The sequence below is a fragment of the Promicromonospora sp. CA-289599 genome (genome assembly GCF_050936155.1).
GTDB lineage: Bacteria > Actinomycetota > Actinomycetes > Actinomycetales > Cellulomonadaceae > Promicromonospora.
The window spans coordinates 1652940-1768282 of the sequence record NZ_JBNJNI010000001.1; the positions used below are offsets into that span (position 1 = coordinate 1652940).

The following is a 115343-nucleotide window of genomic DNA, read 5'->3' on the forward strand; positions in this document are numbered from 1 at the left end:
GCGCGATCAGCGCCTCGGCCTGCTCGGTGCTGCCGTCCGTGTGGCCGAGCGAGGGCAGCACACCCGCCTCGACCAGCGCCTCCGCGACACCGCCGGGGCCGGTCACGCCCGGCACCTCGGGTGCGACGGTCATCGTGCGCAGGTAACCACGGGCGGCCTCGGCCAGGTCCTTGACCAGGTCGACGCTGCCTTCTTGCAGGTCAGCCGGGTTGTGTGCGCCCCTGCGGTGGTACGAGAGGAACGGTCCTTCCGCGTGCAGGCCCTCGATCTCACCCGCGACGGCGAGCTCGGCCAGCACCGACGCGCGCTCCAGCAGCACCTCGGGCCGGGCCGTCACGAGCGACGCGAGCAGGGTGGTGGTGCCGTGGCGACGGTGTTCGAGCACGCCCGTCAGCGCCTCGGAGGCAGTGGTCACGTCCGGGAACGAGACACCGCCCCCGCCGTGGTTGTGCAGGTCCACGAGACCGGGCAGCAGGTAGGTGCCGGGGGCCGGCAGCACGGTCTCGACGGCGGGGCCGTACCCGGTCGCCAGTGCGTCGGACACCGAGCCCGCGAAGGTGACACGACCGCCCGAGGCGACGACGACGCCGTCGTCCACCACGGCGGAGGGCTGGACCAGGCGACCGCGCACCACCAGTGCACCGGAATCAGTCATGCGGACATCCTGCCAGGGTTGACAGGCCGCTTTTCGCCTGGCGATGATGCCACCTGATCATCGAAGCGCTTCGCCAACCGCGCGAGCGCTCACCGCACGTCAAGGAAGATGTGAATGATGCGTAAGCCCGTCCTGGTTGTCGCCACCTTCTCGCACGTCCGGGCCGGCTGACGGATGACCGCCACACTTCCCCACCAGGTGCTCGGCAGGACCGGGCTGCTCGTGCCCTCCGTAGTGCTCGGGACGTCCGGTATCGGGCGCCGGCTCGACACCGCCGGGGCGACCGCCCTGCTGAGCGCCGCGGCGACCGCCGGATGGCGCACGTGGGACACGAGCAACGAGTACGGCGACGCCGAGGCGTACATCGGGTCGGCTCTCGACGGGATCGCCGGTCCGGTCCAGGTGTTCACCAAGGTGGACCCGCTGCCCGGATCCGGCGACTTCTCGGGCGACCGCGTGCGCGCGTCCGTCGCCGAGTCCTGCGAACGCCTGGGCCTCGACCGGCTGCCGCTGGTGCACTTCCACGACCCGGAGCGCATGCCGTTCGCCGACGCCGTCGCGCCCGACGGTCCGGTCCGCGCCCTGCTGGAGCTGCGCGAGGCGGGCGTGATCGCGCACCTCGGGGTGGCCGGCGGGCCGATCGGGCTGCTGCGGCAGTACGTGCGTACCGGTGAGTTCGAAGCGGTCGTGACGCACAACCGCCTCACGCTCCTGGACCGGTCGGCGGAGACGCTGCTGGACGACTGCGCCGAACGCGGCGTGGGTGTCCTCAACGCCGCCCCGTTCGGTGGCGGTGCTCTCGCCGACGACGACGGGCCGGTGCGGCACTACCACTACCGCGACGTCGACGACGCCCAGCGGGACGCCATCCTGCGGATCCGCGACATCGCGCGTGCGGCAGGCGTCCCCGTGGGCGCCCTCGCGCTCCGGACCGGCGACCGGGACCCGCGCGTCACGGGGACGATAGTCGGCGTGACGAGCACTGCCCAGCTCGCCCAGATCACCGCGTGGGCGGACGTCGAGGTGCCGGACGGCGTCTGGCCCGAGCTCGCCGCCGCACTGCCCGACCCGGCCCACTGGGCCGGCGAGCTCGGCCGTTGACCTGCCCTGCTGTCCTGCTACCTGCAGACCCGACGCTCCACCGACCCGAGGACGACCAATGACGGTTCCCTTCGTACCCGACCGCCTGCTCTTCGGCGGCGACTACAACCCCGAGCAGTGGCCGCGCGAGGTCTGGGCCGAGGACATGACGCTCATGCGTCGAGCAGGCGTGAACACGGTGACGATCGGGGTGTTCTCGTGGGCCGCGCTCGAACCCCGTGAGGGGCAGTTCGAGCCGGGCTGGCTGGACGACGTCGTCACGCTCCTCGACGAGAACGAGATCGGGTTCTTCCTCGCGACCCCCACCGCGTCCCCGCCGCCGTGGTTCACCAGGGCGCACCCGGACGCGCTGCCCGTCCGGGCCGACGGGACCTACGTGTCCCACGGCTCGCGGGACACGTACGCGATCAGCGCCCCCGCCTACCGCCAGGCCGCACGGCGCGTCGCGCGGTTCCTCGCCGAGCGCTACGGCGCGCACCCGCGCCTGCGCGGCTGGCACGTGCACAACGAGTACGGGACGGTCGACCACGGCCCCCACTCGGCGGCAGCCTTCCGCCGCTGGCTCCGGAAGCGTTACGTATCGCTCGATGCGCTGAACGACGCCTGGTACACGGCGTTCTGGTCCCAGCGGTACGACGACTGGGACGAGATCCTGCCGCCGCGCACGACGCAGTACCTGGCCAACCCGGCCCACGCGGTGGACTTCAAGCGGTTCTGCTCCGACGAGATGCTCGCGGCCTGCGTCGAGCAGCGGGACGAGATCCGCACGGCCGGCTCGACGGCTCCCGTCACGACGAACTTCATGCAGCCCACCTGGGACCACCTCAACCAATGGGACTGGAGCGAACAGCTGGACCTCGCCTCCGTCGACCACTACCTCGACACGACCGGCCCGGACGGAGAGGCCCACGTCGCGTACGGCGCCGACCTCACCCGTTCGTGGGGCGGCGGCCCCTGGCTGCTCATGGAGCAGAGCGCCTCCGGCATCCGGGACGGCGCCCGGCAGGCCTTCAAGGACCCCGACCGGATGCTGCGCAACTCCCTCGGCTACGTCGCGCGGGGTTCCCAGGGTGCGCTGTTCTTCCAGTGGCGCGCTTCGGCCGGCGGCTCCGAGACGTGGCACAGCGCGATGGTGCCGCACGTCGGCCCGGAGAGCCGGACGTTCGAGGGCGTCGTCGAGCTCGGGTCGCTCCTCGGCCGCCTCCAGGAGATCGCGGAACCGCCGCAGGACGGACCGGTGGTCGAGGCCGACGTCGCGATCCTGTGGGACGCGAACGGCCGGTGGTCGCTCCAGACACCGCACCTGCCGAACGACGACCTCGACTACACCGCGGAGGTCCGTGCGACGCACCGCGCCCTGTGGCGGGCAGGGGCCGCCGTCGACTTCGTGCGTCCGGGCGCCGACGCCGCTCGCTACCGGGTGCTGTTCGTCCCGACCCTCATGGCGATGGACTCCGGCACCGTCGAGTGGCTCACCCGGTACGTCGAGGCGGGCGGGCACCTCGTCGTCGGCCGGTTCACCGGGATCGCGGACGAGCACCAGCGAGTCGCCCCCGGTGGCTACCCGGGCCGGCTGCGGGACCTCCTGGGTGTCCGGGTCACCGAGCACCGTCCGCTCGACCCGGCGGAGACCCAGGAGCTCAGCGACGGGTCGACCGTCGACCAGTGGACCGAGCGGATGGACCCGCCCCGGGCGGAGGTCCTCGCCACCTACACGCAGGGCTCGCTCGCGGGCCTGCCCGCCGTGACCCGCCACGCCGTCGGCGACGGCAGCGCCACGTATGTCTCGGCGCGGATGGTCCAGGAGTCGTGGGACGGTTTCGTCGCGGCCCGGCTCGCGGAGCACGGCGTCGGCCCGGTGGTTCCCGAGGCGGTGGGTACGGGGCTCGAGGCGATCCGACGGCGCGGCGCGGCGGGCACGTACCTCTTCCTGCTGCACCACGGCGACCGGCCGGTCCGGATCACCGGGCAGGGGCACGACCTCGTCACCGACGCGCCCACCGATACCGGGATCGTGGTGCCCGCCGGCGGGTACGCGGTGATCCGGGAGACGCCCGACGCCAAGTGGTCGGTGACGGTCCGGTAGCCCGCCGACCGGTCAGAAGAGGCGGGTGGTCGGGTCGTCCGCGCCGCGCATGGTGTCGTAGTCCAGGAGGAGGGTGGTGATGCCTCTGTCGTGGGCCAGGACGCGGGCCTGCGGCTTGATCTCCTGGGCGGCGTAGACGCCGCGCACCGGGGCCAGCATCGGGTCGCGGTTCAGCAGGTCCAGGTACCGCGTGAGCTGCTCGACGCCGTCGATGTCGCCGCGGCGCTTGATCTCCACCGCGACCGACGCGCCGGCGGCGTCGCGCGCGAGGATGTCGACCGGGCCGATGGCCGTCGGGTACTCGCGGCGGACCAGGGTGTGCCCGGCGCCCAGCAGGACGATCTGCTCCGCGAGCAGCTCCTGCAGGTGCGCCTCGACGCCGTCCTTCACCAGACCGGGGTCGATGCCCAGGTCGTGCGCGGAGTCGTGGTGCACGGTGAACAGCTCGACCTCGAGCCGGTCGTCCGACTTGGCGTGCTGGACGGTCCACACCTCGGTGACACCGCGTGCGGCGGCCTCCTCGGAGGGCTCGCGCACCGCGAGGGTGCACGGGGGGCTCATCCAGTTCAGCGGCTTGTACGAGCCACCGTCGGAATGGATGAGCACGCTTCCGTCGGCCTTGACCACGAGCAGCCGGGTAGCCGGCGGGAGCATCGCGGTCAGGCGGCCCGTGTAGAGGGCGGAGCAGTCGGCGACGACCAGCCGCATCAGAGAACCAGATCCTGTCGTCCGGGAGGGGCGGCCTCGAGCCAGGAGGCGAGGCCGAAGTAGTCGCCGGCAGCGAGGTCGAGCTCGAAGTCGAGCCCGTCGTACCGGCACTGGACGAGGTAGTGGTCACCCTGACCACGCTCGTCCGGGTCGAGCGGGGTGCGACCGGTCACGGTGAGCCGCTCCCGGTACCACGTGCGGGCCGGACGGGGCGCCAGCGACCAGCACCGCCACCACTCGATCCGGCCCACCGCGTACTGCGCGATGCCCGGCGTCCAGGAACCCTCAGGGTTCCCGGTCGGCCGGGCATTGCAGTTGAACGAACCTACCCTGCGAGAGAGCGTCCGCAGCCGGGAGATCCCCAGTGCGAGCACCAGCGCGAGCGCGCCGAGCACCGCTATCGCGATCCATATGACGCCGGGCACTCGCGCTCTCCCTCAGACCAGGGAGATCTCGTCGACCACGAGGGTGACGAGGTTGTTGTCCACGGACACGAAACCACCGGTGACCTGCGCCTCAACGGCCGTCCCCGAAGCTGTGTCCACCTTGATCACGCCCGGGCGAAGCACAGCCAGCAGCGGCGTGTGGTTCGCCAGGATGCCGATCTGCCCGTCCGCGGACGGCGCGCTCACCTGCGTCGCCGCACCGCTCCAGACCTTGCGGTCCCTGGACACGAGGTCCACGCTCAGCTCTGCCACGAGAGCTCCTTCCGATGTAGCGGGCGCGATGCCGTCCCTGCCGGACTGCCTGATTCTGGCATGCCCGGCGGGACGGCATCACGCACGGAGGATGGACGAAGCCTCAGGCCCCGTACTCCTTCTGGATCCGTGCCCAGTTCTCCTCGAGCATCTCGAGGCCACCGATGTTGTAGAAGGCCTGCTCGGCGATGTGGTCGAACTCACCGTCAGCGATCTTCTTGAATGCCTCGATGGTCTCCGACAGAGGCACCGTCGAGCCCACCACACCGGTGAACTTCTCGGCCATGTACGTGTTCTGGGAGAGGAACTGCTCGATACGGCGGGCACGCCCGACGACCGTCTTGTCCTCTTCCGAGAGCTCGTCCACACCGAGGATGGCGATGATGTCCTGCAGCTCCTTGTTGCGCTGCAGGATCGACTTCACGCGCGTCGCGACGTCGTAGTGCTCCTGGCCCACGTAACGCGGGTCGAGGATGCGGGACGTCGAGGCCAGCGGGTCGATCGCCGGGTACAGACCCTTCGACGCGATCTCCCGGGAGAGCTCGGTCGTCGCGTCCAGGTGGGCGAACGTCGTGGCCGGGGCCGGGTCGGTGTAGTCGTCAGCAGGCACGTAGATGGCCTGCAGCGACGTGATGGAGTGACCACGCGTCGAGGTGATGCGCTCCTGGAGGAGGCCCATCTCGTCGGCCAGGTTCGGCTGGTAGCCCACGGCGGACGGCATACGGCCGAGCAGCGTGGAGACCTCGGAACCAGCCTGCGTGAAGCGGAAGATGTTGTCGATGAAGAGCAGCACGTCCTGCTGCTGCACGTCACGGAAGTACTCCGCCATCGTCAGGGCCGACAGGGCGACGCGCAGACGCGTGCCCGGCGGCTCGTCCATCTGGCCGAAGACGAGGGCGGTCTTGTCGAAGACGCCCGCCTCGTCCATCTCGGCGATCAGGTCGTTGCCCTCACGGGTGCGCTCACCGACACCGGCGAACACCGACACACCACCGTGGTCCTGGGCGACACGCTGGATCATCTCCTGGATGAGGACCGTCTTGCCGACGCCCGCACCACCGAAGAGACCGATCTTTCCACCCTGGACGTACGGGGTGAGCAGGTCGATGGACTTGATGCCCGTCTCGAACATCGTCGTCTTCGACTCGAGCTGGTCGAAGGCGGGGGCCTTGCGGTGGATCGGCCAGCGCTCGGTGACCTCGAACTTCTCGCCCTCGGCGAGGTTCAGGACCTCACCGGTCACGTTGAAGACCCGGCCCTTGGTGATGTCACCGACGGGCACGCTGATGGGCTCGCCCGTGTCGGTCACCACGGCGCCGCGGACCAGGCCGTCGGTCGGCTTCAGGGCGATGGCGCGCACGAGGGAGTCACCCAGGTGCTGCTCGACCTCGAGCGTCAGCACGGACTTGTTCTCGCCCTTGCCGGACAGGTCGATCTCGACGGTCAGCGCGTTGTAGATCTCAGGGATCGCGTCATCGGGGAACTCGATGTCCACGACGGGTCCGATCACCCGAGCGACCCGGCCGGTGCCGGGGCCGCTCGTGTGCTCGACCGTGGATTCCACGGTGGTGGCGGTCATACTTGCCTCGCTTCGGTGGGCCGGAGGGTCCTCCGGCGGGGAGTCTTTTCGGGTCTGTTCAGGACGCCAGGGCGTCGGCCCCGGAGACGATCTCGCTGATCTCCTGGGTGATGTCTGCCTGACGTGCCTGGTTGGCCAGTCGGGTGTACGTGCGGATCAGGTCCTCGGCGTTGTCCGTCGCCGTGTGCATGGCCCGCTGACGGGCAGCGAGCTCGGACGCGGCGGCGTCGAGCAGCATCGCGTAGATGCGCTGCTCGATGTAGCGCGGGAGCAGCTCGTCCAGCACGGCCTCGGGCGACGGCTCGAAGTCGTAGAGCGGCAGGGCCTCGTGCTCGTCGGCCTCGGTCACACCCTCGACCACCTCGAGCGGCAGCATGCGCACCACGCGGGCCCGCTGCGACACCATGTTGACGAACAGCGTGGAGACCACGTGCATCTCGCTGACACCGCCGTCGGGCTCCTCCGCGAGGAACACCTCGAGCAGCGTCTCGGCGATGTCCTGCGCCGCCTCGGGCGTCGGCTTCTCCGAACCGTACGACCAGCTCTTGGCGATCTCCCGCCCACGGAACGTGTAGTACGCGATCGCACGGCGGCCGGCCACGTACAGCACGACTTCCTTGCCCTCGGCCGTCAGCTGCCCGACGAGCTTCTCAGCCTCGCGGACGATCGCCATCGGGTAGGAACCGGCCATGCCCGCGTCGGAGGAGACGACGAGCACCGCTGCGCGGTTGCCGCCCTCCTCCTGCGTGAGCGGGTGGTCCACGTCCGTGTGCGACGCGACAGCCGACACCGCACGGGTGATCGCCTGCGCGTACGGCGCCGCCGCCGCTGCCGCCGCGCGAGCCTTGCCGATGCGGGACGCGGCGATCAGCTCACGCGCGCGGAAGATCTTCTTCAGCGACTGCGTCGACTTGATCCGCGCCTTGTAGACGCGCTGAGCTCCACCGGCCACGGGTCAGGCCTTCTTCTTGACGACGATCTGCGCCTGCTCGACGTCGACGGGGCCGTCCTCGGTGCTGCCACCGACGAGCGGCGTGCCGTCGCTCTTCTGGAAGCCCGCGCGGAAGTCGTCCACGGCGGCGCTCAGCGCCTCCTCCGTGTCGGACTCCAGCTTGCCGGACTTGAGGATCGTCTCCAGGACGTCGGTCTTGCGGCGCAGGTGGTCCAGCAGCTCGGACTCGAACCGCTTGACGTCCTCGACCGCGACGTCGTCGAGCTTGCCCTTCGTACCGGCCCACACCGAAGCGACCTGGTCCTCGACCGCGTACGGCGAGTACTGGGGCTGCTTGAGCAGCTCCGTCAGGACGGCGCCGCGCTGCAGCTGTGCGCGGGACGCCGCGTCGAGGTCGGACGCGAACATCGCGAACGCCTCGAGCGAGCGGAACTGCGCCAGCTCCAGCTTGAGCGTGCCGGAGACCTTCTTCATGGCCTTGATCTGCGCGTCACCACCGACTCGGGAGACCGAGATACCGACGTCCACGGCGGGACGCTGGTCGGCGTTGAACAGGTCGGACTGCAGGAAGATCTGCCCGTCCGTGATGGAGATGACGTTCGTCGGGATGTACGCCGAGACGTCGTTCGCCTTGGTCTCGATGATCGGCAGACCGGTCATGGAGCCCGCGCCCAGCTCGTCCGAGAGCTTCGCACAACGCTCGAGCAGACGGGAGTGCAGGTAGAAGACGTCACCCGGGTAGGCCTCGCGGCCCGGCGGGCGACGCAGCAGCAGCGACACGGCACGGTAGGCCTCGGCCTGCTTCGACAGGTCGTCGAAGATGATCAGGACGTGCTTGCCCTGGTACATCCAGTGCTGGCCGATGGCCGAGCCGGTGTACGGCGCGAGGTACTTGAAGCCTGCCGGGTCGGACGCCGGAGCCGCGACGATCGTCGTGTACTCCAGGGCGCCGGCCTCCTCGAGGGCGCCACGCACGGCGGCGATGGTCGAACCCTTCTGGCCGATGGCGACGTAGATGCAGCGGACCTGCTGCTTCGGGTCGCCGCTTTCCCAGTTCGCCTTCTGGTTGATGATCGTGTCGACCGCGATCGCCGTCTTGCCCGTCTGGCGGTCACCGATGATCAGCTGACGCTGACCACGGCCGATCGGGATCATCGAGTCGATCGCCTTGATGCCGGTCTGCAGCGGCTCGTGCACCGACTTACGCTGCATGACGCCGGGCGCCTGCAGCTCGAGGGCACGGACGGCGTCGGTCTCGATGGCACCGAGGCCGTCGATGGGGGTACCCAGCGGGTCGACCACGCGGCCGAGGTAGCCCTCGCCCACGGGGACCGAGAGCACCTCACCGGTACGACGGACCTCCTGGCCCTCCTCGATGCCGGTGAACTCGCCGAGGACGACCACACCGATCTCGCGGACATCCAGGTTCTGCGCGAGTCCGAGCGTGCCGTCCTCGAAGCGCAGCAGCTCGTTCGCCATCACGCCAGGGAGGCCCTCGACGCGGGCGATGCCGTCCGCTGCGTACGAGACGCGGCCCACCTCTTCGGCGACCGCTTCCTGGGGCTCGTAGGACTTCACGAAGCTGTCCAGCGCGGCCCGGACCTCGTCCGGCCGGATCGTCAGCTCAGCCATTGCTTATCTCCTGTCGTGGCCGCGAAAGCCGCGGCGGAAGGTTCTTGTTCACGTATTCAGCCGGCCAGACGACGCGAGGCGTCAGCAAGGCGCGACAGGACAGTGGAGTCGACGACGTCCGCGCCGACCTGGATGCGCATGCCCCCGACGACTGCCGGGTCCACGGTGACGTTCAGCTGCACGGGCCGCCCGTACGAGCGCTCGAGCAGCGCACCGAGGCGCTGCTCCTGCTCGCGGGTGAGCACCGTCGCGCTCGTCACGGAGGCGACGAGGCGCTTGCGACGCTCCGCCGCGACCTCGCCGAACCAACCGAGCGTCTGCACGAAGCGACGGCCACGCAGCGACGACGTCGCCCGCCTGGCCAGGCTCTGCGTCACGGTGTCGACCTTGCCGCCGACCAGCGCGTCCACGAGCGCCACCCGGCGCTCGGGAGCGGTGGTGGCGTCCGAGAGGACCTGCTTGGCCGCACGCTGGCCGCCGAGCGACCGGGTGAGCCGGAACAGCTCGTCCTCCACCGTCTCGAGCGCCCCGCGCGCCTCGGCGGAAGCCAGCACGGCGTCCACACCGAGACGCTCGATGGCGTCGGCCAGGTCCGCGTCGCTCGCCCAGCGTGACCGGACGAGTCCGGACACGAGGTCGACCACGCGCTCGTCGAAACCGCTCAGCAGGTCGGCCACCAGGCCGGCCTTGGCCTCGCCCTCGCGGGAGGGGTCGGCGAGCGAGCGGCGCAGCGCGGCGGAGTCGTCCAGCGCCGACACCATGGTGAGCAGCTGCTCACCGAGCGTCAGTGCGTCCGCACCCGCGGCACGCAGCACCGGCTCGAAGCGCTCCTGCGCCGCCGTCAGCGATGCCCCGCTCGATCCCCGCATCACGCCTCCTTGTTGCTTGCCACGGCCTGGCTTGCCTCGAGCTCGTCGAGGAAGCGGTCCACCACGCGCGACTGACGGGCCGAGTCCTCGAGGGACTCGCCCACGATCTTCGACGCCAGGTCGGTCGCGAGCGCGCCGACCTCGTTGCGCAGGGACACGGACGCGGCCTGTCGGTCGGCCTCGATCTGGCGACGGGCGGTATCGGCGATGCGCTCCGCCTCCTCGCTCGCCTTGGCCTTGAGCTCCTTGATGATGGCGGTGCCCTCGGCACGCGCCTCCTCACGGACCTGCGCGGCGTCGGCGCGGGCCTCGGCGAGCAGCTGCTGCTGCTGCGCCAGGGCCTCGTCGGCCTGCTTCTGGGCTGCCTCAGCCTTTTCGATGCCGCCCTCGATGAGGGCGGAGCGCTCGTCGAGCACCGCGTTCATCCGGGGCAGGATGAACTTGTAGAACACCACCGCGATGATGAGAAGCGTGACCGACGACCACAGCAGGTCGTATCCGGCAGGCAGGAACAGCTCGATGCCCTGCGGCCCTTCCGTCTGCGCCGCTACCACTGGGGCGGCGCTCGTGTGCGCCGCCATCACTCGAAGAGGAAGCCGGCGACGAGACCGAGGAGCGCGAGCACCTCGACGAACGCGACACCCAGGAACATGGTGGCGCGGAGCTGGCCGGCGACCTCGGGCTGGCGGGCCATGCCCTCGATCGTCTTGCCGATGAGGATACCGAGGCCGATACCGGGGCCCGTCGCAGCGAGGCCGTAGCCGATCGCGTTCAGGTTGCCGTTGACCTCAGCGAGAATGTTGGCGTCCACTTGCGTCTTCCTTCCGTTGGGCGCCGGACCGGTCGGTGCGGCGTCGCGTGGTGTGCGAAGGCGTTGCTGCGCCCGTCGCAGTTGTTACAGGGGTAGCTATGAAGCGTCGCCCGGAGGAGCGAGTCAGTGCTCGTCCTCCAGCGACATGCTGATGTAGACCGCGGCCAGCAGGGCGAAGATGTACGCCTGCAGGAAAGCGACCAGGACCTCGAACAGGGTCACGAAGATGCCCGCCGGGATCGTGAGCGCACCGAAGGCCATCAGGCCGGTGCCTGCCGAGTCCACGACGAAGAACTGCGTGGCGGCGAAGCAGAGCACGATCATGATGTGCCCGGCGACCATGTTGGCCACCAGTCGCACCATCAGCGAACCCGGCCGGATGATCAGGATCTGCAGCAGCTCGATCGGCGTCAGGATGAAGTAGATCGGCCACGGCACACCCGGGGGGAACAGGTTGGCCTTGAGGTAACCGCCCAGCCCGTGCTTGCGGATGCCCACGGCCCAGTAGGTGACGAACACCCAGAGAGCCAGGAGCAGCGGCACACCGATGCGCGAGGTGGCGGCGAGGTTCAGCCCCGGGATCACACCCGTGAGGTTGAACGCCAGGATGGTGAAGAAGATGGTCGTGAGCATGGGCACGAAACGCTTGGCGTTGTCCTTGCCCAGGATCTCTTCGCCGATCTGCACCCGGACGAAGCTCAGCAGATATTCGACGCCTGTCTGGAACCGACCCGGCACCACCTTCGCCCGGCGGGCCACGATCACGAAGATCGACAGCAGCACGATGGTGGCGATGATTCGGATGATCCAGAGTCGGTCGATCTGGAAGATGGTGCCTTCGAAGAGGATTGCCGACGGGAAGAAGTCGGTGATCGACGGCGTGTGGAAGCCGCCCTCACCCTCGTGGCCTTCAGTGGCGGCGAGGATTACGGACGTCGCATACGTGGACAGGAGGACTCCCAGGTGGTCATTAGGCCCAGCGCGCGTCACCGCAAAGGGGCGGAACGGGCGCGCCATCGGGCCTGGCCGTCATGGATTCAGTCGTAAGCCTAACCTATGTCCCACCCGGAATTGGCCGGATAACCGCATGGCACGGCGCCTTGTGACTTATTGCGCAACCGCGTGCGGCCCGCTGTCCGCGCCGGATGGCGCGTCAGGCCCCGGCTTCGGGCTCGACGTACGGGAGCCGACCGTTCTTGACCGCGCGATAGTCGAGCAGTGCCGACCCCACTGCCCCGAGCAGAAGCACCACGAACAGGACCACGCGGTCGTAGAAGTCGAACCGGGTCAGCACGGCGAGGACAACGACGAGGACCACCATCTTGGCGATCCAGCTGCCCATCACCACGGCGCCCATCGCGGTCGCGCCCTTGCCCACCGTGTAGAGCATCGACCACACGGTCGTCGCGCAGAAGAACGCGGCGAGCGCGGCGCCGATCAGCGCGCCCCACAGCCCTGGCTGTCCTGCGACCAGGAGGCCGACCAGCGAGCCCAGGACCGCGAGCCCTGCCACGAGGATCAGGCAGTCGCGCAGGGCCGTGCGCAGCACCGCCCGCTCGGCAGCGCCCCGGGGGGCGCTGGGTGCGTCAGGTACCTGCTCGGTCATTCGATGGTCTCCTTGGTCTTGGACACGGCACTCTGGTGAACGGCACCGTGCTGAGCGGTGCCCTGGGAAGCGGCGCCCGGGCGGGACCCGCTCTGCGAAGCGACGGCCTGTGAAGCGACGGCCTGTGAAGCGACGGCCTGTGAAGCGACGACCTGCGGTACGACGACCTGGACCGGCACCTTGGCCTCGAGCCCGACACCCGCGGTGGCGGCGGCCCCGACGGCTGCGGGAACCTTCGGCGTCTGGCCGGAGAGCGCGGCGACGTCGTCGTCCAGGAAGCGGCCGCGGTGACGCAGCGGGCCGAGGGTGGCCAGCAGCGCGAGCACCACGAACACACCGGTCCAGATCAGCACGATCTCCCAGTCCCACCGCACGAGCGCCGCGGCGCTGAACGCGAACACGGCAGTCCACACGTACAGGATCACCACGGCGCGGCGGTGGGAGTGGCCGAGGGCCAGCATCCGGTGGTGCAGGTGCATCCGGTCGGGCGCCATCGGCGACTTGCCCGCGGCGAGCCGCCGGATGACCGCCAGCCCCATGTCGAGCAGCGGCAGCATGAGCACCGCCACCGGCAGCAGCAGCGGGATGAAGGCGGGCAGCGCCTGGGCGCCGGTCATGACGCCCGGCGGGATGTTGCCCGTCACGCTGATCGCCGCGCCCGCCATCACCAGGCCGATCAGCATCGACCCGGCGTCGCCCATGAAGATGTGCGCCGGGTGGAAGTTGTGCGGCAGGAAGCCGATGCACACCCCCACCATCACGGCGAGGATGACCGAGGGCAGCGTCGCGTAGTCGTCCGCCGAGACCTGCTGGGTGAGCCCGTAGGTGTACAGGAAGAACGCGGTGCCGCCGATGGCGACTATGCCCGCGGCCAGCCCGTCGAGGCCGTCCACGAAGTTCACCGCGTTCATCGCGATGACGATGATCAGCACGGTCACCAGGAGCGACACGCGCGACGACGTGATGGTCACGCCCGCGATCGGCATCGTGATGAGCTGGACGCCCTGCAGCGCCATGAAGCCGGCGGCCAGGACCTGGCCCGCGAGCTTGGTGACCCAGTCGAGGTCCCACTTGTCGTCGGCCCAGCCGAGCGCGCACACGATGGCGGCGCCGCCGACGATGCCCCACACCTGGGGATCGTCGAACACCCCCGACAGGAACGGCATCTGCGAGGCCAGCAGCATCGGCACGACGATGCCGATCAGCATGGCGAGCCCGCCGAGGCGCGGCGTCGGCACGGAGTGCACGTCACGCGCCCGCACGGCGGAGATCGCCGAGGTACGCATGGCCACCCAGCGGGCAAAGGGCGTGGTCAGGAACGTGACCGCAGCGGCCACGAGCATCAGGAGCAGGTACACCCTCACTCGTCGTCCTCCGCGGCACCGGCCGGGAGATCGATCGGGTCGTCCTCGGGCGACACCTGTGCTCCTTCGACGTCGGTGACCGCACGCAGCGCTTCGAGCGACACGGCGCCCTCGCGCACGACGCGCAGCACCGGGCCGGTCGCGTCCACGATGGTGGAGGCGACGCCACCCGGCGCCTCGCCCCCGTCGAGGTAGACCGCCACCGAGCCGCCGAGCTGACGCTCGGCGTCCGCGACGTCCTGCGCGGCCGGGCTGCCCGACTTGTTCGCGCTGGAGACGGCGAGCGGGCCGGTGCGCTTGAGCAGGGCGAGGGCCGCGGGGTGGTCCGGCATCCGCAGGGCGACCGTGCCGCCCGTGTCGCCGAGGTCCCACTGCAGCGACGGCTGCGCGCGCAGGATGATCGTGAAACCGCCGGGCCAGAACGCCTCGACGAGCTTGCGGGCGTCGTCGGGCACGTCGATGGCCAGGCCGTCGAGGGTCGCCACCTCACCCACCAGGACCGGCGGCGGCATCTGCCGGCCGCGGCCCTTGGCCGCGAGGAGCGCGGCGACGGCTGCCTCGTCGAACGCGTCGGCAGCAATGCCGTACACGGTGTCGGTGGGGAGGACCACGAGGCCCCCACGGGAGATCGCATTCACCGCCTCGTCGATCGCCGGGCCCCAGGTCTGCGGGTCGGTGGCGTCGAGCACGGGCTGCACAGGCACACTCACGCGGAACAGTCTTTCACGATCCGGGGGCTCCCTGATGCTCCAGGCGATACCTTCATCGCCCGGGACCTGCGCTGCGCTCTGGTCCCAGGCGGCGCGCGACCACCATGCGGTGGCGGCCCGTCAGGTCCTTGCGGGTCTCGGGCTCGCCGAACACCGGTCGGCCGTCGGCGTCACGGGCCGCGGCGACCATGTCGCGCGCCGCCTCCGCCTGAACCTCCGCATGCTCCATGACGTACAGCCCGCCGGGTCGCAGCAGCCGTGCCGCGGCGTCCGTGATGCCCCGCGGCACCTCCAGCCCGTCCGGTCCCAGCCCGTACAGCGCGACGGCCGGATCGTGCTCGGCGACCTCGGGATCCACGGGCACGGCGTCCGACGGCACGTACGGCGGGTTCGAGACGACGACGTCGGCCAGCCCGTCGATGCCGTAGAGCGCCGTGCGGGCGTCGCCCTTGACGAGGCGGACTATCCGCTCCGGCGGCGTGCCGGGCGCTGAGCCGACCTCGGTGCCGGCCTTCCCGCCGGCCCTCGCGCCGGCGACCGCGGCGCTCAGGGCGTCGACGTTGCGCTCCGCCCAGGCGTGCGCGTCCTTGTCCAGCTCGACCGCGTGCACGCGCGTGCCGGGCACCTCGGTGGCCACCGCGAGCGCGATCGCCCCGGTGCCGGTGCACAGGTCGACGACGACGGCGCTCCCCCGCTCACCGACGACCTTGGCCGCCTCGTCGATGGCGACCTGCGCCACCTCCTCGGTCTCGGGACGCGGCACGAAGACCCCGGGGCCCACCGCGAGCTCGAGGTGCCGGAACGCGGCGACCCCGGTCAGGTGCTGCAGGGGCTCGCGCGTGGCCCGCCGGGAGACGAGCCCGGTGAAGACGCCTGCCGCGTCGTCGGGCACCTCACGGCCCAGCACCACCAGGCGCCGCAGCTCGCCTCGGTCCACGCCGAGCGCATGCGCCAGCAGCACCTCGGCGTCGGCCTGGGGCGACGCGACACCGGCGTCCGCCAGCTCCTCGTAGGCCCACTTCAACAGCTGTGTACTCACCGCACTCCTCCCCCTGCGCCCCAAGCCTGCCGCCCCGCCGTCCCAGCAGGCAATCCACCTGGCAATACTGCCCTGGCCGGAACCTCACGCACCGGACGCCACCGCGAGCCGCGCCGCTTCGTCGGCCTCGATCGCCGACCGCACCACCGCACCGAGGTCGCCGTCGAGCACCTGGTCGAGGTTGTACGCCTTGTACCCGGTGCGGTGGTCCACTATCCGGTTCTCCGGGTAGTTGTACGTGCGGATCCGCTCGGAACGGTCGACCGTGCGGACCTGCGATCGGCGCAGCTCCGCGGACTCCGCCGCCGCGGCCTCCGCCTGTGCCGCGAGCAGCCGGGCGCGGAGCACGCGCATGGCCTGCTCGCGGTTCTGCAGCTGCGACTTCTCGTTCTGCATCGAGACGACGATGCCCGTGGGAATGTGCGTGATGCGGACCGCGGAGTCCGTGGTGTTGACGGACTGCCCGCCGGGACCGGACGAGCGGTAGACGTCGATCCGCAGGTCGTTCTGGTCGATCTCGAGCTCCCCCGGGTCGTCGACCTCGGGGAACACGAGCACGCCGGCCGCCGACGTGTGGATGCGGCCCTGCGACTCGGTGACCGGCACGCGCTGCACACGGTGCACGCCGCCCTCGTACTTCAGGCTGTGCCAGACGCCGTCCTCGGGGCCCTGCACGTTCTTCGCCTTGATGGCGACCTGCACGTCCTTGTAGCCGCCCAGGTCGGACGCCGTGGCCTCCAGGAGCTGCGTCGACCAGCCCTGCTGCTCGGCGTAGCGCAGGTACATGCGCAGCAGGTCGCTCGCGAACAGCGCGGACTCCTCGCCGCCCTCGCCCGCCTTGATCTCGAGGATGACGTCGCGGCCGTCGTCGGGGTCGCGGGGCACCAGCACGCGGCGCAGCTTCTCCTCCGCGGCCGCCTCGGCGTCCCGGAGGCTCGGGAGCTCCTCGGCGAACGACGCGTCGTCGACGGCCAGCTCGGCGGCGGCCTCGGCGTCGTCGTGCGCCTGCTCCCACACGCGGTACGCGCCGACCACCTGGTTGAGCTCGGCGTACCGCCGGCCCAGGGTCCGCGCGCGACCCGCGTCCGCGTGCACGGCGGGGTCGGCGAGCGCGGACTCGATCTCGGCATGCTCGCTGATCAAGGGCCCGACCCCTGCGAACGCTGACTCGCTCACGATCTCTCCTAGGTAAACCGCTCGTTGAGTGCGGGATATTTGCGCTCTCGCACGCGTCGAGAGCGCAAATATCACGCACTCAACGGTTTGTGGGGAAACGACAGCGCCGGTGGTCCGGTACCCGACTGCCCCTGGAGAGGTTGTCGGGCCGGACCACCGGCGCTGAGAAGTCGCTAGCTGTCGGCGTCCTTCTTGCCGTAGCGCGCCTGGAACCGGGCCACGCGGCCACCGGTGTCCATGATCTTCTGCTTGCCCGTGTAGAACGGGTGGCAGGCGCTGCAGACGTCGGCGCTGATCTTGCCGGACGTCTCGGTGCTGCGCGTCGTGAAGGTGTTACCGCAGGTGCAGGTGACCTCGGTGACGACGTACTCGGGGTGGATTCCAGCCCTCATGTTGCTCCTTGGTGAGATGCCGCTGGGTCGCCCTGCGGAACAGCAGTGACGTGAACCAGCGAGCCAGCAAGTCATTCTGCCACTTCCTCGCCCGTGCGGGCGAGGAAGACTGGTGTGACGTCCGTCAGACGGTTTCGCCCACGTTGTCGTCCTCCGTGAGGCCGCCCGGCGTCGTCTTCTGCACGTGCAGGAGGAACTCGACGTTGGTCTTGGTCTTCCGGAGCTGTCCGAGCAGGAGCTCGGCGGCCTGCGTCTGGTCGAGCGCGCCCATGACCCGGCGCAGCTTGTAGACGATCGCGAGCTCGTCCTTCGACATGAGGATCTCCTCGCGCCGGGTGCTCGAGCCGTTGACGTCGATCGCCGGGAAGATGCGCTTCTCGGCAAGGGACCGCGAGAGCCGCAGCTCCATGTTGCCGGTGCCCTTGAACTCCTCGAAGATCACCTCGTCCATCTTCGACCCGGTCTCGACCAGGGCGGTCGCCAGGATGGTCAGCGAGCCGCCGTCCTCGATGTTGCGGGCGGCGCCGAAGAACTTCTTGGGCGGGTAGAGCGCCGCGGCGTCCACACCACCGGACAGGATGCGGCCCGACGCCGGGGCGGCCAGGTTGTAGGCGCGCGACAGGCGGGTGATGCCGTCGAGCAGCACCACGACGTCCTGGCCCAGCTCCACGAGGCGCTTGGCCCGCTCGATGGCGAGCTCGGCGACCAGCGTGTGGTCGGAGGCGTGCCGGTCGAACGTCGAGGAGATGACCTCGCCCTTGACCGAGCGCTCGAAGTCGGTGACCTCTTCCGGACGCTCGTCGACCAGCACGACCATGAGGTGGACCTCAGGGTTGTTGAGCGAGATCGCGTTGGCGATCTGCTGCATCATCAGCGTCTTGCCGGCCTTGGGCGGCGCGACGATGAGGCCACGCTGGCCCTTGCCGATCGGGGCGACGATGTCGATCACGCGGGGCGTGAGCTTGGTCGCCTCGGGGTTCTCCAGGCGCAGGCGCTCCTGCGGGTACAGCGGCGTCAGCTTGGTGAACTCGGGACGCTCGCGCGCCTCCTCCGGCGTCATGCCGTTCACGGAGTCGAGGCGCACCAGGGCGTTGACCTTGTTCACCTTGGCGTTGCGCCCGGTCGGCTGCTGCGTCGGCAGCTCGTCGCCCTCGCGCGGCTGGCGCACGGCGCCCACGACGGCGTCGCCGCGACGCAGGCCGGCCTTCTTGACCTGGTTCAGCGAGACGTAGACGTCGTTGTTGCCCGGCAGGTACCCGGAGGTCCGCACGAACGCGTAGTTGTCGAGGATGTCCAGGATGCCGGCGACGGGCAGCAGCACGTCGTCCTCGCGCACCTCGGGGACGTTCTCGAGCCCCGCGACGTCCGGGCCCGTACGGCCGCGGCCACGCTTGCGGTCCCGGCCCCGGTCCCGGCCCCGACGGCGACGCGAGTTGCGGTCCTCGTCGAGCTCGTTGGCACGGTCGTTGTTCCGCTCGGCGGCGCCGGCCGCGGCGGGGGCGGCGCCCGCGTTGCGCGCGTCGCTCCGCTCGTTGGCACGGTCGGTCGCGTTGGCACGGTCGCCGCCGCGGGCGTTCTGCCGACCGGCCCGGGCGTTGCGGCCCTCGCCGGACTTCTCGGCGGCCCCGTCCGGGGCGCTCTGCCCTCGGCTGGCCCGGCGCCCGCTGCTCTCACGCGGGGCGGCGACGGCGTCGGCCAGCTCGGCCAGGCGTGCGGCCTTGTCAGCCTCCGCGTTCGCGTCGGCGCGCACACCCGAGGTGGCGACCCCGGCGGCGGCGACCGGCGCCTCGGTGCGAGCAGGCTTGTCGTTGGTGGTGGGCTTCTCGGTAGCGGAGGCGGCACGGACCGGACGCTTCGTCGCGCCGCCCGTCTTCTCGCGGATGGTGTCCACGAGGTCGCTCTTGCGCATCCTGGAAGTGCCCTTCACGCCCAGGTCTCCGGCGAGTGCCTGGAGCTCGGCGAGACGCATGCTGCTCAGTGCTCCGGTCCCGGCCGCGCGGCCGGCGGCTGACTGAGCGTTTTCGGTGGTGTCTGTCACGAAGGACCCTTCCCCCTCGAACTGCGGCTTGTCGCGTGATCGCGGGCCGCGGGATGTGTGGGCGCCCGGCGCTGAATGGCCGGAACGCGGAAAACCTCGCATCCGTGGTACGACGACGACGGCTGACGGGGGCGTTGTCTGCCTTCTCGCGAGATGCGGTGGCCGCTGATCACGGCCTGCAACGGGCACGACCGACCGGTTGAGACTCTGTGAAGCAGCTCTGCCGGCTTAGGAGGTGAAGAACCGATGTTGAATCCGAATTCTCGCCACCATGGCTCAGGACGTGCAATCCCGAAGGTTCACTGCATACTACCACCCCGTATAGCTGGTGATCCCGGTAAGTCTTGACTCCCCGTTGCACCTGACGAGCCGGACGATAGCGCACTCGTGTTACCTGAAATCCTCCGGGCGCGCGCGCCGGTCATGTCGATTCCCGGGGTGAGCCGCCGCCACCCGGCCGTCTCGTCGACGAGGTCCGCGAGGACCGCGTCACGCCGCTCCCGATGGTCCGGCCCGGCCAGCACGAGGACCGTCGGCCCGGCACCCGAGACGGTGGCCGGCACACCCTCGTCCCGCAGCGCGCGCAACAGCTCGCTGGACGCTCCGAGCACCGCCGCACGGTAGGACTGGTGGAGACGGTCCTCGGTGGCGTCGAACAACAGCTCCGGACGCCTGGCCAGGGCCTCCACCAGGAGGGCGGCCCGGCCCGCGGTGAACGCCGCGTCGCCGTGCGACACGTGCTCCGGCAAGGCGGCCCGGGCCCGGGCCGTCGCGAGCCGCGCGTCCGGCACCAGCACGGTGGCCTCGATCGTCGGGTCTATGTCGAGGCCGACGGCGCGTGGGCCGTCGGCGGTGGTCCACGCGACGGTGGCACCGCCCTGGATGGCGGGCGCCGCGTTGTCCGGGTGCCCCTCGAACTCGGTGGCGAGTGCCAGCACCATGGCGGCGTCGATGGCCCGCGGCTCGGCGAGCAGGGCCCGCGCGGCGACTATCCCGGCCACGACCGCCGCGGACGACGACCCGAGCCCCCTGCCGTGCGGGATCACGTTGTGGCAGGTCATGTGGATCCCGGTGGGTACGGCACCGGCGAGGTCCATGGTGCGCCGCAGCGCGCGCACGACCAGGTGGTCCTCCCCGAGGGGCACCTGCCCCTCGCCCTCGCCGTGGACCTCCACCACTACCTCGTCACTCGCGACGAGGCGTACCTCCACCTCGTCGTACAGGGCGAGCGCCAGACCGAGGGCGTCGAACCCCGGTCCGAGGTTGGCACTCGTGGCGGGCACCCGGACCCGCACGTGGTCGGCGCCGAGCTGCATCAGAGGGAGAGGGCGTCGGCGATCGAGACGCCGTCGGCGGAGACCCGCACGGGTTCCACCTCGCCGCCGTCGGGTGTGCGCAGCGCCCAGTCCGGGTCCTTGAGCCCGTGGCCGGTCACGGTGATCGTGATACGCGCGCCGGCGGGCACCAGGCCGCGCTCGTGCCGCGCCAGGAGACCCGCGACGCCCGCCGCGGAGGCAGGCTCCACGAACACGCCCACCTCGGCGGAGAGGATGCGGTGCGCCGCGAGGATCTGCTCGTCGGTCACTGCCTCGATGACGCCGCCGGACGTGTCCCTGGCCTCCTCGGCGAGCTGCCAGGAGGCGGGGTTGCCGATGCGGATGGCGGTGGCGATGGTGTCCGGCTGGTCGATCGGGTGGCCCTTGACGATCGGGGCGGCGCCCGCGGCCTGGAAGCCCCACATCGCCGGAGTCCGGCTCGCCGCCCCGGACTCCGCGTACTCCCGGAAGCCCTTCCAGTACGCGGTGATGTTGCCCGCGTTGCCCACGGGCAGGAGGTGGATGTCGGGAGCGTCGCCCAGCGCGTCGACTATCTCGAACGCGGCGGTCTTCTGCCCCTCGATGCGGTCCGGGTTGACGGAGTTCACGAGCTCCACCGGGTGGGTGTCCGCGAGCTTGCGGGCCGCCACGAGGCAGTCGTCGAAGTTGCCGTCGACCTGCAGCAGGCGCGCGCCGTGCGCGACCGCCTGGCTCAGCTTGCCCATGGCGATCTTGCCGTCCGGGACGAGCACCGCGCAGATCATGCCCGCGCGCGTCGCGTACGCGGCGGCCGACGCCGACGTGTTGCCGGTCGACGCGCACACCACCACCCGGGCGCCGCGACCGGCCGCCGCGGAGATCGCGGCGGTCATGCCACGGTCCTTGAACGAGCCGGTCGGGTTCATGCCCTCGACCTTGACGTACACGTCCGCGCCCGTGCGCTCGGACAGCGCGGGCGCGGGCACCAGCGGCGTGCCGCCCTCGCCCAGCGTCACGATCTTCTGCTGCACGTGGGCGGGCATGCGGTCGGCGTACTCGGCGATCACCCCGCGCCAGAGGCGCGACGTGGGGGCCGCGCCGGAGGCGGACGGGAGGTTCGGTTCAGCAGGCAGCACAGGCACGGGTTCAGCCTTCGACTCTCAGGACGGACGTGATCTCGCGGACCGGTTCGAGCGTGCGCACCGCCGCGATGGTGGCAGCCAGCGACGCCTCACGGGCGGCGTGGGTGGTCAGGAGCAGCTCGGCGGTGCCCTCGGAGGGTCCAGTCTGGCGCATCGTGTCGATCGACACGCCGTGGTCGCCCACGACCCCCGCGACCTGGGCGAGCACGCCCGGCAGGTCGGCGACGAGGAGGCGGACCTGGTAGCGCGTGACCGCGGCGTCCGCCGGGAGCAGCGGGCGGGCCGCATAGGTGGACTCCTGCGGGCCCTTGCCGCCGAGCACGCGGTGGCGCGCCGCCGCGACGACGTCGCCCACGACCGCCGAGGCGGTGGGCCGACCGCCGGCACCCTGGCCGTAGAACATGAGCGGGCCGGCCGCGTCGGCCTCGACGAAGATCGCGTTGAACGCGCCCTTGACACCCGCCAGCGGGTGCTCCAGCGGCACGAGCGCCGGGTACACCCGCACGGAGACACCCTCACCGGTCTGCTCGGCGATGGCCAGCAGCTTCACGGCGTGCCCCGTCCGGGCGGCCCAGGCGACGTCGTCGGCGGTGACGTCCGTGATCCCCTCGCGGGCGACGTCGTCCGCCGAGACGCGGGTATGGAAGGCGAGGCTGGCCAGGATCGCGGCCTTCGCCGCGGCGTCGTACCCCTCGACGTCGGCCGTCGGGTCCGCCTCGGCGTAGCCGAGCTCCTGCGCCTGCTTGACCGCCTCCTCGAGGCCGAGGCCGCTCGTGGCCATCTGGTCGAGCACGTAGTTCGTGGTGCCGTTGACGATGCCGAGGACGCGGCGTACGTGGTCGCCCGCGAGGGACTCCCGCACCGGGCGGACGATCGGGATGGCGCCCGCCACGGCTGCCTCGTAGTAGATGTCGACGCCTGCGGAGTCGGCGGCCTTGTAGAGCGTGGGCCCGTCCGCGGCCAGGAGCGCCTTGTTGGCCGTGACGACCGCCGCGCCGCTCTCGATGGCGCGCAGCAGCAGGCCGCGCGCGGGCTCGATACCGCCCATCACCTCGATGACGATGTCCGCGCCGTCCACCAGCGAGTCCACGTCCTCCGTCAGGAGCTCACGGGGGATGAAGGTCTCGCGGGGACGGTCCGCGTCGCGGACCGCGATCCCGACGAGCTCCAGCGGCGCGCCGGCACGGGCAGCGAGATCCGCACCCTGGTCGAGGAGCATCCGGGCCACCTCCGTGCCCACCACGCCACAGCCGAGCAGGGCAACACGCAGCCCGCGTGCGGGCTCGGGAACGTGCACAGGCACAGCGATCCTGCTTTCGTCTTCGGGGAAACGGTCGGGTCCGGTGCGCGGTCCACACGGGAGTTCCGGACGTTGCGATCAGGGTAACCGCAGCCACCCACACGGACTCACTTGTCTCACCCGGGGTCGGTCGAACAAGTCCGTCGAAGAAGCAGAGCGGGTGTCCGAGTCTCCCTGGCGATACCAGGGAGACTCGGACACCCGCTCTGCTTCGGCGGACCCTGGGGAGGGTCGCCGGGTGAGCTACGCCTCGTTGACCCCGTGGCAGACCTTGTACTTCTTGCCCGAGCCGCACGGGCACTGCGCGTTGCGCGGTGTGCCCGGGAAGGTCCGGCCGTCGCTCGTCGCGGCGGTCGCCTCGCCGTGCAGAGCCGCGCGACGGCGGGCGCCGTCGGCCGACTGCACGAACGCCGAGCCCGAGCCGTCCTCGTTCGGTGCCGAGTACGTCAGCGACTGCGGACGGCTCGGGGTGTCGAGACCCTTCGCGAGCAGGATCGGCTCCGTCGCGGCACCCGCCGCTCGGCGCTGCCGCGGCGGCGGGGCCTGCCCCGGCCGGTCCTGCGCAGGTGCGGCCGCGGGCGACACCGCGGGGATCTGCGCGGTCGGCGGGGCGTCGGGCTGCCCCGTGCCGAGCCTGCCGCGCGGCGGCACCGGGCCGGCGGCGGGCAGCTCCGAGCTGTCCTCCGTCGCCTGCTCGGCGTCCGGCTGCTGCACCGTGACCTCGAGGTTGAACAGGAAGCCGACCGACTCCTCCTTGATGGCGTCGGTCATCGCCTGGAAGAGCTGGAAGCCCTCGCGCTGGTACTCGACGAGCGGGTCGCGCTGCGCCATGGCACGCAGCCCGATGCCCTCCTTGAGGTAGTCCATCTCGTAGAGGTGCTCGCGCCACTTGCGGTCCAGCACCGACAGCACGACACGGCGCTCGAGCTGGCGCATCGCCGCGGAGCCCAGCTCGTCCTCGCGGGCCTGGTACGCCACGCGGGCGTCGGACAGGATCTCGTCCAGCAGCATCTCGCCGGTGAGCCGGTCGATACCGCCGGCCTCCTCGGCCACCTCGTCGGGCGTGAGCGACACCGGGTACACGGCCTTGAGGGCCGTCCACAGGGCGTCGAGGTCCCACTGCTCGGCGGTGGGGCCGTCGGCGGTCGCGTTGGTCACGTACTCCGTGATCGTGTCCGTGAGGAAGTGCTGCACCTGCTCGCGCAGGTCCTCGCCCTCGAGCACGCGCAGGCGCTCGGCGTAGATGACGCTGCGCTGACGCGAGAGGACGTCGTCGTACTTCAGGACGTTCTTGCGGATCTCGAAGTTGCGCGACTCGACCTGACCCTGCGCGGACATGATGCCGCGCGTGACCATCTTGGACTCGAGCGGCATGTCGTCCGGGAACCCTGCCCGGTTCATCATCGACTCGGCGAGGCCGGAGTTGAACAACCGCATCAGGTCGTCCTGCATCGACAGGTAGAACCGGGACTCCCCCGGGTCGCCCTGACGGCCGGAACGGCCACGCAGCTGGTTGTCGATGCGGCGGGACTCGTGGCGCTCGGTGCCGAGCACGTAGAGGCCACCGGCCTCCTTGACCTCGTCGTGCTCGGCGGCGACGAGCTCCTTCGCCTTCTCGAGCGCCTGCGGCCAGGCCGCCTCGTACTCGTCGGGCGTCTCGACCGGGTCGAGACCTCGCTCGGCGAGGTCGGTGACGGCGAGGTACTCGGCGTTGCCGCCGAGCATGATGTCCGTACCGCGGCCGGCCATGTTCGTGGCGACCGTGACGGCGCCCTTGCGCCCCGCCATCGCGACGACGGCGGCCTCGCGCTCGTGCTCCTTCGCGTTCAGCACGTTGTGCGGTACGCCGGCCTTCTTGAGCTTGGCGCTCAGGAGCTCCGACTTCTCGACGCTCGTGGTGCCCACGAGAACCGGCTGGCCGTAGGCGTGCCGCTCGACGATGTCCGCGACCACCGCGTTGAACTTGCCGTCCTCGTTCTTGTAGACGAGGTCTGCCTGGTCGATGCGCTGCGGGTTCTTGTTCGTCGGGATCGGGACGACGCCGAGCTTGTAGGTGCCCTGGAACTCGGCGGCCTCGGTCTCGGCGGTGCCGGTCATCCCGGAGAGCTTGCCGTACAGGCGGAAGTAGTTCTGGAGGGTGATCGTGGCGAGCGTCTGGTTCTCCGCCTTGATGTCCACCCCCTCCTTGGCCTCGATGGCCTGGTGCATGCCCTCGTTGTAGCGCCGGCCCGCGAGGATACGGCCCGTGTGCTCGTCGACGATCATGACCTCGCCGTTCAGCACGACGTAGTCCTTGTCGCGCTTGAACAGCTCCTTCGCCTTGATGGCGTTGTTCAGGAACCCGATCAGCGGCGTGTTGAGGGACTCGTAGAGGTTGTCGATGCCGAGGTAGTCCTCGACCTTCGCGATACCCGGCTCGAGCAGGCCGACGGTGCGTTTCTTCTCGTCGACCTCGTAGTGGGCGGACGTGTCGGCCTCGCCGGTCCTGGCCCGCAGGGTCCGCACCACCTTGGCGAACTCGTTGTACCAGCGGTTCGCGTCACCGGCCGCGGGGCCCGAGATGATCAGCGGCGTCCGCGCCTCGTCGATGAGGATCGAGTCGACCTCGTCGACGATCGCGAAGTTGTGGCCGCGCTGCACCAGGTCGTCGACCGACCACGCCATGTTGTCGCGCAGGTAGTCGAAGCCGAACTCGTTGTTCGTGCCGTAGGTGATGTCCGCGGCGTACATCTCACGCCGCTGCGCGGGCGTCTGACCCGACAGGATCACGCCCGTCGTCAGCCCCATGAACCGGAAGACCCGGCCCATCAGCTCACCCTGGTACTTGGCCAGGTAGTCGTTGGTGGTGATCACGTGGACGCCGTCGCCCGACAGCGCGTTGAGGTACGCGGCGGTCGTCGCCACCAGCGTCTTTCCCTCACCGGTGCGCATCTCGGCGATGTTGCCGAGATGCAGCGCCGCACCACCCATGATCTGGACGTCGAAGTGCCGCTGGCCGAGCGTGCGGTGAGCCGCCTCGCGGATCGCCGCGAACGCCTCCGGCATGAGCTCGTCCAGGGTGGCGCCGTGCTCCAGGCGTTCCCGGAAACGTGCGGTCTCCTCACGCAGCTCGGTGTCGCTCAGCTCGACGAAGCTGGGCTCCAAGCGGTTGACCTGCTCAGCCACGTTGTGCAGCTTCTTCAGGACACGTCCCTCGCCTATGCGTAGGACCTTGTCGAGGATGGACACGCGGGTTCTCCCAGGTCGTCGTCAAGTTTCGCCGTCGTCCATCGTAGGCCGTAAATCTGCGCCTGTGGCCCAAAGACGGAAGGCGGACCGGTGGGTTCGCTCCAGGGGTAACGACCGCGGCCGCCGAAGGGTTCCGGACAGCCGCTCTCCGACACCGTCCCGCACCAGCGGATAAAGTGGCGGGCATCGCCCACCCGCCCGCTGACAGGACGGCCCGGACGTGCTCCTGGTACTGCTTGCCCACGGGGTCCTGGCTCTCGCCGCCCCAGCCCTCGTCACGGCCCTGGGCAGGCGCGCCTTCTGGGTGCTCGCCCTCGGCCCGGCAGGGGCGACGGTGTACGCGCTCGCCCAGGCCACCGCGGTCCTGGGCGGCGACACACCCACCGAGCACCTGCGGTGGATCCCGGCGCTCGGGCTCGCGATCGACCTCCGGCTGGATCTCCTGGCCTGGGTGATGCTGCTGGTGGTCGGCGGCGTCGGCACCCTGGTCATGCTCTACTGCAGCGCCTACTTCTCGCGCGATGCCCACGGTCTCGGCCGGTTCGGCGGCTTCCTGGTGGCGTTCGCCGGCTCGATGGCCGGCCTGGTGGTCGCCGACGACCTGCTCCTGCTGTTCGTGTTCTGGGAGCTCACCACCGTGTTCTCCTACCTGCTGATCGGTCACTACGCGGACCGTACGTCGTCTCGCCGGGCCGCCATGCAGGCGCTGATCGTGACCACTGCCGGTGGCCTGGCGATGCTGGTCGGCGTCGTGATCCTCGGGGTCGGCGCCGGGACCTGGAGCGTCTCCGCGCTCGTCGCCGACCCGCCGTCGGGCCCGGCGGTCACCGTCGCGGTGGTCTGCCTGCTGGCCGGCGCGGCCACCAAGTCCGCGCTCGTGCCCACGCACTTCTGGCTGCCCGCCGCGATGGCCGCCCCCACGCCCGTCTCGGCATACCTCCACGCCGCCGCGATGGTGAAGGCCGGCATCTACCTGATCGCACGGTTCGCGCCCGCCTTCTCGGACCTCGCGGCCTGGCGGTCGGTGGTGCTCGTGCTCGGCGGCGCCACGCTCCTGCTCGGCGGATACCGCGCGCTGCGCCAGCACGACCTCAAGCTGGTCCTCGCGTTCGGCACCGTCTCCCAGCTCGGGCTGCTCACGCTGCTGCTCGGCTACGGGACCCGGGCGACGGCGCTCGCCGGACTGGCCCTGCTGGGCGCCCACGCCCTGTTCAAGGCCTCGCTGTTCCTGGTGGTCGGTGTCGTCGACGCGGCGACGGGCACACGCGACCTGCGCAAGCTCGCAGGGGTCGGACGCCGCCTGCCGGTGACCGCGCTCACCGCGACGCTCGCCACCGCGTCGATGATCGGTCTGCCACCGTTCGCCGGTTACGTCGCCAAGGAGGCGGCGCTCGCCGCGTGGGCGCACGACGGGGACCTGCTCGGCACGATCATGATCGCGGTGGTCGCAGTGGGCTCCGCCCTGACGGTGGCCTACGGGCTCCGGTTCCTGTGGGGCGCCTTCAAGCCGCGCCTGCCGGCCGGGGCCGCGCAGGGCGAGCCCGGGCGGGAGGGGATGCCGGACGCCGTCCACCCGCAGCCGTTCTGGATGGTCGCGCCGCCGCTGGTCCTCGCGGTCCTCGGCCTCGCGGTGGCGCTCGTGCCGCACGTCGGCCAGGACCTGCTCGGCCCGTACGCGAACACCTATCCGGTCGGCGAGCCCGGACACCTCACCCTCTGGGACGGCTTCACCCCGGTCCTGGCGGTCACCGGCGCGGTGCTCCTGGTGGGCGCATGGATGTTCTGGCAGCGCGAGCGGGTCGAGCGGCTGCAGGCGGCGCTGTGGTTCCCGGACGGCGCCGACGTCGTCTACCGGCGCCTCATGCGCGCGCTGGACCGGTTCGCGAGCGACGTCACCGCGGGCACCCAGCGTGGTTCCCTGCCGTTCTACCTCGGCGTCATCCTCCTGGTGCTCGCGGTCGGCCCCGGGGTCGCCCTCGCGGCGGGCCTCGTGGGCGAGGCCGGGACCGGGCCGCTGCCCGTGGTGGCGGACGCCGCGGGGCGCGACGACGTGCTCCGTCTCGGACCGTTCGCGGTGGTTCCGTGGGACCGGCCGGCACAGCTCGTCGTCGTCCTCGTGGTCGTGGTGGCCGCGATACTGGCCGCCCGCGCGCGCCGTCGGCTCAAGGCGGTGTTCCTCGCCGGCGTCGCGGGATACGGGAACGCCGCGCTGTTCCTGCTGCACGGCGCACCCGACCTCGCGCTGACCCAGATCCTGTGTGAGACCCTGACGCTCGTCGTCATGGTGCTCGTGCTGCGCCGTCTGCCCCCGCACTTCTCGGACCGGCCGCTGGCGGCGAGCCGCTGGGTCCGGCTCGCGATCGGCGTGCTCACGGGTCTGGTCGTGATGATGTTCGTCGCGGCCGCGCCGCTCGTCCGCGTGCACCTGCCGGTGTCCGTCGACTTCCCCGAGGAGGCCGAGACGTTCGGCGGCGGGCACAACATCGTCAACGTCACCCTCGTCGACATCCGCGCCTGGGACACCGTCGGCGAGATCTCGGTGCTCCTCGTCGCGGCCACCGGCGTCGCCTCGCTCGTCTTCCTGCGCCAGCGCAGCGGCGACGTGCTGCGCCTCGACCCCGCCGGGAATCCCGGCGAAGGCGAGCCGGGCGAACGGACCGCCCGCGCCGCCGCCCGGCAGGTACGGCCGGGCACCTGGCTGCTCGCGAGCCCCACGCTCGACCCGGGCAAGCGGTCGATGCTGTTCGAGGTGCTCACCCGCCTGCTGTTCCACCCGATGATCCTGTTCGCCCTGTTCCTGCTGTTCAGCGGGCACAACTCGCCGGGTGGCGGATTCGCGGCGGGCCTGGTCGCCGGGCTGGCGCTGACCGTCCGCTACCTCGCCGGCGGCCGGTACGAGCTCGGCGAGGCGGCCCCCGTGCACCCCGGTCTCGTGCTCGGCACCGGGCTGTTCCTGTCGGCGGGCGTCGGCCTGGTCGCGCTGATCGCCGGCCAGGCGGCGCTCGAGAGCACGATCCTCGACCTGTACCTGCCCGTGCTGGGCCACGTGCACCTGGTCACCAGCCTGTTCTTCGACGTCGGAGTATTCCTCGTGGTCATCGGACTGGTCGTCGACATCCTGCGCACCTTCGGCGCCGAGCTGGACCGGCAGGCCGAACCGCACTCCCGCACCATCGGCTCGCACGGGCGCGCCGGTCACCGGGCCGGGGGTGACCGCGCGTGATCGTGCTCGACAACGTTCCCTCCGGCGCGCTGCTCCTGGCCGTCGGCGTGCTGTTCGCGGCGGGGGTGTACCTGCTGCTCGAGCGGTCGCTGACGCGCGTCCTGCTCGGCTTCGTGCTGCTGGGGAACGGGACCAACCTCGCGATCCTGCTCGCCGGTGGCCGGGCGGGCGCGCCGCCGATCACCGGGTCCGGCACCGCCGAACCGATGAGCGACCCGCTGGCGCAGGCGATGATCCTGACGTCCATAGTCATCACGCTCGCACTGGTCGCCTTCGTGCTGGCCATGGCGTACCGGTCCTGGCAGCTGCACGGCCACGACGAGGTGCAGGACGACCTCGAGGACACCCGTATCGCGCGGCTCGCCGTCGACGACGCGCCGTCGTACGCCGACAGCGACGCGGTGGAGTCCGGAGTCAGCCTGGACGAGGAGGCGGTGGCCACGCGGGACGAGGTGGCGCTGCCCGACCCCGTCGTGGACCCACCGACCCGCGGGGGTGACGGCGCGTGAACCTGTGGACCGTGCAGACCCTCGTGCCGCTGCCGGTGCTGGTGCCCCTGTTCGCGGCGGGGCTGGCCCTGGCACTGCACCGTTACCAGCGGGCCCAGCGGATCATCTCCGTGGTAGCCCTGTCCGTGGTCGTGGCCGCCGCCGCAGGTCTGGTCGTCGCGGCGCACGACGGGCCGGTGGCGCTCGACCTCGGCGGCTGGGCGGCACCGGTCGGCGTCAACCTGGTGGCCGACCCCCTCGCCTCGCTGATGCTGCTCGTGAGCAGCATGATGCTGCTCTGCGTGCTCCTGTACTCGATGGCGCAGGGCATCGCGGACAGCAACGACCGGACCGCGCCGGTCTCGAAGGACGCGGAAGAGCTGCGCAAGGCCCTGGAGGCCCAGGACCCGGACGCCGACGAGGACGGACGTCGCGACGTCCTGCCCGTCGCGATCTTCCACCCGACGTTCCTGATCCTGGCCGCCGGGGTGGCGGACGCCTTCCTCGCCGGGGACCTGTTCAACCTCTACGTCGGCTTCGAGATCCTGCTCGCCGCCTCGTACGTGCTGCTCACGCTCGGTGGCACCAGCGAGCGCATCCGGGCGGGCAGCGTCTACGTGGTCGTCGCGCTGCTCAGCTCCATCGTGTTCCTCCTCGCCGTCGGCCTGGTCTACGCGGCGACCGGCACAGTCAACATGGCCCAGCTCGCGGAGCGCCTGCCCGAGATCGATCCCGGCGTACGGCTGGGCATCCAGGCCCTGCTGCTGCTCGCTTTCGGGATCAAGGCGGCCATCTTCCCGCTGTCCGCCTGGCTCCCCGACTCCTACCCGACGGCGCCCGCTCCGGTCACCGCGGTGTTCGCCGGCCTGCTCACCAAGGTCGGCGTCTACGCCATCCTGCGGACCCAGACCCTGCTCTTCCCGCCGGACGAGACACTGGAGGCGGTGCTGCTCGTCCTCGCCCTCGCCACGATGCTCGTCGGCATCCTGGGCGCGGTGGCGCAGGACGACGTGAAACGCCTGCTCTCGTTCACGCTGGTCAGCCATATCGGCTACATGATCTTCGGCGTCGCGCTGGCGACCCAGGCGAGCACCGCGGCGGCGATCTTCTACGTGGTCCACCACATCACCGTGCAGACGGCGCTGTTCCTGGTGGTCGGGCTCATCGAGCGGCGGACCGGCACGACGTCCCTGGACCGGCTGGGCGGCCTCGCCACCCTGGCCCCCGGGCTGGCGGTCCTGTTCTTCGTACCCGCGATGAACCTGGCGGGCATCCCGCCGCTGTCCGGGTTCCTGGGCAAGGTGGGTCTGCTCGAGGCCGGCGCGCTGAACGGCTCTGGGCTCGCCTGGGCCCTGGTGGCCGGTTCGGTGGTCACGTCGCTGCTGACCCTGTACGCGGTGGTCCGGGCCTGGAACAAGGCGTTCTGGCAGCCCTGTCCCGACGACCGGAAGCTGCCCGACCCGTCTCCCCTGCCCTGGGGCATGGTCGGCCCGACGGCGGCGCTCGTGGCAGTGAGCGTGAGCCTCACCTTCGCGGCAGGACCGTTGTACGACTACGCGGCGCGGGCGGCCCACATGACCCTGGACGCGCGCTCGTACGTCGAGGCGGTGTTCCCCGACGGGGCACCGCGCGGCACCGGCACGTCCGACGAGGTGACCGACGACGGGGAGGAGGGATCACCATGACGAGTACCGATACCGACGCCGAGCAACAGTCCGAGCCGCCGTGGCGCCGGCGGGCCCGGCGGTTCACCGCGCTGTGGCCGACGACGGTTGCGGGCGCCGTGCTCTGGGTGCTCTTCTGGGGTGACCTGTCCTGGGCGAACGTGCTGTCCGGCGGGGCGCTCGGCGCGCTGGTGGCGCTCGCGTTCCCGCTGCCGTCCGTCGGTACGGCCGGGACGCTGCGACCCGGCCCGCTGGCCCGCCTCGTCGGCCGGTTCGTCGGCGACCTCGTGCTCGCGTCGTTCCAGGTGGCGTGGACCGCCGTCCGGCCGGGTCCGCCGCCCCGGGGCGGGCTGGTGCCGGTCCCGCTGCGCTCGACGTCGGACCTGTTCATCGCGACCACCGCTGGACTGTCGTCGATGGTGCCGGGCACAGTCGTGGTGGACCTCGACCGGTCCGACGGGGTCCTGCGGCTGCACGTGCTCGACCTCGCCGGTTCGGGTGGTCCCGAAGGTGTCCGGGAGTCGGTGCGAGCCCTCGAGGAGCGCCTGCTGCGGGCCTTCGCGACGCGTACGGAGCTGGTCCGGCTCGGCCTCGCCGTCACCTCGCCGGGCCAGGAGGGACAGCCATGATGCTCGTCGTCGGGATCGTCGCCACGGCGCTGCTCGCCGCGAGCGCCCTGCTCGCCGTGGTCCGGATGGAGCGTGGTCCGTCGATGCTGGACCGCTCGGTGGCGTTCGACGTGCTGACCACGGCGCTCGTGGGCGCGATAGCTGTCGAGGCCGCGCTGTCCCGGCGCACCGAGTCGGTGCCGATCCTCGTGGTGCTGTCGATGGTGGGCTTCATCGGGTCCGTGACCGTCGCCCGCTTCGCCGCCGTCGAGCCGCCCAAGGGCCGGCAGCCGGACACAGAACCGGAGGCCGGACCGCCCGGCAGGGGCACGCCGGGCCAGGACACGCCGGACCAGGAGAAACCATGAGCGTGGTGACCGATGCCGCCGCCGCGATCTGTCTGCTGCTCGGCGCCTTCTTCTCGTTCTCGGCGGGCGTCGGCGTCGTGCGGTTCGACAACCTGCTCGCCCGGCTGCACGTGGTGGCCAAGCCGCAGGTGCTCGGCATGCTCCTGCTCCTGACCGGGGTCGCGCTCCGGCTGCAGGACCGCGGCTCGGTGACCATGCTCGTGCTGGTCGCGGTGTTCCAGCTGATGACCTCCCCGGTGGCCGCGCACATGGTCGGCAGCGCGGGTCTGCGCACCGGCAAGGTCGACCCGGAGCTCCTGAAGGCGGACGACGGCACCACGGGGCCGGACGCCGGCCGCTGAGACCCGCTGCTGAGGCGGCGACGGGCGACCGGTCAGGCGGTGCCCGCGCCGGCGGCCGGCTCGGTGACGGGTTCTGCTTCCACTCCGGTGGCCGGCCCGGTCGCTGCTCCCGCGGCAGGCGCGGGCACCGGTTCGGTGTCCCCGCGGCGTCCCGCCTGGAGGTCACGCATCCGCTCGGCCGCGACGTAGCCGAACGCGGCCTCTGCGGCCTCGTCGGCCAGCGCCAGCCCGGCGGTGCCGTACAGGTGGAACACCGCGTCGGCGCCGTGCCGCTCGAGCTCGGCGACGTCGTCGTCGTACCGCGCGACGGCGGCGACGGTGCCCTCGAAGCCGCTCGCGCGCAGCTGGGACAGGGCGATGAGGTTGGCAGCGTGGAACGGCATGGCGAGGATCGCCAGCCGGACGGCACCGGCGCTGCGCACCCGGCCCCAGAACTCGATGTCCGTGGCGTCAGCCTGCACCACGGTGAAGCCCTGGGTGCGCAGGGACGCGACGCGACCCGGATCGTGCTCCACGCCGACGACGTTCATGCCGTAGTCCTCGCGCAGCTGCCGGACGGCGCCGCGGCCGACGCGCCCCATCCCGAGCACCAGTGCTTCCGCACCCGACACGTCGATGAGCCGCTCCTCCCGGTGCAGCCACTCGTTGGGCTTGGACGGGAAGCGCTTGGCGAGCGCCATCGCGTACTCGTTGCCGCGGGTGTTGACCGCCGAGGAGAGCACGAAGCTGCCGGCGACGGCGACGGCGAGGACCACCAGCCAGTCGTCGTGCAGCAGCCCGGTCTGCGAGCCGACGGCGACGACGATCAGGCCGAACTCGGAGTAGTTGGCCAGCACCAGGCCCGACAGGATCGCCGTACGTTTGCGCAGCCGCATCAGGCGCAGCAGCACCGCCGTCACGATGCCCTGCAGCGGCAGCATGAGCAGCATGAGGAGCCCGATGGCGGCCGCCTGCCAGGTGAGCTGGCCGGAGAAACCGATGGACACGAAGAAGCCGACGAGCAGGAGCTCCTTGAGCGTGAACAGGTTGCGCGACAGCTCGGTGGCCGCAGGGTGGCCCGCCAGGAGCATGCCCATGACGAGTGCGCCGAGATCACCCTTGAGCCCGACGGCGTCGAACAGCGCGTAGCCGGGGCCGAGCGCCACGGCCACGCCGAACAGGGCCTGCAGCTCGCCGTGGCCCATCCTCGACCACACCTTGCGCAGCACCCACGCGCCCGGGATCAGCAGCACGAGGCCGAACGCCCACGGGCTGGGCGGGTGGTCCGAGGACACGGAGAGGAAGATGACGGCGATCAGGTCCTGCATGACGAGCACACCGATCGCGATCCGGCCGTAGAGGGCGGACTGGTCGGAGCGGCCGTCGAGCACCTTGACCACGAACACCGTGGAGGAGAACGAGAGGGCGAGCCCCAGGAGCGCGAGCACTCCCAGGCCCTCGCCGGCCAGCATCGAGAACCCGATGGCTCCCAGGAGGCCGAGGAACCCGACCGCGATCGCGACGCTCACCAGGAGGTGCGCCATCGTGGTGAACCACACGTCCTTGCGCAGCAGCGTCTTGACGTCGAGCTTGAGCCCGATACCGAAGAGCAGCAGCGTCACGCCCAGGTCGGCGACGGTCCCGAGGTAGCCCGGCTCGGCAAGGCCGATCGCGTGCAGCCCGAACCCGGCCACCAGAAACCCCACGAGCGGCGGCAGCCGGAGCAGGACCGCCCCGAGCCCGGCCGCGACCGTGACGAGCAGGAAGATCGCAGCGGTTCCCATGGGTCAAGTTTAGTTGGCGTATGTTTCAGGTAGCGGCCACCGCAGCCTGCAGAGCGGGTGAAAGAGTGCCCTTGGCCTGCACGGATACATTTTCCAGCCCCAGCCACCGAGCCATCTCGTGGAGCTCCGCCACCAGCCGCGTCGGGGTGTCCGCGGTCAGCGTCGGCTCGGCGTGCGCGGACTGTACCCGCAGCACCCCCGCGGCCCGATCCGCCTTGAGATCGACGCGGGCCGTGAGCTGCGAGTCCTCGAGGAAGGGCAGCACGTAGTACCCGTCGACGCGCTGCGCGGCGGGGGTGTAGATACCGATCCGGTACCGCATCCCGAAGAGGCGCTCCAGCCGCTTGCGCTCCCACACCAGCGGGTCGAACGGCGCGAGGAGTGCCTGCCCGGCGGCCTGCCGTGGCCGGGCGGCGTCGCGGTGCAGGAACCACCGCTCGGAGCCGCCCGCCACACGAGCGGGCAGCAGCACGCCCTCCTCCACGAGCTCGGCCAGGGCGCGGTCCGCCACGGGTCCCCTGAGCCGGTAGTAGTCCTTGATGCAGCGCGCCATCGCGATGCCGTGCGCCCGCGCCCCGAGCTCCAGCAGCGCCCGCTTCGCCTCCAGCTCCGGCGCCTCCCCGAGGGCGGTGGCCGGCAGCACGCGCTCCGGCAAGTCGTACAGCCGCTCGAACTGCGCGTTGCGCCCGGCCGAGACCACCTCCCCCGTGAAGAACAGGTGCTCCACCACACGCTTCTCGGTGCTCCAGTCCCACCACGTGCCGCGCTTGCGGCGCACCGACCGCCCCTCGGACACGAACCGGTCGTGGATCTGGGACGCGGAGAGCGGCCCCTCCGCCGCTACGAGGTTGCGGATCTCGGCGACCTGCGGGGCGTCCGGCAGGCGTACGCCGTCCAGCTCGCGCCAGTCGTACTCCTCGGCGAACCATCGACGACGGAAGGCCAGCAACGGCCACGTGCTCGGCGGCACGTAGGCGGCCACGTGCGCCCAGCTCTCCACGAGCCGACGGTCGGCGGTGGCCGCCCTGCCCGTCCGCCGGGCGTACCTCCCCGACGCGGTAGCCCGGTCCAGCAGGCCGGTGTCGTACGGGCCGAGCCGCGAGAACAGGGGCAGCAGGTGCGCCCGGGCGAGGACGTTCACCGAGTCGATCTGGAGCAGGCCCAGCCGGTCGATCACCCCCTGCACGTGCCGCATGGTGCGCGGTCCGGTGGCGCGCGGGCGGTTCAGGCCCTGCGCCGCGACGGCCACCCGGCGGGCCTGGTCGAGAGACAACGAGATCGGTTGCACAGGACCATCGTGCCCGCCCTCACTGACACTCCCCCTCCCGGCCCGTTGGTGGGTCGGGGGTGTGGACAGCCAGCGGGGGGCGGGGTCGTGGGGGAAGGTGGTCGGGTGCAAGCTGTCCGCGAGTTCGTCCGCCTGCTGCTGCCCGTCGCCTGCCCGTGCGGCGAGCCCGACGTGCGGTGGTGCGCCAGGTGCGCGGCGCTCCTCGCCGGCCCGCCCGTCCGCGCCGAGCGCGCCGCGCCCCGGCTGGACCGCCTCGACGGGGTCCCGCCGGTGCCCGTCTGGGCGCTCACGCCGTACACCGGACCGATGCGGGACGTCGTGGTGCACTGGAAGGACCGCGGCCGGGCCGACCTCGACCGGCTCCTCACGCCCGCGTTACGGCGCGCCGCCGCCCGCGTCGGCCCGGGGCTCGCCGCCGCGCTCGGCGGTGCGCCGGTCGCCGTCGTCCCCGTGCCCTCGACCGGAGCGGCGCGCAGGGCACGCGGCCGCGAACCCGTGGCGGTCCTGGCACGGGCGGTCACCCGCGGTCTGCAGGACGCCGGGCTCAGCGCCCGCCTGGTCCCCGCCCTCGCCCGCCGGGGTGCCGGGCGGGACCAGGTGGGTCTCGGCGCCCGGGCGCGCGGACGCAACCTGGCGGGCGCTGTCCGCATGACGAGACGCGGGGTGTACGCGCTCGGAGAAAGTTCCGTATGCATCCTTGTCGACGACGTCCTGACCACAGGGGCCACCCTCGCCGCCGTCGAGCGGGCGCTCGAACGCTCCGGACACGATGTCCTGGGCGCAACGGTGCTGGCTGCGACGCCGCCTCCGGCGCACGAGGCGAGCCCTGCGCGGCCCCAGCACCCGGATGCCTGCGGGGTAACTGAGCAGAACCTGAAAGTCTGACAGATCTCTGTCTACTTGTTCACTGACCGTTGGGGCTGTCGTTACCCAGGGGACGGAGTTAGCCTGAACGTTCCACGCTGGATCGGAGTCCCGCCGAGGTCGACGGGGCATACGCGACGGGAGGTGGTTCGCGCCCGGCACCGGTAGCAGGGGGTGCCATGACGAGTAGAGACGGGCGCGCGCCGCCGGCAAGGGACGGCGTGGCCCAGAATTCCCGGAGCGGAGATACGCACATGGAAATTGTCGTTGTCGGCAGGCACACGGACGTGGCGGACCGGTTCCGCCAGCACGTCGAGGAGAAGCTCGCGAAGGTCGAGCTGCTGTCCCCCTACGTGCGTCGGGTGGACGTGGAAGTCACGCACGAGAACAACCCGCGGCTCTCCGAGAACCGTGAGCGAGTGGAGCTCACACTGCGTGCGAAGGGTCCGGTGATCCGCGCGGAGGCCGCAGCGGACGACCGCTTCGGCGCCCTGGACCTCGCCATCGACAAGCTGAACGAGCGACTGCGCCGCGACCGCGACCGCCGCAAGGACCACCGGAACAACAAGGTGCTCGCACCCGTGGACGTCCGGCCCCTCGACGAGATCCTGACCGAGGAGAGCAACGCGTCCGCCGACGCACCCGAGCCGCAGATCTCCACCCCGGCAGCACTGTCCGCGCCCGGCGACTCGGTGGAGACCACGATCGGCGACTCGCCGGTCGTAATCCGGCAGAAGCTCCACCACGCGGACCCGATGACCCTCGACGACGCGGTCTACGAGATGGAGATGGTGGGTCACGACTTCTACCTGTTCATCGACAAGGAGACGTCGCGCCCCTCGGTGCTCTACAAGCGCAAGGGCTGGTCGTTCGGTGTGATCCAGCTCGACAACCCGTGCGGCGCCGCACCGGTCACCGACCTGGCGTGACCATTCGCTGAGAGCCGCTGGTCGAGGACACCGAACCCGTCAGCCTGGGTAGGCCACCAGGTCCACGTCCTCGATCAGCGGCTGCCACACGCCGGTCTCCTCGTGCTCGAGGTCCCCGTCCTTGGTGACGACCAGCATTCCCTGGTCCGTCACGCCGGCCGCCAGCTGCTGCACGTCCGTCAGGCCCGGCAGCTGTCGTGACTGGCCCCCGGAACCCGGCTGCCCGCCGACCCCGGCGGTCCACACGCCGGACACGCCGTCGCCGTCCCGCGTCAGGAGCGACAGCGTGGTGAGCCCTGACCACCGGGCCTCCACGACGCCGTCCACCGGCCCGGCGACCGAGAGCGGCGGCGCGAGGCCGACCGGCACGTCGTCGTCGTTCCGCACGATTCCCGCCACCTGCACCTGGGTGCCCGACGGCGCATGGCTCACGATCGCTATGCGGGAACCCTCGGGTGACACCGACACACTCAGCACCTTGCGACCGCCCAGCCAGTCGACCGGCACGGTGACCTCCGTGCCAGACGCCGGCAGCACCCGCAGGTCGTTCGCACCACCACTGGTCCAGGTGTTGCTGAACTTGTCGACCGAAGGTGCGGCGAGGTCCGGCCCCTCGATGGCAGGACGGTCCTCGCCGTCGACCGAGACGATCACAATCCGGTCGGTGCCGTCCCGCACCACTATCGGTACGGCCGCCGGGCTCACCGCCAGCGCCGTCGGATCGATCGTCGACAGGTCCACGGGCAGGTCGCGCTCCACGGGCCGGCCGTCCGCGTCAAGGCGGTACAGCTGGTCGTCCTTCAGGAACATCGCCTGGACGATCGTGGCGGGCAGGTTCACCTGGGCCGTGTCGACCGCGAGGCGGCTGGTGTCGCTGAACAGGTCGATCGGCACCGTGCGACCCGCACCCTCGGAAAAGGTCGCCGAGATCTGTGCCGCGATCAGCGCGCGCTGGGCGGCGGTGGCGGAGCTGATCTGCTCGCTGAGCCGGACGGCGACCGGCTCGTCGCTGTCCGCCTCCTGGATCGTCGGTGATACGAGCTGGGTGCCCTCGGGGAACAGGGATCGGGTGGCGCCCTGCAGCCACTCGGGCGGTCCGGCGAGGAGCTCCTGGACGGCGTCTCGCCGCCAGGAGTTCCTCGGGAACCAGCGCAGGTCCGGTACGAGGCTCTTGGTGTCTTCGCCCTCAGCGGCGAAGTACAGGCGGGTCGCCCGGAACGTGTTGTTGAACAGGTTGGCCGGGACGAGCACACCGTTGTCGAGTCCTGAGATGCGCCACTCCTCGCCGACCTTGGTGAGGGTGAACTTGTAGTTCACCTTCCGGGGGTCCGCCGCCTCGGTGTACGCGCCGGCGTTGTCGAGGGTCGCGATGGTGGTCGCACGCACGACGACCTCGAGGGTCTCGGCGCCCTCGATGTCGGTGCCGGCCTCGAACGGCTCCGGTATGGGCGGCTCGCGGACCACTCGCACCGACTCGTCGGGGTCCCAGGTGTCCGCGACTTCCTCGGTGAGGAACTCCCGCGCGGTCTGGAACTCCTTCGGCGACGTCGTTGCGGCGACGGCCGCGCGGAGGAAGCCATCCACCATCTCGTTCGGTGGGGCGCCGGGCGTCGGGCCCTGCGGGAGCAGCGCCAGGTCGGCCTGCGGGTCCTGGTCGGCGGTACTCACCCGGACCGGTCCGGACGTCGGGATCTGGGCGCAGGCCCCGAGCCCGAGGACACAGGCGAGCGCGGCGACGGCGGCCACCGCCACGCTGGTCGTCCTACGCATCAGTGCACCTCCACGTCGTTGCCCGCGGGCTGGTCCGAGGCGTCGAGCCGTTCGGCGGCGTCGCACCCGGGGTCGGACAGGTCCGGGATGGCCGTCGGTGTGGGGCCGGCCGACGGGTTGACCGCTGGGATCTGACCGGTCCGGAGCCCGGGCTCGTGCGAGGCGGGCGCCATGGTCACCGGCGGCTCGGCGATCTGCACACCGGCGCTGCGGGGCAGCGTCAGCCGGAAGCTCGCGCCCTGTCCCGGGCGGCCCCACGCGTCGAGGCGCCCCGCGTGCAGGTGCGCGTCCTCGAGCGCTATCGCCAGCCCGAGGCCGGAGCCGCCGGTGGTGCGGGCGCGCGCCGGGTCGGCCCGCCAGAAGCGGTCGAAGACGTGCTCGACCTCCTGCTTGGTCATGCCGACGCCGTAGTCGCGCACCACCACGGCGACCGCGCGGTCGTCCTCGGCGACGGTCACCTCGACGGGCCGCTCCTCGGCGTGCTCGATCGCGTTGACCACGAGGTTGCGCAGGATGCGCTCGATCCGGCGGGGGTCGAAGTCGGCTGCCGCGTCGGAGTCGGGAAGCCGTACCGAGACCTGCACGTCCTTGGTCCTCGCGAGCGGGGCGGCCTGCTCCACGACCGACATGACCACGTCGCGCAGGTCGCGGCGCTCGGCGTCGAGGACCGCGGCGCCGGCGTCGAACCGGCTGATCTCCAGCAGGTCGGCCAGCAGCGACTCGAACCGGTCGATCTGGCCGAGGAGCAGCTCGGCGGAGCGGGCTGCGTCCTCGTCCATCTGGTGCCTGGACTCGTGGATGATCTCGCTCGCCATCCGGATGGTCGTCAGCGGGGTGCGCAGCTCGTGCGACACGTCGGAGACGAACCTGCGTTGCATGGCGGAGAGCTCCTCCATGCGCCGGATCTGGTCCTGGAGGCTCTCGGCCATCTCGTTGAACGAGCGCGCGAGGCTCGCCATCTCGTCGGTACCCCGCGCGCCCGGCATCCGTTCGGAGAGGTGCCCCTCGGCGAGGCGCTCCGCCACGGTCGCGGCACGGGTCACCGGGGTGACCGTCTGCCGGGCCATCGTCCAGGTGACGACGCCGAGCAGCGCCAGCATCCCGAACCCGCCCGCGAGCAGCACGCGGTGCACGAACGACAGCGTCTCCTGCTCCGGCTGCAGCGAGTAGAGGTAGTAGATCTCGTACCTGGCGTCCGGAGTCGCCTGGACCGTGGAGCCCACGATGACGCCCGGGCTGGCCATGCCGTCGGCGTCCCGCGACGGGATGCCCACCGCCTGCAGCACCTGTTCGTCGTCGGAGGCGAGATTCGCCTTGCGCGCCTCGTCGGTGATGATCACGTCGGTCAGGTCGGGCCGCGTGACGATGTCGCTCACCCGGACGGTGGTGCCCAGCTCGTGGAGCAGGAAGTATGCCTCCGCCGTGGAGCCGCCCGTGGCGGCGAGCGTCGCGATGGAGTCCTTCAGGAGGATCTGCAGGTCGCCGTCCGACGTCGTCGCCGTGTCCGAGAAGGTCTTCGAGACCTGGTCGGTCAGTCGGACGGCCTCCCGGTCGATCGCGGCGAGCCGCTGCTCGTAGATGCCGTCCCGGACCGACGTCGACAGGTACAGCCCGAGCACGACGATCGCCGCGAGACCGATGGTCAGCGCGGTGGTGACCACGCGCAGCTGCATGGAGGAGCGCCACTGCGCGACCGCGCGCCGGGTGAACCGGACCGCGACCACCCGGGCCCGGTGCACCGCCCGGCGCAGCCGCGTGACCAGGCCGTGCGGCATCAGCGTGTCGCGCCCGCCTTGTAACCCACGCCGCGCACCGTCAGGACGATCTCCGGGTTCTCCGGGTCCCGTTCGATCTTGGAGCGCAGACGCTGGACGTGGACGTTGACCAGGCGCGTGTCGGCGCTGTGCCGGTAGCCCCAGACCCGCTCGAGGAGCACCTCACGCGTGAACACCTGCCACGGCTTGCGGGCCAGCGCCACGAGCAGGTCGAACTCCAGCGGCGTGAGCGCGATGCGCTCGCCGTCGCGCATCACCGTGTGGCCGGTGACGTCGATCTCCACGTCACCCACCGCCAGGCGCTCCGGACCGGGGTCCTCGCTGCGGCGCAGGCGGGCCTTGATCCGGGCGACGAGCTCCTTGGGCTTGAACGGCTTCGAGACGTAGTCGTCGGCGCCGGACTCCAGGCCCACCACCACGTCGAGCGTGTCGGACTTGGCCGTCAGCATGATGATCGGCACACCCGACTCCGCCCGGATCTCGCGGCAGACCTGCACACCGTCCTTGCCGGGCAGCATGAGATCGAGCAGCACGAGGTCCGGCTGATGGGTGCGGAACATCCCCAGCGCGGAGTCGCCGTCGGCACAGAACACGGCATCGATCCCCTCGCCCTTGAGGACGATGCCGATCATTTCCGCCAGTGCTGTGTCGTCGTCGACGACGAGAACTCGTACCTTCATGTCCTCCAGTGTGCCAGGCTGGTCCAGCAAACTCGGCCTTGCGCCTCGTACCCGGCGTCTTTCCCGCAGGTTCACCCGCCCGGAGCACCCCGCGGGGCGCCCGCCGGCACGGCCCTCCCAGGGGGACAGCCCCCGTCGAACCTGGCGGCGGGCACCATGTCGCGAGGCCCTGGCCAGGGGCGAACCTGGCACCATGACAACCATGACCGCCGACCGGCCGGCAGCCGGCTCCGTGACCGGGCGGGCCGCTCGTCCGGGCCCGAACTTCCTCACCGCTCCTCTCGCGGGCCGCACCTGGCGCGGGCAGGGCTACCTCGCACTGGTGCTCCTGCTCGCACCGTTCGCGTTCACCTACACGATCTTCGCCGTGAGCTTCACGGCGAGCATCGCCGTCACCGTGGTCGGGCTGTTCGTGGCCGGTGCCGTGGTCCTCGGCGCGCGCGGCTGGGGCGCCGCGTACCGCAGCCTGGCCCGCGAGCTGCTCGACGTCGACGTCGCGGCACCCACCTCGTACGTCCGGCCGCGCGGCTTCTGGCGGACCATCGGGTCCATGCTCGGCGACTCAGCCGGCTGGCGCGCCCTGCTCTTCATGTTCATCGCGTTCCCCCTCTCCATCCTGTCGTTCGTCGTGAGCAGCACGTTCCTCGCGACCGGCCTGGGCGGCCTGACCTACTGGTTCTGGTACCGGTTCCTCCCGCCGCAGCTCGGTGCCGACGGCGAGCTGCACCGTGGCGCGCAGTTCGGCGACTCGTACTTCCTGGACACGCCCCCGCGCCTCGCGCTGGCGGCGCTGGTCGGCCTCGTCCTCGTCCTGTGCTGGCCGTGGATCACCCGCACGTTCACGATGCTCTTCGGGGCCCTGACGCGGGGCCTGCTCAGCCCGACCCGCGCGAGCCTGCGCGTCGCCGAGCTCGAGCGGTCCCGCACCGGCACGGTCGACGACGCCGACGCCCGCCTGCGCAGCATCGAGCGGGACCTGCACGACGGCACACAGGCCAGGCTGGTCGCCGTCGCCATGCAGCTCGGCGAGGCACGCGAGCACCTGGCCGACGGCGGCGACGTCGAGCAGGCCGCCGAGCTGGTCGACACCGCGCACTCCTCCACCAAGGAGGCGCTCGTCGAGCTGCGCGAGCTGGCGCGGGGCATCCACCCGCCCGCGCTCGACAGCGGCCTCACCGTCGCGCTCGAGACACTCGCGGCGCGTTCGGCGCTGCCGGTCGACGTGGACGTCGACCCAGCCGTGGAGGCGAGCGGCCGCCTGGCCCCGGCCCTGGAGTCGATCGCCTACTTCAGCGTCGCCGAGCTCGTGACCAACGCCGCCAAGCACGCGCGCGCCACCGGCGTCTATGTGCTGGTCGAGCCGCTCGGCGACGCGGACGGTCCCGTGCGGATCCGTGTGCGCGACGACGGCCGCGGCGGCGCGGCCGTCGTGCCGCCCGACGGTTCCGGCCTGCGCTCCGGGCTGGCGGGCCTCGCCGAGCGGGTGCGCTCCGTCGACGGCACGTTCGACCTGTCCAGCCCGGCCGGTGGGCCTACCGTGGTCACCGTGATCCTGCCGACCACGAGCCCTTCGGACCGTGCATGACCGGGCCGGACCTGCGTGTGTCCAACCCGCCGGCGTCGAACATGCGCGTGCTCCTCGCGGAGGACTCCGCGATCCTCCGGGACGGGCTCGCCGCCCTCCTGACCCGGCGCGGCCACACCGTGACCGCCGTCGGGGACGGCGCGGCCCTGGAGCGTGCGGTCGCGCAGCTCGCACGCGAGGAGAAGCTGCCCGACGTCGTGGTCGCGGACATCCGCATGCCGCCGAGCTTCACCGACGAGGGCCTGCGTGCGGTGCTGGGTCTGCGGACCCGGCACCCCGGCCTGCCGGTGCTGCTGTTCTCGCAGTACGTCGAGACCCGGTACGCGAGCCGGCTGCTGGCCGGCGACGCGCGCGGGGTCGGCTACCTGCTCAAGGACCGGGTGGCCGACGTGCGTGACTTCGTCGACGCCCTCGGGCGCGTGGCCGGCGGCGCCACGGTGCTGGACCCCGAGGTCGTCTCGCAGCTCATGGGCTCCGCCCGGCAGGACGACGACCTGGAGCGCCTCTCGGCCCGCGAACGCGAGGTGCTGGGGCTCATGGCCCAGGGGCGGTCCAACGGCGCGATCGCAGAGCTGCTGCACCTGTCCTACGGCGCCGTCGAGAAGAACGTGGCGGCGATCTTCACCAAGCTGGAACTGCCCCAGGACGCCGCGGACCACCGCCGCGTCCTGGCGGTGCTCCGGCACCTCGGGGTATGACGACGATGGGGGTATACCCCCCGTCGGGGTCTGGCTATCTGGGGGTGTGCTCGGGGGTTCACCCGATATCGGGCCCGGCGAGGGTCAGCCATAGTTTTCCCATGACCGCGTTGAGCCCGGATCGACACCCCACGTTCACCAGTGCGAAGCCGGACGCCCGTATCGAGCCCCTAGGCTCATCGGCCATGAACCAGGAAACCCGCACCCGGAGCGGAGCGTGAACGACACCGTCACGCTCGTTACGTGCGTCGCCGTCGGCCTGGCCCTCATCGACGCCATGCTCTTCGCCGCCAGTGCCACGCTGCAGCACCACGCGGTGTCGGACAAGCAGGCGGACGGACACCTGACCGTGCGCGGCCTGCTCAGCGTCGTCAAGCAGCGACGCTGGCAGGCGGGCGTGGCGCTCGGCGGTCTCGCGGTGCTCCTGCACGCGATCGCCCTGCTGCTCGCGCCCCTCCGGGTCGTCCAGCCCGTCGGCGTCCTCGCCGTCCCCATCGCCGTGCTGCTCACCGCCGCCCGCGTGCGGCTCCGGCCGCCCCCCGGGGTGGTGCTCGGAGCCGCCCTCGCGGTGACCGGTGTCGTCTCGTTCGTGATCGTCTCCGCCGGCTCCGTGACGAGCCACCCGCCCGAGGCCTCGGCGGTCGTGGTGGCCTGCCTGGTGGTCGCCGCCCTGGTGGTGCTGCTGACCTTCGCCGGGCTGGCGGCCCGCGGCTGGCTGCGCTGCGTCGCCTACGCCACCGCCGCGGCCACCGCCTTCGGCCTCGTCTCGGCCCTGGTCCGCGCCGTCTCGCTGAGCATCACGTCCGGCGAGGCCGAGCTGCTCGACACCGGGACGCTCCTCGCCGGCGCAGTGATCCTCTGCGTGACCGTGGGTGGCGGCTGGCTCGTCCAGCAGGCCTACGCGGCGGGTGCCCCCGCGGTCGTCGTCGCCTCCCTGACCGTGGTCGACCCGATCGTCGCGGTGCTGCTCGGCGCGGTGCTCCTCGGGGAGGGCGCACACACCCCGCTCGGCCTCTGGCTCGTGATGGGCGTCGCGACCGCTGCGGCCGTCGCCGGTGTCATCACCCTCGCCAAGCACCACCCCGACGCGACCACCCGCGCCGCACCACCGGTCGAGGCCCTCCTCCTCGAGACGAGCCGGCGGTGACGGACGGCCTGCACATCTGCTTCTTCACCGACCAGCACCCCCGCACGCTCGGGGGCGCCCAGGCGTCGGTCCTCCTCCAGCGCACCTTCCTGGAACGCGCCGGGCACACCGTCACGATCGTCGCCCCGCAGGATCCGGCAGGCGGCAGCGCGGACCCGGACCCCGGCGTCGTCGCTCTGCCCGCCCTGACCGTCGCGCAGGGCCAGTACTCCGCCGTCCTGCCCTCGAGCAGGACGGACGCCAGGGTGGACCGCGCGCTCGCGGCCCGCGGACCGGTCGACCTCGTGCACCTGCAGGGCGACTTCTGGGGCGCCTGGCTCGGTAAGCGCTACGCGGCGCGACACCGGCTCCCGCTCGTGCTCACGACGCACACCAACGTCGACGCCTCGTTCCGGGCGGTCGCCGGACCGGTGGCGGGGCTCGGCCTGCGCGCCGTCGCCGCCTGGCAGCGCCAGGCGACCGGCGACCGCACCCGGCGGTCCGGCCACGGCGGCGGATACGACTACCTGCGCGCGCTCGCCTCCGGCACCGACGCCGTGATCGCGCCCAGCGGCCACTTCGCCGCCCGGCTCCGGCAGGCGGGCCTGCCCGTCACCACCGTGATCCCCACGGGGGTCCATGACGACGACGTCGCCGCAGCCCCCGGCCGTGGCCCCCGGCAGGACGACCTCCCACGACAGGGCAACCAGGTAGGCCTCGTGTGGCTCGGGCGGTTCAGCGCGGAGAAGCGCCCGCTGGAGCTCATCGAGGCGATCGCGGCCACTGACCAGCGCGTCGAGGCGGACCTGTACGGCACCGGCACGCTGTTCGACCGTGCACGACGTCAGGTGCAGGCGCTCGGGCTGACGGACCGGGTCCGGCTGCACGGCGCCGTCGACCACACGGAGGCGCTCCGCGCGATCGCGTCAGCGGACCTGCTGGTGCAGACCTCCCGCGGGTTCGAGACGCAAGGCATGACGGTCTACGAAGCCCTCGCCCTGGGCGTCCCGGTGGTGGTGTGCGACCGCGCGATCGCCGACGAGCTGGGCGGCGACGACGCGCCGTGGGTCTGGTGCGCCGAGGGCCCCGAGCCGAGCTCGCTGGCCCGCGTCCTCGGCTCCGCCGCGCGGGCCGTCCGTGCGCCGGACGGTCCGCGGGTCCCGCGCTCGTTCTCGACCGGGCTGCTCCAGTCGGCTCAGAGCGAGCGCCTGCTGGCGGTCTACACGGAGGCCCTGGCTACAGCCGGGCACCGGCCCTGGGTACAACCGCACACCGCCGTCAGAGCCGTCCCGCCGCCTTGAGCGCCAGGTACTCGTCCGCCAGGCGCGGGGCCAGGTCGTCCGGCAACGCCTCGACGACGTCGGCCCCGTAGCGGCGCAGCATCGTCGTCACCGCCGTGCGCTCCAGGTCTCCGCGCGCGGCGGCCGCGGCGTCGTACACCTCGGCGACCGTGTCGCGGCCGGCGCGCAGCCCGGCCACCTCCTCGTCCGCGACAGAGGCGACGACCACCGTGTGGTCGCGCGCGAGCTGGTCGACGACCGGCAGCAGGCCGTTCTCCACGGCCGCCGGGTCGAGGGTCGTCAGCAGCACCACCAGCGCGCGCTGCGTCATGCGCGTGCGGACCTGCGTCACCACGCCCGGCCAGTCGGTCTCCAGGAGCACGGGTTCGACGGTGGCCAGCGACTCCGCCATCGCGGGCATGAGCCGGGGACCGGCGGCGCCCACCACGCGGGAGCGCACCGTGCGGTCGAACGCGACGAGCTCCACGCGGTCGCCCGCGTGGCCGGCCAGCGCCGCGAGCAGCAGCGCCGCCTCGATGCTGGCGTCCAGCCGGGGTGCGCCGGTGGAGTCCGCGGCACCCACCCGGGCGGCGGACGTGCGCCCCGTGTCCAGCACGATCAGCACGCGCCGGTCGCGCTCGGGACGCCACGTGCGCACCACGACCTCGCGGCGCCGGGCGGTGGCGCGCCAGTCGATCGAGCGGACGTCGTCACCCACCACGTACTCCCGCAGCGAGTCGAACTCCGTACCCTCGCCGCGGATCTGCACCGCCGCGCGACCGTCCATCTCCCGCAGCCGCGCCAGGCGCGAGGGCAGGTGCTTGCGGCTCGCGAACTCCGGCAGCACGCGGAGGCGGCCCGGTACGGGCAGCGTCACCTGGCGGCCCGCCAGACCGAGCGGGCCGAGGCTGCGGATCGTCACCCCGCCGGCCGTGCGGTCGCCGCGGCGGGTCGGCACGAGAGTGGTGGGCAGGCGCGCGGCCTCGCCGTCAGGCAGGTCCACGTGGTGGCGACCCGATCCGCCCGACGCCGGACGTACCCGCTCGGCCCTTCCCCTGCCCTGACCCGCGCCGGCGGACGGTCCCCACGCGTCCCGGACCACCGCGCGCAGCCGCCGTCCGGAGGCGTTGCGGACCACCAGCTCGCTGGTGGCCTCGGAGCGCAGCCGGACCGAGCCCGGCACCCGCCGCTGCACCGCCACCCGTCGCGGCGAGGCGGCCAGCACGGCGTCGACGACGCAGGCCAGGACCACCACCGTCGCCCATACGAGCACCGTCCCGTTCGCCGGGAGGAGCAGCACCGGAATCACGCCGAGCCCCATCAGGGCGCCGGCCCGCCACGTCACGACCATGCGCGCGGCCTCAGCGCGGCACGGGCACGGAGGCCAGCACCGTGTCCAGCACGCCCTCGGCGGTGACACCCTCGAGCTCGGCCTCGGCGCGCAGCTGCACGCGGTGCCGCAGCGTCGGGTGGGCGAGCGCCTTGATGTCGTCGGGGGTCACGAAGGAGCGACCCGACAGCCAGGCCCACGCCCGTGCCGTGCGCAGCAGCGCGGTGGCGCCACGCGGCGAGACACCGAGCGAGAGCGAGGGCGAGAAGCGCGTGGCGCGGCAGACGTCGACGGCGTACCCGAGCACCTCGCGTGACACCTGGACCAGGGCCACCTCTGCGCGGGCGCGCGTCAGCACGTCGGCGTCAGCCACGGGGGTGACGCCGGCGGCGGCCAGGTTGCGCGGATCGAACCCGGCGGCGTGCCGAGCCAGGACCTCCACCTCCTGCTCACGTTCGGGCAGGGGCAGCACGAGCTTGAGCAGGAACCGGTCGAGCTGGGCCTCGGGCAGCGAGTAGGTGCCCTCGTACTCGACGGGGTTCTGGGTGGCGATCACCAGGAACGGGTCGGGCAGCGGGCGCGGCGTGCCGTCCACCGACACCTGGCGCTCCTCCATCGCCTCCAGCAGCGACGCCTGGGTCTTCGGGGGCGTCCGGTTGATCTCGTCCGCCAGCACCAGGTTGGTGAACACGGGGCCCTCGCGGAACGAGAACTCGGCCGTGCGCGCGTCGTAGACGAGCGAGCCCGTCACGTCGCCCGGCATCAGGTCGGGCGTGAACTGGATGCGCTTGGTGTCAAGCTTCAGGGCCGCCGCGAGGGTGCGGACCAGCAGCGTCTTCGCGACGCCCGGCACACCCTCCAGGAGCACGTGGCCCTGGCACAGCAGCGCGATGAGCAGGCTGGTGACGGCCGCGTCCTGCCCGACGACGGCCTTGCCCACCTCCGTACGGACCGCCGCCAGGGCGGAGCGCAGCTCCTGCGACGGAGCGGTGGGCGGGGCGGTCTGCGGGGCGGGTGCTGCCGGGGCGGGTGCTGCCGGGGCTTGCTGGGCGCTCGGCTGCGGAGCCGGCTCAGCAGGCGCGGGCGCGCTCTGGTGGGGGAAGGCTGGTTCGGTCACGGTCGGTGGACCTCGCTCTCCAGGATGTCGAGTCGGCGCGCGAGCTCGGCGAGCGCGGCGTCGTCAGCGGGGGGTGGGCCGTAGAGCAGGTCTGCCACCTGCTGCGACGGGCGGTTGGTAGCGGCCACCACGGCATCGACCACGGTGTTGGCATCGGACGAGCGGGCAAGGCCGAGACGTGTGGCGACCCGGTCGGCGGCCGAGGCGCGCAGGCCTGCGGCGGCGTGCCCGCGGGCGCGGGCCGCCCGGTACAGCCGGGCGCGGCCACGGGTGGCCTCGGCCGACCGCACGAGCACTGGCAGGTCCTCGACGACCAGCGGACCCATGCGCCGCACGCGCCACAGCGCGAGCAGCACCACCGCGAGCACGGCGACCAGGGCGACGGGCGCTGAGCCCGGCGGCATCAGCGCGTTGACCTGGCCGAGGTCGGCCTGCGTGGGCTCGTCGTCACCGGTGCTGACGTCCATCGGGTCCGGCACCAGCCACACCAGGTCCTCGTGCTCACCCAGCATCCGGAGGGCGAGCGCGGCGTTGCCCTCGTCCAGGACGGTGCCGTTACGGAGCACCGCGGGATCGGAGACCACTGTCACCGACCGGTCCGGGAACTCCAGGCGGGCGTAGGCGTAGCCGCCCATGCCGTCGGGCCAGCACAGGGTGGGGCGCGGACCGTCGGCACCGGCGGCCGTCTCGGCCAGTCCGGGCCGCAGCGCGAGCTCACCGGCCGCCCGTGCCGTCGGGTCGTCGCACTGCGGGGCGACCGGATCGCCCACCTCGCCATACGTGGACTCGAGCTTGTTCCGGGTCACCGCCCCGACCATGTCGAAGTCCGGTTCGAGCACCACGAGGTCGGCGCCCGTGCGGTTCAGCGCGGAGATCTGGTCGTCGGCGAAGAAGGACGGGTTCGGCGCGACCAGGAGGGTGCTGTCCGGGCCGGCGGCCGCGACCGCGTCGGCCACCGTCGTCACGTGGGTGACCCGCACGCCCTGGTCCTTCAGCACCTCGGCCACGGCCATGCCGCCGCCCGGCTCCGGGTTGTCCGGCGCGTACGGGGCGGCCGACGTCGCGGGGCGCACCACCGCGAGGAACGCGACGAGCAGGGCGATCACGAAGAGGACCGTCAGCGGCCAGCGCATCCGGCGCCATCTGCTCGCGGCGCGGGAGCGGCCGGTCGTGTCGTCGCCGATGATCACCGGAGCATCGTTCGCCAGGCCCGCGGGTGCGCCGGACACCGCCGTGGACGGGGTCGGCGGTGCGGGCGCGAGGTCGGGCGGCAGCGACGTCATGCGGCGACCTCCGGGCGAGCAGCGGTGACCGCGGCGTCGAGCGCGCGCAGGTCGGCGTCGTCCGCCGCCGTGGCGACCCGGTCGCCGTACTCGACACCGTCGAACAGGTCGGCGCCCGCGTGCAGGCCGGCGGCCTGGGCCGGCAGGCGCAAGCCAGCGTCGGCCGCGGCCTCCTGGGCCGTGCGGCCGGGGCGCGGCTCGATGATCACTCGTTCCTCCATGGAGCGGACAACTGCACGGAAGCGCTCGACGGACGCCGTCCGCCAGTCGCCCGACGCCGCCGCCGCGTCGGCCGCCGCACGCATCTGCGCGGCAGTGCGGGCGTCGTCGGTGTCGAGCACCTCGGCCGAACGCGCGCGGTTGCGACCGAGCTGCACCGGCCCGGCGATGAGCCAGGCGATCAGGAGCACCACCGCCGCGATGACCGCGACGACGATGCCCAGCTGTGGGCCGGACATCGCGGTGGCGGGCCACTCGATGCTCGTGAACCACTCCAGCACCGAGTTGATCAGGCGCTGCAGCAGCGACTCACGCTCCGCGTACTCGGGCCGCTGCAGCTCGCTGCTGAGCCATTCACGTGCGGTGTCCCGGTCCGGGACGACAGGCAGATCGGCCCTCATGTCACTTGTCCGCCGCGGCCGCAGCCGCGGCCTGCAGCTGCACGTCCAGTCCTTCGCGTCGCATCCGGGTGTCGATGTAGAGCAGGGCGACGACACCGCCGAGGAACAGCACCTGCATACCGCCCGTGATGAGGTACGTGATGCCATAGCTGACAGCCAGGCCGGCTCCGCTCTGCATCACCATGAACAGGCTCATGAGGAGGCTGACCGGCACCACGACCACCTGGCCGATGATGGCGAGGATGAGCGAGGTCAGCAGGTAGATGCCGAGCACCCGCCAGAACGAGCCCCGGGTCAGCTTCCACGCGCGCCGACACGTCTCCCAGAATCCGCCGCCCTCCACCGCGAGCGCCGGCGGGACCAGGACGACGCGGGTGAATGCCCACACAGCACCCACGAGGAGTGCCGCGAGCGCAAGGAAGATACCGATCACGCCGAGCGTCGGGTCGACGAGGAAGAGGAGGACGACGACGCCGGCGGCCAGGGCGTAGGCCAGGAGCACCGCAAGCAGGCTCAGGAGGGAGAACCCGATCAGGAACCACGCGCGCTTGACGATGCGGCCCCACGCGTCGGACACGGAGATCTTGCGCCCGATGACGGAGTCGCTGACGGAGATGGCCATGACACCCATGGCGAGCGGGGTGGCGAGGGCGACCAGCACCCCGGTGCCGAGCGCCGAACCGTAGGTCACGCCGAGGAGGTCCTGCGTGAAGCCGAGCTCCTCGAAGGCGGGGTCGGTCCCGACCTCGGCGAACAGGCCGCCGAACAGGTCGGTGAAGAGCGTGGTGAGCGGGATGCTGATCAGCGTGCCGACCACGACGGCCGCGACGATGATGACCGCCGTCAGGCCCAGCGTCACACCCGGGTTGTGCCGGACGGCGCCGAACGCGCCGTCGTACAGCTCGCCGAGGCTGAGCGGGCGCAGGGGCACGATGCCGGGCTTGTCCGCCGGCGGGGTGTATCCCGGGATCTGCGCGGAGTACGGGGAGTGCTGCCCGTACTGGCTCTGGCCGTACTGTGCCGCCGGCCCGCCCTGCGGCGTGCCGTACTGCGGCGTGCCGTACTGCGGTGTGCCGTACTGCGGTGTGCCGGACTGCGGCTGGGCCGGTGCGGGGGACGCTGCCGGGTCGTACCCGGGCGCGTACTGCCCGTACCGCGGCGGCTCGCCCCAGCCGGCGGGCTGGGAAGCTCCGGGCTGCGGGGGCATCGGCTGCGCCGGCTGGTCGGGTGCGCTCTCGGGCGTCGTCATGGGGGCGTGCTCCCGGGTGTCGTCTCAAGTCGTGCCTGCGCGGCAACCCTAGTACGCATCGCTGACAGCGAGCCCCGAATTCGGTCGGAACGGCGGGGCGCCGCGCAACTGTCACCCAGCCGTGACCAGCGTCAGCCGGCGGTGACGACGGTGGCGCCCGCGTCGTGCTCGGCGAGGTCGCCGGTGGCTCCGGCGCGGACGGCCCGGCGGCCCAGGACGTACACGTAGGTCCAGAACCCGGCGAGCACGATCGCACCGATCACGATCTTGAGCCACCAGTACATCGCCGATCCGGTGACGAAGCCCTCCACGAGTGCGGAGACAGCGAGCGCCGCCGCGAGCCCGATGACCATGGTGATCAGGGAGCGCCCCTCGGCGGCCATGGCGACGGACCGCCTGCGGTGACCGGGGTCCACGAGGGTCCAGAACAGCCGCAGGCCTGCGGCCCCCGCGACGAAGATGCAGGTCAGCTCCAGCAGGCCGTGCGGAGCGATGAGCGTGAGGAACAGGTCGAGCTCGCCGTGGGCGGCCATCATGCCGCCGATGGCGCCGATCTGGACCGCGTTCTGCCAGAGCACCAGCAGGGGGAAGAACCCGGTGATGCCGCCGCCGATGGCCTGCGCGGCGATCCACGCGTTGTTGGTCCCCACCACGGCGGCGAACCCGATGCCCGGCTCGTAGTAGGAGGCGAACGCGTTGTTCACGTAGTCGTCCTGCGCGGCGGGCGTCATCATCGTGTTCATCGCGTCGGCGTCGGAGGCGATGTAGACGCCTGCGACTGTCGCGACGAGCAGGCAGGCCGCCGTCACGGCGTGCGACCACCAGCGGATCCGGTAGAACGCGGCGGGCAGCGAGACCACGGCGAACCGCACCACCTCCCGCCAGGCCGGCTCGTGCGTCCCGGCGATGCGGGTGCGCGCCCGGTTCAGCACGTCCGACAGTCGGGTGACCAGCGCCGGGTCGGGCGCGGCCGACCGGACCCTCGAGAGGTGCGTGGCCACTGACTGGTACAGGCGCACCAGTTCGTCGGACTCTGCGCCGTCCAGGCGGCGGCGGGACGAGAGCTCCTTGAGGCGGTCCCACTCTGCGGCGTGCACGGCGGTGAAGGCGTCGATGTCCACGGCGGTAGTCTGCCGCACAGGAGTTACTGCGTGACCCCGAAGGCCCTGCAACCCGACCGGAGGAACCGTGCAGGACGGCATAGTCATCGGCGAGGGCGTGGTGCTGGACGCACGCCCCGCGTCCTTCATCACGCGCGCGATGGGCGCAATGCTCGACTTCCTGGTGATCGGCGCGGTCATCGTGGCCGCACTGGTCGTCGGCGGCATCTGGTTCCTCGAGAACGCCGTGCTGGGCGAGGACATCGCGACGGTGGTCTACATCCTCGCGACGGTCACGGTCATGGTGGGCATCCCCGTCACCGTCGAGACGCTGTCGCGCGGCAGGTCGCTCGGCAAGCTCGCGTGCGGCATCCGCGTGGTGCGCGACGACGGCGGTCCCGTCCGGTTCCGGCACGCGCTGGTGCGCGCCCTGGTCGGGGTGATCGAGCTGTGGCTGACGTTCGGCGGTATCGCCGCCATCGCGTCGCTGGCCAACGCGAAGGGCAAGCGCCTCGGCGACATCGCCGCAGGCACGTACGCGGTGCGGGTGCGCGGCGGCAAGCAGCTGTCGGCCCCGATAGTCATGCCCCAGTCCCTGGCCGCGTGGGCGCACACCGCCGACATGCGCCGTCTGCCCGACGGTCTCGCCCTGGCCGCACGCCAGCTCCTGGGCCGTGCCGCCCGCCTCGCACCCGAGTCCCGGGCCCGGCTCGGCGACGACCTCGCCGGGCAGATCGAGCGCTACGTGGCGCCCGGACCGCCGCCCGGCACGCACCCGGAGGCGTTCCTGCACGCCGTCCTCGCCGAACGCCGTGAGCGCGAGCTCGTCGCCGGGCAGCGCGAGCGCAAGCGGGCAGAGGAGCAGTCGGGGCTGCTGCACCGCCTGCCGTTCGCCGTGCCGGACCCGCCGCGCTGAGCCGCTGATCCCTCGCCGGACACCTCAGCCGGACACCTCAGCCGGACACCTCAGCCGGACACCTCAGCCGGACGGAGCCGGGTCAGGTGAGCCGGTTGGCCTGAGCGTCCGAAAGCCTCGAGAACGTCGAGCGCACCGCGTCTCCGGCGCGGAGCAGCCCCGCCTGCACCGCCCGGCGCAGCCGGGCCGACGTCGGCCGCTCGACGCCGTAGTGGATCGCGACCGCCAGGCCGAGGCTCAGCGCGCCGGCGGCGACGAGCGCGACGGTGCGGGTGGTCTCGTGGGCCAGCACGTCGATCACCGCGTACCCGAACTGCGTGTGCACCAGATAGACGGGGTAGGTCAGGCCGCCGACGGTTCCGAGCACCGCCGCCAGCCGCCGGGGCGGGACCGTGCGCCCCCGGAGCGTCGTCGCCCAGACCGCCACGACGCACACCAGCATGAGCAGCACGCTGATCAGCGGGTTCACCGGCACCCCCTGCAGGTCGGACGCCCGGCCGGCGGCCTCGAGGACGCGCATCACGCACAGGGCGACTCCCCCGGCGAGCAGCACGCTGCTGACCAGGTCGAAGCCGTCGCGGTACACGAGGAACAGCAGCATGCCGACGGCGAAGTACGGGGCGTAGTCCGGCACCAGCAGGTCGGCGAGCCAGTGCGCGCCGAGATCCTGCGCGGCCCAGCCCACCAGCGGCCAGAGCGTGGCGAACACGAGCACCCGGTTGCGGGTGAGCGGACCGAACGCCAGCACCACGAACACGAGCAGGTAGAACTTGAGCTCCACCAGCAGGGTCCAGAACACGACCTGGACGCCCGTCACCTCGAACAGGTCCTGCACCATCGTGAGGTTGACCAGCGTCTCGGTCAGCGAGGTCCGGCGTCCGCCCGACCAGAACTGCTGCAGGCCCGCCGTCAGCACGATGCACGCCCAGTAGGCCGGGAAGAGCCTGCCCACGCGAGAGGCGACGAAGCCCGCGATGCCGCGGCCGTCGGCGCTGAGCAGGATCACGAACCCGGAGATCATGAAGAACAGCTCGACCGCGAGCCAGCCGTACCGCGTGACCTCGTTGAGCAGCGGGAACGCGTCAGCCGGGTCGACGCCCCAGTACGAGGTCACCGTCGACGTCGCCGTGAAGTGGTAGAGCAGCACCGCGGCCGCCGCCCCGAAGCGCAGCCCGTCCATCCCCACGAGTCGGCCGGACGGTCTCCGGCGCTCGTCACTCGTGGTCGCGGGGGTTGCCTCCGACACGCTGGCTGGCTGGCTGCTCGTCGTCATCGCCGCAGACCCTAGGTCACAGAAAGATAACGGTCAATGTCACCGTATCAAACTGTCGCTCAGCTCTCACCCCTGCCCGAGCACGGTCAGCGCGGCGCGGCCTCCAGCGTGGCGAGGAACTCGGCGGTCCGGTCCGCGACGACGTCGGGCGCCTCGTAGTGGGCCAGGTGCCCCACGTACGGGACGACGGCGAGCCGGGCACGCGGGAACGTCAGCTCCAGCACGCGCTGCGAGGCCAGCGGGGCGACGTCGTCGTTCTCGGACGCGACCAGGAGCGTCGGCACGTCGATGGCGGAGGCGTAACCGGCGACGTCGGTCCCCACCGAGGCGTGGAAGGCCTCGAGCAGCGTGCGCCGGTCGGCGAACCCCGAGAAGTACCTGTCGTGCTCGGCGTGGATCCAGCGCCGCAGCACCCGGTCGTCCGTAGTGACCATCGCCACACTCGCTACGCGGGTGAACATCGGGTGACGCAGCAGGCCGGTTCCGACGGCCTCCGGCAGCGCGGCGGCCAGCCGGTGCACACCGACCGTCACGGCGCTCAGCGCGCGGCGCGGTCCCTCGAGCGCCGCCGTGGCGATCGGGTTGACCAGCACGAGCCCGCGCACCCGGGGTGCGTCGTCGCCGGCGACCGTGGCGGCCGCGACGATCGACCCGAAGGAGTGCCCCGCGAGCACCGCATCGCCCTCCGGCGCGACGGCGGCCAGCAGCTCGGCGGTCCAGGCCGCATAGCCCGCCACGTCGTGCCGCCCCTCCCCGAGCGGAGCCGAAGCACCGAATCCGGGCAGGTCAGGCACCACAACCTGCAGGTCACGGCGCTGCCGCAGGAGGTGCGCCACTATCAGTTCCAGGCCGTGATGATCACCCCGGAACCCGTGCAGGAAGACCAGCCGCTGCGGTGCCGCAGGGTCGCCGTACACCCGGACGTGCGCCCGAACCCCGCCGATCTCGCGATCCGCGTCCCGCACGGGCGTACCTGCGACGAGGGCCGCGTAGGGCGCCTCGTCCGCGGGCCTCCCCTGGCTCGTGTGCGGTAGCGGCGCCGGGCGCTGCACCGGGCTCGGCGAAGGCATGTCGTTGTTCATCGCGCTGACCTTAAGCATGGCGACGACATCCGGGGTACACGTTCACGAAAGATGGGGGTAAACCCCCATGTCGTTTCCGGGGGGAAACCCGGTGGCGGTGAATACCCTTCTTGCGCCACGGTTGAGCCATGCAAGCCACAGCGGTCGCCCTCGACGGACCCGGCACCGTACCGCTCGCCGGTACCGCCGTCCTGAGGGAGCGTGTGGGCACGGACGTCCACCGCCCGTCGCCCCCCGGCGACCGCGTCCTGTTCCTGCGCCACCGAGCTCGGCGGATCCCCAGCTCCGACACGGGCCACGCGGCGCGCACGACCACTTCGAGACTTACCGGACCATCGAGAGGTACAGCTCAGTGAACCTGCCCGACACCCGCCGCACGATCCTGATCGGCGCGGAGACCTACCCACCGGACATCAACGGCGCCGCGCGGTTCGCCCACCGGCTCGCGCACGGCCTGAGCGGTCGCGGGCACGAGGTGCACGTGGTCGCACCGTCGCCCGTGGGCCGCCCCGTGGTCGAGACGTTCGACGGGGTCACCGTGCACGGCCTGCGCTCTTTCCGGTACCCGGCGCACGAGTCGCTCCGCGTGGTGACCCCGTGGCATGCGGCCGCGGCGGTCGGCCGGCTGCTGGACGAGATCCAGCCCGACGTCGTGCACACCCAGGGGCACTTCCTCGTGGGTCGCGGCATGGTCTCCGCCACGGCCCGGCGCGGTTACCCGCTGGTGGCCACCAACCACCTCATGCCGGAGAACGTCCTCGCCTACCTGCCGATCCCCGGGTCGCTCACCGAGACGTTCGCCGCCTGGGCCGGGCGCGACGCCGGCCGCGTGTATCGCAAGGCGCAGATCGTGACCGCGCCCACCCCCCGCGCGGTGGACCTGCTGGTCGCACGCGCCGGCCTGACCGAAGCGATCGCCGTGTCCAACGGCATCGACTCCGCGCACTTCGCCGCACCTCCGCGGGGCGCGACGACGGAGCCCAAGATCCTCTTCGTCGGGCGGCTCGACGCCGAGAAGCGGGTCGACGAGCTGATCCGCGCCGTCGCGATGCTGCCCGAGGGCACGCCCGGCCGGGTCGAGATCGTCGGCAAGGGAGGGCAGTCGGCCGCGCTGGCAGCGCTCGCCGACGACCTCGGGGTCTCGCACCGGGTGACCTTCCGCGGTTTCGTGCCCGACGACGAGCTGGTGGCCACGTACGCGGAGGCCGACATCTTCTGCATCCCGAGCATCGCCGAGCTGCAGAGCCTGGTCACGCTGGAGGCGATGTCGTCGGGGCTGCCCGTGGTGGCCGCCGACGCGATGGCGCTGCCGCACCTGGTGCGCCCGGGCGTCAACGGCTGGCTCTACACGCCGGGCGACGTGCGCGAGCTGGCGAACCGGCTGGGCGACCTGCTGACCGACGCCGACCTGCGGCACCGCATGGGCGCGGCCAGCCGGGAGCTGGTCGTGGCGCACGCCGAGGACGGGACCCTCGACGCGTTCGAGATGATCTACGAGAAGGTCCAGAGCATGCGGGCGGTGGCGGTCTGACGCCGTCACCGGGCGAACGTGTCAGACCCTCAGGTCACCTGGATGACCCGAGGGTCTGACACGTTCGGCCGGCGCGGGATCAGCCGCCGAAGACCGGCGCGATCACCTTGATGAGCTCGTTGCCGCCGAGGACCAGGAACATCACGGCCACCAGGACGAGGATCACGTTGACCCACCAGCGGTTGCGCCACTGCTGCGGAACGGCCTTCGAGTTCAGGAGGATCAGCAGCGTCAGCGCGAGGAACGGCATGAAGAGCGAGCCCAGCGCGCCGTAGAGCACGACGAGCAGGATCGGCCGGTCGAGGAACAGCAGTGCCATCGGCGGGAACGTCAGCCACAGGATGTAGCTCCGGTAGTAGGTGCCGCCGGCGCCGCGACGGCGGTCGTCGCTGGGCAGGTTGCGCATGGTGGCGACGAAGTCGGCGAACATGAGCGACACGCCGTGCCAGACCCCGAGGATCGACGAGAACGTCGCGGCGAAGAACCCGACGAGGAACAGCGGTGCCATGAACGACCCGTACCGCTGGGCGAGCACGTCGGCGAGGTCGATGAGCCCCTCCTCGCCGTCGGCCACGGCCATGCCGGCGGAGTACAGCAGCTCCGAGCCCACGATGAGCATGGACACCACGAAGATGCCCGACATGACGTAGGCCCACGCGTTGTCGAGCCGCATCACGCGCATCCAGCGGGGCGTGTCCCAGCCCTTCTCGGTGAGCCAGTAGCCGTAAGCGGCAAGGGTGATGGTGCCGCCGACGCCGCCCGCGAGGCCCAGCGTGTTCAGGACCGCACCCTCGGGAATGATCGGCACGAGGCCCGCCGCGATCTCGCCGAGGTTGGGCGTCGTCAGTGCCGCCGAGCCCACGACCGTCACGAACATGACGCCGATGAGGACCGCCATCACGTTCTCGAACGGCTTGTACTTGCCGAACCAGACGAGCAGGAGCCCGGCGACGCCGGAGAGCATCGCCCAGTAGCGCACGTCGACGCCCGGGAACAGGCCGTTCAGCGCGAGGCCGACGCCGGACATCGCGGCGGCGCCGTAGCTGAAGCCCCAGATCACCACGTAGACGCCAAAGTAGACGACGGCCCAGAGGCCGAGCCCCTTCCAGCCGTCGAAGATGGTGCGGCCGGTCGCGAGCGTCCAGCGCCCGGCGCCCTCCACCAGGGCGATCTTCACGACGACGCCGAGGATGACCGCCCACAGCAGCGCATAGCCGTAGTTGCTGCCCGCGACCATCGTGGCGACGAGGTCGCCGGCGCCGATGCCGGTGGCCGCGACGACGAGGCCCGGGCCGATGATCTTCCAGCGCGGCCGTTCGAGGGTCCCGTCGTACCCGGCCCCGGTTCGCTCGCCCGACGGCGGCGGGTCCTCGGTCATCCCCTGTGAAGTGACCTCATTGTCCTTTTCCATGGCGAGACTGTACCCAGGGTTTCACCCGCCGGAAAGGGACGCGCGCACGGCACGAGGTTTAACAGGACCGCAACACATTGCATACAGACATGTTTGCTCGACACTGATTGTATGCAATAGTCCCTGTCAGACCCGGATTGGATTCTCCAGTGCGCACTCTCACGCCGCCGCGGCTGCGCGGCCCACTCGCCCCCGCCGCCGGCCTCCTCGCCGCGGTCCTCGTGCTGTCCGGCTGCCAGGAGGTGCAGACGAGCGCGGGCCCCGCCGACGACGCGGCCGACGTCACCAGCGTGGACCTCGACGGCCGGACGATCTCCGAGGGCGGCGACCTCGTCATGGCCCTGTCGGCCGAGCCGGACGTGCTCGACCCGACCACGTCGTCGTCGCTCTACACGCGCTACGTCATGGAGACGATGTGCGAGAAGCTCTACGACATCGACGCCGCGGGCGAGATCGTCCCGATGCTGGCCACCGAGCTTCCCGAGGTCTCGGACGACGGCCGCACCGTCACGTTCCCGCTCAAGGAGGGCGTGCGGTTCGCCGACGGGACGCCGTTCGACGCCGACGCCGTGAAGACGTCGATCGAGCGCCACCTCACCAAGGAGGACTCGTCCAGGCGCAGCGAGCTCGGCCCGATCTCCGGGGTGACGGCCGTGAGCGAGACAGAGGTCGAGATCGCCTACGAGACGCCCTTCGCGCCGATCGCCGCGGTCCTCGCCGACCGCGCGGGCATGATCATGTCGCCGACGGCGCTGGAGGAGTCGGGCGACGAGTTCGGCGAGCACCCCGTCTGCGTCGGCGCTTTTCGGTTCGTGGAGCGGGTGCCGCAGACGTCCATCACGGTCGAGCGCGACCCCCTGTACTACGACGCCGACAACGTGCACCTGGACTCGATCACCTACCGGATCATCACGGACGCCAGCATCCGGGCCGCCAACCTGCGCTCGGGCGACGTCCAGGTCGCCGACACGATCTCGACCCAGGACCTCTCGGCGCTGGAGGCCGACGGCGGCGTGGGTGTGCTCGAGGTCGGCTCGCTGGGCTACCAGGCGATGACGGTCAACGTCGGCAACACCGACGGCGTCGGCGCGCCGCCCGGGGAGATCGACACCCCGATCGCGACCGATCCCCGGGTCCGCCAGGCGCTGTCGATGGCGGTGGACCGCGAGCAGCTCGTGAAGTCCGTGTTCAACGACCGGTTCGACCCCGCCTGCTCGCCGATCTCCCCGGCGTCCCCGTTCAGCACGGACGCGAGCGAGGCCTGCCCGGAGCACGACCCGGAGGGCGCCAAGGCACTGCTGGAGGAGGCAGGCGCCGACGTGCCGTACGAGATCGAGATGAAGGTGACCAACACGCCCGACACCCTGCGCCTCGCGCAGGCGGTCCAGGCCTCGGTGGCCGACGGCGGATTCGACGTCGAGATCGTACCCGTGGAGTACTCCTCGCTGCTGGAGGTCCAGGAGCAGGGCGACTTCGACCTGCTGCAGCTCGGGTGGTCGGGCCGCGTCGACCCGCACGGCAACATGTTCAACTTCCTCAGCACCGGGGCCGGCAACAACTACTCGGGGTACAGCGACCCCGACGTCGACGACCTGCTCACCGAGGCCGCGACCGTCGTCGACCCGGAGGAGCGCGCAGAGCTCTACGGCCAGGTCGTCACGCAGGTGCAGCAGGACAACCCGGTCATCTACCTGTACCGGACCCGCAACCTGACCGGCTACGTCGACGAGGTCGCGGGCATCTCCACCTACGCCGACGGCGTGGTGCGGCTGAGCCACTCGGCGTTCGTCGAGCCGGCCGAAGGCTGAGCATGCGTCGCTACCTCCTCGTCCGCCTCGGGCAGTCGGCCGTCACCCTCCTGCTGGCGTCCGTGGTGATCTTCCTGGGCGTCCGCATGCTGCCCGGCGACCCCGCGCTCGCGATGGCGGGCGAGGAGGCCACACCGGAACGGCTCGCCATGATCCGCGCCGACCTGGGCCTGGACCAGCCGGTCTGGGTGCAGTACGGACGGTTCCTCGCCGAGGTCGCCTCGGGTGACCTCGGCGAGTCCACCCGCACCGGTGCCTCGGTCGTGAGCATGATCGCGGCCACGCTGCCCGTGACGCTGTGGCTCTCGCTGTACGCGATAGTCGTCGCCGTCGTGTCCGGGGTGGTGCTCGGCCTGCTCGCGGAGCGCTACCGCGGGCGCTGGCCCGAGTGGATGGCGAACGCGGCGGCGCTGACCAGCCTGTCCGTGCCGAACTTCTGGCTCGGCATGCTCGCGATCCTCTACCTGTGCGTCGGGCTCGGGCTGTTCCCGGCCTCGGGCTACGTGCCGCTCACGGAGGATCCCGTGGGCTGGGTGGTGCACCTGACCCTGCCCGCACTCATCCTGGGCACCGGCCTGGCCGCCGTCATCATGCGGCAGACCCGGGCTTCCATGATCGAGACGATGCGGACCGACTACGTCCGCACCGCCCGCGCCAAGGGCCTCGGCCGCACCCGGGTGCTGCTGCGCTACGGACTGCGCAACTCCCTCATCGTCGTGGTCACGATCGCCGGGCTGCAGCTCGGCGGCCTGATCTCCGGGGCGGTGGTCACCGAGCAGATCTTCGCGCTGCCCGGGTTCGGCAAGCTCACGCTCGACGCCGTCTTCCAGCGCGACTACCCCGTCATCCAGGCCATCGTGGTGCTGACCACCGTGGGCTACGTGCTGGTCAACCTCGCCGTGGACGTCCTGTACTCCGTCATCGACCCGCGTATCCGAGTGGGAGGCCGCTCATGACCGTCATCGAGCACGGCGACGTCGCGGCCGGTGCGCCCGGCTTCGCGCCGCCGCGGCGTCTGCTCTCCCGGCTGCGGACCCCCCAGGCGATCACCGGCGCCGTCATGCTCGCGGTAGTCGTGCTGGCCGGGCTGCTCGCGCCGCTGCTCGCGCCGCACGGACCCGCCGAGGTCCACTTCGACGCGCCGTTCCAGCTCCCGGGCACGATCGGCTACGCGCTCGGCACCGACGACCTGGGCCGCGACGTCCTGTCCCGGATGATGTACGGGATCCGGGCCTCGCTCATGGTGGGGGTCGTCGCCGTCGGCCTCGCCGTCGTCGTCGGGACGCCGCTCGGGCTGGCAGCCGGCTACTGGCGGTGGCTCGACGCGCCCGTCTCCCGCCTGACCGACGTGACGCTCGCGTTCCCGTTCCTGATCCTCGCGGTGGGGCTGGCCGCCATCAACGGGCCCAGCCTCTCGGGTGCCGCCGTCTCGCTCGGCATCGCGCAGGTGCCGACCATGGTGCGGGTGGTGCGCGCCGAGACGATGCGGCTCAAGGAGAGCCCGTTCGTGCTGGCGGCCACAGCGATGGACGCGTCCGGGCCGCGGATTCTCGCGCAGCACATCCTGCCGAACTGCCTCTCGGCGATCATCGTGCAGGCCACGGTCATCATGCCGGCGGCGGTGCTGGGCGAGGCGGTGCTCTCGTTCCTGGGGCTCGGCATCCAGCCGCCCACGCCGAGCCTGGGCATCATGCTCTCGGACGCGCAGCAGTACCTGGGCCGCGCGCCCACCGCCGCGCTGTTCCCCGGCCTGGCCATCGTGGGGATCTGTCTCGGTTTCAACCTCCTCGGGGACGCCCTGCGCGACGCCCTCGACCCGTCCACCGACCGTAAGTGAGTGTCATGACGTCGTTCACCCCGCCCACCGCCCCTGCCACGCGCCCCGACCTGACGGGCACGTTCGGGATGGTGGGCTCCACCCACTGGATCGCCACCGCGAGCGCCCAGGCCGTGCTCGAACGGGGCGGCAACGCGTTCGACGCCGCGGTCGCCGGCGCGTTCGTGCTGCACGTCGTGGAGCCGCACCTCAACGGGCCGGGCGGCGACATGACGGGTGTCTTCGTCACCGCGGACGCGCCGTCGGCCCCGCGCGTGCTGATGGGCCAGGGCCCTGCGCCGGCGGGCGCCACGATCGAGCACTTCCGGGCCGAGGGGCTCGACCTCGTGCCGGGTTCGGGGGCGCTGGCGGCGGCGGTGCCGGGCGCCGTCGACGCCTGGCTGCTGCTCCTGCGCGACCACGGCACCTGGGACCTGGGCGACGTGCTGGCGTACGCGGTCGGGTACGCCCGCGACGGGCACCCGGTGCTCGGCCGGGTCAGCTCCACCATCTCCTTGGTCAGCGACCTGTTCCGGGACCACTGGCCCACCTCGGCCGCCCGCTGGCTGCCGGACGGCGCGGCCCCCGCCCCCGGCACGCTCGTGACCAACCCGGAGTACGCCGACCTGCTGGAAGCGGTCGTCTCGGCGGGCTCCGGGGCAGCGAGCCGCGCGAAGGCCATCGACCTCGCCAGGGTGGCCTGGCGCGAGCGCGTGGGCGCGGCCGTCGAGGCGTTCGTCGGCACCCCGCACCGGCATGCCGACGGCGGCGACCACGCGGGCGTCATGACCGCCGCCGACGTCGCCGGCTTCGAGGCCTCCTACGAGGACGCCTGCACCGCGACGTTCCGCGGGTACACCGTCGCCAAGACCGGTGCCTGGGGACAGGGCCCGGCCATGCTCGCGGCGCTCAAGATCCTCGAGGGGTTCGACGACGCCGCGCTCGACCCGTCCACCGAGCTCGGCGCCCACACGGTCCTCGAGGCCCAGAAGCTCGCGATGGCGGACCGCGACGTCTGGTACGGCGACCCCGCCGCCGACTCCGACGACGTGCCGCTGACGTACCTGCTCAGCGAGGAGTACGCGGCCGCGCGGCGGGCCCTGATCGGGGACGCCGCGAGCCACGAGGTGCGCCCCGGCGACGTCCCCGGCCGGACGACGCCGCCCGTGCCCACCCTGCGCACCGAGTACGTGACCAGCGCCCCGGCCGGTTCGCTGCCGGGCGCGCCGACGGGCGGCGCGGCGGCGGGCGTCGGCGAGCCGACGGTCCCGGAGCCCGACTCCCCCGAGCACACCGGCGCCACCCGCGGGGACACGTGCCACATCGACGTCGTGGACCGCTGGGGCAACATGGTCTCGGCCACGCCCTCGGGCGGCTGGCTGCAGTCCTCCCCCACGGTGCCCGGTCTCGGCTTCTGCCTGGGCACGCGGCTGCAGATGACGTGGCTCGACGAGGCGTCGCCGTCGGCCCTGGTCCCCGGACGGCGGCCGCGGACCACGCTCACGCCCACGCTCGTGCTGCGCGACGGCGAGCCGCTGATCGCGCTCGGCTCCCCGGGCGGCGACCAGCAGGACCAGTGGCAGCTGCTGTTCCTGCTCCGGGTGCTCGTCGGTGGGTACACGCCGCAGCAGGCGATCGACGCACCGGCCCTGCACACGACGTCGTTCCCCGGCTCGTTCTGGCCGCGCACCTGGACGCCGGGCGGCGCCGTGGTGGAGGACCGGCTCGGTGCCGACGTCATCGCCGCCCTGGTGCGCCGCGGGCACGTCGTGACCCGGGCCGGCGACTGGGCGCTGGGGCGCCTGTCGGCCGTGACCCGTGACCCTGCGACCGGGCTGCTCGGAGCCGCCGCCAACCCGAGAGGGGCGCAGGGTTATGCCGCAGGACGCTGACACCACGCCGCTCCTGTCCGTCCGGGGGCTGAGCGTCGCCTACGGCGACATCCCCGTCGTGCGCGACGTCGACCTCGACGTCGCACGCGGCGAGCGGGTCGCGATCGTGGGCCAGTCCGGCTCGGGCAAGTCGACGGTCGTCGCCGCACTCCTGCGGCTGCTGCCCGGCGCCGGCCGCCTCACCGGGGGCACCATCAGCCTCGACGGCGAGGACCTCGCCTCCGCCGGCGAGGCCCGCATGCGCGCCGTCCGGGGCGGCCGGATCGCCCTGGTGCCGCAGGACCCGGGCACCAACCTCAACCCGGCCATGCGGCTCGGCGACCAGGTGGCCGACGCACTGCGTGCCGACGGTATGCGCGGTGACGCCGTCCGGCAGCGCGTCGTCGAGCTGCTGGCCGAGGCCGGCGTGCCCGAGCCGGAGCGGCGCGCCAAGCAGTTCCCGCACGAGTTCTCGGGCGGCATGCGCCAGCGCGTGCTCATCGCGATGGCGCTGGCCCGGCAGCCCGAGCTGCTGCTCGCCGACGAGCCGACGTCGGCCCTGGACGTCACGGTGCAGCGGCGCATCCTCGACCACCTGGTGGCGCTGGCCGAGGCCCACGGGACCGCCATGATCCTGGTCACGCACGACCTGGGGCTCGCCGCCGACCGGGCCGACCGGGTGATCGTCATGCTCGACGGCCGGGTCGTCGAGCAGGGCACCCCCGAGCAGGTCCTGCGTTCGCCGCAGCACGAGTACACGCGGCGGCTGGTCGCGGCGGCGCCGGCCGCCGTCGTCACGCAGGGCGGGGAGACCCGGGGGCCGGTGGCTCCGGTGGCTCCGGTGGAGCGCGCCGCGGGCGCCGACGTCGTCACCGTGCGGGACCTGGTCAAGGAGTACCGGGTGCGTGGGCGGGGCGGGCTGCTGCGGGCCGTGGACCACGTGTCGTTCACGGTCCCGCGCGGCGGGACGACCGCGCTGGTCGGCGAGTCCGGATCGGGCAAGACCACCGTCTCCCGCATCCTCCTCGGACTGGAGACACCGACCAGCGGGGCGGCCCTGGTGGACGGAAGGAGCATCGCCGGGGCCGCGCGCACCGAGCGGCACGCCCTGCGGCGACGCGTGCAACCCGTGTTCCAGGACCCGTACGCCTCGCTCGACCCCACGCACACCGTCGAGCGGATCGTCGACGAGCCCTTGCGGATCTTCGGCGTCGGCGACCGCGACTCGCGGCGCACGCGGGTCGCCGACCTGCTGGACCAGGTGGCGCTCCCGCGGGACGTGGCGCACCGGCACCCGGGCGAGCTGTCCGGCGGGCAGCGTCAGCGCGTCGCCATCGCGCGGGCGCTGGCGCCCGAGCCGGAGCTGCTCGTGCTCGACGAGGCGGTCTCCGCCCTCGACGTCCTGGTCCAGGAGCAGATCCTGGAGCTGCTGGGTGACCTGCAGGAACGGCTGGGGGTGTCGTACCTGTTCATCAGCCACGACCTCGCAGTGGTCCGCGGCATAGCGGATAATGTGGTGGTGCTGCGGCAAGGCCGCGTCGAGGAGCAAGGGGCGGTCGACGACGTGTTCCACTCCCCGAGCGCCGAGTACACCCGCGACCTGCTAGGAGCTATCCCCGGTGCCGCTTTCGTCCGATGAGCCCGTGCTCGCCGACCCCATGCCGACCGGCGGCGTGCCGACCGGCGGTCGGCCGGTGTCGGTCCAGGACGCGATCCGGCGGGACATCATCGCCGGCGTCCTGACCCCCGGTGCTCGTATCACCGAGGCGTCGCTGGCCCAGCGCTACGTCGTCTCGCGGGTCCCTGTCCGGGAGGCGCTGCGCGGCCTGGAGAGCGAGGGTTTCATCGATTCCCGGCCGCACGTGGGCTCGCGGGTGGCACCCATCCCGGTGCACGACGCCGACGACCTCTTCGCGGTGCGCGAGGCCCTCGAGGTGGCGACGGCCCGCAGCGCCGCCCGCCGGGCGGCCGCGCTCTACTCGGGCGACGAGAGCCCCGAGAGCTGGTGGCACATCCGCCGCGAGATCGCCGCCCTGCTCGACGCCGGTGACGCGCACGTGGCGGCCGACGACCTGGATCCCCTGGTCGCCATCAACGACCAGATCCACATCGCCATCGCCGAGCTCAGCGGCAGCGCGACGATGACCCGGCTGCTGCGCCAGCTCTCGTGGAAGATCGAGTGGCTCTACGCCGCCGCGGTGCAGCCGCGGGGCAAGCGGCTCTGGCCCGAGCACCGCGTGATCGTGAGCGCCATCGACGCGGGCGACGGCGAGCGCGCCGCGGCGCTGATGGCCGCGCACGTGCGCGAGTCCCGCATCGGCTACCTGCTGCGGTACGGCGTCACGACCCCGAGCTCCGACCCGGTGGTCGCGGCAGCGGTGGAGGAACGCCGGACGGCCGGCACGGGGGTCGCACGACCGTGAGCGCGAAGCGATTCCCCCAGCGCGTCTACCGGGACGGCGAAGAGCCGGACCCCCGGTTCAGCCTCGCCAACGAGCGCACGTTCCTGGCCTGGCTGCGCACGGCGCTCGGGTTGTACGCGGGCGCGTTCGCGCTCGAGGCGCTCTCGCTGCCCGCCGCGACCGGCTGGCGCGTGGCCGCCGCCGGTGTCTTCCTCGTGCTGGGCACCGTCGCCGCGGTGCAGGCCTGGCTCGGCTGGGCCGCCACCGAGACGGCGCTGCGCCTGGGCCGGCCGCTCCCCGGCCTCGCCGTCGGCGCGCTGCTCGTCGTGGGCATCGTCGTCGCGGTCGCGCTGGTGGCCATCGGGCTGTTCGTATGAGCCGGGAGGCCGGCGAGGACGGCGTCTACGACTCCGGCCTGCAGACCGAGCGCACCCTGCTCGCCTGGCGCCGCACATGCCTCGCCTTCGGGGTGGCCAGCGTCGTCGCCATGCGCTTCACGGTGGAGTCCGCCGGTGTCCTCGCGGTCTTCGCGGGCGTGATCGGTACCGGCCTGGCGGTCGCCGCCTATGTCGCGGCCGCGATCGGCTACCGCCGGGCCAACGCCGCGCTGCACACCACCGGTTCCCTCGACCACGGCGCCGCCCCCATCGCCCTCGCCACGGCCGCTGCCCTGGTCCTCGGTGCGGCCTGTGCGGGATACCTGATCCTGGGCGCGCTGAGCGACTGACCCCTCGGGGGACGGCCGCTGGTCAGCAGCGACCCCTACACACTGCCCGCCATCACCGGCGTGTCGCGTGCAGTGTGTAGGGGTGGACGGTCCGGGTTCGCCTGCCTCACATGGACGCGCGCCCGTCACGAATCAGTTCCGCAGCCCTCGGGGCCTCAACCGTCAAGCTCTTGAGCACGATCTCGGGATCGGCGTTCTTCCACGTCCGCGCAATCGCATCGACGATGGTGGTGACGACGGTCGAGTGCTCCTGAACGAGGCCGACCAGGAAGTCGTCGGGGTGCTCAGCAATCAGTCCGTACGGCGCCAACGCTGATGCAGGGAAGTCCCGTAGGTTCTTGGTCACGATCACCTTCGCCCCACCGGTGATCGCGGCGGCCAGAACGTGCCGGTCGTCACGGTCCGGCAGGTCCAACGTGCCGATGAGGCCCTGATGGCCGGTGACAAGTACGTCGCGCAGGGCACGATTCATCAGATCCCGAGTTCGCCCGAGCTGTTCAGCACCGAGATCAGGACGATTGGCCCGCAGGTTCCGGAACGTCTCGTCCAGGATCTGGTCGCTCCACTTCGGACGGACCAGCTGCGCGACGCCGACGCGGATCAAGACGTCACGCAACGTGGACGGGTACAGCACGTTCGCGTCGTACAGCGCCACTACCGACATCAGGTCAGACCGAGGTCATAGGTCTCTGCCGAGAGTGCATCAGCTGCGGCCAGGCGTTCGGCGTCGTCAGCGCGCATGTACTCGACCAACGAGGAAGCCTTGACTCGGCGATGCGTGCCCACGGTGCGGTACGCGATCTTGCCCTGCTCCAGCAACCCGATCAGGAACGGGCGCGACACGTTCAGGGCGTCAGCAGCCTGCTGCGTGGTCAGTTCCGCCTGCGCCGGGAGCACGGTCACACCCTCGCCGTGCGCAAAAGCGGAGAGCACCTGCGCCAACGCACTGAGCGCTGACCTTGGTACGACGATGTCGGCGCCCTCTTCGACCCGAAGATGGACAGGGCCGTCCGTAGCAGGCGCGGCACCGAGCGCGCGCAGCGCAGACCGAGCCAGCTCCGCATCAGCGGGCCCCGGGATGAGGGGTGTTGCCTCGCTCATCACAAACCTCCAGTCGCAACAGTCGAATCAGACGCAACAAACGAAGCGTAGATGACCGGCAACCGCACATCAACGACAATGGAACCCGCGCGACCACGGCGACCCCTACACACTGCCCGCCATCACCGGCGTGTCGTGTGCAGTGTGTGGGGGTGGACGGTCCGGACTCAGAACGTCCGGTAGGTCCAGCGGCCCGCCAGCAGGGTGCCCGCTACCGGCATCTTCCGCAGCGCGTCCGCCGCGCCCGCAGCCCCGGCCCCGTCCCCATCGGCGTCGGCGGCGTCGGCCTCCAGCGGGTCGCCATCCAGGACCACCAGGTCCGCCGGGCCGCCCGCCGCCGGATACAGCCCGCGCCCGTCCGTCGAGGCCTCCAGCGCGGTCCGCGGCCCGATCCGCTGCTCGGGGTGCCACGGTTCGCGCCCGTCCCGGGCACGGCTGACGGCCGCCGCGATCGCGGCCCAGGGGTCGAGGGGCGCGACCGGGGCGTCCGAGCCCAGCGCGAGCACCGCCCCGGCGTCGGCCAGGGAGCCGTACGGGAAGGCACGCCCGGTGCGGCCGGCCCAGTGCCGGTCGGCGACGTCGCGGTCGTCCATGGCGTGCTCGGGCTGGACGGATGCGATCACCCCGAGCTCGGCGAACCGGGCGAGGTCGGCGGCGTCGAGCAGCTGGGCGTGCTCGACCGAGCCGCGCGCGCCCGTCGCGGCGAACGCGTCCAGCGCGAGGGCGTTGGCGTGGTCGCCGATCGCGTGGATCGCGCACCGCAGCCCGCCGTCGTGGGCGCGCTTCATGAGCGGGACCAGGCCCTCGGGCGGCACCGACAGGATCCCGTGCGCCTCTGGCCCCGTCAGGCCGGGATAAGCATCCCGGCAGTAGGCGGTGCGGGTGTTGAGCGAGCCGTCCGTGACCACCTTGTACGGCCCCTGCTCCAGCAGGCCGCCCGTGCCCGGCAGCACGTCGCCGGTGTGCAGGCCCTCAGCGAGGACGTCGTCGAGCCAGGACGTCCAGACGCCGGCCCGGACGCGCAGCGCGTCGAAACCCCCGGCGAACCGGCGACGCCAGGAGGTCAGGTTGTCGGTGATCTCCAGGTCGACGACGCCGACCACGCCCCGGGCCGCGGCGGCAGCGGCGGCGTCGGCCACCCAGGTGTCGGCGAGGTCCTCGGGCGCCCGGTCGACGGCGACGGCCAGCGGCAGCCACTCGCTCTCCCGCAGCACACCGGTGGGGTGTGCGTCGACGCCGACGAACCCCAGGCCAGCGGTGCTGAGCCAGGCGCAGTGCAGATCCCCGGACATGAGCACCACCGGAACGGAGCCCGCCACGGCGTCGAGCAGCGCGGCGGTAGGGACGTCCGGCCACAGGCCGTCCCGGAACCCGTAGCCGACCAGCGCGGTCCCCGGCTCGGGCAGACCGTCGGCGAGGCGGTCGCGCACGAGCGCCACCACCTCGGCCGCGGAGCCGGCGCCGGACAGGTCGAGCCGGCGCCGCACCAGCGCCCACTGCGTGAGATGGACGTGCTTGTCCCAGAGACCGGGCAGGACGGTACGCCCGTCGAGGTCGACGCGTTCCACCGTCCGGGCGCCCGCCCCGGCAAGAGTGCCGGACGGCGCCACCGCCCGCACCACGCCGTCGGACACCAGCAGGTCAAAAAGCTCGGCACGCCCGCCGTCGATCAGGCGGGCGCCCGTGAGCAGCATCGGCTCCGCGAGGCTCACGACTGGTCCGGTCTACGGTCGAGCTCGGCCCGCAGCTCCGCCGCGAGCGCGGGCTGCGCGTAGTGCGGGTCGGACTCCAGCGCCGCCACGACACGTTCCGCGACGGCGCGCGGCTTGTCCTGGCTGAGCTTGGCCTTGCCCTGCCATCCGGTGACCCGCAGGCGGAACCCCGCGGCGCCCTTGGCGATGCGCCGCGCGTACTCCTCGACGCGGGGCAACCGGACCGGGTCGGGGAGCACAGACTCGTACCTGTCGACGGTGTCGGACAGGATCGCGTACGACTCGTCGGGCCCGAGCAGCTCGACGGTGCAGCGCAGGTGGACCGCCACGTAGTTCCACGTCGGCACGGCGGGCGTCATGTCGTACCAGCCGGGCGACACGTAGCCGTGCGGTCCCTGGACGACGAGCAGCGACTCGCGTCCGCTGTGGAACCCGTGCAGCACCTCGTCCGGCCGGCCGACGTGGCTGAGCAGGCTCATCGGCTCCCCCGGCGGTGTGTCCTCCAGCAGGACCGGCAGGTGGGAGGCGACGGGCGCGCCGTCGTCGGCGACCGAGACCAGGGTGGCCCAGCCGTGGGTGCGGACGAGCTCGCGCACGCGGGCCTCGTCCTCGATCCGGTAGTCGCGGTTGTCGATCACAGGGTCATCGAACCATCACGTGCTCCCGGCCGGGACGCACCGGTGCGACGAAAGCACCGCGGGGCGAAAAAGTAGGTTTCGCGCTCGTATCTTCTGCCCAGATCCGATGGCAATTCTCGCCAGGACGCGTAAGTTGCCCTAGGGCCCCGCACGGGGGCTCATACGTCACCACAGGAGAGTGAACATGCGCATCTCCCACTCCCGCAGAGCACTCGCGGTCGCCACAGCGACGGCGCTCGCGCTCAGCGTGTTCGGCAGCGCAGCCGGAAACGCGGCCGACGAGCCGGAGTCGACGCCCGTCCCGATCGTCACGCCGGACGGAGCACTGTTCTCGTACGTCGTGAACACGGAGCGCGCCGGCGCCCGGGACACCATCCTCGCGGTCAAGGCGATCAAGCGGGCCGACGGCGTCGTCGTCCAGGCCTGGCCGCAGATCGGCGTGCTCGTCGTCCACTCCGCGAACGGCTCGTTCCGCGAGGACGTGCTCACCGCCGACCGCGTCGGCGTCGTCGAGTCGGTCGGCGCCACCCGCACCGTCTCGCCGACCGAGGGCACGCCGGGCGCCGAGACCGCCGCTGGAGCCAAGAAGAGCAAGACCGTCGTGGGCCAGGCGAAGAAGGACACCACCGGCTGGACCGTCGACGAGCCGGCCGGCACCACCGCCGTCCCCGACCCGGGCGAGGCGACGCAGTGGGACATGACGATGATCAAGGCTGACCAGGCCATCGAGGTCAACCCCGGCTCGTCCCGCGTCACCGTCGGCGTGCTGGACTCCGGGATCGACGCGTCGCACCCCGACCTGGCCACCCAGGTCGACGCCGACCAGTCGGTGAACTGCACGGACGGCGGCAAGCCGGACACCTCGGCGACCGGCTGGCTGCCGACCACGTCGGACCACGGCACGCACGTCGCCGGCACCATCGCCGCGGCGCAGAACGGCGTCGGCATCGTGGGCGTGGCCCCGGGCGTCAAGATGGCCTCGGTCAAGGTGGTGAACGACGACGGGTACATCTACCCCGAGTACGCGGTCTGCGGCTTCATCTGGGCGGGCCTGCACCGCATGGACGTCACGAACAACTCGTACTACATCGACCCGTTCATGTACTGGTGCGAGGACCAGCCCGACCAGGCTGCCGCGAAGGAGGCCGTGCGCCGCGCGGTGGACTTCTCGACGAAGCGGGGCGTGGTGCACGCCGCCGCGGCGGGCAACGCGGCCACCGACCTGGCCAACAACACCACCGACGCGTCGAGCCCCAACGACTCGGCTGCCGTGAACCGGGTGATCAACTCCGGCTGCGAGGACATCCCCGCTGAGCTGGACGGCGTCGTGACGGTCTCGTCCCTGACCCAGGCCACGAACCTCAGCTCGTTCTCGAACCGCGGCCTCGGCAAGATCGACGTCTCCGCCCCGGGCAGCGCGATCCTGTCCACGGAGCTCGACGGCACCTGGGACCTCAAGAGCGGCACGTCGATGGCGTCCCCGCACGTCGCGGGCGTGCTCGCGCTCATGAAGTCGGCGCACCCGCGCTGGAGCCCGGCCAAGCTGGAGGCGGCCGTCCGCAACCAGGCCGACGACCACGAGTGCACCACCACGACGGCCGGGCCGGCCTGCGTGGGCACGCTGGACGAGAACAGCTTCTACGGTGACGGCATCACCGACGCCCTGGACGCCGTGACGGTCAAGTAGGTCCTCGAGCAGTTCGGACCAGCAGAGCAGAAGGGCCGCCGACGCAGGTCGGCGGCCCTTCTGTCGCGCTCCCGTGGAACGGGTCGCGGTCGCTCAGTACTGGTGAGCGGGCCCGCCGATCATGCCGGCGGCGACCGTCTTGTTGGTCGCCTCGTCCACGAGGATGAACGCGCCCGTCTGCCGGTTGGTCTGGTAGGCGTCCACGAAGAGCGGCTGGGTCACCCGCAGCCGGATCCGCGCCATCTCGTTCAGCTTGATCTCGGTCGCGTCCTCGTCACGGTGCAGGGTGTTGACGTCGACGCGGTAGTTGATGTTCTTGACCAGCGCTCGCGCCCACCGGGTGGTGTGCTTGATCGCGTACTTCTTGCCCTGCACCAGCGACGCCGACTCGTCCATCCAGCAGATCTGGGCGTCGATGTCCTGCGTGACCGTCGGTGCGTTGTTCGGGCGGCAGATCATGTCGCCGCGCGAGATGTCGATCTCGTCCGCCAGGCGCACGGTCACCGACATGGGCGGGTACGCCTCCTCGACCGGGCCGTCCGCCGTGTCGATGGACGCGATGGTCGTCTCCAGGCCGGCCGGGAGGGCCAGCACGCGGTCGCCGGGCTTCATGACGCCGGACGCGACTGTGCCCGCGTAACCGCGGTAGTCGCGCGTGTCGTTCTGCTGCGGCCGGATCACGTACTGCACCGGGAACCGCACGTCGACCAGGTTGCGGTCGGAGGCGACGTGCAGCCGCTCGAGGTGGCTGAGCAGCGGCGAGCCGTCGAACCACTGCATGTTCTCGGACCGGGTCACCACGTTGTCGCCCGCCAGGGCGGACACCGGGATGAACGTCAGGTCCGGTACCCGCAGGCGGGAGGCGAACTCGGTGAACTCGGCCCGGATCCGCTCGAAGACCTGCTCGTCGTAGTCGACCAGGTCCATCTTGTTCACGCAGACCACGATGTGCGGCACGCCCAGCAGCGTGGCGAGGAACGTGTGCCGGCGCGACTGCTCGACGACGCCCTTGCGTGCGTCGATGAGAATGAGCGCCACGTCCGCCGTCGAGGCGCCGGTGACCATGTTCCGCGTGTACTGGATGTGACCAGGCGTGTCCGCGATGATGAACTTGCGCTTGGGCGTCGCGAAGTAGCGGTACGCCACGTCGATGGTGATGCCCTGCTCGCGCTCGGCACGCAGGCCGTCCGTCAGGAGCGACAGGTCCGCGTAGTCGTCGCCGCGGTCCTTGCTGACCTGCTCCACCGACTCGAGCTGGTCGGCGAAGATCGACTTGCTGTCGAACAGCAGCCGGCCGATCAGCGTGGACTTGCCGTCGTCGACCGAGCCGGCCGTCGCGAACCGCAGGAGGTCGCCGCTGACGACGTCGTGCGCCTCAGGAGCTGAACCCTTCTCCGGGAGAGTCGTCGTCATCAGAAGTAGCCTTCCTTCTTGCGGTCTTCCATCGCGGCCTCGCTCACCTTGTCGTCGCCGCGCGTGGCGCCGCGCTCGGTGAGGCGCACCGCCGCGACCTCCTCGACGACGTCGCGCAGCGTGGTCGCGGTGGACTCGACGCACGCCGTGAGGTTCGCGTCACCGACCGTGCGGTAGCGCGTGGACAGGACCTTCGGGGTCTCGCCGTCCCTGAGCGGAGTGAAGTCGTTGACCTCGTAGAGCATGCCGGCCCGCTCGACGACCTCGCGCTCCTTGGCGAGGTACAGGTCGGGCAGGTCGATGTTCTCGGCCTCGATGTAGGCCCAGATGTCCAGCTCGGTCCAGTTGGACAGCGGGAACACCCGGATGGACTCGCCCTGGTGGACGCGGCCGTTGTACAGGTTCCAGATCTCGGGACGCTGGTTCTTCGGGTCCCACTGGCCGAAGTCGTCGCGGAAGGAGAACACGCGCTCCTTGGCGCGGGCCTTCTCCTCGTCGCGCCGGCCGCCGCCGAACAGGGCGTCGAAGCCGTGCTTCTCCGCGGCCTCCAGCAGCACCGGCGTCTGGATCCGGTTGCGGGAACCGTTCGGCTCCTCCTGCACGAGGCCGCGGTCGATCGCCTCCTGGACCGAGGCGACGACGAGCTGCACGCCCGTCCGCTCGACCCACCGGTCCCGGCAGTCGAGCACGGTCTGGAAGTTCAGCCCGGTGTCGACGTGCATGATCGGGAACGGGACCCGGGCCGGCGCGAACGCCTTGACGGCCAGGTGCAGCATGACGATGGAGTCCTTGCCGCCGGAGAACAGCAGACACGGCCGTCCCATCTCGGCCACCACCTCGCGCATGATGTGGATGCTCTCGGCTTCCAGGCTGCGCAGCTGGCTCAGGACGTGACTCTTCACTCCTCAGGCACCTTCCTTGCGATCTGCCCCGACCACGGACGCGACACCGACGGTGTCGAGCAGCTCACGCAGGTGCGGAGCCAGGGCCGGGGGGCATACGAACAGGTCAGGGAGCCAGGGGCTCTCCCGGTTGTACTCGAGCTCGGATCCGTCGAGCCGGGTGCAGACGAGCCCTCGCGACCGTGCCACGGCCACGGGTGCCGCGGAGTCCCACTCGTACTGCCCACCACCGTGGACATAGGCATCAACTGTACCGTCGGCGACGGCCATCATCTTGACGCCGGCCGAGCCCATCGGCACGAGCTCGACGTCGTCGCGCTCGGCCAGGGCGGCCACGAATGCGGGCGGTCGGCTGCGGCTCGCGGCGATCCGGAGCGGACGGGCGCCTGCCAGGACGGCGTCGCCGTCGTCCGCCGGACCGACGACGTCCGCGGTGGTCATGACCTGCTCGCGGGCGGGCAGGGCCACGGCTCCGACGGTGAGGCCGGCCCCGCGCTCCCAGAGCGCGACGTGGACGGCGAAGTCGTCGCGCCACTGTCCGGCCCGGGGCCCGTCGGTGTGCCGTTCGGCGAACTCTCTGGTCCCGTCGAGCGGGTCGATGATCCACACCCGGTCCGCGGCGGTGCGGGACGCGTCGTCCTTCGCCTCCTCCGAGAGGACGGCGTCGGCGGGACGGGCGGCGGTCAGCGCTGCGGCGAGCCATGCCTGAGCCGCGGCGTCACCGGCGTCCTTGAATTCCTTGGCCACGAACGAGCCGTCGGCGGCGTCGACCTCGGCACGGAGCGCGAGGAGCACCTCCGCCGCTCCCGCGGCGAGTGCGTCGGCAAGGGCGTCGTCATCGAGCGACGCCTGAGGGAGCGTAGGGAACGGCGCGTTCATCGATCTCCAGGGTGGACGTCTTCTCCGGGGATCCGGCCGTCCTGCGCGGCCCGGCCCTCGACAGGGGCCAAGGAGCGGTAGGTGGAGGTCCGGCGGACGCGCCGAGGCTACCATTCCGCCATGTCGTCCAGTGCTAGCGCACATTTTCTCACCCCTCACCACCCCAGGAGATATTAATGCCTACTATCCCGATGGGGTCGATCGGAATAGCGGGGTTGTCCGCCCCGCCTGAGGCGCGCCCCCGATGAGCATCGATCTTCCCCTGGTCCTCGGCGGACTCGCGGTCGGTTTCGTCGTGGGTCTGACCGGGATGGGCGGCGGCGCGCTCATGACGCCCATGCTCATCTTCGTGTTCCGCGTCGACCCCCTGGTGGCGGTGTCGAGCGACGTGGTCGCCAGCCTCTTCATGAAGCCGGCGGGAGCGATAGTGCACATGCGACGCGGGACGGTGAACCTCAAGCTCGTCCTGTGGCTGTGCGTGGGCTCGGTGCCCGCGGCCTTCTCGGGAGCCCTCCTGATCCAGGCGCTGCCGTTCGGCGACTCCCTGGACAGCACGCTCAAGACGGTGCTCGGGGTGGCGCTGCTGATCGCGTCCTGCGGCCTCGTGGTCCGTGCGGTGCTGCAGATGGTCCGGAACCGGTCGGCGCTCGGCGAGGGGCCTACCCGCCTGTCCGCGCCGCGCGAGCTCGTCGTGCGCCCCGTCCCCACCGCGATCCTCGGCGCCGTGGCCGGGCTCCTGGTCGGCATGACGTCGGTCGGCGCCGGCTCGATAGTCATCGTCGTGCTCCTGCTGCTCTACCCGGCGCTCAAGGCGTCCCAGCTGGTCGGCACCGACCTGGTCCAGGCGGTGCCGCTCGTCGCGGCGGCGTCGCTCGGCCACCTCCTGTACGGCGACTTCTCGCTCGGCCTGACGACGTCCCTGCTCATCGGCGCGATCCCCGGCGCGTGGTTCGGCGCCCACGTGTCCGCGCGTGCGCCAGGCGGCATCATCCGCCGTGCGCTGGCGATCCTGCTGCTGGCGTCCGGGCTCAAGCTGCTCGGCGCGAGCCTCCCCGCGGTGCTGGGCGCTACCGCGGCCGCGCTGGTCCTGGGCAACCTGCTGTGGTTCTGGGTCAAGCGTCGCTTCGGTGCGGCACCAGCCGGTTCCGAGGCAGACTCCACCCCGGAGGAGCTCGCCGACGGGCCCTCGACCGACCCGATCGACGACCCGGCCGACGACCCGGCAGAAACGAGTCCCCGCAGATGACCGACACCCCCACCCGCGTCCTGTCCGACGACGAGCTGGACCTCGTCGAGCTGGCCCTCGGCGGCGCACTCTCGGCGTCCGCGCTCGCCACGGCCCTGCCGGGCGTCCCGGCCGACGTGGTCCTGACCGACGCCGAGAACACCCCGCTGGCCCGTCTCACGGTGCGGCCCGGCGAGCAGCCCGGCGAACGGCCCGGCGTGCTGGAGCCGCTCAAGCCCGTGCCGGCGGCGATCGGCCCCCAGTGGGACGACGCCGTCCGCCGTCCGGCGCGCGCGGTGCGTGCGGCCCTCGCGGAACGCTCCGGGGACGACGCCGGGAACGGCCTCGCACTGCTCGTCACCGAGGTTCCGACCCGCGAGGAGCTCTCCGCTGCGGTGACCCTCGTGTCCGGCGCGGGCGCGGTCGCGGGCCCCACCACGAGCGGCAGCGCCGGCACGGTGCTGCTACTGGTCCCCGTCGCCCGCCGCGCTCCGGCTCCCGGTACCGTCGGCGCCCCGGGCCTCGTACGCGCGGCGCTGGGGCTCGCCGACTCGCTGACCGAGCAGACCGGGGCGCGGGTGACCACCGTTGCCGTGCCGTGGTCCGGCCTGGGCGAGGCGACGTTCGAGGAGGTGGCCGCCTCCTACGGTGCCGCACGCGTCGAGCCGCTCGCCGCGCACCGCTCATCCGCCACGGCCGAGCTGGTGGCGGCGCTGCCGGGCGTCCTGGACGAGGCGGTGCGGACGCTGTACCCGCCCGCCTCGGCCGCCGAGGTGGCCCGCGCCGCCGACGGCACCCACCGCCGGGGCGTCGTCGTGTTCTTCACCGGCCTGTCGGGCTCGGGCAAGTCCACGGTGGCCCGCGCCCTGGCCGCCGAGCTGGAGGACGACGGCCTGGGAACCACCCTGCTCGACGGCGACGAGGTGCGGCACCACCTGTCGAAGGGGCTCGGGTTCGATCGTGAGTCCCGGGAGACCAACGTGGAACGCATCGGGTACGTCGCGGCCCTCGTCGCCAAGCACGGCGGTGTCGCGGTCGCCGCGCCGATCGCGCCGTTCGCGGCCGGGCGGGCCAGGGTGCGGACGTTGGCCGAGGAGGCGGGGGCGCACTTCGTCCTGGTGCACATCAGCACGCCGCTGGCGGTGTGCGAGGCCCGCGACCGCAAGGGTTTCTACGCCAAGGCGCGGGCCGGTGAGATCGCGGAGTTCACGGGCATCTCCTCGCCCTACGAGGAGCCCGACGACGCCGAGCTGGTCATCGACACCACCGACGTCCCGGTCCCGGACGCCGTGAAGACGGTCCGCCGTCACCTGGCAGCCCTGCTCCCCTGACCTGACCGCACCGCCGAGGTAGACAGGTGGCGAGGTAGACGTCTGGCGAGGTAGTCGCTGAATGACTACCTCGCCAGAGGTCTACCTCGGCGGTTACGCCCGGGTCTCGGCTGCCTTCTTCGCCTCGGACTCGGCGTCGGCCTTCTTCTTCGCCTCGGCGTCGGCCTTCTGCTGCGCTTTGGCAGCGGCCTTCTGCTCCGCCTCTTCCCGCGCCTTCTTGCGCAGGTGCGCCCTGCGGCGCGCCGGGCTCATGCCCGGACTACCCGGCCGCTGTGCCCGCACGAAGTTCTTGTACGCCTCGGCGACCTCGCGCACGGGACCGTCCATGACCAGCTGGCCCTGGTGCATCCACAGCACGCGCGTGCACATCGCCTCGATCGTCGAGATCGAGTGGCTGACGAGGAACACGGTGCCCGCGTTCTCGCGGACCTGCTCGATGCGCGCCTTGCTGCGCTCCTTGAACGCGGCGTCACCGGTGGCGAGCGCCTCGTCGATCATCAGGATGTCCGGCGAGGCGGACGACGAGATGGCGAAGCGCAGGCGCGCGCCCATGCCGGACGAGTACGTCTTCATCGGCAGGTAGACGAAGTCACCGATACCGGCGAACTCCACCACCTCGTCGAAGCGCTCGTCGACCTGCTTGGGCGTGAGCCCGAGCGCGAGGCCGCCGATCATGATGTTGCGCTCGCCGGTGAGCTGCGGCATGAGCGCCGCGTTGACGCCGAGCAGCGACGGCTCGCCCGAGACGTGCACGCTGCCCGACCGGGGCGGCATGAGCCCGGCGATCGCCCGGAGCATGGTGCTCTTCCCGGAGCCGTTCACACCGACGATGCCTACCGACTCGCCGTGCCGCACGGTGAACGAGACACCGCGCACGGCGTGGATCTCGCTCACGGCACCGACGTGTCCGCGTCCCGCCTGGAGCAGCCGCTTGAAGAAGGGGACCTTGACCTTGACCTCGCGGACCTCCGCGCCCTGCTTCTCGGCCTCCTTCTTGGCCCGGCCGCCGATGACGCGGTAGACGACGTTCAGGTCGTCCACCACGAGGCAGGGTTCGCCCAGATCGGTCTCGAGCGCCTCCTCCCCCTCGTCCTCCGGCTCGACCTCGAGGTCGAAGTCCATGTGGTCGTCGGCCTCAGTCACGTCCGTACCTCTCCTCGCCGCGCCAGAAGACGATGAAACCGATCACGAAGAACAGCACTGCCCACGCACCGCCGAGCGCCCACATCAGGCCGCTGGGCGGGAACAGCTCCTCCTGCATCAGGATGGAGCGCACCAGGTAGAGATAGACGGCCACCGGCTGGTAGTCGAGGACGCCGGTGACGATGGTCTTCGCCGGCTCGGCCATCTGCAGCTCGTTCAGCTTGGCGGTCACCGGGAAGATCACGCCCGACGCGTACATCACGACGCGCATGACGAAGGGCAGGACGTTCTCGACGTCCGGAGTGGTGGCCACGGCCCGGGCCATGATGAAGGCGATCCCCATGTTGAAGACCCACATCAGCGCGATCGCGGCGGGCAGCAGCAGCCACCACCACGTCACGTGGATCATCTCGTAGCTCGGCAGGAACCCGCTCAGCAGCGTGATGGCGCACATCACGACGATCGCGGGGATGAGCGTGGTCAGCAGCGACAGCACCGTCGACATCGGCAGCACCGCGCGTGGGAAGTGGAGCGAACGCAGGAGCTGCGTCTTGCCGCTGATGGACTTGGCGCCGCCCGTCACCGAGGCCTCGATGAAGCGGTACATGAAGACACCGATCACGATGAACGCGATCGAGTTGTCCATGTCGCGACTGAGCTGCAGGATCACCCCGAAGATCAGCACGTACACGCCGGCGTTGAGGATCGGGTTGAGCACGGACCAGAGCTGGCCCAGGTAGTTGTTCTGGTTCTTCGCGTAGGCCGTCGACGTGGCCAGGACGCGGATGAACGCCCAGCGCTTCGTCAGGTCACGGATGTACTCGCCCAGCGGGGGGCGAACGTTCAGGGGGCGTAGCCCGTACTGCTTCGCGAGGGCGAGCCGTTCGGCCGACGTCGTGCTCGGCACGATCGGCGGCGGTGGCTGCTTCGCATCACCGCTGGCGGAGGGCGCCCCGGGCGCCACCGCGTCGGTAGTAGGTGTGCTCACGGTAGGGGAAATACCTGTCTGGTCGGGGGCACTGCCGGCGACATTCCGGCCGTTCGATCCTAGCCGGTCCCGAACCCTAGCAGGGTGACCGAGGCCTGTTCGGGGCACCTGGGACCACACCTCTGGACCTCGGCGGAGCTCTCCCGTGAGAGACTGCACCGCGTGCATCACCCCCGTCCCGCTCCTCGGGCCACGGACCCGCGATCCGCGTCACCGCGTGTCGCCGGCGCCCTGGTCGAGTCGCCGTTGCAGCTGCTCTGCACGGTCGAAGCGCACGCCGCCGGATACGGCGGCACCGATACCCACGTCCACGTACGCGACGACGTCCCCGCCCTGGGCGACGCCCTGTCCGCCGTACGTGGCCTCGCCCTCCCCGAGGGCCTGGACTTCGACCTGGCGGGCCGGCGCAGCGCGCTGACCGCCCGGGAACCCGTCTGGCTCGTCGGCGACGCCTTCTCCGGCCTCTTCCAGGCCACGGTCCCCCTGCGGCGGCCCGAACGCATGGTGCTGGTCGACGACGGTCTGGCGACCCTCGAGCTGTGCCGCCTCCTGGTGCGCAGGGACCCGCTGGTCCGCATCGGCAAGCCCGCGCGGGCTCCCCGCCGTCGGCTCGGTGCCGTGGCCGCCGGCCGCCTGCGGTCCCTGGCCGCCGACGGCCGCGTCACGATCTTCACCGCACTTCCACTCGCGCCCGACCTGGCCACCGGTCTGCGGGCCCAGGGCTTCGACGTACGACCCAACCGGTTCGGCTGGCTCACCGCGCAGCCCGCGGACGAGTCGATGCCCGAGCCCACTGTCGTCGTCGGCTCGGGCATGCCCGCCGACGGGCTGATCGACCCGGACCGGTACCTCGACTGGATCCGGTCGCTGGCCAAGGAGGGAGCGCTGCGCTACCTCCCCCATCGCCGCCAGACGCCGGAGCTGCTCGCAGCGCTGGCCTCGATCGACGGCGTCACCGTCGACGTGCCAGGCGCCCCCGTGGAGATCCGGCTGCGCGGCCTGCGGTCCGGCCAGCGCGTGATCAGCCTGCCGTCGACGTCGACCATCCTGTTGACCACTATCATTTCACCACTCGGTGTCCCCGTCACCGCGCTCGACGTGCCCACCGACTGGTGGACCCAGCGCGCCTCGGCCGACCACCGAGCACACCTGACCAGCGTCGTCGAGCTCGCCCGGCAAGCCCGTGCCGCCGCCGAGGACGTGAGAGAGATCGACTCCCCGGAGGAGAACGAATGACCATCCGCGTGCTCGCGGTCGCGGACAGCGACTCGTACCTGAAGTGGGCATGCGCGACGCTGGACAGGCTCGGCCCGGCCGACGAGGAGGGTCTGGACCGCTCGGCGGTGATCGTCAAGACGCCGATCGCGCCGACCACCAGCCAGATCGCCGCCGCCGTCGCGGGATCCTCAGTGGTCCGCCCCGCCGTGCTGCCCGTCCGGGACCTCGCCGCCCAGATCCGTGAGAACACGCCCGACGTGGTGCTCATCGCCGCCACCGGGCCCGTCGCCGAGGTCGTGGCGCGGGCGATCGTCGCCGCCACGGGCAAGCGCCGCCCCGCGCTCGTCACGGGCCTGCCCGGCATGGCGCTGCCCGCCACGCCGAAGGGCACCGGCTGGCGCCGCTGGTGCGACGCCTTCGTGGTGCACAGCAGGCTGGAGATCGACGCCTACCGGGAGTCGTTCGCCGCGCACGGCGTCGCCCCCGACGTACCTCTGGCGCACCTGCCGTTCCTCGAGCACATGTCGGCCAGCCTCGGTACCGAGCCGGTCAAGCGAATCATCTTCGCCGCGCAGGCCAAGGTGCCGGAGAGCCGGTCCGAGCGCGTCGCCCTGCTGGACCGTCTCGCCCACCTCGCCGACGACGAGTTCGAGGTCATCGTCAAGCTCCGCGCCCGCAAGGGCGAACGGCAGACGCACAACGAGTCGTTCCCCTACGACGAGCTGTGGGACACCGAGCACGCCCAGCTCGGGCACCGCAGCGACACCCTCCGGTTCGTCGACGGTCCGATGGCCGAGTGGCTCCAGCCGGGGTCCGCGCTGATGACGGTGAGCTCGACCGCCGCCATGGAGTCGCTGGCCCTCGGCCTGTCGACCGTCATCATCGACGACTTCGGGGTCAGCGCCGAGCTGCTCAACGCGCCGTTCGTCGGCAGCGGCTGCGTGATGCACGTCGCCGACGCCGCGGAGGCGTTCCGCACCGGTGGCCCGCAGCCGGATCCCGCCTGGCTCGAGGACAACTACCTGCACACCTCCGAGTCGGAGCTGCCGGCGGCCGTCCGGGACCTCGCGGCGCGCCGCGAGACGGGGACGCTGACGCCGCTGGCCGAGGTCAAGCCGTGGCTCCTGGCCCGCTACCTGCGGATGACGCTGCAGATGTACATGCCCAAGTTCGTCTACGACGTGGCCCGGCGGTCGAACCGCTCGGTCCGGCTCCTCATGGACAAGGACAAGCAGGCCTGACCCGCGAGGTCCGGGTCAGACGCCGTCGTCGACCCGGACCCGCTCCGTGAGGCCGCGGAGGAATCCCGCGCCCCAGGCCATGTGCATCGTCACGAGGGTCGGTGGCAGGGCCAGCGCGGAGCGCAGGTCGAGCCGCGGCCGGCGGGTCGCGGCATGCGCCGCGGCGCCGAGCACGCCCAGCAGGTAGACGGCGGGCGGCGTGAGCCCGAGCAGCGTCAGCGGCAGCGCACCCGTGACCGCGCCGACGACGGCGAGCAGCACGGACACCCCGAGCACGATGACGGCGGTCGGCGGGGCGAGGTAACGAAGGTTGGCGGTGCCAGGATTGCGGCGCACCACCTCGCGGCGCCACATGCCGGTCCGCCAGAACTGGGTGGCGATGGCACCCAGCGTCCGGCGCGGCTTGTACTCGACCACGAGGGACGGGTCGAACCACAGGAGGCTGCCGCTGTTCCGCAGCCGGAGGCACAGCTCCCAGTCCTGCGCCCGCACGTACACCGGCGAGTACCCGCCCACCCGCTCCAGCGCCTCGCGGCGGAACGTGCCCAGGTAGACGGTCTCGGCCGGGCCGGCACTGCCGCCCGTGTGGAACGAGGCGGCACCGAGGCCGGCCGGGTGGCTCATCGCCCGCGCCACGGCCTTCTGCACGGGGGTGTCACCGACGGGCATCATGCGGCCGCCCACGCCGTCCGCCCCGGCGGCCTGCAGGGCTTCCACCGCGCGGCGCACGTAGGTGGGCTCCGCGACGGTGTGGCCGTCCACCCGGACGAAGATCGAGTGGCCCTCCGGCATCCGCGCCAGGCCCGCGTTGAGGCCGAGCGGCTTGGAGCCCGTCGGGTTGTCCACGACGGTGACCCGGCCGGTCTCGGCCGCGAGCTTCTCAGCGATCTCGTGCGTGCGGTCCTGCGACGGGCCCACCGACAGCACCATGTGCAGCGGATGCGGATAGTCCTGTTCCAGGATGGACCGCACCATGGCCTCGAGGTATGGCTCCTCGTCACGTACGACGGCGACCACCGTCACCAACGGCATGCTCGCCGCCTCAACCCGCTCGGGCACGTGGCCCCCTCTCGCGATGGCCGGGCCAGGTTCGGCCACGGTCTTGGGTTCTTGTCGATCCAGGAACATCAGAGGCGGGCACCGCGAGTGCGGCGCCCGCCTCCGACCATGTACCTACGGCTCAGGCGTCGACGCGACGGAGCCGCGACATCGGCGAGAACTCGCCGGGCATGACGCGCTTCTGGCCGTCGCCGAGAGCCTTCTCGAGGATGCGGATGTCGCGCACCAGGTTCTCGAGGCCCTTGGGCTCGAGCGAGGAGGCGTGGTCCGAGCCCCACATGGCGCGGTCGAGCGTGATGTGCCGCTCGACGGCGACGGCACCCAGTGCGACGGCCGCGATCGAGATCTGCAGACCGGTCTCGTGGCCCGAGTAACCGACCGGCACGCCGTAGCGCTCCTGCAGCGTCGTGATGGTGCGCAGGTTCGCCTCCTCGGGGGGAAGCGGGTAGGTCGAGGTGGAGTGCAGGATCACGAGCTTGCTCGTGCCCAGGATCTCCACGGCCTCGTCGATCTGCTCCAGCGTCGACATCCCGGTCGACAGGATGATCGGCTTGCCGGTCGCGGCCAGCGCGCGAAGCATCTCGTGGTCGGTGACCGACGCCGAGGCGACCTTGTGGGTCGGCACGCCCATCTTCTCCAGGAAGTCCACCGACGGCGCGTCCCACGGAGAGGCGAACCACTGCACGCCCTTGTCCTTGGCGTACGCGTCGATCTCCGTGTACTCCGGCTCCTCGAACTCGACCTTGTACTTGTACTCGAGGTACGTCATCTCGCCCCAGGGCGTCTGACGGATCTTGTCCCGCTGGTCCTTCGGAGTGCTGATCTCCGGAGTGCGCTTCTGGAACTTCACGGCCTGGCACCCGGCGTCGACCGCGACGTCGATGAGCTTCTTGGCGATCTCGACGTCACCGTTGTGGTTGATGCCGATCTCGCCGATCACGTAGACCGGCTGGTCAGCGCCCACCTGGTGCTCGCCGATGGCGACCGGTGTGGGCTGCGCGGTGGTCGCGCTCATATCGAGGTCCTTCCGAAGATGTCATGCACAGGGTAGTGCTCGTGCGGGGTAGTGCTCGTGCGGGCCGAAAGATGGCTATCCGGCGACGACGGGGGTCTGGGCGGTGCCAGCGCTGAGAGCGACTTCACCCGGACGCGAAGCGAGTATACGGTCACAGACCTCACGAACCGCACCGTTCCCGCCGTCACGGGACAGCACGATCCTGGCCTGTGCCTTCACCTCGGGACGCGCGTCAGCGACCGCGATCGGCCAGCCGACGACCTCCATGGCGGCCAGGTCGTTCACGTCGTTGCCGACGTACGCGACCCGCGCCGGGTCGAGACCGTGCTCGGCGAGCCAGCCGCGCAGCGCGGTGGCCTTGTCCTCGACGCCGTGCAGCACCTCCACGCGCAGCTTGCCCGCGCGGGAGGCGACGACCCTGTTGGTCTCGGTGGACAGGATCAGGATCGGGATGCCCGTGCGCCGCAGGCGGGAGATACCCATCCCGTCGCCACGACTCACCCTGACCTGCTCGGTCCCGTCCTGGTCGACGTAGGCGTGGTCGTCGGTGTGCACGCCGTCGAAGTCCGTCACCAGGGCGTCGACGTCCAGCGGCTCGGGTGCGGCGTCGACGCTCTGGTCCACGAGCTGACGCGCGAGCCAGAGGTCGCGCGGCTCGTCGATCTCGATCGCCCACTCCGCGGCGACCGGCTGGATGCCCACGTCACCGAAGAATCGCGTCCGGCTCTCCCGGAACCCGTCCGTGCGCATCACGTAGAAGGCGCCGGTCTCCCGGTAGTGCGGGGCCCGCTCCTGACGCCGTTCGCGGTACTCGGTGGTGTGGCCCACAGGGCTGGCCACGCCGTCGTCGATCCGCCACTGGAAGTCGTGCGTCTCCGAGACGGCGACGACCACGTCCTTCTCCCCCTCGGCGACGGTCCGGACGGCGGCGTCCAGGTCCGCGGGATCGATGAACGGTGAGGTGCACTGCACCAGCACGGTGACCGGCGGTATCTCCTGCGGGGGCAGACCACCGTCACCGGCCTCGACGCGCTCCAGGACGTGCAGCAGCGCGGACTCCGACGACGCGGTCCCCCCGGCGATCTCCGCGGGGCGGACCACCACACGAGCTCCGTGCAGCCGCGCCTCGGCCGCGATCTCGTCGTGGTCCGTCGAGACGATGACGGTCCCTACCGACGGGGCCGCGGACGCGGCCTGGACCGCCCGGCCGACGAGCGTGATGCCGTCGACCCGGGCCAGGTTCTTCAGCGGGACCCCCTGCGAACCACCGCGGGCAGGGATGATCACGATGGCCGACGGGCCGGCTGCTTCTGGCATGCTTTCCTCTGACGGGCTGGCTCGGGCAGGGTCCTGGTCGGCCAGGTCCCGCGCCACCTGCGTCTCGCACGCAAGGGCGGCTGTCAACTGTAGCGCTCCCGGCCACACCTCTGGTCTGAGACAATTCATCCATGAAGATCGCTGTTGTCGGAACAGGCTATGTCGGCCTGTCGAACGCCGTCCTGCTCGCCCAGCACCACGAGGTCTGGGCGGTGGACGTGGACGCTTCGAAGGTCGCCCTGGTGAACGAGCGCAAGAGCCCGATCGTGGACGTGGAGCTGGAGGAGTACCTGGCCACGAAGGAGCTCGACCTCACCGCGACGCTGGACGCCTCGGCAGCCTTCACCGGTGCGCGGGTCGTGGTGATCGCGACCCCGACGAACTACGACGAGGTCACGAACTTCTTCGACACCTCCTCGGTCGAGTCCGTGATCACCCAGGTCCTGCAGACCACCCCCGACGCGACGATCGTGGTCAAGTCCACGATCCCCGTCGGATTCACCGAACGCCTCCGCACAGAACACCCCGGCGCGGGCATCGTGTTCTCCCCCGAGTTCCTGCGCGAGGGCCGCGCCCTGTACGACAACCTGCACCCCTCCCGCATCGTGGTCGGCGACCGCGGCCCACGCGGCAAGCAGTTCGCCGACCTGCTCCTGGAAGGCGCGCTCACCAAAGACGTCCCCATCCTGCTGACCGACCCCACCGAGGCCGAGGCGATCAAGCTGTTCGCCAACACCTACCTCGCCCTGCGGGTCGCGTACTTCAACGAGCTGGACACCTACGCCGCGACCCACGGCCTGGACACCGCACAGATCATCGAGGGCGTCGGCCTGGACCCCCGCATCGGATCGCACTACAACAACCCGTCCTTCGGCTACGGCGGCTACTGCCTGCCCAAGGACACCAAACAGCTCCTCGCGAACTACGCCGACGTCCCCCAGAACCTGATCAACGCCGTCGTGGACGCCAACACCACCCGCAAGGACTTCGTCGCCGCGGACATCCTGCGCCGCGAACCCAAGACCGTCGGTGTCTACCGCCTGGTGATGAAGTCCGGATCGGACAACTTCCGCGCCTCCAGCATCCAGGGCATCATGAAGCGCATCAAGGCCAAGGGCATCGAGGTCATCGTCTACGAACCCAGCCTCCAGGACGAGGAGTTCTACAGCTCCGAGGTCGTCCGCGACCTCGACACCTTCAAGTCCCGCGCCGACGTCATCATCGCCAACCGCCGCACCGAAGCCCTCGACGACGTCGCCGACAAGGTCTACACCCGCGACATCTACGGACGCGACTGATCTTCGAAGCGCCGTTGGTCGAGCTTGTAGTGACCTGGTGAGGTCTCGACAAGCTCGACCAACGGGGGCCGGAGCTCAGTGCGGGCGGAACATGACCGCCTTCGCGACCGCGCTCGCCGTGCGGACCGCCCCCTTCGACCGTCGGGACGCCTTGCGCACGACTCGTCCCGCGTCGCGCCGGAGCCGGGTCCGCACCTTCCTGGCCAGTGCGCGAGAGTCTGCGAGTCGCTGGTCGTCGTCGCTACCTGAGCGGCGCACCGGCTGCATCGCGTGCGCGATCTCGTCCACCAGCAGCTGCACGTCGGTCTCGGCGGGATCCCGCTCGACCAGGGTGCCGTCCGCCGCGACGTCCACGCGCTTCATGCGGACGTCGGTGATCGCCAGCTGGATGCGGTTGCTGTCCTGGAGCTCCGGCAGCCGCTCGAGGACCTCGTCGACCCCGACGGCGTACCCGTCCATCCCGTAGACCTCGACCGCCGTCGACAACCCGGTCGAGAAGCACCCGATCGCGGCGGCCGGCCGCAGCCGGTCGTACAGGACCTCCACGGGTACGGAGCCGTCCAGAACCTGCAGCCGCACCCCCAGTTCGTCGGCCAGGTCCGGGAGGCGGTGCGCGAACGCCGGGGGCGTGCTCGGGTACGGCTTGAACACGATGTGCCGGTACCCGAGTCCGGCGGCCACCCGGAGGAACTTCTCGTGCAGCTCCTGTTCCTCGTCCTGGGACAGCAGCCCGAGCGCGCTCAGTTGCTGCCCGAGCAGGATCGCGTCGACCCGCTCCTCGCCCGTCGACGCGGATACCGTCACCTTTCCGTACCCGGCCACCACGTCCCGGAACCCCGCCGAGGACAGGACCACGTTCTCCACCCCGTGCTCGCGCAGGAGCACCGGGTCCAGCCCGCCGGCCAGGTCCAGGTAGAGCAGCCGGCGCAGGCGTGGCGCCACCCGCCGCATCGCGGGTATCCGCGTCGGGCCGTAGGTCATCAGCCCGTCGGAGACGACGTCGACCGGGCCCTCCTGGAAGACACGCAGGATCGACGTCGACGGCTCTGCAGGGAACGACTGGAGCGTGATCCCGAACGGCTCGCGCAGGCCCACTGCCGCTGCGACGATCCCGTGCCACCGCTCGGTGTCCTCCGCGGCGCTCCACGACAGCGGGTGCTGCGGGTAGATGATCTCGTTGAGGGACACCACCCGGTCGAACCGCCGGGCGAGCTCGTCGAAACCGGGCTGCTCCGCCAGGCCGAGCCCGAGCTCCGGGATCGGTGAGCTGCTGGTCGTCATCAGCACCTTCGTACCGGCGTCGGCGTACAGGCCGGCGTCGACGGCGGTCGCCATGCTGGCGGCCGCCGTGAAGGTGGGTGCGACGAAGAGCTGGTCCATGTCAGTCCGCCTCGATTCGCAGGATCTTCCCGAGCACGATCCGCTTGGGCAGGTTGAAGTGCCGCAACGCGGTCCGGACGGACTCCGGTGGGAACGAGTTCAGGAACGCTGACGACCGGTGGTACAGCTCGTGCTGCAGCTCGTGGGACAGCCTGGCGCGCCGGGACACGTGGAACTCGACGATCCGCAACGCCCCGTACGCGGCCTTGTCCACGTACCCGGCGTTGCCCGAACCGACCGCCAGGTCGCGGATGCCGGCGTAGGCATCCAGGAAGTGCAGCGTGTTCGCGTTGCCCGCCTGGGTGAGCGCCGTGGGGTTGGCGTCCTTGCGGTAGAAGTACCCGTTCAGGTCCACCACTGCCGTGGACTCCGTGTTCAGGTGCAGACGCCAGAACCACGGCCGGTCCGCCGCCGTCCGCAAGGACTCGTCGAAGGCGAACAGCGCGGCGTCGATCCGTTCCCTGTCGTACATCCCCGCCCACAGGAACGGGTAGTCCACCGTGGTCCGGTAGCCCGGCTCGCCGATCTGCGACCTCGGGTCGAGCACGACGTCCCGACGGTCCTCCGGCGCTCGCTCGATCACGCGCTCCATCCGGTCCACCCGCACGTGATCGGTCCGGACGAAGTCGACGCCCAGCCTCTGCAGCGCGGCCAGGGTCCGGTCCAGATGTCCCACCTGGTACCAGTCGTCGGCGTCAAGATAGGCGAGGTACCGGCCCTCGGCGTGCGTCAGTGCGATGTTCCTGGACCGTGCCACCCCGTAGTTCTCCGGGTTGCGCAGGGTCGTCAGCCAGGGCATCTCCTGCGCCGCACGCTCGATGATCTCGGGCGTCTCGTCGGTGGAGTGGTCGTCGATCAGGATGAACTGATAGTCATCACGTCGGTTCGCCCTGATCGTCGCGAGGCAGTTGGGCAGGAACGCGGCCGCGTTGTAGACCGGGACGATGATGCTCAGCGTGGTCAAGGTTTCCGTCCTGGCTCATGGTTTCCGGGCAGACGACCGGAGCACACCGAACCGCGTCTCACCGGCGACCGGCAGCCGCCGCCTCCCGGAAGACCTTGGCGTACATCTTCGCCGTCCCCTCCAGGTCGGGCCCGTCGAGCCGCGGGCTGCCCGACGGCGGAGTCGCGCGCAGGTTCGTCACCGCGGAGTCGATCACCTCGGCGGTGAGAGCATCCTCGTAGAGGGTGATCCACCCGGCACCGACCTTGTCGGCGAGGCGTCGCGTGAGGTCGGTGGCGGGCACGAGGACGGGGCGGTCGAGAGACAGCGCCAGGTACAGCACCTGCATGTCCTCGATCTCGACCACCTTGGGGATCAGCACCAGCTCGGCTGCGGTGACCTCCTGCACGGTCGAACCGTCCGAGATGGTCTCGAGGAGCAGCGACACCCTCTCCGGGTCGCGCTCGGCCATCTCCTTGAGCCCGACGTACGAACCTGACAGCGGCTTGCCGACGACGCGCAGCGACAACCCCGGCGTCTCGGTGAGGAAGAAGTTCGCGAGAGCCGGCGTGACGCCCTTGGGGAGGGTGGGCGCGATCCGGAGCAGCCGGCCGGGCACCTGCGCGGAGCGGGGGTAGCCCAGGAACCGCTCCCGGTAGTGCGCGTGGGGGATGACCGTGACGGGGCGCCCCTTCGGGGTTCGCGTCACCTCGTCCAGCACGATGTACGACGTCGTCACCTGGTCGAGCAACCGGTTCGCGGCCCGGCGCAGCCTGCCACCCTTGCCGCTGGCGTCGGCACCGGTGAGGGTCCGCACCACGGCGATCTTGTGACGCTTGGCCTGCAGCACGAAGTCAGCCAGCTTCGCGAGCCGCTTCCACCGGCTTCCCTTGCCGAAGAGCACGGTCGACCGGTGGAGGTGGATCACGTCCATGTCGGCGTGCGGAAGCTTGCCCTCGAAGAAGCGAAACTCGACGTCCGGCGTCGCCTCGTTCCCGACGATCTGGTCGATGTAGGAAAGAATGTGGTACGGCTGCCGCTGAGAGGCGTAGACAAGAATCTGGTCGCGCTCGACAGCGGGATCGGCGGCGGGATGAGTCAGGTTCGGCACCAGGCTACGATACCAACGTGGACCGTGGCTTTGCTCCGGTCCACTGCCACTTTGGCGGGTCTCAGCGGTCCACACGGCCCCTGTGCGCGTCAGCCTGATCATCCGCCGATATCGCGACTCGCATAATAGGATCCCCCACCGTGAACTCGAACCGTGTCCAAGATGTCTTCGTCAACCTCGGTGGGCAGGACGACAACCTCGGCGACTCAGCGCTGCGGGCAGGCTTTCTCGTCGCCGCCCGGGGCGAGGGCCGCCGCATCCACGTGCTCCTGGAGGGCAAGACCTCGGACTACGTCTCCGGACTTCCCCTGGAGCCCGAGGACCTCGTATACACGAAGGCATCGAAGTGGAGCGCTGCCTCCAGGGCCGCTGTTCGCCCCGTCCACCTCTTCGAGGCCGGCGAGATCAACCCGCGCGCCGGCACGTACCCGAAGCGCGGCCGTGTCCTCGGCCTGCAGCAGGCGGTCGAGGCCGGGGGCGCCGTCATCGTCGCCGGGATCGGGATCCGTTCCCCCAAGGTCGCGGCGGAGTCGGTCACGTTCCACCAGGTGCTGAAGGACGCGGCCATCGTGTCGTGGCGGGACCAGCCGTCGCGTGACGCCGCCGGGTTCGGCGACGTCGCCCCGGACTGGGCCTACTCGATGGGCACGCCGACGTCGAAGTGGGCCCCGGAGTCCGAGCGCCCGCTGCTGCCGATCACGCTGCGTTACGACCGGCCGTGGCCGGAGGCCTCGTGGTTCGACGCGGTCCGCGCCCTCGCCGCCCTGACGTCGACCGAGGTCGTCACGCTCGCCCAGGTGGCCCGCGACGCTCCCCGCGCCGTGCGCGTCGCCGAGGAGCTCGGCGGCAAGTACCTCGTGCCGGCCAGCATGAGCCACCGCGATCTTGACGTCCACGCCCGCGACATCTACAGCAAGTCGTTCGCCGTGATCAGCGACCGCGCCCACGGGCTGATCATCGGTGCGACCGAGGGTGCCTACCCGCTCGGTTCGGCCGCTGACCCGGAGAAGATCAAGCGTCTGCTCGACTCCGCGGGTCTCGGCGAGCTCACCGGCCGGTACGACGAGTTCGGCAGGCTCGGCCCGCAGGTCGTGGACCGCCGCGCGAGCCTGGTGTCCGGCATCGACACCGCCCGGGCCACGCTCACGGATCTGCAGGAGCGGATCCACAAGGCCATGGACTCCGTCCTCTGACCCCCTGACGGGCCTGCCTACAGCGCCTTATGCACTCGCTGCACTCGCCGAAGAACTGGTTCGAGCGCGGGGAAGGTCCGGATGCTCCGCCTCGCGACCCGACGCGCCAAGGAGACCTTCCTGGCCTGCGCGGTCCTGCGCGGCTTCGCCGCGCTGTCCGCGAAGCCGGTCTCCGCGTAGAAGACCGCCCAGTCGAGGATCTGCCGGGCGTCGTCGAGCGTCGGCTCCGGCGAGAACTCGGCAGGCAACGCGCCCTGCAGCAGCTGCTGGTACAGGCTCGACATGTCGTAGGAGGTCATCCGTTCGGCAGCCTTGACCGACGCGCGTGAATAGCTGAGGTAACGCTCGCTGTCCTCAGCGAAGGCCGCGATCTCCCGGGCGAGCCCCACCGCGTCACCCTGACGCACGGCGACGATGCCCTTGTTGTCCTGGACGGGCACCAGCCACGGCAGCTCGTACATGACCACGGGCAGACCACGAACCTGCGCCTCGGCGAGCGTGAGCTGGTAGCCCTCGATGATGCTCGTCGTCACGAAGAGGTGCGCCGCGTCGATCGACCGGATCAGCTCCTCACCACGGCGCGGCCCGACGACCTTCACGTGCTCGGCCAGCCCCCTCTTCTCCACCTCCGCGGCGAGGTCCCCCACCGTGTAGTCCTGCCAGCCCGGCCCGATGACCGTGAGCTGGAAGTCGACCGACAGCCGGCGCAGCTCCTGCGCCGCGAAGAGCAGCTCGACCGGCTTCTTCATGCGCTCGTCCAGGCGGCCCCACCAGACGAGCTCGATCCGACCGGCGGGCGCCTCCTTCGACACCTCCATGGCAGCCGACTCGATCAGCAGGGGTGACGGCGGGTTCGGCAGGAACACCGTGTGCTCGATGCCACGAAGCTTCCAGTACGCCACGTCGAGCGGGGACAGCGTCACGGTGGTCGCGAGCGCGCCCAGATGGTCCGTGAGAAATGTGCTCAAATCGTTCTGGTCGTAGATCGGCCGCAGCCCGAAGGTGTGGATCCACCCGATCGTCGGCACGCCCAGAGCGCGCGCCATCAGTGCGTACGCCGGCCACTGCCGGCTGTAGAGGATCTGCTGATCGATGATGACGTCGATCTCCTCGTCCCGGCAGATGTCTGCCCACTCCTGCACCCGAGCGGGCAGGCCCTTGCCCTTCATCTCGATGAACTTCGCACCCTCGGGCACACCGTCGGGCGAGCTGTCCTTACGGTGCGCGACGATCGTGACCTTGTACCCCGCCTCCAGCAGGAAGTGCGCCTGCGAGAGAAGCACGCCGGACACGCCACCGGTCGTGAGCGTCTTGGTGGTCAGCAGCACGCTCCGCACCGGGCGCTCACCCGCCTCGATCCGCCTACCGCTCGTCGCAAGTACCGGGAGGACCTCCGGGCAGTGGGTCACCGCCGCGAGCACGACGTCCGGCTGCGGGACCCGGGTGTGCAGCAGGTCGAGGCAGGCCCCGTGCAGGTCGCTGCTCAGGTTCTTGTGCAGGTAGCCGATCACGTTGGCGATCATCGACAGCCTCGCCGACTCATAGCTCCTGATCAGCTCGGTCGGGTCCTTCCGGCTCAACGTCAAGGACTCGAGCGCCGGACGAATGCACTCGGCAGCATCGATGGCACCCATGTAGTACGCGAACTGGGCGACGTCCGCGACCGCGTGCCCGCTGTCCCCACGACGGAAGAAGTACCGGTAGAGCCGGTCGGGGATCGACACGTACTTCCGGGCGCGCGCCGCCGCGAGGAAAATGATCGGGAGGTCGTTGACCCGCGGGAGCACCAGGTCCGCCGGGAGCATCTCGTGGACCTCACGCAGCAGCGAGGTCCGGAAGAGGTATCGCCACAGCTGCCCCTGTGCCGCCGTGCCGACCGGGAAGAGGCCGCTGAACACATCCTCACCACTGAGCGAGCGATGGATCGGTGCCAGACGCTTCTGGTATCCGCGGACCGTCTGACCGTCCGGGTTGGTGACCTCGACCCCGAAGCCGACCAGGTCCGCGTCCGTCGCGCGTGCTTTCGCATACGACTTGGCGACCGCGTCCGGGGCGAGCTCGTCGTCGCCGTCCACGAAGAGGACGTACTCGCCCTTCGCCGCCATGATGCCGGCCCGCCGGCCCTGGAAGGCCGACCCGTTCTGCTCCAGCCGGATCAGCCGGATGCGCTCGTCCTTGGCCTGAAAGCCCCTGATGACCTCGTTCGTGCCGTCGGTCGAGGCGTCGTCCACACAGATGACCTCGAACCGCCCGTTCGACTGGCGCAGGCAGCTCTCGAGCGCGTTCGCAATCCACGCCTCGTCGTTGTGCACCGGAAGGACGATCGAGACGAGAGGTGGCGTATGCAATGAGGTCTCCGAGGTGAGGGCTGGCGCGCAAGTAGCCGCCGTCATCCTGGGCGCCAGCGACCTACCGCCATCGTAGGTCCCGGCCGCTGCACGAGCCATGAAAGTCGCCCCGCCGACCCGCGCGATCCGCCGACGGTGCCGCTGTCCTGATCGCCCAGCGCAACGACGGCGGAGACTCCACGACCTACTTCTCGGACGCCGCTACAGCGCTTTCTGCACCCGCCGCAGGACCGGTTCGAGTCCGGGGAAGGTCCGGATGCTCCGCCGCGCCACCCTGTGCGCCAGCGAGGCCTTCCGGGCCGGCGTGGCCTGCTTGGCCGCCGCGGTCCTGCGCGCCCTCCGTGAGGCCAGACCGCGCGGCTTCTCCGCGTTCTCCGCGAAGCTTGTCTCCGCGTAGAAGACGGTCCAGTCGAGGATCTGCCGGGCGTCGTCGAGCGTCGGCTCCGGCGAGAACTCGGCAGGCAGTGCGCCCTGCACCAGCTGCTGGTACAGGCTCGACATGTCGTAGGACGTCATCCGCTCGGCGGCCTTGATCGACGCCTGCGAGTATCGGAGGTACCGGTCGCGGTCCTCGGCGAACGCCGCGATCTCGCGGGCGAGCCCCACGGCATCGCCCTGGTGGACGGCGACGATGCCCTCGTTGTCCTGGACGGGCACCAGCCACGGCAGCTCGTACATGACCACGGGCAGGCCGCGCGCCTGGGCCTCGGCGAGCGTGAGCTGGTATCCCTCGATGATGCTCGTCGTCACGAAGAGGTGCGCCGCGTCGATCGACCGGATCAGCTCCTCACCACGGCGCGGCCCGACGACCTTCACATGGTCGGCCAGGCCCCTCTTCTCGACCTCGGCGGCGAGGTCCTTCACGGTGTAGTCCTTCCAGTCCGGCCCGATGACCGTGAGCTGGAAGTCGACCGACAGCCGACGCAGCTCCTGCGCCACCGCGAGCAGCTCGACCGGCTTCTTGGTGCGCGCGTCCAGGCGGCCCCACCAGACGAGCTCGATCCGTCCGTCGGGCGCGCTCTTCGTCACGTCCATGGCGGCCGACTCGATCAGCAGGGGTGACGGCGGGTTCGGCAGGAACACCGTGTGCTCGATGCCACGGAGCTTCCAGTACGCCACGTCGAGCGGGGACAGCGTGACGGTGGTCGCCAGCGCGTTGAGGTGGTCCGTGAGGAAGGACGTCAGGTCGTTCTGGTCGTAGATCGGCCGCAGTCCGAAGTTGTGGATCCACCCGATCGTCGGCACCCCCAGAGCGCGCGCCATCAGTGCGTACGCCGGCCACTGCCGGCTGTAGAGGATCTGCTGATCGATGATGAGGTCGATCTCCTCGTCCCGGCAGATCTGCGCCCACTCCTGCACGCGGGCGGGCAGGCCCTTGGCCTTCATCTCGATGAACTTGGCGCCCTCGGGGACGCCGTCGAGGGAGCTGTCCTTGCGGTGGGCGACGATCGTGACCCTGTACCCCGCCTCCAGCAGGTAGTGCGCCTGGGAGAGGAGCACGCCGGAGACACCACCGGTCGTGAGCGTCTTGGTGGTCAGCAGCACGCTCCGCACCGGACGCTCGCCCGCCTCGATCCGGGTGCCGCTCGTCGCAAGTACCGGGAGGATCTCCGGGCTGTGGGTCACCGCCGCGAGCACGACGTCGTGCTGCGGGACGCGGGTGTGCAGCAGGTCGAGGCAAGCCCCGTGCAGCTCGCTGCTCATGTTCTTGTGCAGGAAGCCGATCACGTTGGCGATGATCGACAACCGTGCCGACTCATAGCTCTTGACGAGCTCGGCAGGATCCTTCCGGGTCTCCGCCAGGGAGTCGAGCGCCGGACGGATGCTCTCGACGGAGTCGATCGCACCCATGTAGAAGGCGAACCGCGTGACGTCCGCGACCGCGTGCCCGCTCCCGCCACGACGGAAGAAGTACTGGTAGAGCCGGTCAGGGATCGACACGTACTTCCGGGCGCGCGCCGCCACGAGGAACATGATGGGGAGGTCGTTGACCCGCGGGAGCACCAGGTCCGCCGGGAGCATCTCGTAGACCTCACGCAGCAGCGAGGTCCGGAAGAGGTACCGCCACAACTGCCCCTGCGCCGCCCGTCCGACGGGGAAGAGCCCGGTGAACACCTCGTCACCGCTCAGCGACTCGTGGATGGGAGCCAGGCGCTTCTGGTACCCGCCGACCTTCTGGCCGTCCGGGTTGATGACCTCGACGCCGAAGCCGACCAGGTCGGCGTTGGTCGCGTGCGCCTTCGCATACGACTTGGCGACCGCGTCCGGGGCGAACTCGTCGTCACCGTCCACGAAGAGGAGATACTCACCCTTCGCCGCCATGATGCCGGCCCGCCGACCCTGGAACGCCGACCCGTTCTGCTCCAGCCGGATCAGCCGGATGCGCTCGTCCCGCGACTGAAAGTCCTTGATGACCTCGCTCGTGCCGTCGGTCGAGGCATCGTCCACACAGATGACCTCGACCCGCCCCTCCGTCTGGCGCAGGCAGCTCTCGAGCGCCTTCGCGATCCACGCCTCGTCGTTGTGCACCGGAAGGACGATCGAGACGAGTGGTGGCGTGTGCAATGAGGTCTCCGAGGTGGGTGGCGAACGCGCAAATCGCGACAATCCTAGTCGCACGCGAGCCTGCCCCAGGAATCGGCAGGTGCCGCCGGTCACGACGAGCGCGACGCGCCGACGCTCGCAGAGGCGCGGTGGGCGAGCACGCCCTCGAGCAGGACCTGGGCCCGCGCACCGAAGCTGTGCTCCTTGCGGACGTGATCGGACAGCGCGCGCAGCGACGTGTCGTCGTACCAGGCTCCGCTCCCCCCGGCGAACGCCGCGTCCAGGTCCTCGACGGTCCTGAAGCGAGCCAGGCCACGCTCCGGGAGCACGGTCCGGGTGATCTCGTCGAGTCCGTCGATGTCGTCGGTCAGCAGCCGGCCACCCGATGCGAGGACGTCGAACACCCGGTTGGAGACGAAGCCGAGATCTCGCATGTCTGCCCAGTGGTCGTTGAGCGCCCAGGCCGCCGACCGGTAGTACCGGCGGAGGATCTCGTTGGGTACGTACGTCCCGGCGATCGCCTCGGGTGGCAGGAACTCCTCCCAGTGCTCACCGTAGACAGCGATCGGTGTGCCGGAGGCGACGGTGTGCATGACCACGGGCCGAGCCTCGCCCCGCGAGTTGCCCACGAACAGCGCCTTGCCGACGACCTCGGGGACGGGCTCGTCGTCGATGTAGAAGCGGCTCGGGTCGGTGCACTGCAACAACGGCCGCACCGGCTGGCCCCACGTCGACGAGACGTCCCGGGCCCAGCTGGGACTCGCCGCGTACCGGAGGTCGTAGTTCTCGAGCTCTCGTGCCGTCACCGCGTCGGGGTGGCTGATGACCCACGCGACGCTGGTCACGTTCGTAGGAAGTGTCACGGCGAACAGCCCGCGCAGCGTCAGGACGACGTCGTCCGCGTACGAGCTGTACCGGGCGTCGTTGAGCCTGTGGTCGACGACGGCGCGCTGGCCGAGCGCACGCAGCGCGTCCGCCAGCGAGTTGGCGAAGTGGAAGTCGCCCCACTGCCGCGCGCGATCGGCCGACGGGGCCGCGATCTTGATCGCCCAGCGCAGGGAAGGCGGGGACTCCACGACCGTGGCGCCGTGGCCCGCTCCGGCGGGGAGCCAGAGCGCCCGCGTCCAGGATCGCTCGTTCTCGGGGGCGCTCAGCGCCGAGACGCCCAGGAATACCGGGGAGACGCCGAAGGTCCGGAAGAGGTCGGCCGATCCGGACGGTACCTGCCGCCAGGCCGTGCGGAACGCCAGGAGATCTTCTTCCGGCTGGGGCGAGCTGTCGAACGTCCCAGCCGCTGCTGCCCGAGTCCCGACCAGGTCAGGTACGACGACGACGGGCCGCCGCTCCTGGACAGCGAGGCGCTGCGACAGGCTGATGTCGGCCCACAGGTCGCCGGCCTCGTCGTCGCCCAGTGCGGCGCGAACCGACTCCGTCCGGGCCAGCAGCGGAACCGGGGCTCCCGGCACGGAGAACCGCGGCGCGGGCCAGACGACGCTGTCCGGGTGCATGCCTCCCAGGAAGGGGACCGGGTCCTTTCCATAGGGCGGGTAGACCACGCCGGCGTCGCTGACCAGGTGCCGGCTGGTGAGCACGAGGGGATGCACCGCGGCGGCGCCCGACTCCGAGAAGGCGGTGCGCCAGTCGGCGAGCGTCCCTCTCCTGAATCCGTTCCGCGCGGACATCAGGAGCGTGTGCTCGCCGCGGGCGCCGTGCGCCGCCGACGTGATCGCAGCGACCGTCCCCGCGGGCCCGGACACCGAGACGACCCGCACCTCCCAACGGGCAAGACTGGCCAGTGCGAGGCCGACAGAGACCCGGCGGTCCTCGTCGGGCACGAGGAGGACGACCTCGACGGACTGCGCGGGCCGGCCGGCCGTGGCCCGCGTCACCGGGTCGATCGCGCCGAGGGCGGCAAGCACCTCAGGGGTCGAGGCGCAGTCCGCGACCACGACGCTCATCAGCCCCGGCACGGTGTCCGCGGCCGGACCGCTCCGCCAGGAGGCCGCCTCTTCGTCGGCTGACTCGCCTGCGTGCGCCCGCATCGCCTCGCGCACGTCCAGGAGGGTGATCCCGTCACGCAGCCAGCCGGCGTCAGGGGCCAACGGTAGGACCTGTGGATCGCCGTCCTCCAGCAACGACGCCAGCGGGGCTCGGTCAGGACGTCGCGAACCGTGGGCACGCGCCGGGTCGAAGAGCGGCGACGTCGACTTCTCCCAGGCCCCGTCAGCGCCCTCGAGGTACGCGACCAGCGGGTCGGTCTCGTCGCTGTCCCACCGCCTCGGATCGAAGCGTGCCGGGAGGAACAGCGGGTGCGGCGACCATCCCGCTCGCCTGCCCTCCTCGACGTAGTGGCTGACCGCCTCTGCCCGGTCGGCGAAGGTCCGACCCGCCTGGCACTGGTACCACTCCACGTCGAACACGCCTGAGGCGAGAATCCGATCGGCGGCAGAACCGGGCTGCGGGCCTGCCGCGCTCACAGCGCCCGGGCGTCCGACTCCAGCAGCACCGGGATCCCGTTCCGCACCGGGTAGGCCAACGGCCGGTCCGGATCGGTCGAGTGCAGCTCCGGAGCGCCGTCCGGCCCGGTCCCGTCCACCAGCTCCGCGCCCGTCACGGGGCAGCGCAGGATCTCTCGCACCCACGGGTCCAGCTGGATGGTCGGGTCGGTGCTCATGCTGCTCCTCCTGCGTCGTCGGCCTCGGCACGCACGAGCGACAGGACGTCGTCGCGCACCTTGACCATGATGTCCTCGTCGGCGGCCTCGACGTTGAGCCGCAGCAGCGGCTCGGTGTTCGAGGCACGAAGGTTGAACCACCACTGCGGCTGGTCGTCCCAGTGGGACACTGTAACTCCGTCGAGCCGGTCGACCACGACCCCCGGATACGCGGCCAGGTAGGCGTCCAGCACCCGCTGGGTCGCCTCGGCGGCGTCGGGCACGGTCGAGTTGATCTCGCCGGAGGCGGCGTACGGCTCGTACATCTCCGCGAGCGCCGACAACGGGTGCGACTGGCCACCCAGGGCTGCCAGCACGTGCATCGCGGCGAGCATGCCGGTGTCGGCGAAGAAGAAGTCCCGGAAGTAGTAGTGGGCCGAGTGCTCCCCACCGAACACCGCGTCCCGCTCGGCCATCTCCGCCTTGATGAACGAGTGGCCCACGCGGGTACGCAGGGTCTCGGCCCCGGCCGCCGACAGGAGGTCGGGCACGGCCCGGGAGGTGATCAGGTTGTAGATCACCGTGGGTGTGCGGCCGGCCGCCTTCTCCTTCTCCACCTCGCGGAGCCCCACCAGGGCGGTCACGGCCGACGGCGAGACGGGCACCCCTCGCTCGTCCACCACGAAGCACCGGTCGGCGTCCCCGTCGAAGGCGAGCCCCAGGTCGGCCTCGTTCGCCACGACGGCGGTCTGCAGGTCCACCAGGTTCGCGGGCTCCAGCGGGTTCGCCTCGTGGTTGGGGAAGGTCCCGTCCAGCTCGAAGTACAGCGGCACGATCTCCAGGGGCAGCGCCGGCAGGCCCACCGCGTCGCCGAGCACCGCGGGGACGGTATGCCCGCCCATGCCGTTCCCGGCGTCGACCACGACCTTGAGCGGGCGCAGCCCGGACAGGTCGACCAGGCCGCGCAGGAAGGAGGCGTAGTCGGCGAGGGTCTCGCGGTCGGTCACGGTGCCGTCGCCGGCGCCCGCGGACGACGCGGCCGGCACCTGGCCGGCTTCGGCGGGCCGTGCGTCGTCGTCCAGGATCGCCTGGGCGACCTCGCGGACGTCCGCGAGGCCGGTGGCCTGGCCGACGGGACGCGCGCCCGCGCGACAGAGCTTGATCCCGTTGTAGGCGGCGGGGTTGTGGCTGGCGGTGAACATCGCGCCCGGCAGGCCGAGCACACCCGAGGCGTGGTACAGCCCGTCGGTGGAGCACAGCCCGATGCGCGTCACGTCCACGCCCTCGGCGGTCAGCCCCGCGGCGAACGCCTCCACGAGCTCGGGGCCGGAGTCACGCATGTCGTGACCCACCACGACGCCGGGTGCGGCGTCAGCGTCGGGCAGCACGACGACGCGCGCGAATGCCCGGCCGATCGCACGCGCGACCTGCGGTGAGAGCTGGTCCGGGACCGTGCCGCGGACGTCGTACGCCTTGATGATCTGGGAGAGGTCGATTGCCACCCGGTCAGCCTACGCGGCGCCGGGGCCCCGACGGGGCACCGTCCGGATCGGAGCCGAAGCGTTCGCCGAGCTGCTCCCGACGCCCGTCCGTCGGCTCCGTCAGCCGTTCACCCGGAACTCGCGCTCTGCCGCTTCCAGACGTGCTGCGTCAGTAGCCGCGACCAGGCGCCGCTGCGCCCTGTCGAGGCGGGCATCCAGCCGGTCCAGCCGTTCCGTGAACTCAGCCAGTTCCTGACGTGAGGCAACCTCGGCCAGGTCATGTCGAACGCCCTCGAAGCCTCGCTCGAGCCGCAGCTCGAGCGACCGCCGGCCCGCCCGGGAGCGCCTGTCCATCAGGTACGCGGCTGCGGCGAGGAGGGCGAGGCCCACGCCGGTCAGCACCAGCGCGACGGAGCCTTCGACAGCTGCTGCGACCGCCGCGGCGACACCTACCAGTACAAGCGCGGCAACCACCAGAGCGAATACGGACGGACGACGCATGGACTATCCCCTTCTGAGGTTCTGCTGGATGGACACGGTCCCGGTCGTCACAAGCGGTGCACCTTGTCGCCCGTAGCCGCGCCGCGCGTGTCGAAGAATCGCTTCGACGCCTGCGCCAGGGCATCGACGTCGTACGCGCGATGGTTCTGCACGAGCACCACCAGGTCGGCTTCGGCCACCGCTCGGTCCAGGTCGGCGACCCGGGTCAGCGACGTCGACTCGAGGTGCCACTCCTCGACCGCGGGGTCGTGGAAGGACAGGTGCGCGCCCTGGGCGAGGAGGGCCGCTCCGAGCGGGCGCGCCGGAGACTCACGCTGGTCGGCGATGTCCGGCTTGTAGGTGACACCGAGCAGCAGGACGTTGGATCCGCGCAACGACTTGCTGTCCTCGTTCAGCAGGTCCTGGATCCGACGGGCGACGTAGGTAGGCATCGTCGCGTTGATCTCCTGAGCAAGCTCCACGAAGCGGAACGGGTAGCCGAGGCGGGACCGGACGTTGTGGCTCAGGTAGTTCGGGTCGATCGGGATGCAGTGCCCCCCGACGCCCGGACCGGGGTAGAACGCCTGGAAACCGAACGGCTTGGTCTTCGCGAGCCCGATCACGTCCCACAGGTCGATCCCCAGCTCGTGGCAGAACCGGGCCATCTCGTTCACCAGCGCGATGTTGATGTGCCGGTAGGTGTTCTCCAGGAGCTTGGCGGCCTCGGCCTCCCGCGTGCCCTTGGCCACGACCACCGTCTCCACGAACTTGCCGTAGAAGTCCGCCGCGAGCGTCGTGGCCTCCGGGGTCGAGCCGCCCACCACCTTGGGGGTGTTGTGCATCCCGTAGACCGGGTTGCCCGGGTCGATGCGCTCGGGAGAGAACGCCAGGTGGAAGTCGGCGCCCGCCCGGAGCCCGCTGATCGACTCAAGGATGGGCTGCACCACCTCTTCGGTGGTACCCGGGTACGTGGTCGACTCGAGGACCACGAGCGTCCCCGGCCGGAGGTTGCGCGCGATGGCCTGCGTCGCGCCCTTGACGGCACCGAGATCAGGCCCGCCGTCCGCGGACAGCGGCGTCGGCACGCACACGACCACGACGTCAGCCGTCTTGATCACCGACTCGTCGGCCGATGCCTTGAACCCCTCCGCGAGCAGCGCGCCGATCGCTTCGTCGGACAGGTCGTCCACGTGGGACCGTCCGGCATTGAGGTCGGCGACGACCCGCTCGTTCACGTCCAGGCCCACCACGCCGTACCCAGCGCGAACGGCCGCCTGCACCAAGGGGAGACCGACGTACCCGAGCCCCACGACGACCAAGTTCGACATACCTGTACCTCTCGCGTTCCGAATGTGTTGCCTGGCCACTCGCCGCCAGCGTTGGGGGCGAGTGGATCCCGGCCTGAACACCCTAGACGTACCGAGCCACTTGCTGGCGCCGATTACCGCCCAGGCATGGCCGAAATTCATCCACATCTCGGGAATTTCACCCAGAAATTCCGTCCGGTGGAGGCAGCTCTTACGGGGAAGTTGTCAGGCTCGGTTCTGTACCGTGAAGATGGGGCCGCCCGAGGCGCTGGTCCCTCGGGTATCTCCGGAGGGAACCCCTTGACGACCGCAGCATCTTCAACCACCGATTCCACGAGCGCCGGTGTCCGACCCGTCGAAGCCGACGTCGCGCGCGGGCTGGCCAGACAAATCGCCGGTCGCCGCGACCACCTTCGCGCGATGGCGTACACCGCGGGGCGGACGCATGCCGACTCGTTTCGACGGGTCATAGCCGCGGGTATCGCGCCCGACCTGGCCTACGAGGATCTCCTGGACGCCGCGCGCACCTCCCCGAGCGAAGCCGCCGGTCTCGGGCGCGGACGCCCCAGCTGGTGGCGTGCGCTCGCAATGTCCGTCGGCTACCAGAACCTGACCCCCGAGGACCTGCCCGACGCGGCGCACCTGTACCGGGTCTCCAGGCACCTCGCGCCGCGCGCGAAGTGGCGTCCCGACGAGGCGCGCCTGTATCTGCAGATTCTCCAGCTCACCGGTGCGATCGACGAGCTGGAGTCGGAGCTCACCGCGGTCCACGAGGTCCAGGAGGACGACCGCCTGACGCTCGAGATCGACCTGGCCGCCGCCCGGCACGGCGTGGGCAGCGAGCAGTGGAACCGAAAGCTTGACAACGTCACGGGGCGCTGGGGCGTGCGCCCGGTCCGCCTGACCCGCGACGGCGCGACGCCGTTCGACAGCCTCGCCGCCCCGGGACCCAGCGGGACCGAGGACGGACCTCTGGTCACGGTGGTGATGTCCGCGTTCCGTCCCGGCCCGGAGATCTTCTCGGCCGTGCAGTCCATTCTCGACCAGACGTGGGGCAACCTCGAGCTGCTCGTGCTGGACGACGCCTCAGGCCCGGACTTCGACGGCATCCTGAACGACGTGGCCGGCCTCGACCAACGGATCCGGGTCCTCGTCCAGCCGCACAACCGCGGGACCTACGCCGCGCGGAACCGTGCGGTGCGCGAGGCACGCGGCCAGTTCGTCACGTTCCAGGACTCCGATGACTGGTCGCACCCCGAGCGAATCTCGCGCCAGGTGCGGCCGCTGCTGGAGAGCAGTGCGGTGCACTCGACGATGAGCCGGTCGATCCGTTGCACGGAGGATCTGGGGTTCCAGCACCTGGGGATGGCGACGAGCCGCAAGAACGCCTCATCTCTGATGTTCCCACGGGCCATCATCGAACGTCTCGGCGGGTTCGATCCCATCCGCAAGAGCGCCGACTCGGAATTCCTCGAACGGCTCGTGGCGGCGCTCCCTGGCAAACAGATCCTGCTCAAGGACCAGCTCGCCTTCGTCCGGCTGACGGCTGGATCGCTCTCCCGCGGTGACTTCCGCGCGCACTGGGTGCACCCGTCACGCCGGGAGTACACCGAGTCCTACAGGGCGTGGCACCAGCAGATCAGGGCTGGTTCGGCCCCCTCCATCTCGATCGATCCGGCGCAGCGGTCGTTCCAGACGCCGCGGAGGTTCGCCACGAACACGGGAATCCCCGTCGAGACACCAGACCTGGAAGTGGTCCTGGCCGGCGACTTCCGCGGCGACTCGTACACCGCGGTGCCGCTGTACGACGAGCTGGTCGCGTTGGCCGAGCGTGGCGTGCGGGTCGGAATGATGCAGATGGAGCTCGTCGGCCGACCGGTCGCCAAACCGCAGCCGCTGGCGCCCGAGATCCGCCGACTCGTCGAGGACGGCACCGTGGTCCACGTCCTGCCGACCGAAGAGGCGCACACGGATCTGCTGCTGATCCACGACCCCGCGGTGCTCCAGTTCCCGACCGCCGAACCCCAGTCCCTCGACGCCGACAGGGTGGCGATCCTCGCCCACCGCGGCGGCACCGAGTCGACGGGGGGCGCGCTCTGGTCCGCGCAGGACGTCACGGCGGCGACCCTTGACCTGTTCGGCTCGACGCCCACCTGGATCCCGGCAGGCCACGGTGTCCGGAAAGAGCTCGCGGACGTGCCCGGGCTGGTGGTGCACGACGTCGATGCCGTCGACCCCGTCGTGCCGGACCTGTGGACGGGTCGACGGCGGCGCTCGCCGTCCGAGCCGCCGACCGTCGGCTTCGGATCGTTCGAGGGTGGCGGCCTCTGGCCGCCGTCGGACGACGACTTCCTTGGCGCCTATCCCACAGCGGACGACGTGGACGTCCGCCTGCTCGGGGCGGTCGACCACGCGCCCAGAGTCGCCGGACGGCCGCCCACCGAGTGGCTGATCTTCCGGAACGGAGACATCTCGCAGCGTCGGTTGCTCCAACAGCTCGACTACGTTCCCTGCTTCCCCGCCGACGTGGTCGGGCAGCCCCCGGCGTACCTGGCCCGCGCCATGGCGGCTGGCAGCGTGGTGATCGTTCCCGAACGCTTCCGCCCCTTCTACGGCGAGGCTGCCGCCTATGCGGAGCCCGGCGACGTCCTGGAGCTGATCCGGCACCTGGAGACCCACCCCGCGGAGCGCTCGGAGCTGGCGGGTGCGGCCGCGCGTCACCTCGATGCCCATCACCACGCGGACCGGTTCGTCAAACTTGTGACCGGCTTGGCCCCGAGCGAGACCCGAGCACACCGGGAAGTGCCCGCAGCGACCACTACCCTCCGGACGCATCGGCCCACGTCGTGAGCTGACGACGGAGTCCCGCCGGGTGAGCGGCAAGCGCCGCTCACCCGCTGGTCCGTGCAGCACCACCGGGTCTCAGGGACCGAAGACCGCCCCGGCCCGGTGTGCGAGCACGTCCTCGACCAGCACCGCAGCGCGCGCGTCGAATCCGTGCTCGGTCCGGACGTAGTCGGACAGCGAACGCAGCGTCGCGTCGTCATACCAGGCCTCGCTGCCTTCGGCGAGCACAGCGTGCAGCTGCTCGGGCGTCGTGAACCGGGCCAGACCCCGCTTCGGCCACACCGGGCGGAAGAGCTCGTCGAGACCGTGGACGTCGTCGGTCAGCAGCCGACCACCCGACGCAAGGACGTCGAAGACGCGGTTCGAGACAAAACCGAGGTCACGCATGTCGGGCCAGTGGTCGTTCAGCGCCCAGGCCGCCGAGCGGTAGTAGCGGCGGACGATCTCGTTCGGGACATGCGTGCCGGCGATCACCTCAGCAGGCAGGAACTTCTCCCAGCGCGACCCGTAGACCGCGACCGGCGTGCCCGAGCCTACGGCGTGCACGGCCACCGGGCGGGCCTTGCCCCTCGAGTTGCCCACCAGCACTGCCTTGCCGACAACTTCCTCGACCGGCTCGTCGTCGATGTAGAAACGGCTGGAGTCGGTGCACTGCAGCAGCGGCCGCACTGGGAGGCCCCATCGGGCCGAGGTGTCGCGCGACCAGGTCAGGCTTGCGGCGTACCGGAGGTCGTAGGCCGCGAGCTCGTGCGCCGTGACCTGGTCCGGGTGACTGATGACCCACAAGAGGGTCGTCACGTCGGCGGGGAGCTGCGCAGCGCGCAGCCCGCGGAGCATGAGGACCACGTCGTCGCGGTAGGACGTCTCGCGGCCATCGTTCGGCCCGTAGTCGACGACCACCTGCTGGCCGAGCCTCCGCAGGGCCGCTGCCAGCGAGCCGGCGAAGTGGAAGTCGCCCCACTGGCGGGCGCGCTCGTCGGCCGGCATCGCCGTCTTGATCGCCCAGCGCAGCGCAGGGGGCGCTTCACGTACCTCGACGTTCGCCGACAGCCACAGCGCACGCGTCCAGGACTCGGGCCGGTCCGGCACGGTCAGCGCAGCCAGCCCGGTGAACACCGGTGCGAGGCCGAAGGTCACGAACAGGTCCGCGGAGCCCGACGGCACCCGACGCCACGCCTCACGGAACGCGGACAGGTCTGCTTCCGGCTCCACGATGTCGTCGAACCCGCCGCCCCCAGAGCGTCCGGCAACCAGATCGCTGACCACCACGACGGGACGCTCCTCGTACGCGGCGAGCCGCTGCGACAGGTCGATGTAGGCCCACAGAGCGCGTGGTCGGCCCGGCCCTCGCACGGCTCGTACGGAGGCCGTGCGAGCGAGCAGCGGCGCCGGGGCGCCGGGCACCGGGAACCACGCAGGCCACGGCACGCTGTCAGGGTGCACACCCCCGAGGAACGGCACGGGATCCTTCCCCTGCGGCGGATAGACCACCCCCGCGTCGCCGACCAGCAGGTCACCGCCAAGCACCACGGGATGCACGGCGGCGGCGCCTGACTCCGTGAGCGCGGTCAGCCAGTCACGCAGCGTCCCCTCCCGGAAGGTATGTCGCGCCGACATCAGCAGCACGTGCTCGCCCCGGGCACCGTGGGCGGCCTCGTCAACCATGGCGGAGATGCTCTGGTCGGCGGGTACCGGCACGACCCGGACCTCGTTCCGGGCGAGACGAGCCAGCGCCAGCCCGACCACGGCCGGACGGTGCTCAGCGGGAGCGAGCAGCAGCACCTCGACGGGCTGTGCGGGCTGGTCGCCCTCCGCTCGGGCAGCCTGCGCGATCGCGTCGAGCACGGAGGTGACGTCGGCCGTGGTGCCGCAGTCCACGACGACGACGCTCACGAGACCGCTCACGGTGCCGGCTGCCGGACGGTCCCCCCACGTCTTGTCGTCACCCGGCTCGCGCAGCTCTGACCGGAGCGCCTCGCGGACGTCTGCCAGCGTCACACCGTCGCGCAACCAGCCGGCGTCGGACGCCAACGGCAGCGCAGCACCAGGGCCGTCGTCCTCCAGAAAGGCCACCAGCGGGCTGCGGTCGGCGCTCCGCAGGTCGCCGGGCGGCGCCGGCTGAAAGAGCGGCGAAGTCGCGACACCCCAGGCGTTGTCCGCCCCTTTGAGGTAGGTGATGAGCGGGTCGGCCCGGTCGCGGTCCCACCGCTGGGGCCGGAAGCGCTGAGGGACGAAGAGCGGGTGGGGCGACCACCCCGCCAACCTGCCGTGCTCGAGGTAGTGCCGCACAGCTTCCGCGCTGTCCGCGAACGTGGCGCCCGCCTGGGCCTCGTACCACTCGGCGTCGAACACCCCCGAACTGAGGACCATCCGGACGGCCGAGTCAGTTGCGGCGGCGCTCATCCGTCCACCCCTCGGCGGTGAGTCGGCCGGCCAAAGCCGCCTGTGAGCGCCTTGCTGAACCTGCTGAGGTCGAGAGACACGGCGCAAGGGTACGGAACACGGGGGGTCCACCGCGACCAGGGGTAGCTGTATACCTTGCCAGCTGCCGCCACCCGGCTGGCCGACGTACAGATGCGTGCACACCGCCGACCTCGCACGCAACTGCCGACGGACGTCGGGATACCCTGGCGCGGTGCTAGCCGTCGCCCAGTTTCACGAGCCCCTGCCGCTGACCAACACGATCCAGCGGTACGACTGGGGGTCCGTCGATGCGATCCCGCACCTGCTCGGCGCCGAGCCTGACGGCGGTCCGCAGGCCGAGCTGTGGCTCGGCGCCCACACCAGCGCGCCGTCGGTCAGCGTGATCGGGGACGAGGACGTCGCACTCGACCGCCTGGTCCGCGAGGCGCCGGTGCAGACGCTCGGCCACCGGGTCGCGGAGCAGTTCGGCCCGCGCCTCCCCTATCTGCTGAAGATCCTGGCGGCGGGCAAGGCGCTCTCGCTCCAGGTGCACCCGTCGCCGCGGCAGGCCCGGGAGGGCTTCGCGCGCGAGAACAAGGCGGGCCTGCCGCTGACGTCGTCGAAGCGGTCCTTCAAGGACGACCAGCACAAGCCCGAGATGATCGTCGCGCTCTCGCAGTTCGAGGGGCTGGCGGGCTTCCGCACACCGCGCACCATCCTCGACGTGCTGGAGGGCCTGGCGGGCGACATGGTCGACGGCGTCCGCACCGCGCTGCTGAGCGACCGCAGCCACGACGGCATGCGCGAGGCGTTCAACCGTCTGCTCTCCGCACGCGCCGACGACGCCTGCGCCGCCGACATCCAGGTCACCCTCGACTCGGTCCGGGCCCGGCTCGCGGCCGGCTCCCCGTTCGAGCGCGCCGACCGCACGGTGGTCGACCTCGCCGAGCAGCACCCCGGCGATCCGGGCGCCATCGCGTCCCTCATGCTCAACCGGTTCTCGCTCGAACCGGGCGAGGCCGCGTTCACCCCGGCCGGCGTCGTGCACGCCTACCTGTCGGGGCTGGGTATCGAGATCATGGCCAGCTCCGACAACGTGCTGCGCGCCGGGCTCACCACGAAGCTCGTCGACGAGGAGAACCTCGTGGCCTGCACCGTGTTCGCCCCGCAGCAGCCGTCCACCCCCCAGATGACGACGGCGGGCAGTCGCGGGCAGGTGCACACCTATCGCGTGCCGGTCACGGAGTTCGCGCTCACGACCGCCGACGTCGACCCGGCCGAGCCGGTCACCCTGCCCGCGACGGGCCCGCGGATCCTGCTGTGCCTGGCCGGCGAGCTGAAGCTCGACGCGGACCGCTCGAAGCAGGGACCGCAGCGCCTGGTCCAGGGCGAGTCGGTCTTCGTCCCGCACGACGCGGGCAACCTGCAGCTGACGGGCGCAGGCCACGCGGTCTGCGCCTGGGTCCCGTAACTCGTTGAGTGCTGGGTATTTGTCGACTCGAACCGTTTCGAGAGGGCAAATACCCAGCACTCAACGAGTCAGGCAGAGGTGTCGTCGTCTGCGCGGAGGACGCGCAGGTGGCCTCGGCGGGCCGTCTCCGTGACCGTCGGCGGCTCCGCCGGACGGCGCACCTTGCCGGCCTCACGGACGGCGTCGGCGAGCGCGGACAGGTCGTCCGGGCTGGGCCCGGCGTCCTCGAACTCCGGCATCAGGCGGAGCACCTCCCACCCGCGCGGTGCCGTCAGCCGCTCGGCGTGCTCGGCACACAGGTCGTAGCTGTGGGGCTCGGCAAGGTGCGCAAGCGGACCAAGTACCGCTGTCGAGTCCGCGTACACGTATGTGAGCGTCGCTACGGCCGCGTTTGTACAGGCCGAGCGCGAACACTGTCTCACCGATCTCACGCGCCGAGACTACGCCCTGACCGGGCACAACGTGCCGAACACGCCGGACGATCACGGGCGTATCGACCTGGGTCGAGCTCGGGTGGGCAGGGGCCGGCGGAATGACCATGCGGTTGCTGCCAGGATCACGCCCGGCGTGGCAGCAGGTGCATGGTCATTGTCGCTGCCTCGAGAGCAGGAACCCCACGCCCGCGAAGGCCAGGTCGACGAGCGTCAGGACGACCCGGCTGACGAGCACCGCGAGGGCTGCGGCAGGGGCCGGTAGCGCACCCGCGAGGACCGCGGCCAGCACCAGCTCGCGCACGCCCGCGCCGGCCGGCGCGACCACGAACAGGAATCCGGCGGTCCACGCGAGCGCCCAGCCGCCGGCCGCCAGGGCGAAGGTCCGGACGGTGAGGGGTAGACCGAGCCCCGTGCAGAGCACCCAGAGCTGCAGTCCCGCGACGAGCCACCCCGCCACCGACCAGGCCGCGGCGCGCGCCAGGCCACCCCACGTCATCGGCTGCTCCGGTGCAGCGCGCCCCGTGAGCCGGACGGCCGACCCGATCAGGCCGTTGAGCACCGGCGGCGCGAGCACCAGCACGACGACGGGCGCCGCCCACACCACCCAGGACCAGGCCCCCAGCGCTCCGGCGGACACGAACGGCAGCGCCACCGCGCCCACCGCCGCGCCCGAAGCCACCGACACCGCGACGGCGACCAGCATCGACGTGGCTGACCTGCTGCGGGGCACGCCGTGCCCGGCCCCGACCTCGGCGGCGGCCACGACGTTCCACACGCCGCCGGGCACGTACTTGCCGAGCTGGCTGACGCCGAACACGGCGACGGCGCTCCGCAACGACAGGGGCGAGCCGAGGTCCGCCAGGACCGCACGCCAGGCGAGCAGCGTGCACCACACGTACCCGGTACCGAGGACGACGACCAGCACCACCTCGGTCCCGGACAGGTCCGCCGCGGCGCGCGCCAGGGCCGCCCGGTTGCCCAGCACGTACCAGCCGGCCAGCCCGAGTGCGACGGCCAGGAAGCCCCACCGCACCCACCGCGACCGCAGGACGGCCAGCACCCCACCGACGACCGAGCGGCGGGCGACCGGCTCCGTGATCCCGAGCTCCGTCGTCCCCGCACCGGTCCTCGTCACAGCACTCCTCTGCGCCGCAGCTCGGCGACCAGCGGTTCGGTGACGACCTGCGGGCGGATCCGGTCCCGGCCGCGCGCCGCGCGTTCCCGGGCGACGGCCAGCACCGCGGGGTCGCGGAGGTTGACGAGCTGGGCCGCGAGCGCCCGGGGGTCGGCCGCAGGGACCAGCTCGACGTGCTCCCCCACCGCTCTGCGCTGCGGCGGGGTGTCCGAGGTGACCACCACGCAGCCCGCCGCGAGCCCTTGGTACACCTTGTTCGGCACCACTCGCAGGCCCTTCGGGGTGTCGCTGAAGATGCCCAGGCAGACCTGGTGCCCGGCGACGAGTCCGGGCAGTTCGTCGGCCTCCACCCAGTCGTGCCAGGTCACGCCCGGTGTGTCGGCCAGGATCTCGCGTGCGAGGGGTAGGTCCTGGCCCGCACCGACCATCGTGACGCGCAGCGCGGCACCTGCTGCGACGGCGTCGCGCACCGCCTCGGCGATGACGGGTGCGCCCTGCAGCGGTGTGTACAGCCCGAAGAAGACGACGGACAGCTCTTCGTCGGTCGAGCTTGTCGGGACCAACGGTGGGGCGGCCGGCGCGGACGCCGCCGTCCGCCAGGCGTCTGGTGCACCGACCAGTACGACGACGCCCTTGGCCGGGTCCGGGAGCATCTGCCGGTGCTCCTCGGTGTCCGTGACGACGAGGTCGGCGCACGCGACGGCCAGCCGGTCCAGCCCGGTCAGCAGCCGCACCCGCAGGCCGGCGGCCCCGCGGTCGGCGGCGGTGTCCCCGGCGAAGACCAGGTGGTCGAGCACGATCACCGAGCGCGGGTGGAGCAGCCGCGCGAGGACGACGTCGAAGTGCCCGAGGTAGCCGACGAGCACGGCACCGGGCCGGCCCTCCGCCCGTCGCTGCCGCACGGTGTCGCGCACCAGGCCCGCCCAGCACAGCAGCAGGCGAACGAGCAGGGCGGGCAGCCGCCACGGCTGCTGGAGCATGCGCACCCGCTCGGCGGTGGAGAAGCCGAGCGGCCGGTTCAGCTCGGTGACCTTGCTGCCGTGGGCGCGCAGCCCCGCGATCAGGACGGCGGTGCGGGGATGGCGCGCGGCGTCGTACGTGCCGAAAGCGATCACTGCACGGCTGCCGAGAGGTCGGCGGGCCCCGTCGGCTGGGGCCGGTCCAGCGGACCGGTCCGGTCGACCGGACCCCGTTCGATGGTGCCGGACTGCCTCCGGTGCTCCGCGGCCGCTGATCCGGCCGGAGCCGTCGTCGTGCCGAACTGCACCTCCTTGAGGCGCTCCAGCGTGTCCTCGAGCAGCACCCGGTTGGTGCGCTGCAGGTCGGCGAGCACGAGCAGGGCGAAGCTGAGCAGCACCCCCACCATGGAGGTCGCCCCGAGCACTATCGACTGGAGGTGCTGCCCGGGGGTGCCGGTCGCGAGGAGCACCGCGTACCGGCCGAACGGCACCGCCGCGCCGACCGCGAAGACGAGTCCGAGCGTGAGGAACACCGCGTGCGGCTTGTACATCACGTAGGACCGGCTGATCGCCTGCCCCGACTTGGCGATGTGCTGCCACATGCTCGAGAAGAGCCGCGACTCGCGCGTCTTCGCATTGGTGGTGATCGGCAGGCTCTGGATCCGCAGCCGCTTGTTCCCGGCCTGGATGATCGTCTCCATGCAATAGCTGAACTGCGTGACGACGTTGAGCCTCAGGAGTGCCCCGCGCGAATAGGCGCGGAAACCGCTCGCGGCGTCGGGCAGGTCCGTTCCCGCGGCGAAGTTCACCACCTCGCTGCCCACCTTCTGCAGCGCCTTCTTCAGCGGGGAGAAATGCTCGATGGTGCCGGTCTGCCGGTCGGCGATCACTATGTCGGCGTCGCCCAGCACCACGGGCATCACCAGGTCGCCGATCCGTTCCTGCGGGTACTGGTTGTCGCCGTCGGTGTTCACCACGATGTCGGCACCGTGCCGCAGCGCGTAGTCGACGCCGTCCCGGAAGGACCTGGCCAGCCCCATGTTGCGGGCGTGGTGCACGAAGTGCCGCACGCCGAGGCGGCGCGCCACCTCGACCGTGTCGTCGGTGGACCCGTCGTCGACGACGAGGATCTCGATCTCGTCGACTCCCGGGATGTCCCGCGGAATCGTGGCAAGCACCAGAGGAAGGGTTTCCTCCTCGTTCAAACAGGGAATCTGCACGAACAGCTTCATGGCCCTGTGCTTTCGGTAGCAGGCTCTCGGCACGTCTCTCGGCAAAGCAGATGCGTGGCTGCACAAACGGTAAGCACGCCATATGACCAGGACGTGAACACTGCGTGCCATTCAGTTTCTGTTACCCGGCCGTAACCACAGCGCCAGGACCGGTCAAGAAGGCGCGGATACCCTGCACGCGTGACCCGCTCCCCGGCGCGATCCCACGGCAGCGAGCGCCTGGCCGTTCTGGCCTGTGCCCTCACCGCAGTCCTGCTGGCACTGACCGTCGCTCTGGCGGACGCCCCGTACGCCACGGGCGACGAGCCACCGCACGTCGACTACGCCTACCAGCTCTGGCACGGCGACCTCCCGGTCTTCGAGGACGGCCTGCGGCTGCGGCCCGACGGCGCCTGGCTGGCCCCGGTCCAGTGGACGGCGCAGCACCCGCCGCTGTACTACCTGTTGATCGCCCCGCTGGTCGGCCCGCTGGCCGACGCCGGGCACCCCGTCGCCGCCGTCTACGCGGCGCGGGGCGTCAACGTGCTCCTGTCGGGGATCTTCGTGGTCGCCGCGTGGTGGAGCGCACGAAGGCTGACCCGACCGGGCAGCACGCTGCCGGTCCTCGTCGCGTTCCTGACGAGCCTCATGGCGGCGGTCGCCCACGTCGGCGGCACCGCGTACAACGACCTGCTGGCCGCCCTGTGGGTGACGGTCCTGCTCGGGCTGGTGGGCACCGTGATCCGGCGGGGGCTCGACGCGCGCCTGGTCGCGCTGATCTCCGTGGTGGCCGCTGCCGCGTCGCTCACCCGGCTGTCGGCGGGTGCCATCGCCGTCGCCGTGGCGGCTGTCGCGGTGGTCGCCGGGGCGGTCCGCGCCCGGCAGGGCAGGGGGCGCTGGGGGCCGGTG

96 protein-coding genes (1 of these 96 only partly in view) are annotated in these 115343 nt (G+C 71.3%); 33 read left to right on the plus strand and 63 right to left on the minus strand.

Going from position 1 to position 115343, the window contains the following annotated elements; genetic code table 11:
- Positions 1 to 655, minus strand: the 5' portion of a protein-coding gene (locus ACQEVI_RS07285; protein ID WP_432896239.1) for an N-acetylglucosamine-6-phosphate deacetylase. 620 nt of this gene lie to the left of the window's left edge; the window shows 655 of its 1275 coding nt (coding positions 1-655); its start codon is at positions 653 to 655; its stop codon lies off the left edge, out of view.
- A 174-nt stretch (positions 656 to 829) separates the two neighbouring features.
- On the opposite strand from ACQEVI_RS07285, the gene ACQEVI_RS07290 reads away from it, so the two are divergent.
- Together ACQEVI_RS07290 and ACQEVI_RS07295 are read left to right on the plus strand one after the other, a co-directional pair.
- Positions 830 to 1756, plus strand: coding sequence for an aldo/keto reductase (locus ACQEVI_RS07290; RefSeq protein WP_432896242.1), 927 nt, complete (start codon positions 830 to 832; stop codon positions 1754 to 1756).
- A 58-nt stretch (positions 1757 to 1814) separates the two neighbouring features.
- On the plus strand, positions 1815 to 3842 hold the full coding sequence (locus ACQEVI_RS07295) for a beta-galactosidase (RefSeq protein WP_432896245.1): 2028 nt from the start codon (positions 1815 to 1817) through the stop codon (positions 3840 to 3842).
- A gap of 12 nt (positions 3843 to 3854) precedes the next feature.
- Here the strand turns inward: ACQEVI_RS07295 and nucS are convergent, their stop codons facing one another.
- The 21 genes from nucS to secA form a co-directional block, all read right to left on the minus strand.
- Positions 3855 to 4550: an endonuclease NucS gene (gene nucS / locus ACQEVI_RS07300; protein ID WP_432896248.1), complete on the minus strand. Its 696-nt coding sequence runs from the start codon at positions 4548 to 4550 to the stop codon at positions 3855 to 3857.
- Positions 4550 to 4975, minus strand: coding sequence for a DUF2550 domain-containing protein (locus ACQEVI_RS07305; protein WP_377142176.1), 426 nt, complete (start codon positions 4973 to 4975; stop codon positions 4550 to 4552). The genes nucS and ACQEVI_RS07305 overlap by 1 nt, the downstream gene beginning before the upstream one ends.
- Positions 4976 to 4987: 12 nt before the next feature.
- Complete coding sequence (locus ACQEVI_RS07310; protein ID WP_377142179.1) at positions 4988 to 5248, minus strand: F0F1 ATP synthase subunit epsilon; 261 nt, start codon at positions 5246 to 5248, stop codon at positions 4988 to 4990.
- A 103-nt stretch (positions 5249 to 5351) separates the two neighbouring features.
- Complete coding sequence (gene atpD, locus ACQEVI_RS07315; protein ID WP_432896252.1) at positions 5352 to 6827, minus strand: F0F1 ATP synthase subunit beta; 1476 nt, start codon at positions 6825 to 6827, stop codon at positions 5352 to 5354.
- 58 nt (positions 6828 to 6885) lie between these two features.
- The gene (locus ACQEVI_RS07320) at positions 6886 to 7779 is read right to left on the minus strand and encodes a F0F1 ATP synthase subunit gamma (protein WP_432896254.1); all 894 of its coding nucleotides are present in this window, start codon (positions 7777 to 7779) and stop codon (positions 6886 to 6888) included.
- Between the two features lie 3 nt (positions 7780 to 7782).
- Positions 7783 to 9411: a F0F1 ATP synthase subunit alpha gene (gene atpA / locus ACQEVI_RS07325; protein WP_357511480.1), complete on the minus strand. Its 1629-nt coding sequence runs from the start codon at positions 9409 to 9411 to the stop codon at positions 7783 to 7785.
- Between the two features lie 56 nt (positions 9412 to 9467).
- Complete coding sequence (locus ACQEVI_RS07330) at positions 9468 to 10280, minus strand: F0F1 ATP synthase subunit delta (protein ID WP_432896257.1); 813 nt, start codon at positions 10278 to 10280, stop codon at positions 9468 to 9470.
- Complete coding sequence (locus tag ACQEVI_RS07335; protein ID WP_432896259.1) at positions 10280 to 10861, minus strand: F0F1 ATP synthase subunit B; 582 nt, start codon at positions 10859 to 10861, stop codon at positions 10280 to 10282. The genes ACQEVI_RS07330 and ACQEVI_RS07335 overlap by 1 nt, the downstream gene beginning before the upstream one ends.
- Complete coding sequence (locus ACQEVI_RS07340) at positions 10861 to 11091, minus strand: ATP synthase F0 subunit C (RefSeq protein ID WP_432896262.1); 231 nt, start codon at positions 11089 to 11091, stop codon at positions 10861 to 10863. Before ACQEVI_RS07340 ends, ACQEVI_RS07335 begins: the two co-directional genes overlap by 1 nt.
- Positions 11092 to 11214: 123 nt before the next feature.
- The gene (gene atpB / locus ACQEVI_RS07345) at positions 11215 to 12108 is read right to left on the minus strand and encodes a F0F1 ATP synthase subunit A (RefSeq protein WP_432896264.1); all 894 of its coding nucleotides are present in this window, start codon (positions 12106 to 12108) and stop codon (positions 11215 to 11217) included.
- Between the two features lie 136 nt (positions 12109 to 12244).
- Positions 12245 to 12697, minus strand: a complete 453-nt coding sequence (locus ACQEVI_RS07350) for a hypothetical protein (RefSeq protein ID WP_432896267.1) — start codon at positions 12695 to 12697, stop codon at positions 12245 to 12247.
- Entirely contained in the window at positions 12694 to 14061 is a 1368-nt protein-coding gene (locus tag ACQEVI_RS07355; RefSeq protein WP_432896270.1) for an MraY family glycosyltransferase, read from the minus strand. The genes ACQEVI_RS07350 and ACQEVI_RS07355 overlap by 4 nt, the downstream gene beginning before the upstream one ends.
- Complete coding sequence (locus ACQEVI_RS07360; RefSeq protein WP_432896273.1) at positions 14058 to 14771, minus strand: L-threonylcarbamoyladenylate synthase; 714 nt, start codon at positions 14769 to 14771, stop codon at positions 14058 to 14060. The genes ACQEVI_RS07355 and ACQEVI_RS07360 overlap by 4 nt, the downstream gene beginning before the upstream one ends.
- A gap of 52 nt (positions 14772 to 14823) precedes the next feature.
- Positions 14824 to 15810: a N5-glutamine methyltransferase family protein gene (locus tag ACQEVI_RS07365; protein WP_432896276.1), complete on the minus strand. Its 987-nt coding sequence runs from the start codon at positions 15808 to 15810 to the stop codon at positions 14824 to 14826.
- An 84-nt stretch (positions 15811 to 15894) separates the two neighbouring features.
- A complete protein-coding gene (gene prfA, locus ACQEVI_RS07370) occupies positions 15895 to 16986 on the minus strand; it encodes a peptide chain release factor 1 (protein WP_432896279.1) in 1092 nt (363 codons plus the stop codon).
- Between the two features lie 173 nt (positions 16987 to 17159).
- On the minus strand, positions 17160 to 17378 hold the full coding sequence (gene rpmE, locus ACQEVI_RS07375) for a 50S ribosomal protein L31 (protein WP_116676698.1): 219 nt from the start codon (positions 17376 to 17378) through the stop codon (positions 17160 to 17162).
- Positions 17379 to 17502: 124 nt separating this feature from the next.
- Complete coding sequence (rho, locus tag ACQEVI_RS07380; RefSeq protein WP_432905836.1) at positions 17503 to 19347, minus strand: transcription termination factor Rho; 1845 nt, start codon at positions 19345 to 19347, stop codon at positions 17503 to 17505.
- A 368-nt stretch (positions 19348 to 19715) separates the two neighbouring features.
- Positions 19716 to 20732, minus strand: a complete 1017-nt coding sequence (thrB, locus tag ACQEVI_RS07385; protein ID WP_432896283.1) for a homoserine kinase — start codon at positions 20730 to 20732, stop codon at positions 19716 to 19718.
- On the minus strand, positions 20732 to 21847 hold the full coding sequence (gene thrC / locus ACQEVI_RS07390; RefSeq protein WP_432905839.1) for a threonine synthase: 1116 nt from the start codon (positions 21845 to 21847) through the stop codon (positions 20732 to 20734). The genes thrB and thrC overlap by 1 nt, the downstream gene beginning before the upstream one ends.
- Positions 21848 to 21857: 10 nt before the next feature.
- The gene (locus ACQEVI_RS07395) at positions 21858 to 23150 is read right to left on the minus strand and encodes a homoserine dehydrogenase (RefSeq protein ID WP_432905842.1); all 1293 of its coding nucleotides are present in this window, start codon (positions 23148 to 23150) and stop codon (positions 21858 to 21860) included.
- 246 nt (positions 23151 to 23396) lie between these two features.
- Positions 23397 to 26381 (minus strand): preprotein translocase subunit SecA, encoded by a 2985-nt coding sequence (secA, locus tag ACQEVI_RS07400; protein ID WP_432896286.1) that lies wholly within the window; start codon positions 26379 to 26381, stop codon positions 23397 to 23399.
- Between the two features lie 220 nt (positions 26382 to 26601).
- Between secA and ACQEVI_RS07405 the strand changes: the two genes are divergently transcribed.
- The 6 genes from ACQEVI_RS07405 to mnhG are packed head-to-tail and all read left to right on the plus strand — an operon-like array spanning position 26602 to position 33073.
- A complete protein-coding gene (locus ACQEVI_RS07405) occupies positions 26602 to 29604 on the plus strand; it encodes a Na+/H+ antiporter subunit A (protein WP_432896289.1) in 3003 nt (1000 codons plus the stop codon).
- On the plus strand, positions 29601 to 30113 hold the full coding sequence (locus tag ACQEVI_RS07410) for a Na(+)/H(+) antiporter subunit C (protein ID WP_432896292.1): 513 nt from the start codon (positions 29601 to 29603) through the stop codon (positions 30111 to 30113). Before ACQEVI_RS07405 ends, ACQEVI_RS07410 begins: the two co-directional genes overlap by 4 nt.
- On the plus strand, positions 30110 to 31777 hold the full coding sequence (locus ACQEVI_RS07415) for a Na+/H+ antiporter subunit D (protein WP_432896295.1): 1668 nt from the start codon (positions 30110 to 30112) through the stop codon (positions 31775 to 31777). The genes ACQEVI_RS07410 and ACQEVI_RS07415 overlap by 4 nt, the downstream gene beginning before the upstream one ends.
- The gene (locus tag ACQEVI_RS07420; protein WP_432896298.1) at positions 31774 to 32385 is read left to right on the plus strand and encodes a Na+/H+ antiporter subunit E; all 612 of its coding nucleotides are present in this window, start codon (positions 31774 to 31776) and stop codon (positions 32383 to 32385) included. The genes ACQEVI_RS07415 and ACQEVI_RS07420 overlap by 4 nt, the downstream gene beginning before the upstream one ends.
- A complete protein-coding gene (locus ACQEVI_RS07425; protein WP_432896301.1) occupies positions 32382 to 32732 on the plus strand; it encodes a monovalent cation/H+ antiporter complex subunit F in 351 nt (116 codons plus the stop codon). The genes ACQEVI_RS07420 and ACQEVI_RS07425 overlap by 4 nt, the downstream gene beginning before the upstream one ends.
- Positions 32729 to 33073: a monovalent cation/H(+) antiporter subunit G gene (mnhG, locus tag ACQEVI_RS07430; RefSeq protein WP_432896304.1), complete on the plus strand. Its 345-nt coding sequence runs from the start codon at positions 32729 to 32731 to the stop codon at positions 33071 to 33073. The genes ACQEVI_RS07425 and mnhG overlap by 4 nt, the downstream gene beginning before the upstream one ends.
- A gap of 32 nt (positions 33074 to 33105) precedes the next feature.
- Here mnhG and ACQEVI_RS07435 read toward each other — a convergent pair whose 3' ends face one another.
- Both ACQEVI_RS07435 and ACQEVI_RS07440 read right to left on the minus strand, forming a co-directional pair.
- A complete protein-coding gene (locus ACQEVI_RS07435) occupies positions 33106 to 34836 on the minus strand; it encodes a cation:proton antiporter domain-containing protein (protein ID WP_432896306.1) in 1731 nt (576 codons plus the stop codon).
- A 25-nt stretch (positions 34837 to 34861) separates the two neighbouring features.
- Positions 34862 to 36124 (minus strand): winged helix-turn-helix domain-containing protein, encoded by a 1263-nt coding sequence (locus ACQEVI_RS07440; protein WP_432896309.1) that lies wholly within the window; start codon positions 36122 to 36124, stop codon positions 34862 to 34864.
- 105 nt (positions 36125 to 36229) lie between these two features.
- On the opposite strand from ACQEVI_RS07440, the gene ACQEVI_RS07445 reads away from it, so the two are divergent.
- Together ACQEVI_RS07445 and hpf are read left to right on the plus strand one after the other, a co-directional pair.
- Positions 36230 to 37009: a ComF family protein gene (locus ACQEVI_RS07445; RefSeq protein WP_432896312.1), complete on the plus strand. Its 780-nt coding sequence runs from the start codon at positions 36230 to 36232 to the stop codon at positions 37007 to 37009.
- Between the two features lie 233 nt (positions 37010 to 37242).
- Positions 37243 to 37917, plus strand: coding sequence for a ribosome hibernation-promoting factor, HPF/YfiA family (gene hpf / locus ACQEVI_RS07450; protein WP_432896314.1), 675 nt, complete (start codon positions 37243 to 37245; stop codon positions 37915 to 37917).
- 39 nt (positions 37918 to 37956) lie between these two features.
- On the opposite strand, the gene ACQEVI_RS07455 is transcribed toward hpf, so the two are convergent.
- From ACQEVI_RS07455 to mtrA, 3 genes are read right to left on the minus strand one after another with little or no spacing between them, the layout of a single operon-like run.
- Complete coding sequence (locus ACQEVI_RS07455; RefSeq protein WP_432896317.1) at positions 37957 to 39687, minus strand: LpqB family beta-propeller domain-containing protein; 1731 nt, start codon at positions 39685 to 39687, stop codon at positions 37957 to 37959.
- Entirely contained in the window at positions 39687 to 41462 is a 1776-nt protein-coding gene (gene mtrB / locus ACQEVI_RS07460; RefSeq protein WP_432896320.1) for an MtrAB system histidine kinase MtrB, read from the minus strand. Before mtrB ends, ACQEVI_RS07455 begins: the two co-directional genes overlap by 1 nt.
- On the minus strand, positions 41462 to 42142 hold the full coding sequence (gene mtrA / locus ACQEVI_RS07465; RefSeq protein WP_432896323.1) for an MtrAB system response regulator MtrA: 681 nt from the start codon (positions 42140 to 42142) through the stop codon (positions 41462 to 41464). Before mtrA ends, mtrB begins: the two co-directional genes overlap by 1 nt.
- Before the next feature lie 193 nt (positions 42143 to 42335).
- Between mtrA and ACQEVI_RS07470 the strand changes: the two genes are divergently transcribed.
- The 4 genes from ACQEVI_RS07470 (at position 42336) to ACQEVI_RS07485 (ending at position 46852) form a co-directional block, all read left to right on the plus strand.
- The gene (locus ACQEVI_RS07470) at positions 42336 to 43727 is read left to right on the plus strand and encodes a sensor histidine kinase (RefSeq protein WP_432896326.1); all 1392 of its coding nucleotides are present in this window, start codon (positions 42336 to 42338) and stop codon (positions 43725 to 43727) included.
- Positions 43728 to 43768: 41 nt separating this feature from the next.
- Positions 43769 to 44425 carry a response regulator gene (locus tag ACQEVI_RS07475; RefSeq protein WP_432905845.1) on the plus strand — a complete coding sequence of 219 codons (657 nt, stop codon included), beginning with the start codon at positions 43769 to 43771 and terminating at the stop codon, positions 44423 to 44425.
- A 217-nt stretch (positions 44426 to 44642) separates the two neighbouring features.
- Entirely contained in the window at positions 44643 to 45572 is a 930-nt protein-coding gene (locus ACQEVI_RS07480; RefSeq protein WP_432896329.1) for a hypothetical protein, read from the plus strand.
- A complete protein-coding gene (locus ACQEVI_RS07485; protein WP_432896332.1) occupies positions 45569 to 46852 on the plus strand; it encodes a glycosyltransferase in 1284 nt (427 codons plus the stop codon). The genes ACQEVI_RS07480 and ACQEVI_RS07485 overlap by 4 nt, the downstream gene beginning before the upstream one ends.
- Here the strand turns inward: ACQEVI_RS07485 and ACQEVI_RS07490 are convergent.
- The 6 genes from ACQEVI_RS07490 to ACQEVI_RS07515 form a co-directional block, all read right to left on the minus strand.
- On the minus strand, positions 46830 to 48182 hold the full coding sequence (locus ACQEVI_RS07490) for a DUF58 domain-containing protein (RefSeq protein ID WP_432896335.1): 1353 nt from the start codon (positions 48180 to 48182) through the stop codon (positions 46830 to 46832). The two genes, ACQEVI_RS07485 and ACQEVI_RS07490, sit on opposite strands and share 23 nt — an antisense overlap.
- A gap of 10 nt (positions 48183 to 48192) precedes the next feature.
- Positions 48193 to 49278, minus strand: coding sequence for an AAA family ATPase (locus ACQEVI_RS07495; RefSeq protein WP_432896338.1), 1086 nt, complete (start codon positions 49276 to 49278; stop codon positions 48193 to 48195).
- Positions 49275 to 50561 (minus strand): DUF4350 domain-containing protein, encoded by a 1287-nt coding sequence (locus tag ACQEVI_RS07500; protein ID WP_432896340.1) that lies wholly within the window; start codon positions 50559 to 50561, stop codon positions 49275 to 49277. The genes ACQEVI_RS07495 and ACQEVI_RS07500 overlap by 4 nt, the downstream gene beginning before the upstream one ends.
- Positions 50558 to 51181 carry a DUF4129 domain-containing protein gene (locus tag ACQEVI_RS07505; protein WP_432896343.1) on the minus strand — a complete coding sequence of 208 codons (624 nt, stop codon included), beginning with the start codon at positions 51179 to 51181 and terminating at the stop codon, positions 50558 to 50560. Before ACQEVI_RS07505 ends, ACQEVI_RS07500 begins: the two co-directional genes overlap by 4 nt.
- A gap of 1 nt (position 51182) precedes the next feature.
- Positions 51183 to 52430 carry a DUF7544 domain-containing protein gene (locus ACQEVI_RS07510; protein WP_432896346.1) on the minus strand — a complete coding sequence of 416 codons (1248 nt, stop codon included), beginning with the start codon at positions 52428 to 52430 and terminating at the stop codon, positions 51183 to 51185.
- Between the two features lie 131 nt (positions 52431 to 52561).
- Positions 52562 to 53551: a stage II sporulation protein M gene (locus ACQEVI_RS07515; RefSeq protein WP_432896349.1), complete on the minus strand. Its 990-nt coding sequence runs from the start codon at positions 53549 to 53551 to the stop codon at positions 52562 to 52564.
- A 67-nt stretch (positions 53552 to 53618) separates the two neighbouring features.
- Here ACQEVI_RS07515 and ACQEVI_RS07520 point away from each other — a divergent pair, with 67 nt between their 5' ends.
- On the plus strand, positions 53619 to 54446 hold the full coding sequence (locus tag ACQEVI_RS07520) for an RDD family protein (RefSeq protein ID WP_432896352.1): 828 nt from the start codon (positions 53619 to 53621) through the stop codon (positions 54444 to 54446).
- 82 nt (positions 54447 to 54528) lie between these two features.
- Here ACQEVI_RS07520 and ACQEVI_RS07525 read toward each other — a convergent pair whose 3' ends face one another.
- Positions 54529 to 55719, minus strand: coding sequence for an acyltransferase family protein (locus ACQEVI_RS07525; RefSeq protein ID WP_432896355.1), 1191 nt, complete (start codon positions 55717 to 55719; stop codon positions 54529 to 54531).
- An 86-nt stretch (positions 55720 to 55805) separates the two neighbouring features.
- The gene (locus ACQEVI_RS07530; RefSeq protein WP_432896358.1) at positions 55806 to 56801 is read right to left on the minus strand and encodes an alpha/beta fold hydrolase; all 996 of its coding nucleotides are present in this window, start codon (positions 56799 to 56801) and stop codon (positions 55806 to 55808) included.
- 352 nt (positions 56802 to 57153) lie between these two features.
- On the opposite strand from ACQEVI_RS07530, the gene ACQEVI_RS07535 reads away from it, so the two are divergent.
- On the plus strand, positions 57154 to 58332 hold the full coding sequence (locus ACQEVI_RS07535) for a glycosyltransferase (RefSeq protein ID WP_432896361.1): 1179 nt from the start codon (positions 57154 to 57156) through the stop codon (positions 58330 to 58332).
- Positions 58333 to 58411: 79 nt separating this feature from the next.
- Here the strand turns inward: ACQEVI_RS07535 and ACQEVI_RS07540 are convergent, their stop codons facing one another.
- On the minus strand, positions 58412 to 59743 hold the full coding sequence (locus ACQEVI_RS07540; protein ID WP_432896364.1) for an Nramp family divalent metal transporter: 1332 nt from the start codon (positions 59741 to 59743) through the stop codon (positions 58412 to 58414).
- A 149-nt stretch (positions 59744 to 59892) separates the two neighbouring features.
- On the opposite strand from ACQEVI_RS07540, the gene ACQEVI_RS07545 reads away from it, so the two are divergent.
- From ACQEVI_RS07545 to ACQEVI_RS07580, 8 genes are read left to right on the plus strand one after another with little or no spacing between them, the layout of a single operon-like run.
- Positions 59893 to 61551, plus strand: a complete 1659-nt coding sequence (locus ACQEVI_RS07545; protein ID WP_432896367.1) for an ABC transporter substrate-binding protein — start codon at positions 59893 to 59895, stop codon at positions 61549 to 61551.
- Positions 61552 to 61553: 2 nt separating this feature from the next.
- Positions 61554 to 62507, plus strand: coding sequence for an ABC transporter permease (locus ACQEVI_RS07550; RefSeq protein ID WP_432896370.1), 954 nt, complete (start codon positions 61554 to 61556; stop codon positions 62505 to 62507).
- A complete protein-coding gene (locus tag ACQEVI_RS07555; protein WP_432896372.1) occupies positions 62504 to 63388 on the plus strand; it encodes an ABC transporter permease in 885 nt (294 codons plus the stop codon). The genes ACQEVI_RS07550 and ACQEVI_RS07555 overlap by 4 nt, the downstream gene beginning before the upstream one ends.
- A gap of 5 nt (positions 63389 to 63393) precedes the next feature.
- The gene (locus ACQEVI_RS07560) at positions 63394 to 65259 is read left to right on the plus strand and encodes a gamma-glutamyltransferase family protein (protein WP_432896375.1); all 1866 of its coding nucleotides are present in this window, start codon (positions 63394 to 63396) and stop codon (positions 65257 to 65259) included.
- Entirely contained in the window at positions 65243 to 66877 is a 1635-nt protein-coding gene (locus ACQEVI_RS07565) for a dipeptide ABC transporter ATP-binding protein (protein WP_432896377.1), read from the plus strand. Before ACQEVI_RS07560 ends, ACQEVI_RS07565 begins: the two co-directional genes overlap by 17 nt.
- Entirely contained in the window at positions 66858 to 67661 is an 804-nt protein-coding gene (locus ACQEVI_RS07570) for a GntR family transcriptional regulator (protein WP_432896380.1), read from the plus strand. Before ACQEVI_RS07565 ends, ACQEVI_RS07570 begins: the two co-directional genes overlap by 20 nt.
- On the plus strand, positions 67658 to 68017 hold the full coding sequence (locus ACQEVI_RS07575) for a YidH family protein (protein WP_432896383.1): 360 nt from the start codon (positions 67658 to 67660) through the stop codon (positions 68015 to 68017). Before ACQEVI_RS07570 ends, ACQEVI_RS07575 begins: the two co-directional genes overlap by 4 nt.
- A complete protein-coding gene (locus ACQEVI_RS07580; protein ID WP_432896386.1) occupies positions 68014 to 68367 on the plus strand; it encodes a DUF202 domain-containing protein in 354 nt (117 codons plus the stop codon). The genes ACQEVI_RS07575 and ACQEVI_RS07580 overlap by 4 nt, the downstream gene beginning before the upstream one ends.
- Positions 68368 to 68473: 106 nt before the next feature.
- Here the strand turns inward: ACQEVI_RS07580 and ACQEVI_RS07585 are convergent, their stop codons facing one another.
- The 4 genes from ACQEVI_RS07585 to ACQEVI_RS07600 form a co-directional block, all read right to left on the minus strand.
- On the minus strand, positions 68474 to 69022 hold the full coding sequence (locus ACQEVI_RS07585) for a PIN domain-containing protein (RefSeq protein ID WP_432896388.1): 549 nt from the start codon (positions 69020 to 69022) through the stop codon (positions 68474 to 68476).
- A gap of 8 nt (positions 69023 to 69030) precedes the next feature.
- Positions 69031 to 69468 (minus strand): helix-turn-helix domain-containing protein, encoded by a 438-nt coding sequence (locus tag ACQEVI_RS07590; protein ID WP_432896391.1) that lies wholly within the window; start codon positions 69466 to 69468, stop codon positions 69031 to 69033.
- A 167-nt stretch (positions 69469 to 69635) separates the two neighbouring features.
- The gene (locus tag ACQEVI_RS07595) at positions 69636 to 71162 is read right to left on the minus strand and encodes an amidohydrolase (protein ID WP_432905848.1); all 1527 of its coding nucleotides are present in this window, start codon (positions 71160 to 71162) and stop codon (positions 69636 to 69638) included.
- A 14-nt stretch (positions 71163 to 71176) separates the two neighbouring features.
- Positions 71177 to 71818 carry an FMN-binding negative transcriptional regulator gene (locus ACQEVI_RS07600; protein ID WP_432896394.1) on the minus strand — a complete coding sequence of 214 codons (642 nt, stop codon included), beginning with the start codon at positions 71816 to 71818 and terminating at the stop codon, positions 71177 to 71179.
- Positions 71819 to 72002: 184 nt separating this feature from the next.
- Between ACQEVI_RS07600 and ACQEVI_RS07605 the strand changes: the two genes are divergently transcribed.
- Entirely contained in the window at positions 72003 to 73505 is a 1503-nt protein-coding gene (locus ACQEVI_RS07605) for a S8 family peptidase (RefSeq protein ID WP_432896395.1), read from the plus strand.
- Between the two features lie 93 nt (positions 73506 to 73598).
- On the opposite strand, the gene cysN is transcribed toward ACQEVI_RS07605, so the two are convergent.
- Genes cysN through ACQEVI_RS07620 form a run of 3 tightly spaced genes read right to left on the minus strand, consistent with a single transcriptional unit; the run spans position 73599 to position 76699 of the window.
- Positions 73599 to 74918 carry a sulfate adenylyltransferase subunit CysN gene (cysN, locus tag ACQEVI_RS07610; protein WP_432896399.1) on the minus strand — a complete coding sequence of 440 codons (1320 nt, stop codon included), beginning with the start codon at positions 74916 to 74918 and terminating at the stop codon, positions 73599 to 73601.
- Positions 74918 to 75820 carry a sulfate adenylyltransferase subunit CysD gene (cysD, locus tag ACQEVI_RS07615; protein WP_432896403.1) on the minus strand — a complete coding sequence of 301 codons (903 nt, stop codon included), beginning with the start codon at positions 75818 to 75820 and terminating at the stop codon, positions 74918 to 74920. Before cysD ends, cysN begins: the two co-directional genes overlap by 1 nt.
- Before the next feature lie 3 nt (positions 75821 to 75823).
- On the minus strand, positions 75824 to 76699 hold the full coding sequence (locus ACQEVI_RS07620; protein WP_432896406.1) for a 3'(2'),5'-bisphosphate nucleotidase CysQ: 876 nt from the start codon (positions 76697 to 76699) through the stop codon (positions 75824 to 75826).
- A gap of 244 nt (positions 76700 to 76943) precedes the next feature.
- Between ACQEVI_RS07620 and ACQEVI_RS07625 the strand changes: the two genes are divergently transcribed.
- Together ACQEVI_RS07625 and cysC are read left to right on the plus strand one after the other, a co-directional pair.
- Positions 76944 to 77945: a sulfite exporter TauE/SafE family protein gene (locus tag ACQEVI_RS07625; protein WP_432896409.1), complete on the plus strand. Its 1002-nt coding sequence runs from the start codon at positions 76944 to 76946 to the stop codon at positions 77943 to 77945.
- Entirely contained in the window at positions 77942 to 79255 is a 1314-nt protein-coding gene (gene cysC, locus ACQEVI_RS07630; protein ID WP_432896412.1) for an adenylyl-sulfate kinase, read from the plus strand. The genes ACQEVI_RS07625 and cysC overlap by 4 nt, the downstream gene beginning before the upstream one ends.
- A gap of 93 nt (positions 79256 to 79348) precedes the next feature.
- On the opposite strand, the gene ACQEVI_RS07635 is transcribed toward cysC, so the two are convergent.
- Together ACQEVI_RS07635 and ACQEVI_RS07640 are read right to left on the minus strand one after the other, a co-directional pair.
- Positions 79349 to 80398, minus strand: a complete 1050-nt coding sequence (locus tag ACQEVI_RS07635) for an ABC transporter ATP-binding protein (RefSeq protein ID WP_432896415.1) — start codon at positions 80396 to 80398, stop codon at positions 79349 to 79351.
- Entirely contained in the window at positions 80391 to 81386 is a 996-nt protein-coding gene (locus tag ACQEVI_RS07640) for an ABC transporter permease (RefSeq protein WP_432896418.1), read from the minus strand. The genes ACQEVI_RS07635 and ACQEVI_RS07640 overlap by 8 nt, the downstream gene beginning before the upstream one ends.
- Before the next feature lie 162 nt (positions 81387 to 81548).
- Between ACQEVI_RS07640 and ACQEVI_RS07645 the strand changes: the two genes are divergently transcribed.
- The gene (locus ACQEVI_RS07645; protein WP_432896421.1) at positions 81549 to 82622 is read left to right on the plus strand and encodes a hypothetical protein; all 1074 of its coding nucleotides are present in this window, start codon (positions 81549 to 81551) and stop codon (positions 82620 to 82622) included.
- Positions 82619 to 83845 (plus strand): DUF6716 putative glycosyltransferase, encoded by a 1227-nt coding sequence (locus ACQEVI_RS07650; RefSeq protein ID WP_432896424.1) that lies wholly within the window; start codon positions 82619 to 82621, stop codon positions 83843 to 83845. The genes ACQEVI_RS07645 and ACQEVI_RS07650 overlap by 4 nt, the downstream gene beginning before the upstream one ends.
- A 15-nt stretch (positions 83846 to 83860) precedes the next feature.
- Here ACQEVI_RS07650 and ACQEVI_RS07655 read toward each other — a convergent pair whose 3' ends face one another.
- The 3 genes from ACQEVI_RS07655 to ACQEVI_RS07665 form a co-directional block, all read right to left on the minus strand.
- Positions 83861 to 84904, minus strand: coding sequence for a glycosyltransferase family 2 protein (locus ACQEVI_RS07655; RefSeq protein WP_432896427.1), 1044 nt, complete (start codon positions 84902 to 84904; stop codon positions 83861 to 83863).
- Between the two features lie 121 nt (positions 84905 to 85025).
- A complete protein-coding gene (locus ACQEVI_RS07660; protein ID WP_432896430.1) occupies positions 85026 to 85919 on the minus strand; it encodes an N-acetylneuraminate synthase family protein in 894 nt (297 codons plus the stop codon).
- A 75-nt stretch (positions 85920 to 85994) separates the two neighbouring features.
- Entirely contained in the window at positions 85995 to 87236 is a 1242-nt protein-coding gene (locus ACQEVI_RS07665) for a cytidylyltransferase domain-containing protein (RefSeq protein ID WP_432896434.1), read from the minus strand.
- A gap of 131 nt (positions 87237 to 87367) precedes the next feature.
- On the opposite strand from ACQEVI_RS07665, the gene ACQEVI_RS07670 reads away from it, so the two are divergent.
- Positions 87368 to 88534 (plus strand): nucleotide sugar dehydrogenase, encoded by a 1167-nt coding sequence (locus ACQEVI_RS07670; protein ID WP_432896437.1) that lies wholly within the window; start codon positions 87368 to 87370, stop codon positions 88532 to 88534.
- Between the two features lie 75 nt (positions 88535 to 88609).
- Here the strand turns inward: ACQEVI_RS07670 and ACQEVI_RS07675 are convergent, their stop codons facing one another.
- The 3 genes from ACQEVI_RS07675 to ACQEVI_RS07685 are packed head-to-tail and all read right to left on the minus strand — an operon-like array spanning position 88610 to position 91968.
- Positions 88610 to 89914, minus strand: a complete 1305-nt coding sequence (locus ACQEVI_RS07675; protein WP_432896440.1) for a polysialyltransferase family glycosyltransferase — start codon at positions 89912 to 89914, stop codon at positions 88610 to 88612.
- Position 89915: 1 nt separating this feature from the next.
- Positions 89916 to 90878, minus strand: coding sequence for a glycosyltransferase family 2 protein (locus ACQEVI_RS07680; protein ID WP_432896443.1), 963 nt, complete (start codon positions 90876 to 90878; stop codon positions 89916 to 89918).
- A gap of 58 nt (positions 90879 to 90936) precedes the next feature.
- Positions 90937 to 91968: a hypothetical protein gene (locus tag ACQEVI_RS07685; protein ID WP_432896446.1), complete on the minus strand. Its 1032-nt coding sequence runs from the start codon at positions 91966 to 91968 to the stop codon at positions 90937 to 90939.
- Positions 91969 to 92108: 140 nt separating this feature from the next.
- Between ACQEVI_RS07685 and ACQEVI_RS07690 the strand changes: the two genes are divergently transcribed.
- Positions 92109 to 93161, plus strand: a complete 1053-nt coding sequence (locus tag ACQEVI_RS07690; RefSeq protein WP_432896448.1) for a hypothetical protein — start codon at positions 92109 to 92111, stop codon at positions 93159 to 93161.
- Positions 93162 to 93178: 17 nt separating this feature from the next.
- Here ACQEVI_RS07690 and ACQEVI_RS07695 read toward each other — a convergent pair whose 3' ends face one another.
- The 7 genes from ACQEVI_RS07695 to ACQEVI_RS07725 form a co-directional block, all read right to left on the minus strand.
- Complete coding sequence (locus ACQEVI_RS07695) at positions 93179 to 95509, minus strand: glycosyltransferase (RefSeq protein WP_432896451.1); 2331 nt, start codon at positions 95507 to 95509, stop codon at positions 93179 to 93181.
- Positions 95510 to 95710: 201 nt separating this feature from the next.
- Complete coding sequence (locus ACQEVI_RS07700) at positions 95711 to 98074, minus strand: glycosyltransferase (protein ID WP_432896454.1); 2364 nt, start codon at positions 98072 to 98074, stop codon at positions 95711 to 95713.
- An 89-nt stretch (positions 98075 to 98163) separates the two neighbouring features.
- Entirely contained in the window at positions 98164 to 100464 is a 2301-nt protein-coding gene (locus ACQEVI_RS07705) for a glycosyltransferase family protein (protein WP_432896457.1), read from the minus strand.
- A 62-nt stretch (positions 100465 to 100526) separates the two neighbouring features.
- Complete coding sequence (locus ACQEVI_RS07710) at positions 100527 to 100727, minus strand: Trm112 family protein (protein ID WP_432896460.1); 201 nt, start codon at positions 100725 to 100727, stop codon at positions 100527 to 100529.
- Positions 100724 to 102208, minus strand: coding sequence for a phosphomannomutase/phosphoglucomutase (locus ACQEVI_RS07715; protein ID WP_432896463.1), 1485 nt, complete (start codon positions 102206 to 102208; stop codon positions 100724 to 100726). The genes ACQEVI_RS07710 and ACQEVI_RS07715 overlap by 4 nt, the downstream gene beginning before the upstream one ends.
- A gap of 99 nt (positions 102209 to 102307) precedes the next feature.
- Positions 102308 to 102688 (minus strand): hypothetical protein, encoded by a 381-nt coding sequence (locus ACQEVI_RS07720; protein WP_432896466.1) that lies wholly within the window; start codon positions 102686 to 102688, stop codon positions 102308 to 102310.
- 47 nt (positions 102689 to 102735) lie between these two features.
- Positions 102736 to 103995 (minus strand): nucleotide sugar dehydrogenase, encoded by a 1260-nt coding sequence (locus ACQEVI_RS07725; RefSeq protein ID WP_432896469.1) that lies wholly within the window; start codon positions 103993 to 103995, stop codon positions 102736 to 102738.
- Between the two features lie 399 nt (positions 103996 to 104394).
- Here ACQEVI_RS07725 and ACQEVI_RS07730 point away from each other — a divergent pair, with 399 nt between their 5' ends.
- Entirely contained in the window at positions 104395 to 106824 is a 2430-nt protein-coding gene (locus ACQEVI_RS07730; protein ID WP_432896472.1) for a glycosyltransferase, read from the plus strand.
- 72 nt (positions 106825 to 106896) lie between these two features.
- On the opposite strand, the gene ACQEVI_RS07735 is transcribed toward ACQEVI_RS07730, so the two are convergent.
- Complete coding sequence (locus ACQEVI_RS07735; protein WP_432896475.1) at positions 106897 to 109224, minus strand: glycosyltransferase family protein; 2328 nt, start codon at positions 109222 to 109224, stop codon at positions 106897 to 106899.
- Between the two features lie 232 nt (positions 109225 to 109456).
- Here ACQEVI_RS07735 and manA point away from each other — a divergent pair, with 232 nt between their 5' ends.
- Entirely contained in the window at positions 109457 to 110695 is a 1239-nt protein-coding gene (gene manA, locus ACQEVI_RS07740; protein ID WP_432896478.1) for a mannose-6-phosphate isomerase, class I, read from the plus strand.
- A gap of 68 nt (positions 110696 to 110763) precedes the next feature.
- Here the strand turns inward: manA and ACQEVI_RS07745 are convergent, their stop codons facing one another.
- The 4 genes from ACQEVI_RS07745 to ACQEVI_RS07760 all read right to left on the minus strand — a co-directional run bounded on the left by ACQEVI_RS07745 (position 110764) and on the right by ACQEVI_RS07760 (position 114401).
- Positions 110764 to 111126: a DUF3499 domain-containing protein gene (locus tag ACQEVI_RS07745; RefSeq protein ID WP_419705600.1), complete on the minus strand. Its 363-nt coding sequence runs from the start codon at positions 111124 to 111126 to the stop codon at positions 110764 to 110766.
- 154 nt (positions 111127 to 111280) lie between these two features.
- A complete protein-coding gene (locus tag ACQEVI_RS07750) occupies positions 111281 to 112264 on the minus strand; it encodes a lysylphosphatidylglycerol synthase domain-containing protein (RefSeq protein ID WP_432896481.1) in 984 nt (327 codons plus the stop codon).
- Positions 112261 to 113379 (minus strand): glycosyltransferase, encoded by a 1119-nt coding sequence (locus ACQEVI_RS07755; protein WP_432896484.1) that lies wholly within the window; start codon positions 113377 to 113379, stop codon positions 112261 to 112263. Before ACQEVI_RS07755 ends, ACQEVI_RS07750 begins: the two co-directional genes overlap by 4 nt.
- Positions 113376 to 114401: a glycosyltransferase family 2 protein gene (locus ACQEVI_RS07760; RefSeq protein WP_432896487.1), complete on the minus strand. Its 1026-nt coding sequence runs from the start codon at positions 114399 to 114401 to the stop codon at positions 113376 to 113378. The genes ACQEVI_RS07755 and ACQEVI_RS07760 overlap by 4 nt, the downstream gene beginning before the upstream one ends.
- Positions 114402 to 115343: the final 942 nt, after the last annotated feature.

Excerpts from the sequence above, each read along its gene's own strand:
- ACQEVI_RS07490 (WP_432896335.1), bottom strand. The coding sequence starts at position 48,182 with ATGGTCGTGACGTGGCGGGCCGGCGCCCTGATGGGGCTCGGCGTGATT.
- ACQEVI_RS07620 (WP_432896406.1), bottom strand. The coding sequence starts at position 76,699 with ATGAACGCGCCGTTCCCTACGCTCCCTCAGGCGTCGCTCGATGACGAC.
- ACQEVI_RS07670 (WP_432896437.1), top strand. The coding sequence starts at position 87,368 with ATGAAGATCGCTGTTGTCGGAACAGGCTATGTCGGCCTGTCGAACGCC.
- ACQEVI_RS07625 (WP_432896409.1), top strand. The coding sequence starts at position 76,944 with ATGAGCATCGATCTTCCCCTGGTCCTCGGCGGACTCGCGGTCGGTTTC.
- ACQEVI_RS07290 (WP_432896242.1), top strand. The coding sequence starts at position 830 with ATGACCGCCACACTTCCCCACCAGGTGCTCGGCAGGACCGGGCTGCTC.
- ACQEVI_RS07605 (WP_432896395.1), top strand. The coding sequence starts at position 72,003 with ATGCGCATCTCCCACTCCCGCAGAGCACTCGCGGTCGCCACAGCGACG.
- rpmE (WP_116676698.1), bottom strand. The coding sequence starts at position 17,378 with ATGAGGGCTGGAATCCACCCCGAGTACGTCGTCACCGAGGTCACCTGC.
- ACQEVI_RS07500 (WP_432896340.1), bottom strand. The coding sequence starts at position 50,561 with ATGACGTCGCTGCCGCCCGACCTCGCGCCCGCACCGCCGACCCCGTCC.
- ACQEVI_RS07505 (WP_432896343.1), bottom strand. The coding sequence starts at position 51,181 with ATGAGGGCCGATCTGCCTGTCGTCCCGGACCGGGACACCGCACGTGAA.
- ACQEVI_RS07735 (WP_432896475.1), bottom strand. The coding sequence starts at position 109,224 with ATGAGCGCCGCCGCAACTGACTCGGCCGTCCGGATGGTCCTCAGTTCG.
- ACQEVI_RS07550 (WP_432896370.1), top strand. The coding sequence starts at position 61,554 with ATGCGTCGCTACCTCCTCGTCCGCCTCGGGCAGTCGGCCGTCACCCTC.
- ACQEVI_RS07350 (WP_432896267.1), bottom strand. The coding sequence starts at position 12,697 with ATGACCGAGCAGGTACCTGACGCACCCAGCGCCCCCCGGGGCGCTGCC.
- cysC (WP_432896412.1), top strand. The coding sequence starts at position 77,942 with ATGACCGACACCCCCACCCGCGTCCTGTCCGACGACGAGCTGGACCTC.
- ACQEVI_RS07590 (WP_432896391.1), bottom strand. The coding sequence starts at position 69,468 with ATGAGCGAGGCAACACCCCTCATCCCGGGGCCCGCTGATGCGGAGCTG.
- ACQEVI_RS07420 (WP_432896298.1), top strand. The coding sequence starts at position 31,774 with ATGACGAGTACCGATACCGACGCCGAGCAACAGTCCGAGCCGCCGTGG.
- rho (WP_432905836.1), bottom strand. The coding sequence starts at position 19,347 with ATGCGTCTCGCCGAGCTCCAGGCACTCGCCGGAGACCTGGGCGTGAAG.
- ACQEVI_RS07470 (WP_432896326.1), top strand. The coding sequence starts at position 42,336 with ATGACAACCATGACCGCCGACCGGCCGGCAGCCGGCTCCGTGACCGGG.
- ACQEVI_RS07580 (WP_432896386.1), top strand. The coding sequence starts at position 68,014 with ATGAGCCGGGAGGCCGGCGAGGACGGCGTCTACGACTCCGGCCTGCAG.
- ACQEVI_RS07720 (WP_432896466.1), bottom strand. The coding sequence starts at position 102,688 with ATGCGTCGTCCGTCCGTATTCGCTCTGGTGGTTGCCGCGCTTGTACTG.
- ACQEVI_RS07555 (WP_432896372.1), top strand. The coding sequence starts at position 62,504 with ATGACCGTCATCGAGCACGGCGACGTCGCGGCCGGTGCGCCCGGCTTC.
- ACQEVI_RS07540 (WP_432896364.1), bottom strand. The coding sequence starts at position 59,743 with ATGGAAAAGGACAATGAGGTCACTTCACAGGGGATGACCGAGGACCCG.
- ACQEVI_RS07530 (WP_432896358.1), bottom strand. The coding sequence starts at position 56,801 with ATGAACAACGACATGCCTTCGCCGAGCCCGGTGCAGCGCCCGGCGCCG.
- ACQEVI_RS07660 (WP_432896430.1), bottom strand. The coding sequence starts at position 85,919 with ATGAGCGCGACCACCGCGCAGCCCACACCGGTCGCCATCGGCGAGCAC.
- cysN (WP_432896399.1), bottom strand. The coding sequence starts at position 74,918 with ATGACGACGACTCTCCCGGAGAAGGGTTCAGCTCCTGAGGCGCACGAC.
- mtrB (WP_432896320.1), bottom strand. The coding sequence starts at position 41,462 with ATGCCGCACGGCCTGGTCACGCGGCTGCGCCGGGCGGTGCACCGGGCC.
- atpB (WP_432896264.1), bottom strand. The coding sequence starts at position 12,108 with ATGGCGCGCCCGTTCCGCCCCTTTGCGGTGACGCGCGCTGGGCCTAAT.
- hpf (WP_432896314.1), top strand. The coding sequence starts at position 37,243 with ATGGAAATTGTCGTTGTCGGCAGGCACACGGACGTGGCGGACCGGTTC.
- ACQEVI_RS07650 (WP_432896424.1), top strand. The coding sequence starts at position 82,619 with ATGACCATCCGCGTGCTCGCGGTCGCGGACAGCGACTCGTACCTGAAG.
- ACQEVI_RS07565 (WP_432896377.1), top strand. The coding sequence starts at position 65,243 with ATGCCGCAGGACGCTGACACCACGCCGCTCCTGTCCGTCCGGGGGCTG.
- ACQEVI_RS07295 (WP_432896245.1), top strand. The coding sequence starts at position 1,815 with ATGACGGTTCCCTTCGTACCCGACCGCCTGCTCTTCGGCGGCGACTAC.
- ACQEVI_RS07425 (WP_432896301.1), top strand. The coding sequence starts at position 32,382 with ATGATGCTCGTCGTCGGGATCGTCGCCACGGCGCTGCTCGCCGCGAGC.
- ACQEVI_RS07665 (WP_432896434.1), bottom strand. The coding sequence starts at position 87,236 with ATGCCAGAAGCAGCCGGCCCGTCGGCCATCGTGATCATCCCTGCCCGC.
- ACQEVI_RS07560 (WP_432896375.1), top strand. The coding sequence starts at position 63,394 with ATGACGTCGTTCACCCCGCCCACCGCCCCTGCCACGCGCCCCGACCTG.
- ACQEVI_RS07330 (WP_432896257.1), bottom strand. The coding sequence starts at position 10,280 with ATGCGGGGATCGAGCGGGGCATCGCTGACGGCGGCGCAGGAGCGCTTC.
- thrB (WP_432896283.1), bottom strand. The coding sequence starts at position 20,732 with ATGCAGCTCGGCGCCGACCACGTGCGGGTCCGGGTGCCCGCCACGAGT.
- ACQEVI_RS07675 (WP_432896440.1), bottom strand. The coding sequence starts at position 89,914 with ATGGACCAGCTCTTCGTCGCACCCACCTTCACGGCGGCCGCCAGCATG.
- nucS (WP_432896248.1), bottom strand. The coding sequence starts at position 4,550 with ATGCGGCTGGTCGTCGCCGACTGCTCCGCCCTCTACACGGGCCGCCTG.
- ACQEVI_RS07725 (WP_432896469.1), bottom strand. The coding sequence starts at position 103,995 with ATGTCGAACTTGGTCGTCGTGGGGCTCGGGTACGTCGGTCTCCCCTTG.
- ACQEVI_RS07510 (WP_432896346.1), bottom strand. The coding sequence starts at position 52,430 with ATGACGACGCCCGAGAGCGCACCCGACCAGCCGGCGCAGCCGATGCCC.
- ACQEVI_RS07595 (WP_432905848.1), bottom strand. The coding sequence starts at position 71,162 with ATGCTGCTCACGGGCGCCCGCCTGATCGACGGCGGGCGTGCCGAGCTT.
- ACQEVI_RS07525 (WP_432896355.1), bottom strand. The coding sequence starts at position 55,719 with ATGACGACGAGCAGCCAGCCAGCCAGCGTGTCGGAGGCAACCCCCGCG.
- ACQEVI_RS07335 (WP_432896259.1), bottom strand. The coding sequence starts at position 10,861 with ATGGCGGCGCACACGAGCGCCGCCCCAGTGGTAGCGGCGCAGACGGAA.
- mnhG (WP_432896304.1), top strand. The coding sequence starts at position 32,729 with ATGAGCGTGGTGACCGATGCCGCCGCCGCGATCTGTCTGCTGCTCGGC.
- atpD (WP_432896252.1), bottom strand. The coding sequence starts at position 6,827 with ATGACCGCCACCACCGTGGAATCCACGGTCGAGCACACGAGCGGCCCC.
- atpA (WP_357511480.1), bottom strand. The coding sequence starts at position 9,411 with ATGGCTGAGCTGACGATCCGGCCGGACGAGGTCCGGGCCGCGCTGGAC.
- ACQEVI_RS07730 (WP_432896472.1), top strand. The coding sequence starts at position 104,395 with ATGGCGTACACCGCGGGGCGGACGCATGCCGACTCGTTTCGACGGGTC.
- mtrA (WP_432896323.1), bottom strand. The coding sequence starts at position 42,142 with ATGAAGGTACGAGTTCTCGTCGTCGACGACGACACAGCACTGGCGGAA.
- ACQEVI_RS07455 (WP_432896317.1), bottom strand. The coding sequence starts at position 39,687 with ATGCGTAGGACGACCAGCGTGGCGGTGGCCGCCGTCGCCGCGCTCGCC.
- ACQEVI_RS07475 (WP_432905845.1), top strand. The coding sequence starts at position 43,769 with ATGCGCGTGCTCCTCGCGGAGGACTCCGCGATCCTCCGGGACGGGCTC.
- ACQEVI_RS07435 (WP_432896306.1), bottom strand. The coding sequence starts at position 34,836 with ATGGGAACCGCTGCGATCTTCCTGCTCGTCACGGTCGCGGCCGGGCTC.
- ACQEVI_RS07710 (WP_432896460.1), bottom strand. The coding sequence starts at position 100,727 with ATGAGCACCGACCCGACCATCCAGCTGGACCCGTGGGTGCGAGAGATC.